Source organism: Vogesella aquatica (assembly GCF_028548455.1).
GTDB classification, from domain to species: Bacteria; Pseudomonadota; Gammaproteobacteria; order Burkholderiales; family Chromobacteriaceae; genus Vogesella; species Vogesella aquatica.
The window spans coordinates 1-108,358 of the sequence record NZ_JAQQLF010000016.1 but is presented as its reverse complement, the minus strand read 5'-3'; the positions used below and the strand labels follow the sequence as shown (position 1 = coordinate 108,358).

The window sequence follows — 108,358 nt, the reverse complement described above, 5'->3', positions numbered from 1 at the left end:
TCGTCAGCTGAGGAGGCGAACTATACCCAGACAGACAAAGGGCGTCAACACTTACCTCGCAATAAACTGCAAGTATTTGCTTAAGGTGTTGATTTGCAACGGCTACGAAAAGCAAAAAAATTGGCCGCAAGCGGCTAACTTTTGATTATGGTACGAAAAAGCCCGGCTTGCACCGGGCTGTTTGCTTACATATTGGGATAATTCGGACCGCCACCGCCTTCTGGTGTGGCCCAGTTGATGTTCTGGGTGGGGTCTTTGATGTCACAGGTTTTGCAATGCACGCAGTTTTGCGCGTTGATCTGCAGCTGCGGCTTGCCCTCTTCGCGGCCAACAATCTCGTACACACCTGCCGGGCAGTAGCGCTGCTCGGGTGCGTCGTACTGCGCCAGGTTGATGCGGATCGGCACCGAGGCATCTTTGAGCTTGAGGTGCGGCGGCTGATCTTCGCTGTGGTTGGTGTTCGAGATGAATACCGACGACAGACGATCAAACGTGAGCACGCCGTCCGGCTTGGGATAGGCGATGGGGCTGCATTCGTCTTTGGATTTCAGGCATTCATGGTCGTGGTGCTTGTGACGCAGCGTCCACGGGGCTTTGCCGCGGAACAGATAGGTATCGATAGCCGAATAAATCATGGCCGGCCACAGACCCCAGCGGAAGGACGGGCGGATGTTGCGCACGCTGTGCAGCTCGTCGTGCAGCCAGCTTTGCTTGAAGGCCTGGGTATACGCTACGGCTTCTGCACCCTGCGCCTCCGGGTTGGCCGCCAGCACCGCAAAGACCGCTTCTGCGGCCAACATGCCGGACTTCATGGCGGTGTGGGTACCCTTGATCTTGGGTACGTTGAGGAAACCTGCGGTATCGCCCACCAGTACGCCACCGGCGAAGGTGAGCTTGGGGATGCTCTGCAGGCCGCCTTCGGAAATGGCGCGCGCACCGTAGGACAGACGACGGCCGCCTTCGAATACACCTTTAATGGCCGGGTGGGTCTTGAAGCGCTGGAATTCTTCATAAGGCGACAGATACGGGTTCTGGTAATCCAGACCGACCACGAAGCCCACCACGACCTGGTTGTTTTCCAGATGGTAGAGGAAAGAGCCACCGTAGGTGCTCTGGTCCATCGGCCAACCTGCGGTATGGGTGATCTTGCCCTCTTCGTGCAGCTCGGGCTTCACCTCCCACAGTTCTTTGATGCCGATACCGTAGGTTTGGGGGTCGGCTTCGGCGCGCAGATTGAAACGTTCGAACAGACCTTTGGTGAGCGAACCGCGACAGCCTTCGGCAAAGATGGTTTGTCTGGCCCACAGCTCGATGCCTGGCTCGCCTTCTTCTTCACCGGTTTTGCCGGTGCCGACATTACCGGTGGCCACACCTTTTACCGAACCGTCGGCGTGGTACAGCACCTCGGCGGCGGCAAAGCCCGGGTAGATTTCTACACCCAGCTCTTCGGCCTGCTGACCCAGCCAGCGGCAGAAGTTGCCCAGGCTGATGATGTAGTTGCCGTGGTTGTTCATCTGCGGCGGGGTAGGCAGCTGGATGGACTCGGTTTCAGTCAGGTAGAGGAAGCGGTCGGACTTGGCCGGCGTGTTAAGCGGCGCGCCTTTTTCTTTCCAGTCGGGGATCAGCTCGTTCAGCGTGCGCGGCTCCAGCACGGCACCGGACAGAATGTGCGCGCCAATTTCTGAGCCCTTTTCCAGCAGACAGACACTGATCTCCTGGCCCTTCTCGGCGGCCAGCTGTTTGAGACGAATGGCCGCGGACAGGCCGGATGGGCCACCGCCGACAACCACTACGTCGTATTCCATGTATTCGCGTTCCACCGCTTCTCCTTTGCGCAGGGGGAGGTTTGATTGCCCAATGATGCAATGATTGATGCTGCGCGTCAAAATCAAACAAGCGTTTAAACGGTAGCGCTTGCCTTCAGTTGTGCAATCGCCTCAGCGCTATAGCCCAACGATTGCAGTACCGCCTCGGTGTGTTCGCCCAGTTTTGGCGGCGCCGCCTTGTACTGCGGGGGGGTGCCGCTCATTTTGATGGGGCAGGCAACCTGCGGCACCGATTGCCCAGCCGCGTCGGGCAGCTGCATCGCCATTTGCCGGTGTTGTATTTGTGGGTCAGCAAAGGCCTCGTCCACGGTATTGATCGGGCCGCACGGTACACCAGCAGCGTCCAGCAGCTTTAGCCATTCGTCGCGCCCCCGCGCCAGAAATGCCTGGGCCAGTTGCGGCACCAGCACATCACGATGGTGTACACGCTGCGGGTTGGTAGCAAAGCGCGGGTCTGCGGCCAACGCTGGCTGGCCGATGAGCTCGCAAATGGTGCGGAACTGCTTGTCGTTGCCGCAGGCCAGAATAAAGTGGCTGTCGCCAGCGGTACGGAACACCTGGTAAGGCACAATATTCGGGTGGGCGTTGCCTAGCCGTGGCGGCACTTCGCCCCCTACCAGCCAGTTCATGTTGACGTTGGCCAGCATGGCCAGCGAACAATCGAACAACGCCATGTCGATATATTGCCCTTCGCCGGTACGATGGCGCGCCAGCAGCGCAGCCTGGATAGCGTTGGCCGCATACAGGCCGGTGAACAGGTCGGTTACCGCCACACCTACCTTATGCGGTTCGCCGTCGGCGGGGCCGGTGATGCTCATCAGGCCGGACATGCCCTGCACAATGTAGTCGTAGCCGGGCAGCTGGGCATAGGGGCCGGTCTGGCCAAAGCCAGTGATGGCGCAATACACCAGCCGCGGGTTGATGGCGCGCAGGCTGTCGTAGTCCAGCCCGTATTTCTTGAGGCCACCTACCTTGTAGTTTTCCAGCAGCACGTCGGCCTGTGCGGCCAACTGCCGCACGATTTCCTGCCCTGCCGGCTGGGTAATGTCCACCGTCAGTGACTGTTTGCCACGGTTGGCCGCCAGATAGTAGGCCGCCGTACCATCGGGCAGGCTGGGTGGCGCCCACTGGCGGGTGTCGTCGCCCGAGCCGGGGCGCTCTACTTTGATCACCTCGGCCCCCAGATCGGCCAGCAGCTGGCCCGCCCAGGGCCCGGCCAGTACGCGGGTAAGGTCGAGGACTTTGATACCTGACAGTGCACCTGACATGTTTGTCTCCTGTAACGTGGGGCTGCCTGCAAAAAAACAGGCCCGGATTGCAGCCGGGCCTCAAGGACAGACAGGAACCAACATTCCGCCGGGGTGAAGCCCGCCGGCGGAACATCACATCAGGCGAATGCCTGAATACCGGTCTGGGCGCGGCCCAGAATCAGGGCATGCACATCGTGCGTGCCTTCATAAGTGTTGACGGCCTCCAGGTTCATCACGTGGCGGATGATGTGGAACTCGTCGCTAATGCCGTTACCACCGTGCATGTCACGGGCGATACGGGCAATATCCAGCGCCTTGCCGCAGTTATTGCGCTTGATCAGGCTGATCATTTCCGGCGCGGCACGGCCTTCGTCCATCAGGCGGCCCACGCGCAGCGCGGCTTGCAGCGCCAGGCTGATTTCGGTTTGCATATTGGCCAGCTTCAGCTGCACCAGCTGGGTAGCAGCCAGGGGGCGGTTGAACTGTTTACGGTCCAGCGTGTACTGGCGGGCACCGTGCCAGCAGAACTCGGCGGCACCCATCGCGCCCCAGGCAATGCCGTAGCGGGCTTTGTTCAGACAGCCAAACGGGCCTTTCAGGCCTTTCACGTGCGGCAGCAGCGCGTCTTCGCCCACTTCCACGTTGTCCATCACGATTTCACCGGTAATGGAGGCTCGCAGCGAGAACTTGCCTTCGATCTTGGGCGCGGACAGGCCTTTCATGCCTTTTTCCAGCACAAAACCGCGGATCTCGCCTTCGTCATCCTTGGCCCACACCACGAATACATCAGCGATCGGGCTATTGGTAATCCACATCTTGCTGCCGTGCAGTACATAGCCGCCGTCCACTTTACGGGCGCGGGTTTTCATACCGGCCGGGTCGGAACCGGCGTCCGGCTCGGTGAGGCCGAAGCAGCCCACCCATTCGCCGCTGGCCAGTTTGGGCAGGTATTTGTCTTTTTGCGCATCGGTGCCGTAGGCCCAGATCGGATGCATCACCAGGCTGCTCTGTACCGACATGGCGGAACGGTAGCCGGAATCCACACGCTCTACCTCGCGGGCGATCAGGCCGTAGGCCACGTGCGACAGGCCGGCGCAGCCGTGGCTGTCGATGGTGCAGCCCAGCAGGCCCAGCTCGCCCATCTCGCTCATGATCTCGCGGTCGAAGCGCTCTTCACGGTTAGCGGTGAGCACGCGCGGCATCAGGCGATCCTGACAGTAGGCGTAGGCGGTTTCGCGCACCATGCGCTCTTCGTCGGTGAGCTGATCGTTCAGCAGCAGGGCATCGTCCCAGTTGAACGGTGCGCGATTCGAGGTAGCGGCCATGCAGTTCTCCTTTGCATTTTGTTCCGCATTGCGGAATAATGTTCTGTCTTGCAAAATAGACTAGCAAGCCAGGCAGTAGCTGTAAAGTTTTTTGTGGGAGCAAGGCGCGCACTGCACTATTCTTGCCACTCTTCAGCCAGGAGCATTTCCACCATGTCGTTCACCCCGCAGGAAGACGAAAGCAAAGACCGCCTGTTTGTCGAGGCGCTGGCACGCGGCCTGCGCGTGCTGTCGGCGTTTCGCCCCGGCGAATCGGCGCTATCGAACCAGGTACTGGCGCAACGCACCGGCCTGCCCAAATCCACCGTATCCCGCCTGACCTATACGCTGACCAAGCTGGGCTACCTGTCGCAAGATGCCGACAGCGGCTACTACCGCCTGGGCCTGGCGGTGCTGGCGCTGGGCTCGGCCGTACTGGGCAGCTACGACATCCGCCGCGTAGCGGCCCCGCTGATGCGCGACTTTGCGCTCAAGCACACCATTTCGGTGAGCCTGGGCATGCGCGACGGCAGCGATATCGTGTATCTGGAAACCTGCCGCAGCCAGGCGCGGGTATCGGTGCAGCTCAGCGTGGGCTCGCGCGTGCCACTGGCCAGCACCGCCATCGGCCGCGCTTGCTACAGCAGCCTGAGCACCACCGAACGCGAGCTGGCCGACACCGATATGGCAGCCCGCTACGGCCAAGACTGGCCACTGGTGCAGGCCAAGCTGGAGCAGGCGCGCCAGCAGGTATTGCAGCGCGGCTACAGTGAATCGTTTGGCGAATTTGAACGCGACGTGATGGCGGTGGGCGTGGCCCTGCCCTCGCCCGCACCCGGCCAGGGCAGCCTGTGCCTGAACGCCAGCGGCCCGGCGTTTGCCTTTGACGCCGACACCATGCGTCAACAGATCGCGCCGGCGCTCATGCAGCTGGCACGACAGATCGTGCCTGGCGCATAAAGCACAAAAGGTTGGCCGCATGCGCTGCGGCCAACCTTTGTCTTGAGATTGCCGCGCCCGACTCAGGCGCGGATGTAGTTCACCAATTGCTCTATCACCAGCTGTTGCTCTTCGATGGTGGCACGCACCAGGTCGCCAATGGACAGCATGCCGATCACTCGGCCAGCCTCCATGACCGGCAAGTGGCGAAAGTGCTTGTCGGTCATCAGTGCCATGCATTCGGCCACACTTTGCTGTGGCCCCACGTACACTACCTTGCTGGTCATGATGTCGCGCACCTTGGTACCCGCCGAGGTACGGCCCTGCAACACGATGCGCCGGGCGTAGTCGCGCTCGGAAAAAATACCCAGCACATCGCCCATATCCATCACCAGCACGGCGCCGATATCCTGCTCGGCCATGGTCTGTAGTGCCTGAAACACGGTGGCATCCGGGCTGACGCTAATCAGTTCGCCGGATTTCCTTTCCAATAACTGCCTGACTGTCTGCATGACACCTCCACACGCTGCGGGTTGGACAAGGCGGCGCCCCACGACGCCAGCACCCTGTACTATAGCCGTCGCCATGTATCTGCCAAATGCAAAAAGGCTGCCAAAGGCAGCCTTTTCATTGCCAGCTCAACGACTTAGCCAGCCTTGATCATGGTACCCACGCCGGCGTCGGTCAGGATTTCCAGCAGCAGCGCGTGCGACACGCGGCCATCGATAATATGCACCGAGTTCACGCCGCTCTTGGCCGCATCCAGCGCCGAGCTGATTTTAGGCAGCATGCCGCCGCTGATGGTGCCGTCGGCAAACAGCTCGTCCACGCGGGCGGCGGTCAGGCCGGTGAGCAGCTGGCCTTGCTTGTCCAGTACACCCGGGGTGTTGGTCATCAGTACCAGTTTTTCGGCTTTCAGCGTTTCGGCCAGTTTGCCGGCTACCACGTCGGCGTTGATGTTGTAGGCCTCGCCTTCGCTGCCTACGCCGATAGGCGCTACCACCGGGATAAAGTCCTGGCTGTCCAGCAGGGACACCAGGCTGGGGTCGATATGCTCGATATCACCCACCTGGCCGATATCGATGTCTTCGTCGGACTCGGATTTCAGGAACAGCTTACTGGCGCGGATAAAGTGGCCGTCCTTGCCGGTAATGCCCACTGCCTTGCCGCCATGCTTGTTGATCAGCGACACGATTTCCTTGTTCACCAGGCCGCCCAGCACCATTTCCACCACGTCCATGGTTTCGCTATCGGTCACGCGCATGCCCTGGATGAACTGGCCTTCCTTGCCCACACGGTTCAGCAGGTCGTTGATCTGCGGGCCGCCGCCGTGTACCACCACCGGGTTCAGGCCTACCAGCTTCAGCAGCACCACATCCTTGGCAAAGTCTTCTTTCAGCTTGTCGTCGGTCATCGCATTGCCACCGTATTTGATCACGATGGTTTTGCCATTAAAGGAACGGATGTACGGCAGGGCCTCGGCCAGAATGGCTGCCTTGTCGATAGGGGCTACGCTCACGTCGGATTCTCCAGTAGCAAGATGGGGACACAGGTTGCTGCACAGCAATAACTGTCAGGTGTTGCATTCTAACCATGCCACTTAGTGAATATTGATTTATTAATTGAATTGGCAGAGTGCTTGCTCTACATTTCACCCTTCATTAATGAACCAATTTTCAGAGAAGGCAAGAATGGACAAGGAATCCTGTTGTCCGGTAGCGCGCTGGCGCCGTCGCAAGGAAGTGCGCCCTGCCGAAATTCTGGACGCAGCGCTGGCGCTATTCGTGGAAAAAGGCTTCAAAACCACCAAGATGGAAGACATCGCCAAAGCCGCAGGTGTCACCAAGGGCACGCCCTATCTGTATTTCGAAAACAAAGAAGACATCTTCAAGGCGGTGATCCGTGAAAACCTGGTCACCCGCCTGGCAGGCTTTGCCGAGCTGGTACAGCAGTTTGACGGCAGCAGCGCCGACCTGCTGCGCCTGATGATGCGCCGCTGGTGGCTGGAGGTCGGCGAATCGCCACTGGGCGGCATCTGCAAGCTGATGTTTGCCGAGGCCACCAATTTTCCCGAGCTGGCGCGCTTTTATCACGCCGAAGTCATCGAACCCAGCCACCAGATGCTGCTGCAGGTGCTGCGCCGCGGCATCGCCCGTGGCGAGTTCCGCAGCATCAACCCGGACGCCGTAGTGGACACGCTAGTGGCGCCCATGATGCTCACCATGACCTGGCGCTGCTCGTTTGGCCGTGTCCTGACCGAAAGCCAGCACCGCTCGCTGCCGCCGCTGGAGTATCTGGAGCTGTCGCTGGACCTGATGCTCAATGGTCTGAAAACGTCCGACTGAACCTATAAATAATTCCATATAGAACGAGGCAAACACACATGACTCCGCACTATCACAAGCTGGCGCTGGCCAGCGCGCTGCTGCTGGCACTGACTGCCTGCAAAGAGGAAGTCAAACCGGTAGAAGAAATCCGCCCGGTGCGCTACACCATTGCCGGCGCAGGCCAGCAAAGCCATCTGCGCCAGTTCAGTGGTGAAGTACGCGCACGCCAGGAAAGCCGCCTGGGCTTCCGCGTAGCCGGCAAAGTGGTAGAAAAACGCGTCAGCAGCGGAGACAGTGTGAAAAAAGGCCAGGTGCTGGCCGTACTGGACGCCAGCGACTACCAGCTCGATAGCCAGGCCAAGCAGGCACAGTTGGCCGCAGCCCAGGCCAATCTGGCCCAGCAGGCTGCCGACCTGAAGCGCTACCGCGAGCTATTGGCACAAAACTTCATCAGCGCCGCGCAGGTAGAGCGCCAGCACACCGCCGTGCAAAGCGCCCAGGCCAGCGTGCAGCAAGCCCAGGCCGCCTTGTCGGCCAGCCGCAACCAGGCCGGCTACACCAGCCTGATCGCCGACAGCGACGGTAGCGTCAGCGAAATCAGCATCGAGCCCGGCCAGGTGGTAGCAGCCGGCCAGATCGTCGCCAGAGTCGCCGCCGCGGGCGAGCGCGAAGTCTTGATCCAGGTACCGGAAAACGCCGTGGGCGAGCTACGCCAGGCCAGTAGCTTCAACGTGAAATGGTGGGCTGGCCAGCAAGCCATCCCCGCCACCCTGCGCGAGCTGTCCGGCGATGCCGACCCGGCCACCCGCACCTACGCGGCACGGCTGAAGCTGTCCGGCCAGCCTGACGGGCTGCGCCTGGGCATGACCGCCACGGTAGAAGCCAGCCTGCCAGGCCAGCACAGCGCCGCCATCAAGCTGCCACTGAGCGCCATTCTGGACGAGCAGGGCAAGCATTATGTCTGGGTGATTAACCCGAAAACCGCCAAGGTTGGCCGCAAGGCCGTGAGTGTAGGCCGCCCGGATAGCCAGGGCATCGACATTACTGCCGGGCTGAACGGGGGCGAACAAGTCGTTACCGCCGGCGTACACCTGCTGCGCGACGGCCAACGCGTTACCCTGCTGGCGAAATAAGGGCACCCATCATGAAGCAACAACCACTGAACCTGTCCGAATGGGCGATACGCAATAGCTCGCTGGTACGCTACCTGATGGTGGTACTGATGCTGGCCGGCATGTTTGCCTATACCCAGCTGGGGCAAAAAGAAGACCCGGAATTCACCTTCAAGGCCATGATGGTGCGCGTGCTGTGGCCTGGCGCTACCGCGCAGGAAACCGAGCAGCAAGTCACCGCCCGCGTCGAAAAGAAACTGCAGGAAATGGGCGAGCTGGAGTACGTCAAAAGCTACACCAAACCCGGTGAAGCCTTGCTGATCCTGTCCATCCGCGAAGATGTGTCCCCCAAAGACGTGCAGCAGCTGTGGTACACGGTGCGCAAGAAAATAGGCGACATCAAACACACCTTGCCTGGCGACATCCGCGGCCCGTTTTTCAATGACGAGTTCGGCGATACCTTCGGCAACCTGTACGCGTTTACCGGCGATGGCTTCAGCTACGAAGACGTGCGCAAGTACGTAGAAAAAGCCCGCCAGGAGATTCTGCGCGTGCCCGACGTGGGCAAGGTAGACATCATCGGCGAGCAAGAGGAAAAGATATACGTCACGCTCAATACCGCCAAACTGTCTGCCCTGCAGCTGGATAGCAGCCTGATCTGGAACGCCCTGGCGGCGCAAAACAGCATCAGCCCGGCCGGCAATTACGACACCGCCAACGAGCGTATCTGGGTACGCGTCAGCGGCAGCTACAACTCGGTAGACGCCATCGCCGCCACGCCGGTCAGTGCCGGCGGCAAAACCTTCCGCCTGGGCGATATTGCCAAGGTTGGCCGCGAGTTCGTCAACCCGCCGTCCTTCGGCATGCGCTTTGACGGCAAACCGGCAATTGGCCTGGCCATCAGCATGAAAAAAGGCGGCGATGTGCTGAAGCTGGGCAACAACCTGCAGCTGCTGATGGACGAAGTCAAAAGCAAGCTGCCGGTAGGCGTGGAAGTGCACGCCGTATCCGACCAGCCCAAGGTGGTGAAAACCGCCGTCAACGAGTTCATGCGCTCGCTGGTCGAGGCCGTGGTCATCGTGCTGGCGGTCAGCTTCTTCAGCCTGGGCGTGCGTACCGGCATCGTGGTGGCGCTGTCCATTCCGCTGGTACTGGCCATGACCTTCCTGGCCATGTACTTCCTGGGCATGGACCTGCAACGCATCTCGCTGGGCTCGCTGATCATCGCGCTGGGTCTGCTGGTAGACGACGCCATCATCGCGGTAGAAATGATGGCCATGAAGCTGGAGCAAGGCTGGAACAAATTCCAGGCCGCTACCTTTGCCTACACCAGCACCGCCTTCCCCATGCTGACCGGCACGCTGATTACCGCCGCCACCTTCCTGCCGGTGGGCATCGCCAAGTCCAACGCCGGCGAGTACGTGTTCAGCCTGTTTTCGGTGGTGAGCATTGCCCTGATCCTGTCATGGATCGTTGCCGTGGTCTTTACCCCGTATCTGGGCTACCGCCTGCTGCCGGAAACCATGGCAGGCCACGGCCACGCCGATGTGTACCAGAAGCCGTTCTACGTGCGCTTCCGCCGTGCCGTGGAGTGGTGCCTGGACCACCGCAAGACCGTCATCGCCCTCACCCTGGCCGCTTTCGTGCTGTCCATGGTGGCGTTCAAGCTGTTCGTGGCGCAGCAGTTCTTCCCCTCGTCCAACCGCCCGGAGCTGATGGTAGACATGTGGCTGCCGCAAAGCGCCAGCTACGAAGCCACCGAGCGCGAGGTGAAAAAGCTGGAAAGCCAGCTCAAAGGCGATAGCAATATCGTCAGCGTCACCAGCTACGTCGGCGGCGGCAGCCCGCGCTTCTACCTGCCACTGGACCAGCAACAGCAGCACCTGAACTATGCGCAGCTGATGGTGATGACGCGCGATGAAAAAGTGCGCGAGCAGGTAAAACACAAGCTGGAAAAAATGTTCGACACCGACTTCCCGCTGGTACGCGGCCGGGTGACGCGCCTGGAAAACGGCCCGCCGGTAGGCTACGCGGTACAGTTCCGCGTGATGGGTGAAGACCACCAGCAGGTACGCGATATCGCCAGCCAGGTCGAAGCCCTGGTGCGCAGCCACCCCGGTGCCCGCCACATCAATAACGACTGGGGCGAACAGGCCCGCTCGCTACGCGTGGAGATCGACCAGGACAAGGCACGTGCGCTGGGCATGTCCAGCCAGAGCCTGGGCCGCCAGCTGCAGATGATGCTGACCGGCAGCACGGTAACCGAGTGGCGCGAAGGTGATAAGGCTATTGCCGTCAGCGCCCGCCTGGCAGGCAACGAGCGCCAGCAGATCGAACAGCTGGGCAGCCTGATGGTACAAACGGCCAGCGGCCGCTACGTACCAGTGTCGCAGCTGGCCAACATCGTCTACGCACCGGAAGAAAGCATCATCTGGCATCGCAACCGCCTGCCTACCGTGTCGGTACGCGCCGACGCTGCCGACGGCGTACAAGCGGCCGATATTTCCAACGCGCTGTGGCCCAAGATGCAGGCGCTGGAAAAAACCCTGCCGCTGGGATACCACATCGAGCTGGGCGGGTCGCTGGAGTCCAGCAAAAACTCGCAAGCGGCCATTGCCAAGGTACAGCCGCTGATGCTGGTGATTGTGTTTACCCTGCTGATGCTGCAGCTCAAGAGCTTCCAGCGCAGCCTGCTGGTGGTGCTGACCGCACCACTGGGCATGATCGGCGTCACGCTGACGCTAATCCTGTTCAGCGCGCCGTTCGGCTTTGTGGCCATGCTGGGGGTAATCGCGCTGGCTGGCATGATCATGCGCAACTCGGTGATCCTGGTAGACCAGATCGAAACCGACATCAGCGAGGGCATAGACCGCTTCGAAGCCGTGGTGGGCTCTACCATCCGCCGCTTCCGCCCCATCATGCTGACCGCCCTGGCCGCCATTCTGGCCATGGTACCGCTGACGCGCAGCACCTTCTGGGGCCCGATGGCGGTAGCCATCATGGGCGGCTTGCTGGTGGCCACCCTGCTTACACTGTTTTTCCTGCCGGCGCTGTACTCGGCCTGGTTCAAGGTGCGCCGGCCACAAACACATTAATCATTTTCCTGCTGAAAAGCGCGCCATATTCCGTTATGGTGATAACTGCAGAACAGTTTACTTTTTTATGGAACAAGCGATGAACACACGCCATCCGCTGATCATTACCGCCCTGCTGGCGCTGGGTGCCGCCAGCAGCGCCCAGGCCTTCGACCTGAATGCCGCGGTACAAGCCGCACGCAGCTACGACGCAGGCTACGCCGGTGCCCGCGCCACCCTGCAGGCCGGCCAGGAAAAAGCCGTCCAGGGCCGCGCCCAGCTGCTGCCTAGCGTCGGCCTGTCTGCCAGCCTCACGCGCACCGACGCGATGAAGCCGGACGCCGACCCGTACAACACCCGCAGCGTGGGCGTACAGCTCACCCAGCCACTGTTCGATATCGGCAGCTACAGCGCCTACAAGAAAGGCCTGATTGCCAGCGAGCTGTCCGGTGTGCAGTTCGACGCCAGCAGCCAGCAACTGATTGCCGACGTGGCACGTGCCTACTTTGACGTGCTGCTGGCCGAAGACGTGCTGAACGTCACCCAGGCCACCAAGAAAGCCTACGACCGCCAGCTGGCGCAGGCCAAAAAGTCGTTTGAAGTCGGCACCGCTACCATTACCGATACCCACGAAGCCCAGGCTGGCTACGACGCCGCCCAGGCGCGTGAAATTGCCGCCATGAGCGACCTGGAAATCAAGCGTAATACGCTGGCCAGCCTGACCGGGCTCAAGCCAGAGAGCATCAATCGCCTGCGCCAGCAACCCGCCCTGGCCACCCAGAGTGCCGGTGAGCTGGACGCCTGGATCCAGCGCGCCGAGGCCGGCAGCCTGGCGCTGAAAGCGGCGCAGCAACAACAGCTGCTGGCCGAGCGCAGCCTGGAAGAGGCACGCGGCAAACACCTGCCCACCGTCAACCTCAACGCCGGTCTCAGCGACAACTACAGCACCAGCGCCAGCAGCAAAGCCAGCGGCCAGCAGCGCACCCGCGGCAATACTCTGGGCCTTAACCTGAGCCTGCCACTGTACGCCGGTGGCGCGATCAGCTCGCAAGTGACCGAGGCGGCGGCCAACCTGGACAAGGCACGCGAAGACGTGGAAGCCGCGCGCCGCAAGGTACGGCTGGATATCCGCCGCGCCTGGCTGGGCGTCAGCAACGGCGCCGCGCTGGTCAAAGCGCAGGAGCAGCTGCAGATCTCGGCCAAGAGCAAGCTAGACTCCACCAAGCTGGGCAAAGACGTGGGCGTACGCACCAACCTGGACTTGCTCAACGCCGAGCGGGACTACCAGGACGCCGTACGGGCCCTGGCCGAGGCGCGCTACAGCTACCTGTACGCCCGCCTGTCGCTGGCGCAAGCCGCCGGCGAGCTGGACGACAAGGCAGTGGCCGAGGTAAACGGCTTCTTCTGAGCGCCCTCCCCGCAGCCCAACCCGCCATGCGGCCAACCTGCTACCAGGTTGGCCGCATTTTTACTGCGCGTGCCGAATCGCCACACTGCACACCAGCAAAGTGTTTAAATAATCAATCACCCGTGACTTTTTACTAAACACAGCGCTAGAATGCGTTCAAACAATGGCCAACGATACGCTTTGCCCGTGTCGCGGCAAACCAGGCCAGCCCGGTCGTCTATCTAGGAGAGATTCATGAACCCGCAAGAACTGATGCAGCGTAAAGCCAACGCCACCCCGCGCGGTGTGGGCGTGATGTGTTCCTTCTTTGCCGAGCGCGCCAAAAACGCCGAAATCTGGGACACCGAAGGCAAGCGCTACATCGACTTTGCCGGCGGTATCGGTGTACTGAACACCGGCCACCTGCACGACAAAGTGCAAGCCGCCGTGGCAGAGCAGCTGAACAAATTCAGCCACACCTGCTATCAGGTGGTGCCGTACGAGCTGTACATCGAGGTAGCCGAACAGCTGAACAAGCTGGCCCCGATCCCGGGTGACAACAAAACCGCTTTCTACACCACAGGTGCCGAAGCCGTTGAAAACGCCGTCAAGATCGCCCGCGCCGCCACCGGCCGCCCCGGCATCATCGCCTTTGGCGGTGGTTTCCACGGCCGTACCCTGATGGGCATGGCGCTGACCGGCAAGGTAGCCCCGTACAAGATCGGTTTCGGCCCGTTCCCGTCCGACGTGTACCACGCGCTGTTCCCGAACCCGCTGCACGGCGTATCGATCGAAGAGTCCATCGCCAGCATCGAAAAGCTGTTCAAGTACGATATTGAAGCCACCCGCGTAGCCGCCATCATCTTCGAACCGGTACAGGGCGAAGGCGGTTTCTACCAGGCGCCGGCCGAGTGGGTACGCGCACTGCGCGCCCTGTGTGATGCCCACGGCATCCTGCTGATTGCCGACGAAGTACAGGCCGGCTTTGCCCGTACCGGCAAATTCTTCGCCATGGAACACTACGATGTAGCCGCCGACCTGATGACCATGGCCAAATCCATGGCAGGCGGTTTCCCGATCTCCGCCGTGGTTGGCCGCGCCAGCGTGATGGACGCACCAGCACCGGGTGGCCTGGGTGGCACCTACGCCGGCAGCCCGCTGGCCCTGGCCGCCGCCAAGGCCGTGATCAGCGCCATCCAGGAAGAAAAACTGCTGGAACGCGCCAACAAGCTGGGCACGCAGCTGAAAGAAACCCTGAACGGCCTGAAAGCCGAGATCCCGCAAATCGCCGACGTACGCGGCCCGGGTGCCATGATTGCCGTGGAATTCAACAAGGCCGGCAGCCACGACGCCGACGCCGAGTTCGCCAAGAAAGTACAGACCAAGGCGCTGGAATCCGGCCTGATCCTGCTGCTTTGCGGCGTGTACGGCAACGTGGTGCGTTTCCTGTTCCCGCTGACTATCGAAGACGAAATCTTCGAAGAAGCGCTGCAGAAACTGGTTGCCGCCATCAAGGCCTGATACTGAACTAGCCTGACCCTGCGGCCAACCTTGCCCCTGGCAACGTTGGCCGCATCGCCAAAAGGACACCCCCATGCTGAACCTGAAAGACCCGTCCCTGCTGCGCCAGCAGTGCTACATCAACGGCCAGTGGCTCGACGCCGACAGCGGCGAAACCATCGCCGTGACCAACCCGGCCACCGGCGAAGTGATCGCCCACGTGCCGAAAATGGGCCGTGCCGAAGCCGAGCGTGCCGTATCCGGCGCCGCCGAAGCGTTCAAGACCTGGAAAAAGAAATCCGCCAAAGAGCGCGCCACTATCCTGCGCAAATGGTTCGACCTGATGATGGCCAACCAGGACGACCTGGGCGTGATTCTCACCAGCGAACAAGGCAAGCCGCTGGCAGAAGCCAAAGGTGAAATCGCCTACGGTGCCAGCTATATCGAGTGGTACGCCGAAGAAGCCAAGCGCATCTACGGCGACACCATTCCGTCTACCGGTGCCGACAAGCGCATTCTGGTGACCAAGGAGCCGATCGGCGTTACCGCCGCCATCACGCCGTGGAACTTCCCGAATGCCATGATCACCCGCAAGGCTGCCCCGGCGCTGGCCGCCGGTTGCCCGATGGTGGTACGCCCGGCCAGCCAGACCCCGCTGTCGGCACTGGCCATCGCGGTACTGGCCGAGCGCGCCGGCATGCCGGCTGGCGTATTCTCGGTGCTGACCGGTGGCTCTACCGAAATCGGCGGTGTGCTGACCGGTAGCGACACCGTGAAGAAATTTTCCTTCACCGGTTCTACCGAAGTTGGCCGCAAGCTGATCAGCCAGTGCGCAGAGACCGTGAAGAAGGTATCGATGGAGCTGGGCGGTAACGCGCCGTTCATCGTGTTCGACGATGCCGACCTGGATGCCGCCGTGGAAGGCGCCATGATTTCCAAGTACCGCAACGCCGGCCAGACCTGCGTGTGCGCCAACCGTCTGCTGGTACAGGACGGCGTGTACGACGCCTTCGCAGAAAAATTTGCCGCCGCCGTAGCCAAACTGCAGGTGGGTAACGGCCTGGAAGCCGGCGTGACTCAGGGCCCGATGATTGACAGCAATGCAGTCAGCAAGGTGGAAGAGCACATCGCCGACGCACTGGCCAAAGGCGGCAAGCTGGTTACCGGCGGCAAGCGCCACGCGCTGGGCCACAGCTTCTTCGAGCCAACCGTGATCACCGGCGTAACCCCGGCGATGAAAGTAGCCAAGGAAGAAACCTTCGGCCCGCTGGCGCCGATCTTCCGCTTCCACAGCGAAGCAGAAGCCATCCAGATGGCCAACGATACCGAGTTCGGCCTGGCGTCCTACTTCTACGCCCGTGACATCGGCCGCATCTTCCGCGTGTCCGAAGGCCTGGAGTACGGCATGGTAGCGGTAAATAGCGGCATTCTGTCCAACGAAGCCGCGCCGTTCGGTGGCGTGAAGCAGTCCGGCCTGGGCCGCGAAGGCTCCAAGTACGGCATCGAAGACTACCTGGAAATCAAGTACGTGCTGCTGGGCGGTATCGACAAGTAAGCCTGCGCGGCATGCAAAAAGCCGGCGCCCTCGGAGCGCCGGCTTTTTTACGGTTTCATCGCGTAGCCAGCAACGCTGGCTTACTGGCTGCCCAGCGTGGCCACCACGCGGTTGCGGCCCTGCTCCTTTGCCTGGTAACAGCGCAGGTCGGCACGCTGGATGATGTCGTGCGGACGCGTATCCTGCGGCTGCACCTGCGTCAGGCCGATACTGGCGGTGACGCGGCAGACATCCGGGTTGCTCTGCGGGCGCAGGCGCGCAATATCGCCACGCACGGCCTCCATGATGCCTTGCGCGGTATCGCGGGTACAGTTGTACAGAATCAGGGCAAACTCGTCGCCGCCCAGGCGGGAAATGACATCAGTATTGCGCAGGCGTTTTTGCAGAATGGCGGCGATATCCTGCAGGATCTGGTCGCCAGCCTGGTGGCCGCCGCTGTCGTTCACCTGCTTGAAGTGATCCAGGTCCATCATCACCACCACATTGTTTTGCGCCATAGCCTCGCCGTTGTCCAGCAACACGGTGAGCGCACCCAGAAAGCCACGGCGGTTCAGCAGGTTGGTGAGCGCGTCATGGGTGGCTTCCCAGCGGTGCTTGCGTTCACGGCGGCGGCGTTCGCTATCGTCGTGCAGTACGCAGATCTTGTAGCCGTGCATGCTGCCGGCAGCCTGCACCACCGACAGGGTCAGCACCACCGGCTGCAGACGCATGTCGCGCGACAGCAAATCCAGCTCTACCGGCACCGCCATACGGGTTTCAGCCAGCGTCGCCAGCGATACCGCCTGGCCGCTATCCGGATACGCCAGCGACACGAATAGCGCCAGCGAGCGCCCCTGCGCCTCTTCGGCATTCAGGCCTAGCAGGCGTTGGGCGGGCGGGTTGATATACGACACCTCGTCCAGCTGGTTGGTCAGTACTACCGCGTCGGCAATGGAAGTCAGGATGGCCATGCCGCGCTCGCGCTCGGCATTCATCGACAGCAGGGCTTCTTCCCTGTCGCTGACATCGTGCACCACGCCAAGAAAGCGCAGGATGCTGCCCTGCTGCAAACGGGTAAAGCGCAACTCCACCCTGATCGGGACGCCCCGCACACCGGTGAGATGGCATAGCTGGTAAAAGCCCGCTGCATCGCCATGGCGCAAAGCCTGCCACTCCGGCTCGATGGTGTCGCGCTGAGCCGGATGCACCGCATCCAGCCAATGGCGCCCCAACCAGTCTTCTTCGCGCTGTGCCAGGCCGCCCAGCGCGAGGGTGGCACGGTTGCAATACACCAGCAGGCCATCGGCATCGGTGACAAAGATGCCCAGCGGCGATGACTCGTTCAAGGCGCGAAAGAACGCCTCGCGTGCGGCCAACTCCTCGCTGATGCGCTCACGCTCCCCGAACACGTCGGTAAGCGTTTGCGCCAGCATTTCCAGCTCGTGGCTGCCCTGTATCTTGACACTTTTCTCGGCACCGAATGCCATGGCTTGGACTTTGCCACGCAGCGCCTGCAGCGGCCCCAGCAAGCGGTGAACGCCCCACCAGCCTACCGGAAAGGCCAGCAAGGTAGCCAACAGCACGATCAGCATATGGTTACGTGCCATCACGCTGATGGGTTCGTAGGCTTCGCGCAGGGGAAACACGCCACCGACCACCCAGTTCACGTTCTTCATATTGCGGTACACCATCAACGCGGGTTCGCCGTTGGCCGCCAGGCTCTCGGTGCTACCGTCCCAGCCTTGCAGTGCCCTGCCGAATACCGGGTCACGGCTGGTATCAGGGCTGGCCTGCATGATACGGCTACGGTCGGGGTGGAAGATGGTGAGCCGGCTGGCGCGGGTGTTGATATTGATGTAGCCGGTACCGCCAATGGCAATGGAGCGCAAATCGCCAAACAGCTCGGGGGCAAACAGCTCCAGGCTACCGCCCAGCACGCCGGCAAACTGGCCGTGCTCGTCCAGGATGGGCGAGGTGAATATGATCAGGCTGCGTTTGATGTCGCCCGCCACGCGCACCGGCTCGGAAATCTGCGAGCGCAGCGTGTCCCGTGTCTGGGCAAAGTAGGCGCGGTCCAGCACGCTGGTGCCGCGCCGCCCCGGCAGCTCGGGGTAATCGGCCACCACATTGCCCTCTGCATCGAATAGCATGATGCTGCTGAAACTACCCTTCAGGTAGCGAAAACCATGCAGGATCTCGGGGGCATGTTTGCGGATATTATTGCCGTCCAGCTGCAAGCTGGCAGCCGCCTGCTCCAGCAAGACATGGCGCGTGCGCACGCGGTCGTCAATGTCGTCGCTCAGACGGGTTACCACGTCTTCCAGGTGCTGTAGCTGCATGCTGCGCACGCGTGCCTTGCCCTCCAGGTAGCTGAGCGAGCTGGTAAACAGCACCACGACGACAATCAATAACGAGCAAAACAGCGCTAGTCGTGTGCGCAGGGATTTCAAGCCAAGCCAGCCGGGCAAATACCGCTCCTAAATGCAAATATCATTAAAAGGTTAACTATTCTGCCTTGATGACATTATTTCTATAAAAGAATATATGGAAACCCGCTATCCAACCGGCAGCAAGCCTAAGCAAAACCTGCCCGTACCGCCGGGTGCATCGCCGCTCGCTGCTTCAATGATATCTGGCCTGCTGCTCGCGCAGGCCAATGCCGGCCTGGCGCAGGCACTCGGACAAGTCCACCCACGCCTGCACACGGCTTGGCCCCAGGTCTGGCACCAGCAGCCATTGCACGCGGTTCAGCAGCGTACCGCTGTCACGCGCCAGCAACTGCACGTCGTAGGCTTGCTGCTCGGGCAGGAATTCGGCCACTGCCTCGACGTTTTCCAGCTTGTCCGTCTTGCCCTGCACCAGCGCCATGTGCAGGCCCAGGCGCTTGCGGTTAAAGGCATATACGCCAGCACCCAGCGCGTCCCACCACGGCAGCGGGGCAAATAGCTCGGCCTCGCCATATTTCATTTCGGCGGCAATGGCCTGCTGCACCAGCGGCATGGCGGCATCCAGTGCCTTGCGGGCGTGTTGGCGTACGCGGTCGATATCCAGCTTGCCGCTTTCCACAATAAAGGGCAGCCAGCACAACGATAACTGCGGATTCACCGTCTGGCTGGCCGCGTCAAAGGTGGCGCGCGCGGCGTCCACGTCTTGCTGTGCCATATCGCAACCGGCGTCCATGATGGCGGCCAGGTGCACCAGCGACTGGCAGCTACGCTCGATCAGCATGTCGGTGTTGAAAATGGTGGGCGACAGCCACAACACGGTGTCTTCCGGCAGGCCCAGCGCGTCTACCAGCGCCGGCTCCACGCGCTCCAGCAGCGGGAAGTGCCACCAGAAGCCGCCCTGCGCACGCGAGAAAATCATGGGCAGTGCCCATAGCTCGTAAGACACCACGCTGCCATCCGGGCGCATCACTTCGGGGAAGGCGATGCTGTCGCGCGCCAGCGCCAGTAGCTGCTCGCGGGCAGCGGTATGCTCCTGCAACGCCAGCTGCGCCTCGGTAAATACCGCCTGATCGCCGCCAGAGAGCGCCTGCTGCACCAACATGGGTAGCTGCATGCGTTTCATCGGGTTGCTGTCGGCTTCCATCGCCGTACTCACCAGCTCCTTGATACGCTGCTGACGCTCGGCGGGGGGCAATGGCTCGGTAGGTACCAGCCGGAAGTCTCGCTCTTTGGGCGCGACTTCGCGCTCGATATAGGCTTTTTGCAGGCGCTGGTACTCCTGCATGGCTTCGTCGCAGACTTTTTTCAGCTGGGTGGCGGTGGGCAGCTCGCCCCAGAAGTTGAAATCGAACAGGCGAAAACCCGAGTTGGTGACGTAGTGCGTCAGATTGTTGGCAGCATCAAACAGTACATCGCTTTGAAAGCCTTCCTGCTCACGGCTGTCAAACGGGGTCTGATCCATGCCCACCAGACGGCAGACAAAAGCCGGGGCCACGGTATGAATCACATACTCGTAAGGCTCCAGGCCTTTCTCTTCGACGGCATCGCCAAAGATAAAACGGCTGGGAATAAACGGATCGCCCTTGATGCGGGCATTGCGCGGGTGGGATTTCATGCGGCTGACGTCGTTACTGCCTTGTAAAACCAGCGATTTTACCCCGACGTTGGCCGCATCGTGAAATTAATCTCCCAGCGCCAGCTGATAGCGATAGAAACGCTGGTCGCGCTGCCAGCCTTGCGCGGCATAAAGCGCCTGCGCCGTATGGTTATCCACCGCGGTGACCAGGTCCAGCCGCTGTACGCCGTGCTGGCGCGCCAGCGCGGCCGCTGCCTGCAGTAGCGCCTGCCCCACGCCGCGCTGGCGGGCGGCTTCGGCCACATACAGGTCATTCAACAGCCACACCGGGGCAGCCAGTACCGAGCTGAACTGCGGCAGCAGCTGGGTAAACCCTAGCAGCTGGCCTTGCTGCTGGTACACCAGCACGTGGCTGTCGGCGCGGATCAGGCGCTGGCGGATGAAGTCGTGCGAAGTTGGTGCATCGCCCTGCTTGCCATAAAAGCGCCGGTACGCGTCAAACAGCGCGGCCAACTGCGGCAGGTCGGCCAGCGTGGCCGCCCGGATGCCATCGGGTAGCGTGGTGGCGGCCTGCTGCCGGCGGCATTGGTCCAGGCTGTGGCGCTGCTGCCCGCCGGTGTCAAAGTTGGCCGCATCCAGCCAGGCTTCCAGCACCGCGCGGTTAGCCGGCCATTCGCTGTCCAGCAGGCTGAACCAGGCAGTATCGCGGTTCAGCCCCCAGTTGACGCGCGCCTGGCGGAAGATGCCCTCGAAGGTAAAGCCCAAGCGCTCGGCAGCACGCATGGACGGCGCGTTCAGGCTGTTGCACTTCCACTCGTAGCGGCGGTAGCCCCAGTCGAAAGCTTGTTTCATCATCAGATACATCGCTTCGGTGGCCGCCACCGTGCGCTGCAAGCGTGGCGAAAAGCGCAGCCAACCTACCTCGATGACACCGTTGGCCGCATCGATGCGCAGATAGCTGCAGCTGCCGATGACATCGCCGCTGGCATTATCGACGATGGCAAAAAACAGCGGATCGCTGCTGCTTTCCATCATGGCAAACCAGGCCGCCCAGTCGGCATCGCTTTGCGGGCGCGGCATCAGGTAAGCCCAGTCGCGGCCGTCGCGGTCAAGCTCCAGCGCCGCGCGCAGGCTGTCGCCGTGGCGGGTGCGCTCGAACGGCTCCAGCCGGCAATGGTGACCTTGCAGCGTAACTTTCTGCGGCGGGCAAGCGCCCGGCCAGCCCGCTACCGGCGCCCCCAGTGGCTGTTGAAATGCGTCGTAGTGCATATCAACCCCCACAGCCGCAGTCGTCCGACGGCGCAACACCGCAGCTGGCGCCGCCCTGCACCGTGGGGTAGCCGTCGCGCTTCCACCAGTCCACACCGCCTTGCAGCTCTTTGACGGTAAAACCCAGCTCGGCCAGCTTCAGCGCGGTTTTGGTGGAGGCATTGCAGCCGATACCGTCGCAGAAGGTCACCAGCAGCACGTCGCGCGGCAGCTGCGCCGTGGTCTCGGCACGAATGGTACGGTGCGGCAGGTTGATGGCACCCGGCAGCGTTTCCTGCGCGTAGGCGGCGGCGGAGCGCCCATCCACCAGCTGCAGGGCCGCGCCTTGCTTGAGCTGCTCGGCCACATCCCAGCTATCGATCTCGAAAGCGAGTTTGGTCCGGTAAAACGCGAGTTGTGCTTGTTGTTGATCTGAGAATGACATGGTGCGCTCCCGAACTTAGGACAAAACTGGCTCACAGCGTACGTCGGTACGCACGGAGTTCGCGATAAAGCATTGTGCATGCGCCTGATGGTGCAGCGCATGCAACTCGGACAATGAAGGTTGCTGGCCGCAGAACTGTACGGCTGGATGCAGCGTGACTTGGCTAAGCCACACGCGGCCCTGCTCCCCCACCGCCATGCTACCCACGGCGGCATCCTGATAGCGATCCACCACCCAGCCTGCCGTGGCGGCCAGGGACAAGAACCACAGCATGTGGCAGCTAGCCAGTGCAGCCACAAACATTTCCTCGGGGTCAGCTGCTGTTGGGTCGGAATACGGTACTTTCACCACGTGAGGTGAAGACGATGCACGCAGCACCATTCCGCCATCAAAATGAATCTCGTGCAGCCGGCTATACGCGTTATCCACAAATGCTGCCGTACCTCGCTGCCAACGCAACGTTGCGCTATGTTTGCTCATTGGCTTCTCCGTCTTGGTGAAATGTCCAAGCCATGATAAAACAATAGCGGCCCCATAGAAGAACCAATAGCTCACCGCATAAAGGAGCCAATTTTGCCGACCTGGATTGTAGACTTTCTCATGACCCGGCTAGCGCGGCACAGTGATGAAGGCCTGGCCAAACAGCTGACCCGCCTGATTCGTGAAGCGATCGTAGCCGGGCGTTTTACGGAAGTGTCACATGGCGAGCAGGGCGTAGCACGACTACCGGCCAGCCGTGAGCTAGCGAGGCAACTACACCTTGGCCGCAATACCGTGATCCAGGCTTACGAGCAACTGCAGGCCGAGGGTTATCTTGAAACCCGTCAGGGAGCGGGTAGCTTTGTCGTGCCGGCATTCCTGCGCAAACCCGGACCGACAGCGGTCAGGGCGCAGCCACTGGGCTTATCATCGCGGGGGAACGCACTGGTAAGCACCGCAACCATACCAGACGGGCTGAGTGGTGCTTTTGCACCCGGCATGCCAGAAATACGCCAGTTTCCCCACCACGTCTGGCAAAACCTGTTATCACGCCACCAGCGCAGTACACCTTGGCCCAAGCTAGGTTATACCGTCGACGGTGGTCTGCCCGCACTACGGGAAGCGCTAGCCGAATACCTGGTGCTATCGCGTGGCGTGCGCTGCACCCCGGAACAAATCCTGATCATCAGCGGCGCGCAGATCGGCATGGAGCTGAGCGCACGGCTGCTGGCTAATCAGGGTGAGGTGGCCTGGGTAGAAGAACCCGGCTACGCCGGGGCCCATGCTTCCTTGCAGGCCGCAGGCATGGATTTGGTGGCAGCCGCAGTAGACGACGAAGGCCTGAACCCAGACAGCGTCCAGGATACGCGCACGCCACGGCTTATCTACACCACCCCCTCGCACCAGTACCCTTTGGGCGTGGTGATGAGCCTGCCACGTCGGCTGGCTCTACTGGCACACGCCGCACGCTGCGGCGCCTGGATTCTGGAAGACGACTACGACAGCGAATTCCGCTACAGCTCGCAGCCGCTACCGGCACTGCAAGGGCTGGCCCAGGACGAGCGCGTGATCTATGTGGGCACCATGAGCAAGGTGATGTACCCCGGCTTGCGCATTGCCTATATGGTGGTCCCGGACGGGCTGATTGACGCATTCCGGCGCGCCCATGCCCGCCTGTACCGCGAGCCCCCTTATATCACGCAGGCTGCGCTGTCAGACTTCCTGCAGCAAGGCCACTTTGCCCGGCACGTGCGGCGCATGCGTGAGCTGTACCAAGCACGCCAACACACGCTACGCAGTGCACTAGCAAGCTCGTCCGCGCACTGGCTACCCCTATCCAGCGGCAAAGCCGGTCTACATCTGATGGCACACTTGCCGATGCTGGCAAACGAGCTTGCACTGAGCCATGCCGCTGCGACCCAGGGCGTAGTACTCCGGCCCCTGGCACGCAACTACCTGGGCCAAGCACCGCAGAAAGGGTTGGTACTGGGCTATGCCGGCGTCAACGATCATGAAATCAGGCACGGCGTAGCCATCCTGGCCCGATTGCTACAAGAGGTACAACACCATGACTAAACCTGCCCTGTTAATCAGTGCCTGCCTGCTTGGCCAGCCGGTACGCTACGACGGTGCCAGCAAAGGCATGAATACGAGCTGGCAACAGCAGTTGGCCGCACGCTATGCCTTGCTGCCCTTCTGCCCGGAATGCGCCGGCGGCCTGCCCACCCCAAGACCTGCAGCGGAAATATACGGAGGCCATGGCAGACACGTGCTGGCAGGCCAGGCAACAGTACACACCGCCAGTGGCGGCGACGTCAGCGCGGCCTTTATCCGCGGCGCCCGGCTAGCGCTGGCGCTGGCGCAGCAGCACGGCTGTACGCTGGCATTACTGAAAGCCAACAGCCCGTCTTGCGGCAACCGGCAGATTTACAGCGGGCTGTTTGATGGCCAGCTGCAGGAAGGTGCCGGCGTGTGCGCCGCCTTGCTGCAACAACATGGCATAACGGTGTATAACGAAACCGAGCTGGCACAGCTACTGTAGCTCGCCACCACCCACCACAAGGACCACCATGCTCACCCTGCACCACCTGAATAACTCGCGCTCGCAGCGCATATTGTGGCTGATGGAAGAGCTGGCGCTGCCCTACCACATCACCACCTATCAACGCGACCCGGCCACGCTGCTGGCCCCGGCAGAGCTCAAGGCCATCCACCCGCTGGGCAAGTCGCCCGTGGTAAGCGATGGCGACATCGTGGTGGCAGAATCCGGCGCCATCGTGGAATACCTCGTCGATACGTACGACACGACGCACAGCCTGAAACCCGCCGCCGGCAGCCAGGCCGCACGCGACTACACTTACTGGCTGCACTATGCCGAAGGCTCGGCCATGCCGCCGCTGCTGATGAGCCTGGTATTCAGCCGCATCAGCAAGCCCCCGATGCCGGCGCTGTTGCGCCCGCTGGCACGCATGATCGAAAAAGGCGTGCGCCAAGGCTATATCGACCCGCAGCTGGACATGCACCTGCGCTATATCGACAGCCATCTGGCCAGCAGCGGCTGGTTTGCCGGAGACAGTTTCAGCGCCGCCGACATCCAGATGAGCTTTGTGCTAGAAGCGGCCAACAGCCGCGTGCCGCTATGCAAGAGGCTGCCGCATATCCAGGATTTTTTGCAGCGCATCCACGCCCGCCCGGCCTACCAGGAAGCGCTGCTGGCTGGCGGCCAGTACGACTACGCGTAAAGCACACGCCTGCGGCCACCCCCCGCGGCAGGCGGAAAACGCAAAAAGCCCAGTCCGAAGACTGGGCTTTTCTGAATTTCTTGGTAGGCCGTGCGGGATTCGAACCTGCGACCAACGGATTAAAAGTCCGCTGCTCTACCAGCTGAGCTAACGACCCGCCGTGTGGCGGTATGATGGTAGGCCGTGCGGGATTCGAACCTGCGACCAACGGATTAAAAGTCCGCTGCTCTACCAGCTGAGCTAACGACCCATCATACATTTTCTCTCGGAGTGGTAGGCCGTGCGGGATTCGAACCTGCGACCAACGGATTAAAAGTCCGCTGCTCTACCAGCTGAGCTAACGACCCGTCCTTGAGAGAAAGCGACTATACCTATCGAAGGCTGGCACGTCAAGCAGTTTCCGTAAAAAAGCCTGAAAACCGCCCAATCCGGAACCTTTACCCAGCAGGAATGCCGAAATCATGCCCCTGCAACACTCGCCGCCACCCAGCCCAGATAGGCAGGCAAACCGCATTCTGCTGCCACAGCAATAATTTCTGGTACATCATAGGGGTGAAGTGCTTGGATTCTGGCCTGCAACCCCTCATATTGGTTTGCAGTGGTCTTGATCAGCAACGGGATTTCACTGGCGGTTTCAATACGTCCCTCCCAGCGATAGACCGACTGGCAGGCTGGCAAGATATTGACACACGCGGCCAAGCCCTCGCCCACCAGCACCGCTGCCATATGCTGCGCAAGCGCTTCATCCGGCACATTGCACACTACGATTAACACCTTCATGCGGATATCCGTTTCATGCGTGGATTACTGATACTTTTACTGTTGTACCCGTTTCTGGAAATGTACTCGCTATTCAGCCTGGCCGACCATATCGGCGGTGGCTGGACGCTAGCCTGGGTTATTGTCACCTTCTTGCTGGGTAGTGCCCTGATGCGCAACAGCAAGCTGGGCGGGCTGCTGACCCTGGCCGGCACCCTGCGCGAAGGCAAGGTATCGCTGTTCTCGCTATTGTGGCCGCTGCGCGTGATGCTGGCCGGCTTGCTGCTGGCCATTCCCGGCCTGGTAAGCGATGTACTGGCCCTGCTACTGATGCTGCCGTGGAAAGGCCCCAAACTTGCCAATATCGATATGAGCCAGGCCTTCCGCCAACCCGGTGCCCAGCAGCATGGCCCGGATAATGCGGCCAACGGTGACATTATCGAAGGCGAATACGAGCACGTAGACCGCACCACGCCGAACGATCGCCGCCTGCACTAGGCATCCGGCAGTAAGAGTGCCAGCGCGCTAGCCGCATCCAGCCCGGTAATGGCCACGATCTTGTGCCGGTTACGCTCGCCACTGAGCAGCACCACCGCCTTGCGCGGCAGGCCCAGGTAGCCGGCCAGCCAGCGCACCAGCTCGGCATTGGCCTTGCCTTCTACCGGCGGTGCGGCCAACCTGATTTTAAGCGCCTCGCCATGCTCGCCGGCAATCTCGCTTTTGCGGGCGCCAGGCTGAACATGCAAAGTCAGGCGCAGGCCATCGGCCTGAACGGTTAACCAGGGTTTCATCGGGCTTCTTTGCAAAAGGAAGCATTGTAAAACGTATCGTCATCACGTTTCACGGGAGCATCACCATGGATATCGGCATTTCCGAACAAGACCGCGCACGCATTGCAGAAGGCCTGTCGCGCCTGCTGGCCGACAGCTACACCCTGTACCTGAAGACCCACTTTTTCCACTGGAACGTGACCGGCCCCATGTTCCAGACCCTGCACCTGATGTTTGAAACCCAGTACAACGAGCTGGCGCTGGCGGTAGACCAGGTTGCCGAGCGCATCCGCGCCCTGGGCCACGTGGCACCAGGCAGCTATGGCGACTACGCCCGCCTGACATCGATCAGCGAAAGCCAGGGCGTACCCAAGGCACAAGACATGATTCGCGAGCTGGTACAGGCGCACGAAACCGTCTGTCGCACCGCGCGCTCGCTCTTTCCGCTGGCCGACGCGGCGGCAGACGAGCCTACCGCCGACCTGCTGACCCAGCGTCTGCAAGTACACGAAAAAACAGCCTGGATGCTGCGCAGCCTGCTCGAAGGCTAAGCACGTAGCGGGCATGCTACACTCCGTCCAGGAGTCCGCCATGCCCGCACCTCGTCTTTTCAAACCGGTCCCCGCTGCGGTAGACCGGTCCTTGTTCAAGGTCGCGATATTGATATCGCTGGCCTTGCATCTGCTTTTGCTCGCCAGCGCCGGCGGGCTGATCCCCCCTATTACGCCTCCGGCGTGGCCGCACAGCACGCTGCAGGTCACCGTACTGAAAACCCCGCCGTCTGCCAAGCCTGCCCGTGCGGACATGCTGGCCCAGCACGACAGCCAGGGCAGCGCCAGCCCATCTGGCGACAACAGCACGCCCGCCGCCCCGGCACGCACTAGCCCGCAAGCCAGCCTGCGTGCGGCCAACACGGCCCCCGATAGCCAGCAGGATACCGCAACACCGGTGCGCGACAACCGCCAGCAAGCCCGCCTGGGTGCCGCTGCCGTCGGCGTGAGCTGGGCAGCCTACGTAGAAGACTGGCGCCGGCGTGTCGAGCGCATCGGCAACCGCCACTACCCGCCCGAGGCGCGCGCCCGCGGCCTGTACGGCAGCCTGGAACTGGTCGTCACCCTGCGCGATACCGGCGAGCTGATGAATGTCCGCATTGCACGCAGCTCCGGCAGCCCGCTGCTGGACCAGGCCGCCATCGATATCGTTCGCCTTGGCGCGCCCTACCCACCTTTCCCTGCGCGACTTGCGCAAGAGTACTCATCGCTGGAAGTCGTGCGAAAATGGTCATTTACCACGGCGCACCGGCTGGACGGCAGCTAGGGCTTGTTAACGCTATTTTTGCTGCTGCGGCACTTGGCAGGCGGCGGCAATGCGCGAAGAACCGGGCGCAGCAGGGCGACCCCTGCCAGCACGGTTTGACAAAGCAGCGCCCCGAAGGGCAGGCCCGCCAAGCTTGCCACGGCGGCGTTATCGGGCTTGCGCCGGGAGCCACCCAGCGCATCGTCCTGCGCCTGGCATTGGAAAACTTCCCGGGCCGGCACCGCAGCCAGAAATAGTGCCAACAGGCCCTCATCGCCCTTACCCGTAAAGGACACACCATGTACGAAGTCAACCGCAGTATCGCCATCCTCAAACCGCGCCAGCCCTTTCTGGACTGGCTGAAGAGCCTGCCAGGCGGCCTGGATGAGCAGCTGGAACTGGTGCAACTGCGCGGCGACTGCAACGCGCTGCTGATTCCGGCTGCCGACGACTACGACAGTGCCGAAGATTTTGTCCGCCAGCATTACCACTCGCTGTTTGCTGCCGAGCTGGCCGACTGGTGCGAGGACGAAGCATTCTGGCCCGCACTGACGCCCGCGCTGTTTACCGATTGGTTCGACGTGGAAATCCACTCCGTGCTGACCGACCTGGTAGAACAGCCGCTGGAGCGCGAAGCCTTCATCCCGCTGGACCTGGATCAAAACTAAAACAGGCCGGCACCCTGCCGCGGCGATCGCTGCGGCCAACCTTTCCACACGAGGGGAAACATGCAACACATTACCAAGATCAAGGTACGCGGCTACCATCTGGACCTGTACCAGCACGTGAACAACGCGCGCTATCTGGAATTTCTGGAAGAAGCCCGCTGGACCTACTTTGAAGAACGCGCCGACTTGCCAGCCTTTCTGGCATCCGGTATTGCCCTGATTGTGGTGAACATCAATATCGATTACCGTCACCCCGCCACCATGAACAACGAGCTGGCCATCGCCACATCGGTAAAGTCGGTCGGCAACCGCAGCGCAGTCATCCACCAGCGCGTGACGCTGGATGGCAGCGACACACTGGTGGCCGAAGCCGACGTGACTTTTGTTGCGTTTGATGGGCGGCAAAACAAAGCGGTACCGATTGAAGGCAAAATGCGGGAACTTCTGGAAGGCCTGCAACACCAAGCCTGACCTGCCAGGCTGCCGCAAGGCGGCCTTACCTGACGGATTTAGCACAATGAAGCTCAAGCACACCCTGATGATCCTGGCGCTAGGCGCCGCCGCCACGCTCAGCGGCTGCGCGTTTACCGACGCCGCCCCGGCAGTGAGCTATACCAGCCTGTCCGGCCAGCAGGCCAGCACCGACAGCCTGAAAGGCAAGGTGGTACTGGTGAACTTCTGGGCAACCAGCTGCAGCGGCTGCATGGCGGAAATGCCCAGGATGGTGGAAACCCACCAGAAATACGCCAAGCAGGGCTACGAGATGGTGGCCGTGGCCATGAGCTACGACCCGCTAAACTACGTGCAAGCCTACGTGAACGATAAAAAACTGCCTTTCTTTGTCACGCTGGACAAGGATGGCAGCATTGCCAAAGCTTACGGCGAAATCCAGCTGACCCCCACCAGCATCCTCATCGACAAGCAGGGCAATATCGTGAAGCGCTACGTGGGCGAACCGGACTTCAAGGAACTGCACCAGCTGATCGAACAGCAGCTCAAGGTCTGATGCCGGCCAGCAGCCAGCAAAAAGCCGCTTCAACCGAAGCGGCTTTTTTCATTGGCAACTTAACGTTGGCCGCATACCGGGCAATCCGGGTCACGCGGCACCTTCAGCTGGCGAAAGCTCCCCTCCAGCGCCTCGTACAGGGTCAGCTGCCCCAGCGCCGGGTGGCGGCCAGCCAGCAGCTTCACCGCCTCTACCGCTTGCAGGCTGCCGATGACGCCCACCAGTGGCGCCAGCACGCCAAAGGTGGCACACGGCCCGTCGCTGGCCTCGCCTTCCTCCGGAAACAGGCAGTGATAACACGGCGAGGCTGCATCGCGTACGTCATATACCGCCAGCTGGCCACTGAAACGCACCGCGGCACCCGATACCAGCGGCACGCGGGCGGCCACGCAGGCACGGTTGATGGCATGGCGGGTGGCAAAGTTGTCGCTGCAATCCAGCACCAGGTCGTGCGCGGCCACCTCTGCGGCCAACCTTTCACCTGCCAGGCGTTCGTTCAGCAAGCGCAGCTGTACGTCGGGGTTGATGGCAGCCAGTCGCGCCGCGGCCGACGCCACCTTGGGCTGACCCAATGTCTGCATATCGTGAATCACCTGGCGCTGCAGATTGGTCAGCTCTACCGTGTCGTCGTCTACCAGCGTGAGCTGGCCCACCCCGGCGCTGGCCAGATACAGCAAGGCCGGCGCACCCAGGCCACCGGCACCTACCACCAGTACACGTGCGGCCAACAGGCGCTGCTGGCCTTCGATATCGATCTCGGGCAGCAGGATATGCCGGCTGTAGCGCAACAAGGCGCTGTCGTTCAGTTCTTTTGTCATGATGTAAAACGGCCGCTTGCGCGGCCGTCGGGTAGCCCCCGCAGGAGCAGTAAAAAAGCAGGCTTACTCTTCCGCCACCTTGCGGCTGAATTTCACGCCCAGCTGCTTGAGCTTGCGGTACAAGTGGGTGCGTTCCAGGCCCACTTTCTGCGCTACGCGGCTCATATTGCCGTTTTCCAGCACGATGTGGTACTCGAAGTAACGGCGCTCCAGCTGTTCGCGCAACTCGCGTAGCGGCAGGCTGAAGTCGAAGCCGGTTTCTTCCACCGGTTTCTCGTGGCGGAACTGCGCCAGCACCTTGTTGACTTCGGCCGCATCGATATCATCCGACTCGGCGGTCAGGCCCAGGCTCTTGATGATGCTGCGCAGCTGCTCCAGGTTGCCCGGCCACTCATACTGGCGCATGGCATTCAGTGCCGCCGTGGTCAGGCGGCGCGTGGGCATCTGCTTGGACTCGATCAGCTCGTGCAGGATCTGCTCGGCAATGAAGGTGATGTCTTCCGCGTGCTCGCGCAGCGGCGGAATCGGCACAATCACGCTGGACAGCGCGGTCAGCATGCGGTTATCGCATTCCGGGTCTACCAGCAGCTCTTGCAATGGCCGGCTGCAGGAACACACCAGGCGTACGTTGAAGCGGTCCAGCTTGGACAGCAAGAACAGCAAACCTTGCTGCGTACGACGGTTGTACTGGCCGATCTCGGGCAGGAACAACACGCCGTTATTGGCTTTTTGCAGCAGTTCCAGCGGCGCATCGGCCAGCTGTTCCAGCTTGGCTGGCGTTACCCACGGGGTATTGCCGTGGTGGAAAAACCTGGCCACCAGCTCGAAACCTACGCCTGCCTCACCGGTCAGCAATACCGGCGATTTCACCTTGGAAACGCGCTCCAGCTGGCGCTTCAGTTCGTGTATAGGCGCGCTCTTGCCCAGCTTGTCCAGGTTCAGCGAGGTATTCGCCTGCATATCGCCGTATTTCAGCGCGCGCTGCACCGTGGTCAGCAGTTTCTGTAATGCAATCGGCTTTTCGAGGAAATCGAACGCACCGATACGGGTCGCTTCAACGGCCGTGTCGATGCTGGCATGGCCAGACATCATCACCACCGGCATATTGAGCTGCCCGGATTTGGCCCACTCCTTTAGCAAGGTAACGCCATCACAATCGGGCATCCAGATATCCAGCAGCACTAGGGCCGGTCGGGTCTGGTTCCGCAATTGGCGGGCAACTTCGGCATTTTCTGCCAGGGCGACGGTAAAACCTTCGTCCTGCAGGATTTCCGAGAGCAACTCCCGGATACCGATCTCGTCATCAACAATCAGAATATCGCTGCTTCGCATTAAGCCTCCAGCAATGGCAGGGTGAGATGGATCCGCGCACCGCCACTGTCTGCATTGGCCAGATAAATCTGGCCGTGGTGTTCCTCCACTATTTTTTTCACCACAGCAAGGCCCAGGCCGGTCCCTTTCGCCTTACTGGTTACGTAAGGCTCAAAGGCACGTGGCAGAATGTCTGCACTGAACCCGGCGCCGTTGTCCTGTACACAGACGAGCGCGTTCCTTCCTTCTAGTCGGCTGCTAATTTGAATCATCGGGATGCTAGCGTCAAGGACTGCATCTTGCGCATTCTGCAGCAGGTTATGCAAAACCTGGCGCAAAAGTGCCGCATCACCCATAAACGCCAAGGGTTCCGGACTCAAATCCACTCTCAGGGCAGGGTTGCTTTCGTAGAGGATCAATACCTCTCGTACCAGCTCATTCAGGTCCAGCGGCACCAGTTTTGTCCTGGGGGCGCGTGCGTAATCCCGGAATGCGTCTACCATGCCTTTCAAGGCCGTTACCTGTTTGACGATGGTATCGGTGGCACGCCGCAGCATGTCGGCGTCGCTGCCTTCGAGCTTGTCGGCCAGCTTCATCGCCAGACGCTCGGCTGACAGCTGTATCGGCGTCAGCGGGTTGCGGATTTCATGCGCCAGCCGCTTGGCCACCTCGCCCCAGGCGGCATCGCGTTGGGCGCGCGCCAGCTCGGTAATATCGTCAAACACCACAACATAGCCGGTAGCGGACTGCTCTGGCAATACCGCCCCCCGCGCCACCAGCTGGCGGCTACCCTGCGGCCCCAGGTAATCCACTTGCTGTTGCCAGTCGTGCGGGCTGGCATTGGCAGCTTCGCGCAGGATGGTATCCACCAATGGCGACAGCTCCGGACGCAGCGCCGGCCATACCTGTATTTCGTGCGCGGCCAGCTCGGCAAAGTCCACCCCCAGGATGCGCCCGGCACTGGTATTGGCCGCACGCAGGTTCCAGCTGCTGTCAAATGCCATCACACCGGCCGACAGGTTGGCCAGAATGCTTTCCAGATACAGTTTGCTGGATTCCAGCTGGCGGCGGCTTTCATCGGCGGTATGCCTGGCCTCGTCCAGCTGCTGCGTCATACGGTTGAACATGGTGGTGAGAATGCCCAGCTCGTCTTTGCGGTACACCGGGTGGCGCTTGGAATAGTCGCCCTGGGCGACCGCACGCGTGCCTGCGGCCAACTCGGATAGCGGTGCCGACAGCCGCTCGGAAATGAACAGCGCAAAAGCCAGGGCAGCGGTAAGCGCCAGCAGGAACACCAGCGCCAGCGTCAGCATGTAAAACGTCTTGAGACCGTCCCGCGCCAGCACCAGCTGGCGGTAATCGGTGCGCGCGTCTTCGATCAGCTCGGCGTCGCGGGCGATATCGGCCGGTGCCGGCTGTATCACCTGCAGGATCAACTGCTCGCCGGTGATATAGCTGCGGTAAGGCATCAGCACTTTCAGCAGCAGGCCGCTGCGTGCGTCATTGTCGATGCTCTCGTGCGTCTTGCGGCCTTGCAGCGAGCGCAGCAGTTCGTAGTCGGGCGCGCGCGGCAGGTAGCGGGTATCGTCCGGGCCGGCAAAGCTCACCAGCTGGCCCTGGCGGGTGTAGACCGCCACCTCCTCCACCCCCAGTTGCTCCCGCAGGCGGGAAAGCCGGCTATTGAGCTCGCGTTCGCTCTGGTCGGCTACGTCCAGGGCAATCACGCGGGCTTTACGCGATACGTCGGTCAGCACGTAGCCCAGCGCGTTCTTGCCCAGCTCCAGGCCGCGGTCCAGTGCGCTTTCCACTTGTACGTTGAACCAGCTTTCGATACTGCGCGTGAGGAACTGCGCCGATACGGTAAACACCAGCATGCCCGGCAGCAGCGCCACCACGGCAAACATCACCACCATTTTCTGCGTGAGCTTGGCGCCGAATTCACGGCTTTTCACGCGGCGGCGCAGGCGCAGCAGCTGGCGCACCACCACCCCCACCAGACCGGCCAAGCCCAGCACGTTCAGGCCGAACACCCACCAGTAGTACTCGGCCAGCTTGGACGTGTTACCAGTAGAAATGGCCAGCAGGTAGAGCATGACGACACCCAGTGCCGCCGCAATCACCGGGTAACGCATCAGTTATTCACCTCGGGGGCCACCGTTATCCAGTCGGACTCCAGCGTCCAGTCGCGCGAGCCCAGCGCGTTCAGCTGGAACGGCCGCGGTAGCTGGCTGATATCCAGCTCCAGGCGCACCCTGCCGCGCAAACTGTGCTGGCTGTCGCTATCCCAGCCAGACACATCCATCACTCGCCACCCCGCGATACTGCCCACAGCAGACAGGGCTTCATTCAGGGAGCCGTAATTGGTCGCCAGGCCGCCAATGGCCACGCGATAGCGGTTGGTCAGCCGGTAGTACACCAGCTTGAAGCTCAGTGTGGCAGTGGGTTCAAACAGGGTCTTGAGTTGCTGCCACCAGGCGGATGAGCGTGGCCGGGTCAGCTCGAAGGTCAGCTGGAAGGTAAGGGGGACACCCTGCTGCAACGCGTCTTGCAACGGTGCCGGCAGGGTGGTCTGGTAGCGGGTGGAGATCTCCAGCGCGCCCTCTTCGATACGGGCAGACAGACGGCGCGCCACGATGTCCTCTGCCGCCTGCGCAGGTAGCGCAGACAGCAGGCACAGCAAAAAGCCTAGCGCGAGGCTAAACCTTTTTAACCAGCAGGGCGTAGTAGAAGCCGTCATGTTCCGAGGTAGGCAGCAATTGTTCGTCTTTCAACAGTTTCGCATCGCCATGGCGCTTGAGGAAAGCGTCCACTTGCTGGCGGTTTTCCTCGGGCATGATGGAACACGTGGCGTACAGCAGCTTGCCGCCTGCGGCCAACGTTGGCCACAGCGCATCCACCATGGCAGCCTGCTGCTTGCCCAGCGCGGCAAAATCGTCCGGGCGGCGCAGCCACTTGATATCCGGATGGCGGCGCACCACGCCGCTGGCCGAGCAGGGTACGTCCGCCAGAATGCGGTCAAACGGCTGGCCGTCCCACCAGGTTTCCGGCTTGGCCGCATCGGCCGCTTTCAGCGTGGCAGACAGCCCCAGACGCTGCAGATTGTCTTCTACGCGCTGCAGGCGTTCGGCGTCCACATCCAGCGCCAGCAGCTTGACCTGGGCCAGCTCCAGCAGATGGCCGGTCTTGCCGCCCGGTGCCGCGCAGGCATCCAGCACACGCATGCCGTCAGCCACGTCCAGCAGCAGCGCCGCTTTTTGCGCGCCGAAGTCCTGTACCGACACCACGCCTTCGGCAAAGCCTGGCAGGTCGCGCACATTGCACGGCGCGTCCAGCTGCACGGCCTGGCCCTTGATGATGCGGGCCTTGATGTCTTTTGCGGCCAACTGTGCCACGTAGTCTTCCGCGCTGAGCTTGCCGGCGTTCACACGCAAGGTCATCGGCGGGCGGCGGTTGGACATTTCCAGCACCGAAGCCCACTGCGTCGGGTAGGCCGCGCGCAGGCGCTGTACCCACCAGCGCGGGTGGTTGTAGCGCGCTTCGTTGTCGCGGCCGGCGTCGGCCAGCAGGTTGTCTTTATTGCGCAGGAAGTTGCGCAGCGTGCCGTTGACCAGGCCTTTCAGGCGCCCCATGGCGATGTCTTCGGCGCAACGTACCGCCTGATCGACCACGGCATACGGCGCAGCGCGGGTGTGTGCCAGCTGGTACAGCGCCACCAGCAGCAAGCGTTCGATGTCGTCGGACGGCAGGCGCTTGGGTACCAGCTCGCGCAAGATAAAACGCAGCTGCCCCAGGTGGCGCAGGGTGCCGTAGCCGATATCCTGTAGCGCACCGCGCTCGCCAGCGCTGAGCTCGGTGCTGCGCTGGGCGGCCGCCAGTGCTTCGGTGAGGGTACGGCCTTCTTCGACACGCGCGATCAAACCCGCGGCCAGTTCCTGAATACGATGCATGCTGTTTGGGTCTTTCCAATAAAACCGGCCACCACCCGGCTAGGGCGGTGGCCGCAAATCAAATTTAAGGCCGAATGATACCGTTTCACGCGCCGCCGCGGGCGATCTCCTGCAGGCGGGCGATACGTTCTTCGGTGTGCGGGTGGGTACGGAACAGGCTGCTGATGCCACCGCCGCCGGACAGCGGGTTGATGATCATCATTTGTGCCGTTTCCGGGTGCGCCTCAGCAGCCGGCATGGTGCGGTACTGCGCGTAGTACTCGATCTTCTGCAGCGCGGCGGCCAAGGCTAGCGGGTCGCCACTGATTTCGGCGCCGCCACGGTCGGCTTCAAACTCGCGCGCACGCGAAATCGCCATCTGGATCAGGCTGGCAGCCAGCGGCGCCAGGATGGCTACGGCGATAGCGGCAATCGGGTTCACCGGGCGGCCGTCTTCGTCGCGGCCGCCAAAGAACATGGCAAAGTTGGCCAGGGCGGAAATGGCCCCCGCCATGGTGGCGCTGACGGTAGAAATCAGCGTGTCGCGGTGCTTCACGTGGGCCAGCTCGTGCGCCATCACGCCGCGCAGCTCGCGGTAGTCCAGCATGCGCATGATGCCAGTGGTGGCAGCCACGGCAGCGTGCTCGGGGTTGCGGCCGGTGGCAAAGGCGTTGGGCTGCTCTTCGTGGATCACGTACACGCGCGGCATGGGCATATTGGCGCGCTGTGCCAGCTCGGCCACCATGCCGTACAGCTCGGGGGCGGATTGCGCATCCACCTCCTGAGCGTTGTACATACGCAACACCATCTGGTCGGAGTTCCAGTAGGCGTACACGTTCATGGCGCCGCCCAGCAATAGCGCGATCAGCATGCCGGTCTTGCCGCCCATCATGCCGCCCATCACCACGAACAGCGCCATGATGGCGGCCATCAGCATCGTGGTCTTGAACCAGTTGAAACCACCCATGGCGTACTCCTTTCTCGGGTCTGTTACAGACTATGGGGACGGCTGAGCGTCTGCTCAAGCCCCCAGTACGGTACCGGCCAGCGCCGGGCGGCCGGCGATGAAGTCGCGTGCGGCCAACCTTTTGCCACCGGCGGCCTGCAGTTGCGTCAATACAACAAGCCCGCCGCCACTGCCCACCACCACGCCGTCGGCATCTGCACGGACCACTTGCCCTGCCGCCGCCTGGCCGTCGATAGCGTGCGCATGCCACAGCTTCAGCGCCTCGCCCGCCAGCAGCGTGTGCGCCCCCGGTGCCGGGTTATAGGCGCGGATGGCGCGCGCGATGTCGGCCGCCGGCAGCTGCCAGTCGACGCGTGCTTCTTCCTTGCTGAGCTTGGCGGCGTAGGTCACGCCGTCTTCCGGCTGTTTGACTGCCGGGCTGGCATCGAGTGCCGCCAGCGTGGCCACAATAGCTTCGGCGCCCAGTGCGGCCAACTTGTCGTGCAGGCTGGCCGCCGTATCGTCAGCCGTGATGGGTAGCGGGTGCACCGACAGCATGTCGCCGGTATCCAGCCCCACGTCCATCTGCATGATGGTGATGCCGGTCTCGGCGTCGTCCGCCAGGATGGCGCGCTGGATAGGCGCCGCACCGCGCCAGCGTGGCAGCAGCGAGGCGTGGATGTTGAGGCAACCGCGCGCCGGCATGTCCAGCACCGCCTTGGGCAGCAGCAGGCCGTAGGCGGCCACCACCATCACCTCGGCACCCACGTCGGCCACCAGCGCCTGCGCTTCCGGTGTTTTCAGTGTCAGCGGCTGCTCCACGCGCAGGCCGTGTTGCAGCGCCAGCTCTTTCACCGGGCTGGGTTTGAGCTTCATGCCACGGCCGGCCGGGCGGTCCGGCTGGGTCAGCACCAGCGGAATATCATGGCCGGCGTCGATCAGCGCTTGCAGCGCCTGGGCAGCGAATACCGGGGTGCCGGCAAAAATCAGTTTCATCGGAAGCCTTCCTGACAGCATGGCCTGGGCCGTGGCTGCAATAACTAAGGGGCACGCCGGCGTGCCCCGTCTATCAAGGACAAACCCTGCTAGCACTGCCCGCAGGGTTTGTGGTGCAAAATGGCACACTGCCTGCCAGCGGGGCTGGCAGGCGGATCGCACTTACATATTCTGCTTTTCGCGTTTTTTCATGCGGGTCTTGATGCGGTTTTGCTTCATCTCGGACAGGTATTCCACGAATACCTTACCATCCAGATGGTCTACCTCGTGCTGCAGGCAGATCGCCAGCAGTCCGTCGGCTTCCAGCTCGAAAAACTCGCCCTTGGCGTTTTGCGCCCGCAGCGTGACACGTTCGGCACGGGTGACCTTGTCGTACACGCCAGGCACCGACAGGCAGCCTTCTTCGTACACGGTTTCACCGTCTTTTTTCAGGAATTCGGGATTGATCACCACCAACGGTTCGGCCTTGTCTTCCGATACGTCGATCACCAGCAGGCGGTAGTGATAATTCACCTGCGTGGCGGCCAAACCGATACCTTTGGCCTCGTGCATGGTTTCAAACATGTCATCGACCTGCTTTTGCAGCGCCGCGTCGAAGGTAGTGACCGGGGCGGCTACCTTGTGCAGGCGCGGGTCGGGATAGTGCAGGATGTTAAGCAGTGCCATGATTCAAGCAGATTTCCAGTTGTAGGATGACGGCAGCGGGAACGATAATGTTGCCAGCATCCGGTTAGCCTTTTTCGCAAGTGCCGGTCAAATGGGGTCACTTTCTGATGTTTAAACCTATTATATCGCTACTCCTCGCCCTTGGCCTGTCCGCGCCGGCTTGTGCCGATACCCTGGCGCTACGAGAGGACGCACCGCAACGCTATGTGGTCAAAAAAGGCGATACCCTGTGGGACATTTCGGCCCGGTACCTGAAATCTCCGTGGCGGTGGCCGCAGCTATGGCGCCTGAACCGCGAGGAGATCAAGAACCCGCATCTGATCTATCCTGGCGAGACGCTGGTATTGGACATGATAGACGGCGAACCGGTTCTGCGCCGCGAAGGTAGCCGCGTGGTCAAGCTGTCGCCACAGATCCGCCCCCAGCAGCTGGACGCCGCAATCAGCACCATTCCGGCCAAAATGATCGAGCCCTTCCTGAAGCGCCCGCTGCTGCTGGACGACCTGTCCGGCTACGACAGTGCGCCGCGCATCATTGCCGGCCAGGACAACCGGGTGATCCTGTCCACCACCGATGTGGCATACGGCCAGGGGCTGGACGCTGGCGGCACGTGGCAGGCCTACCGCCTGGGCCGCACCATTAGCGACCCGGACACCAAGGAAGTGCTGGGCCACGAAGTAACCTACGGTGGCGAGCTCACGGTCAGCAAGCTGGACACCATCAGCACGCTGAAAGTAGGCAAGGTGGCAGAAGAAATCCTGGTGGGTGACCGACTGATGAAAACCAGCCAGTTCACCGTGATGCAGTACGCCCCGCACCAGGCCCCGGCCACGCTGGAAGGCCGCGTGGTGAGCGCCTACAACGGTGTGAATGAAATCGGCCAGAACTACAATGTAATGATCAACCGCGGCCTGCGCGACGGGGTGGAAATCGGCCACGTATTCGGCATCTACCGCGCTCCGCGCACGGTAGAGATCGCGCCCAAGCAGCAAGCGGTACTGCCCACGCAGCAAGTTGGCCGCCTGATCGTCTACCGTGTCTTCAACAAGGCCTCCTACGCACTGGTGATGGATGCCAGCCAGCCGGTCATCGTGGGCGACCGCATCGCTCAGCCGGAATGAGCTACAGCCTGCAAGACTGGGCCACGCTGGCGCTATCTCCCGGCGTCGGCCCGCAACGCTTTTTGCAGCTATTGCAGCGTTTTGGCAGCGCCACTGCCGTACTGGCTGCCAGTCGCAGCCAGCTGGCAGGCCTGCTGGAAGGCGATGCACTGGACGCACTGGGCGGCGACATCGCGCGCCAGAGCGCTGCCGACGCCCTGGCCTGGGCGCAGCAGCCTGGCTGTAGCCTGCTCACACTGAACGACGCCGACTACCCCTGCCAGCTGGCCGAAGCCGGCGCCGCCCCGCCGCTGCTGTTTGCCCGCGGCCAACGAGCACTGCTCGCCACCCCCATGCTGGCTATCGTCGGCAGCCGTAATGCCACCCCGCAGGGCGAAGACAACGCGCGCACCTTTGCCAAAAGGTTGGCCGCACAGGGCTATACCATCGTCAGCGGCCTGGCCGGCGGCATCGACGCCGCCGCCCACGAAGGCGCCCTGGCGGCCGGCGGTGGCACCATCGCCATCATCGGCACCGGCATAGACCGCGTTTACCCGGCCAGCAACCGCAAGCTGGCACACCAGATCGCCGAGCAAGGCCTGATTTTGTCCGAGTTCGCGCTGGGGATGGGCCCGCTGGCGCAACACTTTCCACGGCGCAACCGCATTATTGCCGGCCTGTGCCGTGGCTGCCTGGTGGTAGAAGCCACACTGCAGAGCGGCTCGCTGATTACCGCCCGCCTGTCGCTGGAAGCCGGGCGCGAGGTGATGGCGATACCGGGCTCCATCCTGAACCCGCAAGCACGCGGCTGCCACCGTCTGATCAAGGATGGCGCACGGCTGGTAGAGACGGTAGACGACGTACTGGACGAAATCGGCAAGCCGTCCGCACTACGGCCCGATACCGAGACCCAGACAGAACCAGGCATCGCCCAAGGCCCCGATATTCTGCACGCCATGGGTTACGACCCGGTCGATGCCGACACCCTGGCCAGCCGGCTCGGGTTGACGGCGGGGGATGTTTACGCGATGCTTCTCGAGCTCGAACTACTGGGCCATGTCGACAGCATGCAAGGCGGGCGCTACCAGCGCCGAGCCGACGCCCACTAGCCAACCCACACAAGTGACTGATTCCTATAGATGTTTGACGTTCTCGCCTTTTTGCTAGAAGAATTCAATGACCCCGATCATTGCCCCGCCCGTGATGATCTGGGGCGCCAGCTCGCCGCAGCAGGTTTCGAAAATGAAGAAATCAGCGACGCACTGGACTGGCTTGACGGCCTGAACGAGCTGAATGAAGGTGCCTATCTGGGTGCCAATGACGGCAGTGGCATGCGTGTTTTCCATGACTACGAAATCTCGCGCCTGCCCAGCGATGTACGCGGCCTGATTGTTTTCCTGGAACACAACGGCGCCCTGTCACCGGCCCAGCGCGAGATGCTGATCGACCGCCTGCTGGTGATGCCGGACGACGAAATTACCCTGCCAACAGCCAAGCTGGCCGCGCTGATGGTACTGTGGGCACAACGCGCAGAACTGCCGGTGCTGGTAGGTGAAGACCTGCTATCCGCCCTGCACGGCGAACCCACCATGCAATAAGCACGCACTGCGCGCCATCAAGGTTGGCCGCAGTGTCCGGATTCGACAAGAGCGCAAAACCTTGCGCTCTTGTTTTGTTTGATGAATACACAATATGTCGCGCCGCATGGCGTGCTACTGAAAACAAAGCAGACATGCCCTCCAGTCTCCTGATCGTCGAATCGCCCTCCAAGGCGAAAACGCTGAAAAAATATCTGGGCCCGGACTTTGAAGTCCTGGCTTCCTATGGCCACGTGCGCGACCTGGTGCCGAAAAACGGTGCCGTGGACCCGGAAAAAGACTTCGCGATGAAGTACCAGCTGATTGCGCGCAACAGCAAACACGTGGACGCCATCGTCGAAGCCGTGAACAAGGTAGACCACGTCTACCTGGCAACGGATCCGGACCGCGAAGGCGAAGCCATTTCCTGGCACCTGGTAGAAATCCTCAACAAGAAAAAACTGTTGAAGGATAAAACCGCCCAGCGCGTGGTGTTCCACGAAATCACCAAAAATGCGGTGCTGGAAGCCATCGCCAATCCGCGCGCCATTGCGCAAGACCTGGTAGACGCCCAGCAAGCACGCCGCGCGCTGGACTACCTGGTAGGCTTCAACCTGTCGCCGCTGCTGTGGAAGAAAATCCGCCGTGGCCTGTCGGCAGGCCGTGTGCAAAGCCCGGCGCTGCGCCTGATCTGCGAACGCGAAAACGAGATCAAGGCCTTTGTGGAGCAGGAATACTGGACAGTCCACCTGGACAGCCACAAGAGCCGTACCAAATTCAGCGCCAAACTCACGCAGTTTGCCGGTAAAAAGCTGGAACAGTTCGACGTGCCCAACGAAGCGGAGCAAAGCCGCATTCTGGGCTTGCTGGCTGGCCATGCGGCCAACGTCACCAGCATCGAAAAGAAAAAGAAATCGCGCAGCCCCGCCGCGCCGTTTACCACGTCTACCCTGCAGCAGGAGGCCGTGCGCAAGCTGGGCATGACCACCGACCGCACCATGCGTACCGCGCAGCAGCTGTACGAAGGTATCGATATCGGCCAGGGTACCGTGGGCCTGATTACCTATATGCGTACCGACTCGGTAGCGCTGGCCAATGAGGCGGTAGAAGAAATCCGCGGCTATATTGCCGAGCGCTTCGACGCCGAGCACCTGCCCAAGAACGCCGTCAGCTACAAGAATAAGTCCAAGAATGCCCAGGAAGCGCACGAGGCGATCCGCCCGACGTCCATCCTGCGCACGCCGGAATCGGTAAAGCCGTTCCTGACCACCGACCAGTTCAAGCTGTACGACATGGTGTGGAAGCGCACGCTGGCCTGCCAGATGGCGCCTGCACGCTTTGACACCACCAGTATCGATATTGCCGTAGGCGACGGCGTCTTCCGTGCCAGCGGCCAGGTGCAGGTATTTGCCGGCTTCCTGTCCGTGTACGAAGAAGACGTAGACGATGCCGAAGACGAAGAAAACGCCAAACTGCCGCTGCTGATTGAAGGCGAAACCCTGCCGGTAGACAAGCTGTATGGCGACCAGCACTTTACCCAGCCGCCGCCGCGCTTCTCGGAAGCCAGCCTGGTGAAAGCGCTGGAAGAGTTCGGCATCGGCCGCCCTTCTACTTACGCCAGCATCATCTCCACGCTGAAAGACCGCGAATACGTCATCATCGACAAAAAGCGCTTCTTCCCCACCGATACTGGCGACATCGTCAACAAGTTCCTGACCGAGCACTTTGCCCAGTACGTGGACTATAACTTCACCGCCAAGCTGGAAAACCAGCTGGATGAAATTGCCAGCGGCAGCCGCCAGTGGGTACCGGTGATGGATAGCTTCTGGAAAGGCTTTTCCAAGCAGATCACCGAAAAAGAAGGCATTTCGCGCGCAGAAGTCACCACCGAAAGCCTGGACGAGGCCTGCCCGAAATGCAGCAAGCCGCTGTCGATCAAGTTCGGCAAACGCGGGCGTTTCATCGCCTGCACCGGCTACCCCGACTGCGACTACACCCGCAACGTGGGTGAAACCGCCGAGCAGGCCGCAGCAGAAGCCGAGGCGCCAACCGTCATCGAAGACCGTACCTGCCCGGAATGCGGTGGCGAGCTGCATATCAAGAAGGGGCGTTTCGGCAAGTTTATCGGCTGCGCCAACTACCCCAAGTGCAAGCACATCGAGCCGCTGGAAAAACCACGCGATACCGGCGTGCAGTGCCCGGAATGCAAAGCCGGCAGCCTGATCGAACGCAAGAGCCGCTATGGCAAGCTGTTCTACAGCTGCAACACCTACCCCAAGTGCAAGTACGCCACCTGGAACCCGCCGATTGCCGAGCCTTGCCCGAAATGCAACTGGCCTATCCTGACGCTGAAAACCACCAAGCGTCGCGGCACCGAGAAAGTGTGCCCGCAGAAAGAATGCGGTCACGCCGAGCAGATCGCCCCGCCGGAAGGCAAGGCCGAAGCCTGATGCTTTGCCATGCGAAAGCCAGCCGAAAGGCTGGCTTTTTTCATGCGTACGCCAATCACAATTCACGCCAAACACATGGCCTGGCAAGCAATTTCACGCAGAAATCATGCCGGAAAGCCACTAAGCTTCTAACGCAGCCGCCCGCCTATGGCCAGCATGGCCACGCAAACTGCCTCTTGTTTGCCAGACGGACAGCCCCATAGGGCCATGCCGCGCGCTCCTGCGCAGCATGACATGGCAAACCGGCACCTCTGGCGGGGTGCGCCGCGGACTCTCGACATGAACAGCCAATTCTTCCTGAGCGGCAGCAGCGTGCTGACCGTGGTATTTGCCATGGGCGGGGCCTGGCCACTGCTGGCACTGTCATTTCTGGTGATGATGATCGGCATCTGGCTGGCTGACCGCGAGCAGATCGCGGCACAGGCACCGGACACGCTGGCCATGTTTGTACAAGACGAGCGCCCGCTGCTACCGCTGGATTATTTCCAGGGTAAACAACTGCTGTGGTACCAGGCCGGCACCCCGGTCTACCGCATCCTGCAAGCGCAAGACACTACCTGGGAGCTGGTCGGCAATGAAGGAGAAGTGCCGTTCGAAAACGGCATGATACGGGTCGTCCCGGGGCTGCTGTACCGGCAACGCCCTGCAGGCTAGGGCCGCCGCAATCCCGCGCGGCGCTGCCACATGCCACGCTAGCGTACATCAGCCAAACAACACCAGCCCCCACACCAGGCCCAGGTTGACCAGGCCCAGCAACTGGGCCGCACTACCCATATCCTTGGCCCGCTTGGCCAGCGGGTGTCGTTCCAGCGAGGTGTGATCCACCGCCGCCTCAATCGCCGAGTTGAACAGCTCGATGATGAGCGTTGCCAGCGAGCTGGCCACCAGCAACGCCCGCGCCAAGGGCGTGGCAGGCACCACAAACAGCGCCAGCGGCACCAGTACGATAGCCAGCAGGGTGAGCTGCCGGAAGGCGTCTTCGTGCCGGTAGGCAGCACGCAAGCCGTCCAGCGAGTAGCCAAAGGCATTGATCAGGCGTTTTACGCCGGTTTTACCCTTGAACGGGCTTTCCTGATGCGAACTCATGGTGATCCTGTGAGGTGAAGTCGGGTTGGCCGCAGCGGCCACTGCAGCCGTTTGTCCAGCGCTGGCGGTAGCCAGGCCTCGCCGCGCGAATCGATCAACAGCCAGCCGGCCAGGCCAAAGCGGCCAGCATAGCGCGCTGCCGCTTGCGGCCCGGCAAAGTACAGCGGCTTGGACGCCACGTCGGACAGCAAGCCGGCGTGCGGCCCCGGGCGGCTGAATACGGACACGGATTGTACGTGACAGCGGCTTTGCGCGTCGCGCGGGTCGATAAGATGGCAATAGCGTCGGCCGTTCAGCACAAAAAAGCGCTGATAGTCACCCGAGGTGCCTACCGCCTCGCCATCAGCCAACGCCAGCGTCGCCATGGCGTCGGCCTGGCGCGGGTGACGCACGCCTACCTGCCAGGGCTCGCCACCGGGCTTGCTGCCCAGCGCAATAATGTTGCCGCCAATATTTAACAACGCCGAGCTGATGCCTGCCTTAAGCAAACGCGCCCGGCTGCGGTCTAGCGCCCAGCCTTTTGCCATACCGCCAAAATCCAGCTGCACAGCCGGATTACGGCTAAGCCAGCGGCCATCCGGCTGGCGCAGCAAGTCGGCCATGCGTGGCTGCGCGGCGGCGAGGTCCGATAATACCTGCGCCGCAGGCAAACGCGCGGCATACTGCTCGGCATGAAAGCCCCAGGCCGCCACCATGGCGCCAATCGCCGGCGAAAATAAACCATCGCTTTGCTGCTCCAGCTGCTGGCCTAGCGTAATCAGCTCGGCCAGCTCGGCCGACGCGTTAAAGGGCTCGCCGGCAGCAATGGCCTGGTTGGCCGCATAAACCTCCCCTGCCGGCTGCCAGGCGTGCAGCCGCTGGTGCAGCTGGTCCAGATCCCCCAGCACCTGCGCCATGGCTGCCTGCGCCTTGCCACGATCGGCATCGTAGACGGTCAGTGCGACACGGGTGCCGAATACGAAGCTTTCCTGCTGCAGCGGCGCCGGCTGCACGCTGCAGGCGGCCAGTGCAGAAACGACAAAGGCGGCCGCAGCCGCCCGTCGCCAGCCCAGCCTGCGCATCAGGCCGTGTGGCCGGAGGCACGCTCCAGCGCATCGATGAACAGTGCCGCCACATTAATGCCGGCTTGGTCCATGATCTCGCGGAAACATGTCGGGCTGGTGACATTGACCTCGGTGAGATAGTTGCCAATTACGTCCAGGCCCGCCAGCAAGATACCGCGGCGCTTGAGTTCGGGGGCCAGCGCCGCCGCAATCTCGCGGTCGCGCTCGGTCAGCGGGCGGGCTTCGCCACGGCCACCGGCGGCCAGGTTGCCACGCGTCTCGCCACCCTGCGGGATACGCGCCAGGCAATAGTCCACCGGCACACCGTCAATCACCAGCACGCGCTTGTCACCATCGCGGATCTCGGGAATATAGCGCTGCGCCATCACGGTTTGCGTGCCTTGGCAGCTGACGGTTTCAATAATCACGTTCAGGTTAGGGTCGTCCGGCGTCACGCGGAAAATACCGCTACCGCCCATGCCGTCCAGCGGCTTGAGAATGGCGTCCTGGTGCTGGCGCACAAAGCGCTTGAGCCGGTCCGGACGCGAGGTCACCATGGTCGGCGCCGTCTGCTCGGGGAAGTTCAGGATCGCCAGCTTCTCGTTGAAGTCGCGCAGCGCCTGGCCTTTGTTAAAGACGCGCGCGCCTTCTGCCTCGGCCAGGGTCAGCAGCTGCGTGGCGTACAAGTACTCCAGGTCAAACGGCGGGTCTTTCCGCATCACCACCGCGCTAAAGCCTTGCAGTGGCAAACGCTGGCTATTGCCCTTCTTGAACCACTCTTTGCCACCCAGGCCGGTAAAGGTTACCGGGCGGGCTTCGGTCAGGATACGGCCACCCTCGACATACAGCTCACCCGCCTCGCAAAACCAGATGGCGTGGTTGCGCGCATGCGCTTCTTCCATCATGGCGTAGGTGGTGTCCTTGTGGATCTTGAAGCTTTCCAGCGGGTCGGCAATAAACAGTATTTGCATGTATTGGCATCCAGGTTGGCCGCAGCGGGTGCTTACTCGGCGTCGGGGTCGGTGGCTTCCAGCTCGCGCGAGGCCGCCAGCAGCGCCAGGCGGGCTACCACGCCGTAGGCGTAGAAGCGGTTTGGCGGGGCATCGGGGCCAACTTTATGGTCTGGCAGGCAGGCGGTTTCGAACGACAGCGGCACAAAGTGCATGCCGGGTGCGTTCAGGTTTTCGTCCACGCCGCGCCCGGTGTGCACGCGGTAGAAGCCGCCCACCACGTAGCGATCCATCATGTACACCACCGGCTCGGCCACGGCATCGTTGATGGATTCAAAGGTGTGCACACCTTCCTGCACGATCACCTCGCTCACTTCCAGGCCTTCTTTTACCACCGACATCTTGTTGCGCGCCTTGCGGTTCAGGCCAACCACCTCTTCCGGCGATTTCACGCTCATCACGCCCATGCCGTAGGTACCGGCGTCGGCTTTTACGATGACATAAGGGTCGTGGGTAATGCCGTATTCGCGGTACTTGATGCGGATCTTGTCCAGCATTTTCGCCACGTGCTCGGCCAGCGCGTCCTCACCCTGACGGGTGTGGAAGTCCAGGCCGCCAGCGGCGCTGAAATAGGGGTTGATCAACCAGGGGTCGATGGAGATCAGCTGCGCGAAATCATTGGCAACCTGGTCGTAGGCGGCAAAGTGGTTGGTCTTGCGGCGCACGGCCCAGCCAGCGTGCAAGGGCGGCATCAGGTTCTGTTCGATGCCCGCCAGTACGTCGGGCAGGCCGGCAGACAAATCGTTGTTCAGCAGTACGATACACGGGCTGAAACCGTCGGCCAGCACCACGCGGTTACCACGGCGCAGCAGCGGCTCCACCGTCACCACGGCACCGTTGGCCGCAGTCAGCGCGGTAGGCTCGGTGATTTCCGGGTTCAGCGTACCCAGGCGAACCTTCAGGCCGGCTTGCTCGAAAATATGTACCAGCGCGGCCACGTTCTGCAGGTAGAAAGTATTGCGGGTATGGTTTTCCGGGATCAGCAAAATGCTTTTGGCTTTGGGGCATACGCGGTCTACCGCGCTTTGTGCCGCCTGCACGGCCAAGGGCAGAAAATCGGGGTTCAGGTTGTTATGGCCACCCGGGTACAGGTTCATGTCGACCGGTGCCAGTTTGAAACCGCTATTACGCAGGTCTACCGAGCCATAGAACGGCGCAGCGTGGTTGTGCCACTGGCTACGGAACCAGTGCTCGATATGCGGCTGGGCAATCAGGATGCGGCTTTCCAGCTCTAACAAGGGGCCGGTCAAAGCGGTGGTCAAATGCGGTACGGTCATGGTGCCCTTTCTGCGGGGAAAGCGGTAATGGGTGCATGGTGGGGCCGCCGTGCTGCTTATTCAACCCCGTTATCACTTTGTGACGCTTTGCTACAAAATGAAATCTTGCCGTGCTGAGCCGTACGCGCAGGCCAGGCATCGCCTACCTACGTACAAGCCTTTGATTTTAAAGCAGGCCATACCAGCTGGCCACAGCAGATGACAGCATGAAAGCATAAAGCACGCCGTAGCGTGCCTTATTGAACAGTGTGGAAAACACCCAGTATTCTGCTTACAGCGGCCACGGGTCGCCGTAGGCCTGCATATACAGTGACTTGAGTTTGTCCCAGTCAAAGAAATGGTTTTGCGGGCCGTGGCTCGTCACCTTGATGGCGCCCAGCACATTGGCCAGGCGGCCGGTAATTTTCCAGTCGTAGCCGTGCTTGATGCCGTACAGCAGGCCGGCGCGGAAGGCGTCGCCACAGCCCATCGGGTCGACCGGCTTGATCGGCATCTGCACGCGCGGAATCAGGTGGATGGTGTCATCCACATAAATCTCGGCGCCTTTGGAGCCGCGGGTGACGATCAGCGCCTTCACCTTGTCTTTCAGCACTTCTACCGGCAGGCCGGCGCGCTCGCGCATCAGCTCGCTTTCGTAATCATTGATGGCAACGTAGGTCGCCAGCTCCACGATCTCGTTCAGCTCGTCGCGCGACAGCAGCGGCAGCTCCTGGCCCGGGTCGAAGATGAACGGGATACCGGCTTCGTGCAGCTCGCGCGTATGCTGCAGGAAAGCGGCGTGGCCGCCAGGCGACACAATAGCCACCTGCACCGGCTCTGGCACATCGGCAATGTGGTTTACCGTAGCGTGGTCCATGGAGCCGGGGTGGAAGGCCATGAGCTGGTTGCCGTCCTTGTCGGCAATGCCGAAGCATTGCGACGTATACTGCCCGCGAATGGTACGGATAAAGCGGTCATCCACCCCCGCGCGTTTCAGGTGCTGGCGGTAAGGCTCGAAGTCCTCGCCCACCGCGCCCATCACCAGCGGCTTCTCACCCAGCAGGCACAGGCTGTAGGCGATATTGCCTGCCGGGCCGCCAAACTCGCGGCGCATGGTAGGCACCTTGAAGGTGGTAGAGATCTTGTGCAGCTGATCGGGCAGGATATGGTTATCGAAGCGATCTTCGAAATTGAACAGGGTGTCGTAGGCCAGCGCCCCGCAAACGAGAATAGACATGACTCGCGCGCAAACAAAAAAGTAATCGGCGAGTTTATCATGAACGTTTGTTTAAAGGCAGCGGCGAACTGCGGCCAACTTGCAGATATCTAACAACTTTTTACTATCAAAATGGAATAAAAATGCACAAATTCACCACGTTGTTACGCCACGGCTTGCTGCTGCTCGCACTCGGCGCCAGCTTGCCCGTACAGGCTGCCGGGCCGCTGGACAAAGCCAGGCTGACACTGGTGAGCGGCCAGGCCGCCGCGTTTGCACCGTTTCAGGGGCGGCTGACCGTGGTGAACTTCTGGGCCACCTGGTGTGCACCCTGCCGCCAGGAAATGCCCATGCTGTCGGCACTATCGACCAAGCTGGCGGCCAAAGGCATCAAGACGGTAGGCATTGCGCTGGACCAGCCCGACCAGGTACAGGCGTTCCTGAAACAGACGGCGGTGACTTACCCTATCCTGATGAGCGATGGCGACGGTGTTGCCGTCATGCGCGAGCTGGGTAACAAGAGTGGTGGCCTGCCCTATACCGTCATCCTGAATGCCCAGGGCAAACCGCTTAGGCAGATCCTGGGCATTCTGGACGAAAAAACACTCGATAAAGCGCTGGCCGGGCTATAGGGACAGACTCAAGCTGCTTTCGTGCAGCTGCGGCATACCGGACAGCAGGCTACGCACAGCCTGCTCGTGCCGCTGCCGCAGGGCAAGAAGAGCGGGAACATGCAGCTGGATTGCCTCGTCGTCGCCCAGCTGGCGCGCTTGCCACAGCTGCTGGCAATGCAGGGCCAGCGACGACTGCAGCTGGCCCAGCTGGGCAAAGCTGGCATGGCCACCGTAGCGCATCAGGCCATCGGTGCCATACCAGCGCAGGAAACGCTCGCTGACATCAGCGTCCCAGGCCCCCTCCATGCTGTCATCTTGTGCCAGCGCCAGCAAACGGCTCAGCGAGCTGCGCAGGTTCAGCTCCAGGCCAAACAGGAAGATGTCTTCCTGCGACCAGCGCTTGCGCGCCCCCTGCCACTGCGGCGGGCTGTGCCAGTGGCGACACCAGGCCACCACCTCCCCGGCCGGCATCGGTTTGGCTATGCCATAACCCTGCGCGACATCGCAGCCCAGGTGCAACAGCAAGCTGCCATGTTCTACGGTTTCCACCCCTTCGGCTACCAGCTCGCGGCTGAAGGCTTCGGACAGGCCTATAATGCCTTGCACAATGGCCAGATCGTCGCTGCTTTCGTGCATGCCGCGGATGAAAGACTGGTCAATTTTCAGTTTGTCCGCCGGCAGGCGCTTCAGGTACAGCAAGGATGAATAGCCAGTACCGAAATCATCCAGCGAGAAGCGCACCCCCAGCGCCTGGCAGGTTTGCATCAGGCGGCCAACGTGCTCCACGTCCGATAGCGCCGTGCTTTCCAGTACCTCTATTTCCAGCATGCCGCGCGGTACGTCCGCGTGGGCATCCAGCAGGCTGGCCAGCCGGGCGGCAAAGTCCGACTGCTGCAGATGGTGGGCAGAAATATTCACGCTGACAGACAGAACGCGCCCTTCACCACGCCACAGCGCCATCTGCTGCAGCGCCGTCTCGATCACCCACTCGCCCAGGCGGATATCCAGCTGGCTGTCTTCCACTTCGGGCAAAAAGGCCCCCGGCGGCAAAACACCACGCAGTGGGTGGTGCCAGCGCATCAAGGCTTCCATGCCGACAATCTGGCCATCACGCATATTGACCTTGGGCTGGTAGTACAGCTGCAATTCACCCTGCACCAGCGCTTGCTCTAGCCTTTGCAGGCTTTGCAGGCGGCTACGGCTCTGGCGGTCGTGCTCGGCGTCAAAAATCTGGTAGCCATTGCGCCCCAGATCCTTGGCTTTGTACATGGCCTGGTCGGCGTGTCGCAGCAGCGTATCGGCATCCTGCTCGTCCTGCGGGTACAACGTGACGCCGATACTGGCCGAGACTTGTATCTGGATATCACCGATATCGCAGGGCTGCGCAACGGTGTCCAGAATCTGGTGCAGGGTCTGGTGGCAGGCTTCTATATCAGGCAGGCCGGACAACAGCAGGGCAAATTCATCACCACCCAGCCGTGCCACGGTATCGCCACCGTGCAGGGTTAGCTGAAGCCGGTCGGCAATCTTGATCAGCAACTGGTCACCCACATCGTGGCCGTAGCGGTCGTTGACGCGCTTGAAACCATCCAGGTCCATGAAGCAGATCGCCAGCCACTGGCCACTGCGGCTGGCCTGGGCAATGGCAACCCGCATGCGGTCACCCAGTAACACGCGGTTGGGTAGCTGGGTCAGCGGGTCGTGGTGCGCCATACGATCCAGCCGGGCTTCCTGCTCTTTCATCACCGTGATATCGGCAAACACGGCGATATAGTGGCGTACCTGGCCCTGCTGGTCGTAAATGACGGATATCGATAGCAGTACCGGGTAGAGGCTGCCATCCTTGCGGCGGTTCCAGACCTCGCCCTGCCAATGGCCTTTCTGACCGAGGGTGGTACGGATGGTCTGGTAAAAATCCTCGTCGTGCCGGCCTGAATAAAAATGGCTGGGCATCTGCCCGACTACCTCGTCACGCTCGAAACCACTGATCTCGCACAGCGCACGGTTCACATCCACCACCCGCCCACTGGCATCGGCAATCACAATACCCTCGCGCGAGTGCTTGAATACGCCGGCCAACAGTTGCAAGCGGCCTTCGGCGCGCCGCAGATCCGAGATATCGTTCCAGGCACCGATAATGCCGGCAATCTCGCCCAGGTCGTCGTAGAACACGTCTTTGGAGAAAATCACATGCCGCTGCTGGCCGTGCTGGTCGGTAAGCAAGCCCGGGTATTCCTGGTGCCCCAGGCCGGCATTCAGCGCCTCATCCTGACGCATATGCAATGCAGCCAGCTCGGCAGGCCATAACTCGGTGGCGACCTTGCCGCGAATATCCCGCCGGCTCAGGCCGGTAACACGGGCAAATGCGTCATTACAGCCCATGTAGCGGCCGCAGGCATCCTTGTAAAACACCGGCATGGGCATGGCCAGCAACAGCATATCGGTGAAGCGCTGGCTCTTGGCCCATTTTTCGTCTGCCGACTGTACCGCCGCCGCCATACGGTTGAACGCCAGACCCAGGCGGCCAACCTCGTCCACCCCGTCTTCCGGCGCACGTATCGACAGGGTGCCATGGCCCAGGGCTTCTGCAGCCTGGGTCAAACGCTTCAGCCGCCGCACAATCCATACGGTAACCAGCACCATCCAGGCGGTAGCCAGCAAGCCCGCCACCACGACCATCGGCGCAGTACGCTGGATGAAGTTCAGGAAGATCTGCCGCGCCTCCGCAACGCGCAAACCTAGCTGTACCTCGCCCTGCGTCAGGGGGAAACGGGTATCAAACAGTGGATCGCTGCTACCGGCAATATCGCTATCCGGCGTAAAGCGCTGAATCTGGATACCACTGCGCGCCATCACCTTGCCGGTGCTGTCGCGCACCACCAGATAAGCCAGGTCACCGGAACGGGTCAGCTCGTCGGTGATTTCCTGTAGTGTGCTGTAATCCCGCTCCAGCATGGGGGCCACCAAAGCGGCACGCAGCTCGACCTGCAGGCTTCCAAGACGCACACGGGTCTGTTCTACCGCCATCTCGCGCATCATATGCACGCTTTGCCAGGCAATAATGCCGAACAACAGCAGCTGCACCACGAACAAGGCGGGAATGATGATCCAGGTCAGCGAACGCGGCCGCAGGTCAATGGCCATTATTTCAGCATCACCTTCAGATCCTGGACATACGGGTCCAGCGCCTTCATGTCTGCCGCTGAAATCTCTTTCAGGCCGTCATGCCCCAATTCTTTGCTGAACGCCCTGCCTTCATCGGTGTGATTGGCAAACTGGAATAACTGGCTACGCAGGCTGTCGATGCGGCTGCTGCCCAGGCGCTTATGTGCCAGATACAGCAAAGGCGTTGTCTGTGGCAGGCGCTTCATGATGCGTACCCGCACCGTGGTGCCCGGGTGCAGCTGACGCAAAGCGGTCACGGAGATAATGGCGGCAGCGGACTCGCCATTGAGCAGCGCCTGCACCGAGTTGGCATGGCTGCCTGCAGGACGGATGATGACGTCCTTGCCGGGCGTCAGGCCATTCTGGATAAGGTAGCGCTGTGCGGCCAAGGTGAGATTGGCCAGTTTGTCGCTGGTAGACACTACCTTGCCACGTAACGCTTCCAGCGTATTCACCCCGTCTTTACGGGTCACTAGCAAAGGTTCCAGATTGGTTTGCGGCCGGGCCAGCGGCTCATAACCCTGCTCTAGCTGCGCCAGGCGGCCAAAGTACGGCGACGTGGCAATCACGTCGTAGCGGCCTTGCCTGGTGCGTTCCAGATAGCTTTGGTAGTCCGGAGCAGACTCGATGACCACCGGCACCCCCATGGCACCTTGCAATTGGGCGCGCATGGGCTCGTACAGCTCGGCCAGCTTGCGTGCCGACAAATACGGCACCACCCCCAGCACCAGCGTATCTGCTGCCTGTGCCAGCGGTGTCAGGCAGCAGGCAGTCAGGCAAAACAGCAGGAATTTTTTGGCCATCCCGGCATTCCTTTATCGTTATTGTGGCAATTCACTCGTCGCGCAGACAGCAAACACCTCAGGCACGACTTTAAAGTCAAATGGCTGATGCTTAACAATTTACCGTCAACAGGCCCACGCAATCTAGCATTTCAATAAATATGAATTTTTGATTTGGCTAAATTCTATCGGTAATTGATTCATTTATGGCAAAAATGCCGCAGCACATTTTTTAAATGCCAAAAGAATATAACAAATAAATAAAAAAAGACTGCCTGGCAAGCCGGCAGTCTTTAACACTTCATAGAATGAAACACCTCTGGCGTCCATGCGCCGGGTTAACTCACGATTGTTCAGTAAATCAGATGATCGCGGCCAACCTTGCGCCCTGATCGATCGCGCGTTTGGCATCCAGCTCGGCGGCCACATCGGCACCGCCAACCAGATGCACTGGCTTGCCGGCATCCAGCAAAGGCTGCTGCAGTTCGCGCAGCGGGTCTTGCCCCGCACAGATCACCACATTGTCCACAGCCAGGACTTGCGGCTCGCCCTTGATGGTCACGTGCAGGCCGGCATCATCGACCTTGTCATACGTCACACCCGGGATCATGGTGACGTTTTTCATCTGCAGGCTGGCGCGGTGGATCCAGCCGGTGGTCTTGCCCAGACCCTCGCCTACCTTGCTGCTCTTGCGTTGCAGCAAGTACACCTGGCGCGGGCTAGGGTGCGGCTGCGGGCCGCTGGCTGCCAGGCCGCCTGCCGTGGCTACTGCCATGTCTACCCCCCACTCCCTCATGAAGGCTACCGTATCCAGCGACGGTGATTTGCCTTCGTGCGTCAGGTATTCAGACACATCGAAGCCGATGCCGCCGGCGCCAATTACCGCAACACGGCGGCCAACCGGTTTGCCGTATTTGAGCACGTCCAGGTAGCTGAGCACTTTCGGGTGGTCGATCCCTGCAATAGGTGGCGTACGCGGCGCGATACCGGTGGCCAGCACTACTTCGTCAAACCCGGCCAGGTCGGCTGCCTGTACGCGGGTATCCAGTTGCAGCGTGACACCGGTAATCTCGATGCGGCGGGCAAAATAGCGTAGCGTTTCATAGAACTCTTCTTTGCCCGGTACTTTCTTGGCCACGTTGAACTGGCCGCCAATCTCGCTACCGGCATCGAACAGCGTCACGTCGTGGCCGCGCTCGGCGGCGATGGTGGCAAACGCCAGGCCTGCCGGGCCGGCGCCCACGACGGCCAGCTTCTTCGGCGTGCCGGTCTTCACATAGTTCAGTTCGGTCTCGCGGCAGGCGCGCGGGTTCACCAGGCAGCTGGTGAGCTTGCCCTGGAAGATATGATCCAGGCAGGCCTGGTTACAGCCGATACAGGTGTTGATTTCATCGGCACGGCCTTGCTCGGCCTTGATCACGAACTCCGGGTCGGCCAGGAAGGGGCGCGCCATCGACACCATATCGGCACAGCCACTGGCCAGGATATCTTCCGCCACATCCGGCGTATTGATACGGTTGGTGGTAATCAGCGGAATGCCCACTTTGCCCATCAGGCGCTTGGTCACCCAGGCAAAACCGCCGCGCGGTACGCTGGTGGCGATGGTCGGCACGCGGGCTTCGTGCCAGCCGATACCGGTATTGATGATGTTGGCGCCGGCTTTTTCTACCTCTGCGGCCAACTGTTCTACTTCTTCCCAGGTGCTGCCGTTATTCACCAGGTCCAGCATGGACAGGCGATAGATGATGATGAATTCGCGGCCCACCGCTTCGCGCACCGCACGCAGTACCGCCAGCGGAAAGCGGATGCGGTTTTCGAAGCTGCCGCCCCAGCCGTCGGTACGCTTATTGGTATGCTGGGCAATGAACTGGTTGAGCAGATAGCCTTCCGAACCCATCACTTCCACGCCGTCGTAGCCCGCGTCCTGGGCCAGCTTGGCGCAACGGGCAAAGTCGGCAATGGTGCGCTGGATATCGTCCTCGGACATTTCACGCGGGCGGTAGAAGTTGATCGGCGCACAGATAGGCGACGCCGATACCAGGTTTTCCTGGAAACTGTAGCGGCCAGTGTGCAGGATCTGCATGGCGATCTTGCCGCCGGCCGCGTGCACCGCGTCAGTGACGATACGATGGTGCGGCACTTCGGCGGCATCGGCCAGCATGGAGGCGCCCTCGGCCACGCGGCCTTCCTCGTTGGGGCCCACACCACCGGTAACGATCAGGCCAACCCCGCCGCGCGCGCGCTCGGCATAGAAGGCGGCCATTTTCTCGAAGCCCTGCGGTGCTTCTTCCAGGCCGGTATGCATGGAACCCATCAGCACGCGGTTTTTCAGCGTGGTAAAGCCCAGATCCAGCGGTGCCAGCAGGTGCGGGTAAGCCGTCATGATGTTCATCCTCGTGTTGGTTGGCCCGGCAACTGGTTTGGCCACCGGAAAGCTGTCTTCGTTATAGTGCTTGCAGCATGCCAGCGAAGATACTTACTAGTTAGTAAGCTGTCAATTCGGCACGCGCCCTGCCCGCTGGACATACGACATTGCTTATGAAATAACCTAGAATGCACCAAAGTTATTAATAAATTCAGGGAGAAAATCATGTGCCAGTGCTCTACTCACACGCAGCCTGCCACTGCGGCCAACCTTGGCCGGCGCCAGTTTGTACAGCTTGCCGCCCTGGGCGGTGGCGCAGCCCTGCTAGGCAGCTTTCTGCCACAAACTGCCTACGCGGCAGGCGGCACCGATGCACTGCTGCTGTCGTGCATGGACTACCGCCTGGTGGATGAAACCGAAGCCTTCATGGCCGGCCTTGGCATGAAAAACAAGTACGACCATATCGTGCTGGCCGGGGCAGCACTGGGGGCGGTTACCAGCAAGTTTCCGGCTTGGAACCAGGCGTTCTGGGAGCATCTGGACGTAGCGATCAGCTTGCACCATATCCACAAGGTGATGGTCCTCGACCACCGCGATTGCGGCGCCTACAAAGTGGTGCTGGGCGAGGACTTTGGCAAAATGCCGGAAAAAGAAACGCAGACCCACGCCGAAACCCTGATGACGCTGCGTAAACAGATTCTGGCCAAATACCCGCAGTTGGCCGTAGAAACCTATCTGATGGCGCTGGATGGCAGCGTGCAGCAAATCGTCCCCAAGGGCTGAATGCGCCACCATGACATGAAAAAAGCACCGCCTGACAAGACGGTGCTTTTTTCTTGGTGCTGCAGTTCAAGCGCTAATACGATTCAGCCAGGCCAGCAAATCGGCCTCCAGCTGGGCGCGGTTGGTTTCGTTGTGCATTTCGTGGCGGCCACCCGGGTAGACGGTCACGCTCACGTCCTGCATGCCGGCCGTGCGGTAGCGGCTGGCCAGCTGGCCCAGGCCGAACTTGCCCAGGCTCACCGGGTCGCGGCTACCTGCCTGCAGCCACACCGGGCAGGTTTTGGGCAACGCGCGGCCATCCGCCTCGCCCAGCTCCAGCGCGATAATGCCGCCAAACAAGTCTATCCACAGCTGCGGGGTGGGGTGTTGGCCGCATAGCGGGTCGGCAATATAGGCATCCACCTGCGCCGTATCGCGGCTTAGCCAGTCCAGCCGGGTGCGTGCGGGTAAAAACCCCAGGTTGAAGCTGCCGAACACCAGCGCCGTCATGAAGGTACTGGGTTTGCTGGCGCCCCCCAGCCTGGCCGCCAGCCGTGCCACACCGCGCATCACACGCGACAGATAACGCTGGCGGTAGCCGGTAGCCGACAGCACCATGCCGGCCAAGCGCTGGCCGTAGCGCAGGATAAAAGCGCGTGCGACAAAGCTACCCATGCTGTGCCCGTACAACACCACCGGCCGCTCGTGCTGCTGGCGCGCGTAATCCACCACCTCGCGCAGATCGTCCACCACGCGCTGCCAGCCCCCCTGCTCGGCAAACCAGCCAGGCAGCAACGCATGGCGGCCGTGGCCGCGATGATCGTGCGCATAAACGGCGTAACCGGCCAGCACCAGCTTTTGCGCCAACGCCTGATAGCGCCCGCCGTACTCGCTCATGCCGTGGCTGATCACCACCACGGCACGCGGCGCGCCACCGGGTAGCCAGCAGCAGCCGTGGATATCGGCCTCGTCGCTGGCGCTTAAACGAAAGGTTTGCGTCATGTTTCCCCCTGGCGGGTGGCCGGCACGCGCTAGAATTTATCCGCGCGCAGCACCCCTACATCCGAAACATACAGGATCAAGCCGTAATCCGGCAGATAGGCTTGCTCGCAACGCAACGCAATCGCCTTGGCTACTTCGGTATCACATACCACATCGATGCGGATATTACGGTCAAAAGTCCATGCCCCGCCCTGCACGCCGTGCGCGCCGCCGCCACGCGCATCTACCACGGTATAGCCGTGTGCGCCCAGGCGCTGGATGTCTTTGACCAGCCGCGCCTCCAGCACCGACTCGGTCACGATCGTCAGCAGCTTCTTAGTATGAAATGGCATCGAGCTTCCTTTCAGGCGTAAACCTGCTGCGCCAGCCACAGGTACAGCGGAATACCCAGCAACAGATTGAACGGGAAAGTTACCCCCAGGCTGGCAGCCAGGGAAATAGCCGGGTTAGCCTCCGGTACGGCAATACGCATGGCGGCAGGGGCCGCAATGTAGGACGACGAGGCACACAGGGTAGCCAGCAGCATGGCGCCGCCTACCGACAAGCCCATGGCCACGGCAGTGGCCAGCCCCAGGGCGGCAAACACGAGCGGCATCAGCAGGGCCACCGCCACCACGAACAGCCCCTGGGCGCGCAGGCCGGCCAGCTTGCCGGCAGTCAGCAAGCCCATCTCCAGCAGAAACAGCGACAGTACCGGCTTGAACAGGTCGATATACAGCGGCGACAGGCTCTTGATGCCATCCACACCGGCCAGCCAGCCGATCAGCAAACCGCCCATCAATAGCACCATGCTCTTGCCCAGAAACACCTCGTGCGCCAGGCGGCCCCAATTCACCTGCTTGTCCCCCCCTATGCGGGCCAGCAATACGCCCACCACCAGCGCCGGCATTTCCATCACCGCCAGAAACACCGTCAGCTGCGGTTCTGCCTCTACGCCCTGGCGCGCCAGATAGGCGCTGGCAACGGCAAAGGTCACCACACTGACCGAGCCATAATGCGCCGCCGTGGCCGCAGCATCTGCCCGCCCCAGGCGCCAGCGCAGTACAGCAAAAGCGACCAAGGTCAAACCGGCCCCCAGCAAGATCACCGCCACCACCTGCCACAGCACTGCACTACCGGTGAGCTTGGATAAAGCCACCCCGCCCTTCAGGCCGATGGCAATCAGCAGGAACACCGACAGGGTTTCATACAGCGCGGGGGGGAGTTTCAGATCGGACTTGGCTAGCGCAGCCAGCAAGCCCAGCACGAAAAACAGCACGACAGGGTCTAGCGTCATCGGAACACCTTGCTTGATGAAGAGGCCACATCATAGCGCATGCAAAAAATCCGCCAACCCTATGAGCAATAGGTCTTTTCCGCCGTGCGGCCAACCCTGTGGCCTAACGGGTTGCGCCCTAAGGGCTTAAGCGCGCAATGGTGTGGCGTCGAAATCCGGGTTGCGGCGCGAAGTCAGGACATGGTCGCGCCAGGCACCGTTCAGAAACAGATAATCCTTGGCTTCGCCTTCGATAGTGAAGCCCAGCTTGGCCAGCAGGCGCGCACTGCGCTGGTTTTCCGGCTGATAGTTGGCCTGTACGCGGTGCAGGCCCAGCTCGCGAAAAGCAAACTGCACTACCGCCTCGACCGCCTCGCTCATCATGCCCTGCCCCTGGTAGGCGTGGTCGATGTTGTAACCCAGGTGGCAGGCCTGAAACACGCCACGCACGATATTGCTCAGGCTCACGGTGCCGATCACCTGCCCGGGCTGCTTATCGTGCATGACCAGAAACATGGCACCACGGCCCAGCTTGAAGTCCTCGATGCGCTCGCGCAGGCGCATGCCCCAGAACAGCTCGGTAAAGTACATATCGCCGTGGGTAGGGTCCCACGGGGCCAGGTGCTCGCGGTTGTGCAGCTGGTAGTCGCGGACGGCGCGGGCCCAGGCCGCCTCTGGCGGCAAAAGCTGTAAACGGGCGGTGCTGAGCGCGGGCTGGCTACGGGCCATATGAGCTACTCCCTTGGCAGGTTCGATAAAAACGCAAGTATGCCACCAGTGCGGCACACAGGCATGAAAAAGCCCGCTCAAGGCGGGCCCGGCAAGCGTCTGGCTTGAGCCAGCGCTTACTGTGCGGTCAGGCGCTCCAGCGCCTCGCGGTATTTGGCCGCGGTTTTCTCGCGTACGTCCAGCGGTACCGCCGGGGCTGGCGGAGCCTTGTTCCAGCCGGAAGCTTCCAGCCAGTCGCGCACGAACTGCTTGTCGAACGACGGTGGCGTGGTGCCTTCGGCGTAGCTGTCGGCTGGCCAGAAGCGGCTGGAGTCCGGCGTCAGTGCCTCGTCCATCAGCACCAGGGTGCCGTCGGCGTCCAGGCCGAACTCGAACTTGGTATCGCAAATGATGATGCCACGCTTGGCCGCAAAGGCCGCGGCGGTCTGGTACAGCATGATCGCCGTGTCACGCACCTTGGCTGCCAGCTCGGCACCCACGATGGCTTCGCACTGGGCAAAGGTAATGTTCTCGTCGTGGTCGCCTACCGCCGCCTTGGTGGACGGGGTAAAGATAGGCTCGGGCAGCTTGCTGGATTCCTGCAGGCCGGCCGGCAGCGCAATGCCGCACACGGTGCCGGACTTCTGGTATTCCTTCCAGCCGGAGCCGGCCAGGTAACCGCGCACTACCGCTTCGATCATCACCGGCTTCAGGCGCTTGGCCACCACGGCACGGCCCGCTACCAGCGGCAGCTCGGCAGCGGCAACCACGTCTTCTACCTGATCGCCGGTCAGGTGGTTGGGCACCACGTCTTTCAGGGTGTCGAACCAGAAATTGGAGATAGCGGTGAGGATCTGGCCCTTGCCCGGAATCGGGTCGTCCAGGATCACGTCGAATGCGGACAGACGATCGCTGGCCACCATCAGCATGCGCTGATCGTCGATCTCGTACAGGTCGCGTACTTTACCCGAGTAGATTTTTTTCAGGCTGGTCAGTTGGGTCATGAAACTTCCTTCACAAAGCAAAAAGCGACGCCTTGTGGGCGTCGCCTGTTTTCATTACAAGGTGTCTTTCAGCGCGCGCGCCTGCTCCAGCGCGTCGTCTACGTTGGCCGCCAGCACACAGTAGTGCGCCATCTTGCGGCCTGGCCGGGCTTGTTTCTTGCCGTAGCTGTGCAGGTGGGCGTTGGGCGCTTCCATCAGCACGGCCCAGTTCGGCTCGCTGCCGTCCTCGCCCCACACGTCACCCAGCAGGTTCACCATCACCACTGGGGACAGCAAGTCTGTCTTGCCTGGCAGCAGGCCACACATGGCGCGCACTTGCTGCTGGTACTGGTCGGTAACGCAGGCGTCGATGGTGTAGTGGCCAGAGTTGTGCGGGCGCGGTGCGATCTCGTTTACCACCAGGCTATCGTCGCCCAGTACGAAGAATTCGACTGCCAGTACGCCGACATAATCCAGCGCCTCGGCCAGCTGTTTGGCGTATTGCTGCGCGCATGCGGCCAACTTGGGGGCAATGCGCGCCGGCACGATGGACTCGTCCAGAATACCGTTCTTGTGGATGTTTTCCGATACCGGGAACACGGCCACTTGCGCCGGGCTGGTACGGGTAACAATGGCGGACACTTCCAGCTTCAGGTCCAGCATCTTCTCCAGCACACAGGCCTGGCCACCCAGGTTGGCGTAGGCAGCGCGGGCTTCGTCGGCGGTTTTCACGCGCACCTGGCCCTTGCCGTCGTAGCCCAGGCGGGCGGTTTTGAGAATGCCCGGCAGGTAGGGCGACAGCTCGACCTGGATATCCTCTACACTCTCGATCGCCAGATACGGCGCCGTCGGCAGGCCGGCCTTGTTGATCCAGCTTTTCTCGGCAATGCGGTCCTGGGCAATGGCCACGCAGTCGCCAGACGGCGATACGCGGGTGGTTTTGGCCAACAGGCGCATGGCGTCGGCGTTGACGTTTTCGAACTCGGTGGTAACCGCGGCGCAGCTGCGCGCCAGCGTGGCCAGCGCCTCAGCGTCGTCAAACGCGGCACACAGGTGCACGTCGGCAAACTCGGCCGCCGGTGCGTTGGCGTCCGGGTCCAGCACCGTTACGCGGTAACCCATGCGTTTGGCGGCGGTAACGAACATGCGGCCCAGCTGGCCACCACCGAGGATGCCCAGCATGGCTGGCGGCAAAATGGCAGCCATTACTGCACCTCCGGCAGGCTCATGGCCAGCACGGTGTCTTCTTGTTGCTTGCGGAAAGCCTTCAGTTTGGCCGCCAGCTCGGGGTTGCCATTGGCCAGCATGGCGATGGCAAACAGGCCAGCGTTGGCCGCACCGGCTTCGCCAATGGCGAACGTGGCCACGGGAATGCCTTTGGGCATTTGCACGATGGACAGCAGCGAGTCTTCGCCCCGCAGGTACTTGGACGGCACAGGCACGCCCAGCACCGGGATATGGGTCTTGGCGGCCAGCATGCCCGGCAAGTGGGCGGCACCGCCGGCTCCGGCGATGATGGCTTTCAGGCCACGCGCTTCGGCGGTTTCGGCGTACTGGAACAGAAGGTCGGGGGTACGGTGGGCGGAGACGACGCGGGTTTCGAAAGCGATGCCGAAGTCTTTCAGAACGCGCGCGGCGTTTTGCATGACTTCCCAGTCGCTATTACTACCCATCACGATGCCAACTTCGATCATGGAGGCTGATTCCGTCAAGAAGGGGAAAAAACGGAATTTTACCTGATTTGGCAAGGGCTTGCCGCCGGGATTTACCTTCCATGGAAGCATCTTCCCGGCAAGACAAAGCCGGCATTCCGCAGGGAAGCCGGCTTTCGATAACGGCGAGTATGGCCAGGCTTGGCTATAGCGTGGCCAATTGTTGCTGGGCGCGCTGCGCCGCCGGGGTGCCAGGGTATTGTTTGATAATTTTGCGCAGGGTCAGGCGGGCCTGGTCTTTCTGCTCCAGCTGTAGCTGGTTACCCGCCATCAGGCGCAGGGTTTCGGCAGCTTTCGGGTGCTTGGGGTATTGTTCGGCAAAGCGGCGCTGGATATCGATGGCGGCACTGTATTGCTTCAGCGCAGTATGCGCCACGCCCATCCAGTAGGTGGCCTCCAGCCCCTGTTCGCTAGCGGGGTAGCCATCGGCTACGGCTTTGAGCAAGGGTAACGATTTGGCAAAGTCACGGCCACGCAGTACTTCCAGCGCACGGGCCAGCGCGGCGTCGGCAGGGTTGGCCGCAGCAGGCTCGGCGGCCGGTGCCTCGGCTTGCGGCTGGCTGGCGTCGCGCAGCTGTTTTTCCATCTTGCCCATACGCAGGTCGATGTCGTTATACAGGTCATTCTGGCGCTTTTGCGTTTCGGCTACCTGGTGTTGCAGTACCTCGTTCTGCCCGCGCAGCGTGGACATTTCGCCTTTCAGCAGGGTGACCTGGTTCACCAGGTCCAGCAGGCGCTGGTTGGCCAGCTTGGCCTCGACATCCGACAAACGGGCACTGGCCTGCTGGCTGGAGCTGGCCAGCTTGCTTTCCAGGTCCAGGCGCGCCTGCTCCAGGTCGGTGGTGGTGGCGCATGCACCCAGTACGATGGGCAACAACAGGGGGAACAGTCGGTTACGCATGGCGGTTCGGGCTTTGCTAAATGGATAACCCGGAAAGGTTGACGCCTTCCCGGGTGCAGGTCAAGCCAGCCGGCCTAGACAATGGCCGCCGGCTTACTGGTAAACGAAGTCTGCGCGGCGGTTCTGCGCATGATCGCCATCGGTATTACCGCTAGCCTGGGGTTTTTCCATGCCAAAGCTCACGGCTTCAACCTGATCCGGCTTCACGCCCAGCACCTCCAGCGACTGCTTCACGCTTTCGGCACGGCGCTGGCCCAGCGCCAGGTTGTATTCGCGGCTACCACGCACGTCGGTGTTGCCTTGTACCAGCACGTGCCCTTTGTACTTGCCCAGGTAGGCGGCATGCGCTTCTACCACGCCCTTGTATTCGTCCTTGATCGCGGACTGGTCAAAATCGAAGAACACGCTCTTGCCATTCACCCCCGCATACGCGGCGGCTTCGGCACCCGCAGCATCCACCTGCGGTAGCGGCTGCGCCGGGTTCAGGCTGCTGCCACCGCCACCTGCGGTACTGGCACCATTGCCGGATACGATGGCTGCATTGCCGGCATTGGCACTATCCGCCGGGTTGCCGGTACTGGCGCAGGCACTGAGCAATACCGCTGCAGCGGCTACGACGAAGGGTAAGACTTTCATGCGACGCTCCTTGTTCTGGCTGGCCGGGTATAGCCAGTGAAATGACTCGGGTAAACCATAAAGACTTTTGAACAAAACCGAAGTTCCAGCGTAGCACGCGTCAGGGGTTGAATGGCCCCCATGCCGCATCCTGCACCTGCCCTTCCAGTACCCCTAGCTTGACGCGGCCCGGGTGCTGGGTAGATGCAGCGTACAGCACGCTACGGCCGCCTTCATCACTGGCATACAGCACCATCTTGCCGTTGGGTGCAAAGCTGGGCGACTCGTCAAAAGCACTATTGCTGATCATGCGCGCATCCCCGCTGGCCAGGTCTTGCAACATCACCTTGAAGCGGCCGGCTTCGCGGCGCACATAGGCCAGCTGGCGGCCATCCGGTGAAAACGCCGGCGACACGTTGTACGCACCCTGGAAAGTGACGCGGCGTACGGTTTTGCTGCCATCCAGTGGCTGGATGTAAATCTGTGGCCCGCCACTGCGGTCGGACACAAACGCAATCTGGCGGCCATCCGGGCTGAATACCGGCTCGGTATCGATGGCATCACTATACGAGAAACGGCTCAGGCCTGTGCCGTCGGCATTGATGATATAGACCTGCGAATTACCGCTTAATGTCAGCACGATAGCCAGCTTGCGGCCGTCCGGGCTCCAGGTCGGGGCCGAGTTGCTGCCCTTGAAGTTGGCCAGCAGGCGGCGCTGGCCAGTGGCCAGGTCTTGCACGTAAATCACCGGCTTCTTGTTTTCGAACGAGACATAAGCCAGGCGGCTGCCATCCGGGCTCCACGCCGGTGAAATGATGGGCTCTGCCGAGCGCAATACGGTTTGCGCGCGGCGGCCATCCACATCGGCTACTTGCAGGCGCGACTCTTTGCCCTTCTGCACCACAAACGCAATGCGGCTGGCGAACAGGCTCTTGCTGCCCAGCAGCGCCTCGTAAACCATGTCGGCAATCCGGTGCGCGACATCGCGCAGCTGCGAGCTGTGGACATCAAACTCGGCGGCCAGCTTTTGTTCGCGCGGGTTCACCGTCTCGGCCCAGAATGTCAGGCGCAGCAGGCCGCCTTCCAGCTTGGTCACTTTGCCGTACAGCACGGCACGGCTACCGTTTTGCTGCCATGGCACAGGGTCGAAGGCCTGCGGCGAGGCCGGCAGCACCGTGCCGCCCGGCGGCTCCAGCAAACCGAACAAGCCGGTCATGGCCAGGTCGCTTTTTACCGTTTGCGTTACCGCCTCGGGCAGCCACTCTTCGTTTTGCATGGGCAGAATGGTGAGCGGGTAACGGCTGCTGCCGCCGCCCACGATATCCACGGTCAGGTCGGCACGCGCCAACGGTGCGGCCAACATCGTGGCCAGCAGCAGTACGCGCCAGCAGTAGGCAATCAGTCGGTGCAAGGCATTACTCCTTGGGGCGGAAATTAAGGGTGATACGGCGGTAGTCGGCAAAGTCGGCGCCTTTGGGTAGCGGCGGGAAACGCCGCACTTCGGCCAGTGCTGCCAGTACTGCCTGGTCCCACGCTGCCGAGCCGCTACTGCGCAGGATACGCGTACTGCGAATTTCCAGTGTCGGCAGGATGATGACCTCCACCGATGCCTCCGGGTTACCCTTGATGCCGTCGGGTATCACGATATACGGGCGCACACGGTTCTTGATGGCCTCGCCGTACTGCTGTTTCTGGTCTGGCTGGCCGGTAGCAGAGCCTGTTTTCGCACCGGTTTTGGCGCCGGCCTGGCTCACCTTGCCCTGCCCTGGGCCTGGCGGTAGCGCATCCAGCTCGGCCAGCAAGTCGTCGGTTTTCACTGCAGCAGGCTTGGGGGTGGCCGCAGGCTTGGCGGGCACACTGGTAGCAGGTTTCACTGGCGGTGTGGGTTCTGGCTTGGCAAGCTCCGGCTTGGCCTTGGCGACCGGCGTTGCTTTCTCGGCCGGCTTGGCTTCCGGCAGCGGCGGTTTCTTGGCAGCCTTGTCGGCCAGTACTTTTACATCGGCAGCCGGGTTGTCTTGCACCGGGGCGGGGGGTGGAGGCGGAGCTTTCGCGGCCACTTTCGGCGCCGGAGCGGGCGCAGGGGCAGGCGTAGCCACCGGTGCCGCTACCTGGCCGGCATTGCCGGCCCACAGCTCTAGCGCCAGTGGTGGCGGTGTCTTGAGCTCTTCGGGCGCAGCAGATAGCCACAGACATAGCATGACTACCGCATGCAGGCATGCGGACAGCAGCCATGAAGCCGCACCGGGCTGGCGGGTGGCCATCATCAGCTACCCTGCTGGCGCACCGTGAGCGCCACACGCTGGATACCGGCCGCGTGCAGCTTGTCGGCCACTTTTACCACTTCGCTGTACTTCAGGTCCTGATGCGCCGTCACCACCACCGGGCGGCTATCCTTCAGGCGCGCCTGCACCATGGCGATGAGCTCGTCCAGGTTGGCCGCAGGCTCACGCTTGCCGCCTTCGCCGACAAAATAGGCACCACTGGCTTCAATGCTGATTTCCAGTGGTGCGGTCTCTACCTGCGCGGCACGGCTGACGCTGGGCACATCAATCACCCCGGGGGTGAACATGGGCGCGGTCACCATGAAGATCACCAGCAGTACCAGCATCACGTCGATGTAAGGCACCACATTCATCTGGTTCATCATGCGGCGCGGGCGGCGTTGCAACATGGGCTTATCCTGTTTCAATAACATGCCGATGTTAACACCGGCAGCGGACTAAAAGGGGTGCTTGACTGACCAAGCCGGCAGCGGCGGGTTCCTCGCTGCGGCCGTTTACAAACGGCGCAGCAGGGTCATACCGTCCCCCATGGGCAGAATACACAGGCTGACACGCGGGTCGGCCAGCAGCGTGGCGTTGAATTCGTGCATGACATGCACGCTACGCGGATGATCGGGCTGCGGTGCCACTACCCGGCCATTAAGCAGGATATTATCGATGGCAATAATCCCGCCCGGGCGCACCAGCTGCAAACAGGTTTCGTAGTAGGCTGGATAATTCTGCTTGTCGGCATCGATGAAAGCCAGGTCAAAGCTGCCCGCCCCGCCCTGCTCCAGCAGCATGGCCAGCGTCTGCACCGCAGGTTGCACGTACAGATCAATGCGCTCGGCCACGCCGGCCTGCTGCCAGTAGTCCCGCGCGATGGTGGTGAACTCCACGCTCATATCACAGCACACGGTACGGCCTTGCTCGCCCATGGCCAGCGCGACAGTCAAAGCGCTATAGCCGGTAAAGGTGCCGATTTCCAGATAACGGCGCGCGCCGGTAAGGCCGACCAGCCAGCTCAGAAACTGGCCCTGCTCGGGGGCAATTTGCATCTTGGCCATGCGGTGGCCTGCGGTAAATTCGCGCAGGGCGCGCTGCACCGGGTGCTCGCTTACCCCGATTTGCAGCAAGTAGCTGGCGACATCGTCGCTCATGGTCATGGTTTGTCTGGTCATACTGGTGCTCAAAAAAACAAACGCCCTTGCGGGCGTGAGGGCTGCTGACAAAACTGCCCGCATGCTTTGACCGTGCCATTACACAGGGCACCGCCGTTTACAAGACAAACCCTGCATGCATGGCAAGCAGGGTTTTATCAATACAGCACACCCGGCAGGCGCGGCACCATCGGACTGCATGGCACACCCGCCAGCAGCTTACTCTGGCTGGTAAACGTAGGGCTTCTGTGGCACGCGGGAGGCTTTCCAGCGGCGCAGATCGTCCAGGTCCAGCGTGCGTTCCCACCAGGTCAGGCGCAGCTCGCGACGCTCGGTATCGACTTGCGGGTTCTTTTCCAGAAAGCCGTTCATGAAGGCGGTAAATTCGGACTGATACATGTGTATTCCCCCGGTTGGCGATGGCGGCGATTGTACTGCAAAACCGGCAACCCGGCATCAGCGCCCGGGGGGCAGGGGTGATGCCGCACTATAAAGTGGCGTAATCGACGTACCCAGCAACGCGCGCTCTAGCTCGGCCACCCCGTGATCCATCTCGAAGCAGTGCCACAGCATGCTGGCCTCGTCGGGCCGGCCACCCATCACCGCAGTGAGCCAGTGCGACAAACGTTGACTATTGGCCACCATACCCGCCTCATCCTGCAGCAGCACCAGCAGTACCTGGCCGTGTCTTAGGCGCACCGCCGTCAGCCCGTCAAATGGCGCTTTGGCCAGCTGGCTTTCCAGCTGGAGCATGGCACTGGCCTGATGGAAACTGCGGCGGCGAACGCCACGGCCATGTACCCACCAGACACGCATCAGCCCCGCCGGCGGTAGCGTTTGCAATTGTCGCTCCAGCGTAGCCAAAGCACGTTGCGGGGAAACCGGGGCCTGCTGCCTGGCCTGCTCCAGCCACTGCGCTTGCAAACGGCGTGCTTGCAAACGCTGCCGCAGCAAACCCCGGCTCTGGCGCCATGAGCGCCAGCCCAACAGCCAGAGCAGCAGCATGAAGGCGAGCAAGGCTATGCTGCGCCACGACAGCTGCGCCACTGGCTGCCAGGCACGCCACAGGGTCAGGTTCAGCTCAAAAGCACCACTGCGCAACGCTTGCTGGCTCAGCAGACTGCCCGCTTCGCTGGCGGCTGGCGGCGCCGCCGGCTGTACCGATAGCACGGCTTGTACACCATCGCGCCTATTATCTTGCAGCAAGGCTTGCGGTGGCAGCCACAAGGCCAGTGCCATGCCTTGCTGGCCGGGTATGATCAGTAATAGCTGCTCTGGTGAACGACGCTGCCAGACCAGCACCTGCGCCTGGCCACGCTGCAAACCTGGCAATGCCGCAGCCACCTGGGGCAGTCTGGCCAGATCTTGCGTGGGCAACAGGGCGCCACCGAGCTGAAAGGGCTCAAACGCCTGTACCTCCAGCAGCCTGCCCTGGGCAGGGTTGGCCACCAGCAGTGCCACCGTACCCAGCTGTGGTGTGTGCCTGCGCAAACTGGCCAGATAAGGCGAAAACTGCTCACGCCCCTCATCCCGGGCCAGCATCAGGCTGCGCAATAGCTGCCGCGCTTCCTGCTGCATGGCGTCCAGCTGGGTGCGCAGTTGCCCCAGTTGCTGCTCGGCCTGCTCATCCAGTGCTTGCTGGGCGGCATGACGCTCGCCGGCTTCCAGCCATACCCAGCCAATGGCAGCAAATAGCAGCCAGCAAGAAAACAGCCCCATGAACAACAGGGGCTGTATCCCGTGGCGCCACGCAGGGCTCACAGCAAGAATTCCCGCTTCTGATGCTGGTCGATCAGGCTGCGCCACGCCTGGAGCAGTTTCTGGAATTTATTATTGGTTGGTGCCATTTCCCGCACACGCTGCAGCAATTCGTGCGCGTGCTTGATATTGCTTTCGTGCCAGCCCTGGCGGTGGCACTGCGCAATGATGGCGTTGACCAGGTTGAGCATCAGCTGCACGTTCTCCGGCATTTCCTGCAAAGCCTTCTGGAACAGCGCAATCGCCTTGTCGTGATCTCCGGATTGCGCCTCGCGTACCGCCTGGTTGTTCAGGTCGACAATACCCTGCACATTGCTGGCGATCAGCTCGCGCCCGGCATCGCCGCGGCCAACCTGGTCGAACAGGGTGGACAGTTTTTGCAGTAGCTCTTCGTTATCGTGGTTATTGCGCACCAGGTTACTGGCGACCTTGTCGCCGATGTCATGCTGGCCCTGGCCATAACAAGCACGGGCAAACTCCAGCCGGTCGCTGTCTTTCAGTTTGGTGAGCTGCGGCATGCGCTCTTCGGCCGAGCGCAGCAGCTTTTCTGCGGCTGCCTTGTTACCACCATGGTTCTGGATGGTGCTATCCACCACGTCGGCCATCCACTCGCCTTCGGGGTTGTGCTTGTAATCGCGGCGCAACGACGCCAGCGTTTTCATGGCCTCGGCCTTGTCCTGGCTGGCTAGCTGCGTGCGCGCTAGCGTAGCGTAGTGTGCCGGGCTGCGGTGCCAGCTGGCCTTGGCCAGGTCCAGCGTGGTGGCGTAGGCCTTCTTGGCCTGCTCCAGATCGCCGTTTTCTTCGGCCACCTGCGCCAGCGCCTGGTGACGGCGTATGGTGGCCGGCGACAGCTCGGTAGCACGCTTCAGCGTTTGCTGCGCCTTGTCCAGCTCGTGGTTGTCCTGGTACAGCTTGGCCAGCCAGTCGTAGGCTTCCATCACGCGGTCGTTTTCCACAATCACTTGCTGGAACAGCGCAATCGCTGGCTCTACCTTTTTGAGGCCGGCCATGGATTTGGCCATGCCCACCTTGGCCCAGGGGATTTCCTTGATCTTCAGCACCTGCTGGTACAGATTGTGCGCCGAGTCGTAATCGCCGATTTTCATGCTCAGGCTGCCCTTGAGTTTCATGAAATCCAGGCTGAATTCGTTGCGTTCGCTGATTTTCTTGCCGCATGCCTCAATGGCGGCCATATAGTCATGGCTCATCAGGGCCTCGTCCACCACCTTGAATGCATCACGGCGGCGCATGGCCACTTCCAGCCGCTTGGCCAGCTCTTCGCCGGTAAACGGTTTGAGCAGGTAGCCGTCCGGCGCCAGCTCGGCTGCAGACAAAACCTTGGCTGCACGGCGCTCGCCGCTGACAATCATGAACACGCAAGACTGCTTGAGCAGGTTGCGCTCCTTGGCCTCCTCATACAGGTACAGGCCATCGCTGCCGCCACCCAGATCGTAATCGCACAGCACCACGTCAAAGTCGTAACGCATCAGTTTTACCAGCGCGTCATTGGCCTTGCCGGCGTACTCCACTTTCTCGGCGCCGAAGGACTGCAGCGTCATGGACATGGCACGCTGCATTTCCGGCACGCAATCCACCACCAGAAACTGCTTCTTGGCAAACGGGTTGGAGTAATCCCGGCGGCCAGTGGCTTCCTTGGCACTGGTAATGGCGTTAAAAGTAGTCGATTGATTGGACAGCGAACTCATGTATTGCCCCGCTTTTGTTATGTTGGTGGCTTATAGAGACGTCAATTTGTCAGCAGCGTAACGCAAATCCAGCCATTTGATGCCATGCTCGGCAAAATTGATCTGCAAGCGCACGTCGTCGCCTGCACCTTCGGCATTGATCACCACCCCGGCACCAAACTTGGTATGGCTCAGCGACTGGCCCACGCGCCAACCGCCCTGGCGGGCTACCGCTTTTTGCTGCACAAAGGCCGGCTCGGCCCAACTGCTGCGGCTGGTCACGGGCGCAGCTTTTACCGTAGCAGATAAAACCTGCAACAGCTCGGCCGGAATCTCATCTACAAAACGCGAGCGTATCGGGTAACGGCTCTGCCCGTGCAGCATGCGGCTTTGCGCATTAGTGAGATAAAGCCGCTGTCTGGCCCGGGTGATGGCCACGTACATCAGGCGGCGCTCTTCTTCCAGGCCCTTTGGGTCATTGAAACTGTTTTCGTGCGGGAACAGCCCCTCTTCCAGCCCGCCAACAAATACCGCATTGAATTCAAGCCCCTTGGCCGCGTGCACGGTCATCAGCTGCAAGGCGTCCTCACCGGCGTCGGCCTGATGGTCGCCCGCCTCCAGGCTAGCCTGGGTCAGGAACTCTACCACGGCCAGCTGCGGCTCTTGCGGCATGAAGCCGGTAGCCGCATTGATCAGCTCGTCCAGGTTGGCCAGGCGCTCTTCACCGTCTTTCTTGTCGGCCTCGTACATGGCACGCAAGCCGCTCTCGTCGATCACCAGGCTCACTTGCTCGGCCAGGTTCAAGGGCTCGCAGCGCTGGCGCAGTTTTTCCACCAGCAGCACAAACTCGGCCAGCTTGCCGGCGGTGCGCCCACCACCCGCCCCGCACGCTGCCTGCCACAAGCTGACGCCCTGCTCGCGGCTGGCGGTTTGCAGGTTTTCCACACTACGGGCACCGATACCGCGCGCGGGTACGTTGATGACACGCAGCAGCGCGTTGTCGTCGTCCGGGTTAATGGCCAGGCGCAGGTAGGCCAGCGCGTGCTTGATTTCCTGGCGCTCGAAAAAGCGCAGGCCGCCGTAAATGCGATAGGCCACGCCAGCCTGTACCAGCACGTGCTCCAGAATGCGCGACTGGGCGTTGCTACGGTACAGCACCGCCATGTCGGACAAGCTCCAGCCATCGCGCTTGAGCGCTTTGACTTCGTCCACGATAAATTGCGCTTCTTCGCCGTCGGAATAGGCATCGAACAGGCGGATCTTGTCGCCGGGGCCGGCGGCGGTCCACAGCTGTTTGCCCAGGCGGCCGTCGTTACGCTCGATCAGCGCGTTGGCCGCATCCAGAATGGTGCCGGCCGAGCGGTAATTCTGCTCCAGCCGTACCGGGCCGGCCACGCCATAATCGGCCAGCAGCGCGCGCATATTGCCCACTTCGGCGCCGCGGAAGGCGTAGATGGACTGGTCGTCGTCACCCACGGCGAACAGGGCGTTGTCGGGGCCGGCCAGCAGCTTGAGCCAGGCGTACTGCAGGCGGTTGGTATCCTGGAATTCGTCCACCAGCAAAAAGCGGAAACGGGCGCGATAGTGCTCGCACAAGGCAGCATTGCGCGACAACAGCTCGTAACTGCGCAGCAGCAGCTCGGCAAAATCCACCACGCCTTCGCGGTTGCACTGCGCGTCGTAGGCGGCGTACAGCTCGATCAGCTTTTTGGTATACGGGTCGTGGGCGCTCAGCTCGCCGGCACGCACGCCGGCTTCTTTCTGGCCGTTGATGAACTGCTGTACCTGCTTGGGCGGGAATTTCTCGTCCGAGATATCCAGGCTTTTGAGCAGGCGTTTGATGGCGCTTTGCTGCTCGCCGCTATCCAGGATCTGGAAGGTCTGCGGCAGGCCGGTATCGCGGTAGTGCATGCGCAGCAGGCGGTTGCACAGGCCGTGGAAGGTGCCGATCCACATGGTTTTCACGTTCACCGGCATCATCGCGGCCAAGCGTGTCTGCATTTCGCGCGCGGCTTTATTGGTAAACGTTACCGCCAGAATGCTGGCCGGGTTGGCCTGGCCGGTTTGCAGTAGCCAGGCAATGCGCGTGGTGAGCACCCGCGTTTTGCCACTGCCGGCGCCAGCCAGCACCAGGGCACTCTTGGCAGGCCAGGTTACGGCGGAAAGTTGTTCGGCGTTCAGGCCGGCGAGCAGGTCATTATTCATGGGGCGGGGTCAGGCAAATACGAAAGTAGCCATTCTACCAGCCAGCCGCCCTAGCCGCCGTGCGGGCTGCGCAGCAAGGTGGCGGCGATACGGGTGTCGGTAGCCGCCAGCGGCTGGCCTTCCAGCAAAGCCAGCACTTTAGCCAGGCTGGCAACGGCCAAGCCTTCAGAATCCTGCTGTACCGCATCAATGGCCAGCGGCAGGCAGTCCAGCAGCGCGTGGTGGTCGAAGGTCATCATGCTGCGCGGCGCATCGTGCAGGCCATGCTGGCGCAAATACGCCAGTACGCCTTCCAGCAGGGTGATGGAGGCGGTAAACAGCGCCTGCGGGTATCGCCCGTTGGCCGCATGCCAGTCGCGCATCATGGCGTAGCCCGATTCGCGCAGGAAGTCGCGTTCGCACACCCAGCCAGGCTGCTCGGCGAGGCCCGCCCCGGCCAGCGCCTGGCGGTAGCCGGCCAGGCGGTCACGGCTGGGCGACAGCGCGGCCTGGCCGCCAAAGTACACCAGCTCGCTGATGCCTGCGGCCAACCTGGGCGCCAGCAATTGCACCACGCTGTCGGTGGCGTCGGTCACCACCGAGGGGATACCGCTGTCGTCCAGACGGCGATCGACAAACACCAGCGGCAGGCGGCGTGTCCATTTCTGGTAATGGCGGGCATCGCTGCTACAGGGCACCACCAGCATGCCGTCCACCTGGCGTGCGACCAGCTGGGTCATGCCGGCACTTTCGCGCTCGGGGTCTTCGTCGCTGGTCACCATCAGCAGCTGCAGGTCGCGGGCGCGGCACAGGTTTTCCAGCGCTTGCGCCAGCGCGGCGTGGCTGGCGTTGGTCAGGTCGGGTATCACCAGGCCAATGGCCTGGCTGCGGCGGTTGCGTAATGAGCGCGCCGAGTGCGACGGGCTGAAATGCAGCTCGCGCGCCACCTGCTCTACCCGCTGTACGGTGGCCTGGGCAATGCGGTAACGCTCGGCGTGGCCATTGAGCACCATACTGGCCGTGGTGCGCGACACGCCGGCAATGCGGGCAACATCGTCAATGGTCAGGCGCTGAAACGTCATGAAAAACTCCTGCGATATGGCGGGGCAAAGAAAATCCCTGCCAGCACGGCGCCGGCAGGGACCCTGATTGTATTACAGCGGCCCCCGTCACAACGGGTTGGCCGCATGCAGGCTTACTTCACCAGGTTCAGCGGTACCGGGATGAACTTGTCTACCGGCTGGCCGGCGATCAGTTTCTTGGCAGTCTGCACGCCGTACTGGCCGATCAGCTCCGGCTGTTGCTGTACGGTGGCGGCCAGGGTGCCGCCTTTCACGGCAGCCACGGCGTCGGCGGTAGCATCAAAGCCCACCACCACCACGTTCTTCAGGCCGGCAGCCTGGATGGCTTTCACCGCGCCCAGCGCCATTTCGTCGTTGTGCGCAAACACCCCCTGGATGCCTTTGTTACCCTGGATGATGTTTTCCATCACCGACAGGCCCTTGGCGCGGTCAAAGTCGGCCGGCTGTTTGGCCAGCAGTTTCACGTCGGCCTTGCCATCCACTACCTGGTGGAAGCCCTGGCCACGTTCGCGCGCTGCGGAGGAGCCGGCAATGCCTTCCAGCTCCACGATACTGCCCTTGCCACCCAGTTTTTCCAGCAGGAACTCGCCGGCCATCTTGCCGCCAGCCACGTTGTCGGAGGCAATGTGGGCGCTGACCTCGGCACCGGTCACGCTACGGTCCAGCGATACCACCTTGATACCCTTGCTAGTGGCTTCTTTCACCACATTGGCCACCGCGGCGGAGTCGGTCGGGTTGATCAGGATGACGTTCACTTTCTTCTGGATCAGGTCTTCCACGCTGGCCTGTTGCTTGGCCGGGTCGTCCTGCGCGTCCACGGTAATCAGGTTGATACCTTCTTTCTTGGCCTCGGCTTCGGCGCCGTCACGCAGCGACACGAAGAACGGGTTATTCAGCGTGGACACCGCCAGGCCGACGGTAGCAGTGCTGGTGGCGGCTGCCGGCTCGCTGGCCGCGGCCGGCGCGCTGTCCGGGCCTTGCTTGGAGCAGGCGGCGATACCGAAAGCCAGCAGGCTGGCCAGCAGCGGGGTAATGATGCGATTCATGGTGCGACTCCCTGTTTTATTGAACGACACGTGTTGCCGCCGCCGGCCACCTGCCGGCGACCGGTTTACTTTTTGCCTGCGCGGTCCAGCAGTACCGCCAGCAGGATGACTGCGCCCTTGATCACTTGCTGGTAGAACGACGACACGCCCAGCAAGTTGAGGCCGTTATTCAGTACGCCGATCAGCAGCGCCCCCATCAGGGTGCCGAAGATCCAGCCGCGCCCGCCGGTCAGGCTGGTGCCGCCCAGCACTACGGCGGCGATGGCGTCCAGCTCGTAGCCGGTACCGGCGGTGGGCTGCGCCGAGTTCAGGCGCGAGGTCAGCACCACGCCGGCCATCGCCGACATGGCGCCAGACAAGGTATAGACCCAGATCTTGACGCGATCCACTTTCACGCCGGACAGGCGCGAGGCTTCCTCGTTACCGCCGGTGGCGTACACGTGGCGGCCGAACACGGTCTGCTTCAGCAGGAACCAGAAGCCGGCAAACATCAGCAGCATCCACACCACCGGTACCGGCACCAGGCCGGCCACGTAGCCGCCGCCCAGCATCTGGAAGAAATCACTGTCCAGGCCGGTAATCGGGCTGCCGCCGGAAAACACCAGCGACAGGCCGCGCAGAATAGTCATGGAAGCCAGCGTGGCAATAAACGGTGCCACCTTGCCCTTGCTGATGATCCAGCCGTTGGCAAAGCCCATGCCGGCACCCGCGCCAATACCCAGCAGCGTAGCCAGCACCGGGTCCAGCCCGCTTTGGATCATCAGTGCAATACACACCGACGACAGCGCCAGGATGGAACCCACCGACAGGTCGATGCCGCCCAGCAGAATCACCAGCGTCATGCCGAAGGCGATCAGCGCGTTGATCGATACCTGGCGCATCACGTTCATCAGGTTGCCCACGGTGAGGAAATCCGGGCTCATGATGGCCAGCGCGCCGGAAACCACCAGCAGCGCAATGAAGGGGCCCAGCTTTTGCAGCGTGGCTTTTTGTTGTGCAGTCATGCTCTCAATCCTGTGTTGTGCGGGTGTCGTGGCCGGCGGTGCCGGTGGCAGCGGCCATGATGTCTTCCTGGCTGAGGTTGGCCGCATCGAACAGCGCGGTCTGGCGCCCCTCGTGCAGCACCAGGATGCGGTTACTCATCGCCATCACCTCGGGCAGCTCGGACGACACCATCACGATGGCCACCCCGGCGGCGGCCAGCTGGTTGATGATGTGGTAGATCTCGGCCTTGCCGCCCACGTCCACGCCGCGCGTGGGTTCGTCCAGCAGCAGCACCTTGGGCGGCTTGGCCAGCCATTTGGCAAACACCACTTTTTGCTGGTTGCCACCGGACAGCGACTTCACGTCCAGCTCGGCGTCGCGGGTACGGATGCGCAGCTGGCTGATCTGCTGCGCCACCGCCGCCTGCTCGGCGGCCTGGTTCACCACGCCTAGGCGGGCGTAGCTGTCCAGGTGCACCAGCGTGGCGTTTTCGCGTACCGACATGCCCAGCACCAGGCCCTGGCTCTTGCGGTCTTCTGTTACAAACGCCAGGCCGGCGGCAATGGCCGCAGCCGGGCTGCGCACGTCCAGCGGCGCGCCGTCCAGCCACACCTCGCCCGCTGTGCGGCGGTTGATGCCAAACAGCGTATTGAGGATTTCGCTGCGGCCGGCGCCCATCAGGCCGGCAATGCCCAGCACCTCGCCGGCACGGGCCTCGAAACTGATACCGTCGATATGGCGGCCATCGGACAGGCCGCGCACGGCCAAGCGCACGGCGCCCGGCAGCACGTCACGGCCAGGGAAGCGGTCGCCGATCTCGCGGCCAACCATCAGCTTCACCACTTCGTCAAAACCGGTGTCGGCAATCACGCGCTCGCCCACAAAGCAGCCATCGCGCAGCACGCTGATCTTGTCGCAGATGTGGAAGATCTCTTCCATGCGGTGCGACACGTACACAATGGCCACGCCGCGTGCTTTCAGGCCGCGCATCAGCGCAAACAGGGTGTCGATCTCGCGCGCCGACAGCGCGGCGGTGGGTTCATCCATGATCAGCACGCGGGCGTCCATGGCCAGCGCCTTGGCGATTTCCACCATCTGCTGCTGGCCGATGGACAGGCTGCCCGCTTCGGCGTCCACGTCGATCTGGCTGGCGCCCAGCGCGTCCAGCTGCGCGCGCGCCTGCTGGCGCATGGCAGCACGCTGGATCACGCCAAAGCGCGACGGCTCGCGGCCCAGAAACAGGTTTTCCATCACCGACAGCTGCGGAATCAGGTTCAGTTCCTGGTGGATGATGGCAATACCGGCCGCCTCGGCGTCGCGGGTGCTGCGGATCGCCACTGCCTGGCCGTCCACCTCGACGCTACCGCTGTCCGGCTGGTATACGCCGCTGAGGATCTTCATCAGCGTAGACTTGCCGGCGCCGTTTTCGCCCATCAGCGCGTGGATTTCGCCACCGTGCAGGCTAAAGTCCACATTTTCCAGCACCCGCACCGGGCCAAAGGCCTTGCAGATGCCACGCATGCTTACCTTCATCGCCGCCTCCTAGAAAATCACGCCGGCGTACAGGATCACATTGGCGTACGGCGTGGCGTCGCCGGTGCGGATCACCGCCCGCGCCTGACCGCAGTGCTGCTTGAACGCTTCGTGGCTGACAAACTCGGTGGCAATGCCCTGCGCCGGCAGCGCGGCGGCCAGCGCCGACACCGCCGGGTTATGGCTGTGGCACTCGCTGGCAAACAGCGCGCGCTCGCAGGCCATGTCGGCCAGCACGGTGTCCAGCACGCGGGCAAAGCCGGGCTCGCCCAGCGCCAGCGACACGTCGATGCACTCCACCCCCGGCGGCACCGGCAGGCCGCAATCGGCAATCACGATGCTGTCGGTGTGGCCCAGGCAAGCCAGCACGCGGGCGATATCACGGTTCAGATGGCCCAGCTTTTTCATGCGGCGTGCTCCTGCAAAAAGGTGTCCAGTGCGGCCAAGGTCGGCATGCCGCCTTGCGCGCCAGGCTGCGTTACCGACAGCGCACCGGCTGCGGCGGCACGGCGTACTGCCTCGGCCAGGCCCAGGTGCAGGAAGGTGGCCAGCGCGCCGTTGAAGGTGTCGCCGGCGCCGGTGGTGTCTACCGGCGTCACGGCAAAGCCGGGCTGGTGCTGCAGTTGGCCGCCAGCAACGGCAAAGAAGGCGCCGTCGGCGCCGTGCGTCATCACGATGCGGCCGGCGGCAGCGGCCACCAGCTCGCGCCACGGCTGCGGGCTGGCCAGTGTGGTGGCCAGCTCGAATTCGTTGGGGGTCAGCACACTGACGCGGGCCAGCAGCGCAGCAGGCAGCGCCACCGCAGGCGCCGGGTTCAGCACGAATGGCTTGCCATGGCGTGCGGCCAACATGGCGGCGTGCTCTACAGTCGCCAGCGGCACTTCCAGCTGCGCCAGCACCACGTCGGCGTCGGCAAAGGCCTGCTCGGCGGCGTCCAGCTGCGCTGGCTGCAGCGCATGGTTGGCACCCGGCACCACGATGATGGCGTTGTCGCTACCGCACAGCGTGATGCTGGCCACGCCGGTGGCGATGTCCACCTCGCTAACCCAGCGCGTGTCTACGCCCTCATGCGCCAGCACCGCTTTCAGCCCGGCACCAAACGCATCGCGGCCGACACAGCCGATCATGCTGACCTGTGCGCCCAGCCGGGCGGCAGCCACGGCCTGGTTGGCGCCCTTACCGCCCGGATAGGTAGCAAAACCGCTACCGCTGAGCGTTTCACCCAGCCGTGGCATGGTGGGGCTATTCACCACCATGTCCATATTGATACTGCCTATTACCAGCACACGCGTCATCGCGCTTGTCTCCTGCCTGCGGCCAACCCTGTGGCAAACCGCGTTATCTGTTAGCTAACGTTTAGCTAAAACGTCATCAGCCAGCGCGAATGCTAGCGCACAGAGCTAGCGGCAGGAAAGAGAAAAACGCAAAAAATGTAAGCCCTGCACTACAGAAAAGCATTGAATATGCCATCATCAATCAGCAAAGCAGCGCGTTAGCATGCGCAGCAGCATTCAGCGCCCTGGCGCTGTAGTTGCAGTGCACAAATCCTGCCAGGCCACGGCAGCAAGCCTGGCCCGCCGCCAACACCGCAGTGCAACACGGCGAGGTAGCAAAACACGGTGACAACACAACGGCGATGCCACAAAAAACAACACCCTCTGGCGATGTGTATCGCAAGAGGGTGACAGGCAGGCAAATGAGGTAACAAAAGCCCCTAGTGGCGATGCAGCAACCCGCCATGCCCGGCGGTAGCGGTATCCGGCACGGCGCCCTTTCTGGCCCGGATACGGTCCCATACTTTTTCATGAAAGTAGTACGCCACGGTATTCACCAGCGGCTCGACCAGGGCCAGCAGGCTGGCCATGCCAAAGCTGCCGGTGAGCAGATAGGCCACGCTGAACGCCACGGTGAAATGACAGATGGCGAAGGTGATGGTCTTGATCATGATGCACCCCAGCAGCTATTGAACTTGTTGTGATGATAGTTATTTTAATTCAATAGTAGAAATTGAATGTTGCTAGCCACCCCATTAAGTAAAACAAATTCGATGGATTATGCCCAAACGGTGAACTCTGCCGCCGCCAGACTTTCTATCTTTAAATAGCCGCCAGCCAGGCCCGGCACCCACAGGCCAGCTACGCCCTGCCGCCCCGCCCGCAGGCGCAGCCGTGCTGGCGACCACAAAACGACAATGGACAGGGAGAAAACATGCATGCAACCCCACTGATTACCACGCTGGTCGGCGCACTGGTCACCGCCTTTTTGCTGGGCGCCGTGGCGCTCAAACTGCGCCTGCCGCCACTCTTGGGCTATCTGGCTGCCGGCATTCTGGTAGGCCCCTTCACCCCGGGTTTTGTGGCCGATGGCCACCTGGCGGCCGAGCTGGCCGAGCTGGGCGTGATCCTGCTGATGTTCGGCGTGGGGCTGCACTTTTCCATACAAGACCTGTGGGCGGTGCGGCGCATTGCACTACCCGGCGCTTTTGCCCAGATCGCGGTGGCCATCGCCCTGGGCTGCGGCCTGGGCGTACTGCTGGGCTGGAGCGTGCCGCAGGGCCTGCTGTTTGGCATGGCGCTGGCGGTAGCCAGCACCGTGGTACTGCTCAAGGCACTGGAAGAACATGACAAGCTGGAAACCCCGGTCGGCAAGGTAGCGGTAGGCTGGCTGGTCAGCGAAGACCTGGCCACCATTCTGGCGCTGGTCTTGATTCCGGCACTGGCCGGCAGCGCTGCGGCCAACCTGGGCGACTCGCTGCAGGCAATACTGATTACGCTGGGCAAGGTGGCCGCCTTTGTGGCGGTGATGATGCTGGTGGGGCAGAAAGCCATCCCGTGGATGCTGGAAAAAATCGTCTACACCGGCAGCCGCGAAATGTTCCGCCTGGGCGTGCTGGCCACTGCGCTGGGGGTAGCCTACGGTGCTACCGCGCTGTTCGATGTGTCGTTTGCGCTGGGCGCCTTCTTTGCCGGCACGGTGCTGGCCGGCTCGCCGTTCAGCCACCGCGCTGCCGAAGAAGCCATGCCATTGCGCGATGCGTTTTCGGTGCTGTTCTTCGTGGCCGCGGGCATGCTGTTCGACCCGCGCGTGCTGATTACCGATACCGCCGCCGTGCTGGCCACGCTGGCCATCATTATCGTGGGCAAAGGCCTGGCCGCCTGGCTACTGATGGCGCTGCTGCGCCAGCCACGCGGCGAGCGCTGGCTGCTGGCCGCCAGCCTGGCGCAGATCGGCGAGTTCTCGTTCATCCTGGCCAACCTGGGCCTGAGCCTGCAGCTGCTGCCCGAGCGCGGGCATGCGCTGATCATGGCCGGGGCGATATTGTCCATCCTGCTGAACCCGCTGCTGTTCCGCCTGGCACTGCGCCGCGCCGGCCCGCCCGCTGCTGCTGCCGGCGCGATGTGATAAACTCGCGCAAGCTATTCATTCGCCAGCAAAAACGCCCCCGCCAAACAAGCGGCCGGTGTGAGCTGGCCTTCTCTTTTTTGCAGATACCAGCATGAAAAAGGTTTACATCAAGACATTCGGCTGCCAGATGAACGAGTACGACTCGGACAAAATGGTAGACGTACTGGGCAGTACCGAGGGCATGATCAAGACGGAAAACCCGGAAGAAGCCGACGTGATCCTGTTCAATACCTGTAGCGTGCGCGAAAAAGCGCAAGAAAAGGTGTTTTCCGACCTGGGCCGTATTCGCCCGCTAAAAGAAGCCAACCCCAACCTGATTATCGGCGTGGGCGGCTGCGTGGCCAGCCAGGAAGGCGACACCATCGTGAAGCGCGCGCCGTATGTAGACGTCGTCTTCGGCCCGCAAACCCTGCACCGCCTGCCCGAGCTGATCAAGAGCCGCCAGCAAAGCGGCACCTCGCAGGTGGATATTTCCTTCCCCGAAATCGAAAAATTCGACCACATCCCGCCAGCCAAGGTAGACGGCGCCGCCGCCATGGTGTCGGTGATGGAAGGCTGTTCCAAATACTGCTCGTTCTGCGTGGTGCCCTACACCCGCGGCGAGGAAGTGTCGCGCCCGTTTGACGACGTGCTCACCGAAATCGCCAACCTGGCGCTGCAGGGCGTGAAAGAAATCACCCTGCTGGGCCAGAACGTGAACGCCTACCGTGGCGCCATGGCCGACGGCGACATCGCCGACTTTGCCACCTTGCTGGAATACGTGCACGAGATCCCCGGCATCGAGCGCATGCGCTTTACCACCAGCCACCCGCGCGAGTTCAGCCAGCGCATCATCGACTGCTACGCGCGCCTGCCCAAGCTGGTATCGCACCTGCACCTGCCGGTGCAAAGCGGCTCCGACCGCGTACTTAGCGCCATGAAACGCGGCTACACCGCGCTGGAATACAAATCCATCATCCGCAAGCTGCGCGCCATCCGCCCCGACCTGTGCCTGTCGTCCGACTTTATCGTGGGCTTCCCCGGCGAAACCGAGGCCGAGTTCGAACAAACACTCAAGCTGGTGAAAGACCTGGCGTTTGATTTCAGCTACGTGTTCATCTACAGCCCGCGCCCGGGCACGCCTGCGGCCAACCTCACCGACGATACCCCGCACAAGGAAAAGGTGCGCCGCCTGGAAGCGCTGAACGAAGTGATCGAAGCGCGCGGTTTCGAGATCAACCAGAGCATGCTGGGTACCGTACAGCGCGTGCTGGTGCAAAACATCTCCAAAAAAGACCCCGGCATGCTGGCAGGCCGCACCGCCAACAACCGCGTGGTGAACTTTGTCGGCCAGCCACGGCTGATCAACCAGCTGGTAGACGTGGTGATTACCGAAGCCAACCCGCACTCGCTGGGCGGCGAAATCCTCACCACGGAAACCGTCTGAGCCAGGCCAGCCGGGCAGCGTACTGCCCGGCCGCTACCGGAGCCACCATGCCACGCACCCTGCCCCTGATTGCCTGCCTGCTACTGGCCGCCTGTGCCAGCCTGCAGCAGCCCGACCCCGCCACGCTGGACTGCGCCGGCCTGGCACAAGCCGTGGCCGACACCAGCCTGGTGCTGAGCCGCGAGCGCACAAACTTGCGGGCGCCGGTTACACTGAACATCGGCCTGGGCGGCGCGGTAGGTAGCCACGGTAGCATCGGCGTGGGCTTTGGCCTGCCGGTAGGCACCCCGCGCGCCGACGATGACCGCATCCAGGCCCTGGAAGAAAGGCTGGCCCGCCTGCAAAGCCTGCAGCGCCAGCGCCAATGCCCGCCAACTACAGCAAAGCGTCCATGAGCGAACCTACCTGCACCCACAGTTTCACCCCTGTCGATAACGACCGTCTGGCCCGCCTGTGCGGCGCGCTGGACGAAAACCTCAAGCAGATCGAAACCGGGCTGGATGTCAGCATCCAGCGCCGCAGCGAGCAGTTCACCCTGCGCGGCCAGCACGCCGAGGCCGCGCTGGCCCTGCTGCTGCGCTTTTACGATATGGCCGAAAAGCGCGACCTGGGCATACGCGACATCCAGCTGAGCCTGGTGGAAGCCCGCCAGCACAACCCGCAGGGCGCGGACGACGACACGCCGCAGCTGGCCACCCGCCGCCGCGACCTCAAGGGCCGCACCCCGCGCCAGGGCGCCTACATCAAGGCCATTTTCGGCCACGACATTACCTTTGGCATCGGCCCGGCCGGTACCGGCAAAACCTATCTGGCAGTAGCCTGCGCGGTAGACGCCATGGAGCGCGACGCGGTGAAGCGCATCGTGCTGGTACGCCCGGCGGTGGAAGCCGGCGAGAAACTGGGCTTCCTGCCCGGCGACCTGGCACAAAAGGTAGACCCCTACCTGCGCCCGCTGTACGACGCGCTGTACGACCTGATGGGCTTTGACAAAGTGGCGCGCCTGTTCGAAAAGAACCTGATCGAAATCGCCCCGCTGGCCTATATGCGCGGCCGCACGCTGAACAACGCCTTCATCATTCTGGACGAGGCGCAGAACACCACGCCCGAACAAATGAAGATGTTCCTCACCCGTATCGGCTTTGGCTCGCGCGCCGTGATTACCGGCGACGTGACCCAGATCGACCTGGCGCGCCACCAGAAAAGCGGCCTGGTCGAAGTAGAGCGCATCCTGGGCAAGGTGCGCGGCATCCATTTCCACCATTTCCAGAGCGACGACGTGGTGCGCCACCCGCTGGTGCAGAAGATCGTCGACGCTTACGACCACTATCAGGCAAGACAAGATGAAAAAAGCGAAACGTAACTCCTTCCTGCAAAGGTTGGCCGCACGGCTGGACCTGACCCTGGAAGACCGCCTGGAAAGCGAACAGCCGCTGCCGGACGGCAAACAATGGCGCCGCTGGTGCCAGGCCGCCCTGCAACGCCAGCATCGCCAGGCGCAGGTATCGCTGCTGGTGGTAGACGAGGCCGAAGGCCGCCAGCTGAACCACGACTACCGCGGCAAGGACTACGCCACCAATGTGCTGTCCTTCGCGCTGAACGAAGGCGACACCGTGGCGGGCATGCCACTGTTTGGCGACCTGGTATTCTGTGCCCCGGTGGTCGCCCGCGAGGCCGCCGAGCAAGGCAAGACGCTGGATGCGCACTACGCCCACCTCACCGTACACGGCATGCTGCACCTGCAGGGCTTTGACCACGAGCAGGACGACGAGGCCAACATCATGGAAGCGCTTGAAACCGCCATCCTCGCCAAGTTAGGCTATGACGACCCTTACGCCGCAGAGAAAACCTGACCCCACCTATGGACGACCCCAGTAAACCCGCCAGTTGGTTTGACCGCCTGCTAAACCGCTTTACCCACGAGCCGGAAGACCGCGAAGAGCTGCGCGAGCAGCTGCACGCCGCCTTCGAGCGCAACCTGATGGACGCCGAGGCGCTGTCCATGATCGAAGGCGTGCTGTCGTTCTCGGAGCAAAGCGTGCGCGACGTGATGGTGCAGCGCAGCCAGATTACCGTACTGAAGCTGGAAGACAGCATCGAGAAATGGCTGCCGCAGCTCATCGAAACCGGGCATTCGCGCTTTCCGGTGATCGGCGACGACAAGGACGACATCAAAGGCATCCTGCTGGCCAAAGACCTGCTGCACTACTTTCACCAGCCCGACGCCTTCGACGTGAAAAAGGTCCTGCGCCCGGTGGTGTTCGTGCCGGAAAGCAAACCGCTCAATGCGCTGCTGCGCGACTTTCGCGCCAGCAAAACGCATATGGCCATCGTGGTGGATGAATACGGCGGCGTGTCCGGCCTGGTGACCATCGAAGACGTGCTGGAAGAAATCGTGGGCGAGATCGACGACGAGCACGACCTGGAAGAACAAGAAGACGATATCGTGCCGGTGCGCGGCGGGCGCTACCGCGTACGCGCCACCACCGCCATCGACGACTTCAACACCTTCTTCGACAGCACCCTGCCCGACGACGAAGTCGACACCGTCGGCGGCCTGGTGATGGCCAACCTGGGCTACGTGCCCACCCGTGGCGAGGGTCTGCAGCTGGACGACTGGCACTTTACCGTGATCCGCGCCGACAGCCGCCGCCTGCACGCCCTGCTGGTAGAGCGGCGCGCCGCCAAGCCTAGCTGACATGCTGCGTCACGCACTCACCCTGCTGCTGGCCGCGCTGGCCGGGGCCAGCACCGTACTGGCCTTTGCCCCCTACCGCCTGTACTGGGTGGCCCTGCTGGCGCTGGCGGCGCTGATCCTGCTGGTACAACGTTGGCCGCAGCGCGCCTTTGGCCTGGCCTGGGTGTGGGGCGTAGCCGCCTACACCAGCCAGTTCTACTGGATCTACATCAGCCTGCACGATATTGGCGGCATGCCCTCGCTGCTGGCTGGCGGCATGACCCTGCTGCTGCCCATGTACCTGGCGCTCTACCCCGGCCTGGCCGCCTGGCTGGCCGCCCGCATGCACCATCTACCTGCCGTGCGCTGGCTGGTGGTGTTCCCCGCGGCGTGGACACTGGGCGAATGGCTGCGCAGCTGGGTATTTACCGGCTTCCCCTGGGGCGCCATCGGCTATAGCCAGATTACCGAAAGCCCGCTCGCCGGCCTGGCACCGGTAGGCGGCATCCACGCCGTTACCCTGGCGGTAGCGCTAAGCGCCGGCGTGCTGGCGCTGCTGCCGCAGGCCAGCCTGCATATTGCCAGGCGCGCGGCTCTGGGCGGCTTGCTGCTGGCGCTGTGGGGCGGCAGCGGCTGGCTACAGCAACAAAGCTGGACCACGCCTGCCGGCGCCCCACTGCGCGTGGCTCTACTGCAGGGCAATATCCCGCAGGCGCTGAAATGGGACCCGGCCACCTTCGACTTTACCCTGGCCACCTACTACCGCATGGTGGTGCAAGCGCCGCAGGCCGAGCTGACCCTGCTACCGGAAACCGCGCTACCCGTCTTCCTGGACGACCTGCCCTCCGGCTACCTCACCATGATCAACGGCGTAGCCGACCGTAAAAAGACCGCACTGGTCGCCGGCATCCCGCGCCGCACGCCGGATGGCCGTGGCTACCTGAACGCCGTTATCGCACTGAACCAGCCCACGCAGGACTACTACGCGAAAAACCACCTGGTACCGTTTGGCGAATTCATCCCGCTGCCCGCCATCACCAGCTGGATCTACCAGTTTCTGCGCATGCCGCTGTCCGGCTTTACCCCCGGCGGTGCGGCGCAGCCGCCGTTGACCATCGGCCAGCAAAAGGTTGCGTTCAATATCTGCTACGAAGACGGCTTTGGCGAAGAGCTGATCGGCCCGGCAGCCAACGCGACCGTGCTGGCCAACGTCAGCAACCTGGCGTGGTTTGGTAAAAGCAACGCCATGAGCCAGCACCTGCAGCTGTCGCAGGCGCGGGCGCTGGAAACCGGCCGCCCCATGCTGCGCGCCACCAATACCGGCATGACTGCTGCCATCGACCACCGCGGCGAGCTGATCGCCGCTGCCGCGCCGGACACGCGCCAGACGCTGCTGGCCACGGTACAGGGCCATAGCGGCCTGACACCGTATATGCGCCACGGCAACGCGCCGGTTCTGCTGCTATGCGCCGCGCTGCTGCTAGTTGCCGGTGGCTGGGGGCTATGGCACCGCCGTGCGGCGCAACGCAACGGCCACGCAACCGCGTAAAAACACGGTGGGCAACGCCACTGCCCACCTGCTTGCTGACACGCAGAGCTTGGCCATCGGGCACGTGCAGGTGCAGGTGGCTGATACCCACATCATCACGGCAGCGGGTGGGTGACGCCACGCGGGCGTTGTCCACGCTGCTCACGACTAGTGCATTATTTCCAAGCCAAACTGATATCAATATTGCATGGATAAATCACCGCATGCTTCCATAAGGATCCATCAGCTACGTGCGTAGCATTGCTAGCTGGAGACAAACCGACAGCCCAAGGATGAGCCATGGAAGCAGTGAGCCTAGTCGTCATGATTGAAGTGATCCCCAGGCAACGCGATGCCCAGCTTGATCTGTACAGGAAACTTAAGCCATTAGTTGACGCCGAGCCGGGGTGTTTGCAGTACACGCTATTCTCGGATGCTGCTGACGAAAATAGATTTGTGCTGCTTGAAAAATGGGCTACTCAAAGTGCGCTTGATGCACACGATGTCACCGCGCATATGATTGCTGCCGATGCCCTTAGCCCTACTTTCCGGGCAGGTCCTGCACGGGTGATCAAAATGACTGCAATCCAAGCCTAGTCCGGCATCAGTGCCTGTTAACGCTATTGTTATGTAGCGGCGCCTGGCAAGCGGCGGCAATGCGCGAAAAACCGGGCCCAGCAGGGTGTCCCTGCCGGCACGGTTTGACAAATCAAGATAAAAGGTTGGCCGCATGCCCTGTGACAGGAATGCGGCCAACCTTTTATCTGCCGTGGCGGGCAGGACACGTACCTACACACGCCAGTTAATCAATGCAGGCTAAAACTTACACCTGAAAACGCGACACCATGCTGCGCAGGCGCTGGGTCAGCTCGTTCAGCTCGCCAATGGCCTGCGACGACTGGCCGGAGGCGGCGGCGTTGCTGGCGGCAGCCTGGGCAATTTGCTCCACATTGCGGGTGATCTCTTCGCTGGCGTGGCCTTGCTCGGCCAGCGCCTGCGAGATGTCTTTCACCACCCCCACCACGCCGTTGGCACTGTCGCGGATCTGGTGGATGGCCTCGCCGCCCTGTTCGGCCAGCGCCAGGCCGGCTTTCACGCGGTTGACCGCTTCTTCCATATTGCTGCGCGAGGCTTCGGAGCCCGCCTGAATCTCGTTGATCATGCCGGCGATTTCCTGCGTGGCGGCGGCAGTACGCTCGGACAGCTTGCGCACCTCGTCGGCCACCACGGCAAAGCCACGGCCCATTTCGCCGGCGCGCGCGGCCTCGATAGCGGCATTCAGCGCCAGCAGGTTGGTCTGGTCGGCAATGTCCTTGATCACCTGCATGATGGTGGAGATGGTTTGCGTCTTGCTCACCAGGTCGCCAATGGTGCCAGCCGCCTGATCGACCGCGCTATTGATGCGCTGCATTTCGCTGACGGCGCTGGCAATCACCTCACCGCCCTGGTTGGACAGCTGGCCGGAGCTGGCCGATACGGTACGGGCATGCTCGGCCAGCTCGGCAATCTGTTTGATGCTGGCGGTAAGCTGCTCGATGGACGCTGCCATTTCGGTGGCAGCGTGGCTTTGCTGGCCCGAGCTGCTGGCCACGGCGGCAGCGCTACCGGCAATATTGCCGGCCATGCCGGACAAGGTACTGCTGCTACCGGCAATGCCGCCCACCAGCTCGCGCAGGTGCTTTTGCATATCGGCAACGGCAGCCAGCAGGCTGTCTTTGTCACCGGCGGCCAACGGTACCTGCACGTTCAGGTCGCCCTGGGCGATGCGGTGCACTACGTCGCGTGTCAGCGCCGGGTCACCGCCCAGCTGTTGCATCACGCTACGGCGAATCAGGTAGCCCACCGTTACCACCAGCGCCACTGCCAGCAATACTTCAATAATCAAAGCATAAGCCTGCTGCATGAAGCCGGCTTGCACGTCGTCCAGATAGATGCCCGTGCCCAGCACCCAGCCCCAGCCGGCCGTGGTGGCGATATAGGAAATCTTGTCCTGCGGGGTATCAAAGCCCGGCTTGTCCCACACGTAGGCAGCCAGGCCTTTGCCGCCACCGCTTTGCAGTGCTTGCTCGAACAGCGGCTTCAGTGGCACGCCAGCGGCGTCTTTCACGCTGTTCAGGTTTTTGCCTATCATGGCGGCCTTCGCACCATGGGCTACCCAGTTCCACTCGCGATCAAAGGCAAAAAAGTACTCGCGTTCGTCGTAACGCATGGCGTTCAGCACCGAGGCCGCCTGCTTCTTGGCTTCGGTTTCGCTCAACGCGCCGCTGCTGGCCTTGTCTTCGTAGGCTTTTACCACGGTCATGGCGGATTCCACCAGGTTGCGCACTTTGACCTGACGGTCTTGCAGCATGGTGGCGCGTTCGTGCATCAGCGACAATACACCCAGCACACAGAGAATTACTGTCACCAGCACTACCTGAAGCTGCAACCTGCGCTTCAGCGACAAACCAGCGTTTTTTTGCATTCCATCACTCCTGTGAAGCATTTTTATTAAATCAGGCCGCTTTGTGCGACACATTTGTATCAAGTAATTTAAGCCGCATCGCACAGTTTGTCATTGTCTTAAACAAAAAAAACCCGGCCAAAGCCGGGTTGAAGCTGCGATACAAGGGTTATCCCCCTATCGTGGACAGAGCATTACTTCATGGTGGGCATGACAAACTCGGCGGTGAGCTTGTCTGGCCAGCGCGTGGTGATGGTTTTCATGCGCGTGTAGAAGCGCACGCCTTCCGGGCCATGCATGTGGTGGTCGCCAAACAGCGATGCTTTCCAGCCGCCAAAGCTGTGGAAAGCCATCGGCACCGGGATGGGCACGTTCACGCCCACCATGCCCACCTGGATACGGTGGCCAAACTCGCGCGCGGCGGCGCCGGAGCGGGTAAAGATGCTGGTGCCGTTGGCGTACTGGTGGCTGTTGATCAGCTGCACCGCGGTGTCGAAATCCGGCACGCGCACGATGGACAGCACCGGGCCGAAGATTTCTTCGCGGTAGATGGTCATCTCGGGGGTGACGTTATCGAACAGGCTAGGGCCCAGGAAGAAGCCGTTTTCGTAGCCGGTGTGGCGGTAGCCACGGCCATCCACCACCAGTTTGGCGCCTTCGTCTACGCCCTGGTCGATATAGCCCGCTACTTTCTGCTGGTGCACACGGGTCACCAGCGGGCCCATTTCGGCGGCGGCGTCGTTGCCCACGCCGATCTTCAGCTGGCGGGCGCGTGCGGCCAGCTTCTCTACCAGCGCGTCGGCAATATCACCTACCGCCAGCGCCACCGAAATGGCCATGCAGCGCTCGCCTGCCGAGCCATAAGCGGCACCGATCAGCGCTTCTACCGTACCGTCCAGGTCGGCATCCGGCATCACTACCATGTGGTTCTTGGCACCGCCCAGCGCCTGCACGCGCTTGCCGTGACGGGCACCGGTTTCGTAGATGTACTGGGCGATAGGCGTGGAGCCGACAAAACTGATGGCCTGTACGTCCGGGTGAGTCAACAGGCCGTCTACCGCCTGCTTGTCGCCGTGTAGTACGTTGAACACACCGTCGGGCAGGCCGGCTTGCTTGAGCAGCTTGGCCAGGAACATGGCGGCGGACGGGTCGCGCTCGGACGGCTTCAGGATAAAGGTGTTACCGCAAGCCAACGCCACCGGAATCATCCACAGCGGCACCATGGCCGGGAAGTTGAACGGGGTGATACCGGCGACCACACCCAGCGGCTGGCGCAGGCTGTGGCTGTCGATACCGCTACCGACCTGCTCGGTGAACTCGCCCTTCAGCAACTGCGGAATACCGCAGGCAAACTCGACAACTTCCAGGCCACGGGTCACTTCGCCCATGGCGTCCGATACCACCTTGCCGTGCTCTTGCGAAATGATCTCGGCCAGCTTTTGCGCATTGTCTTCCAGCAGGGCTTTGAACTTGAACATCACGCGGGCGCGTTTCAGTGGCGAGGTCTCGGCCCAGGCCGGAAAGGCACGACGGGCGGCCGCCACAGCGGCGTTGATATCGTCGTCGCTGGCCAAAGGGACGCGGGCAATGACTTCGCCCAGCGCCGGGTTGTAAACGTCGGCAAAGCGGCTGCCCTGGCCTGCATGCAGCTCGCCAGCAATCAGGTGTGGAATGGTTTTCATGGTGTCAGCTTTATCAATGTCAGTATCAGGCTACTGCGGCCAACGTTGGCCGCAGCGTGCCGGGGATTAGTCGGCTTCGTGAATGGCTTCGCCGATGGTGGCAAACAGGCGGTCGATCTCGGCTTCGCTGATGATCAGCGGTGGCGACACGGCGATGATGTCACCGGTAAAGCGCACCAGTACGCCTTTTTCCCAGCATTTCAGGAACACATCCATGCCGCGTGCACCTGGCGCACCCGGGCGGCTATCCAGCTCGATACCGGCCACCAGGCCCAGGTTACGGATGTCCTTGATATGGCGGGTGCCGCGCAGCGCGTGGGCTTTTTCTTCGAAGCGCGGCGCCAGGTTGGCCGCGCGCTGGAACAAGCCTTCGTCGCGGTACAGATCCAGCGTGGCTACCGAGGCAGCGCAGGCCAGCGGGTGGGCCGAATAGGTGTAGCCATGCGGGAACTCGATGGCTCGCTCGGCGGCAGCCGCCATGAAGGCATCGTGGATGGCCGGCTTGACGATCAGCGCGCCCATCGGCACCACGCCGTTGGACAAGCCTTTGGCGCAGGTGATGATGTCCGGCAGCACATCGAACTTGTTGGCAGCCCAGTCGGCCCCCAGGCGGCCAAAGCCGGTGATGACTTCATCAAAAATCAGCAGGATGCCGTACTTGTCGCAAATCTCGCGCAGGCGCTTCAGGTAGCCTTTGGGTGGAATCAGTACGCCGGTAGAACCGGCCATGGGCTCCACGATCACGGCCGCAATGGTAGACGGGTCGTGCAGCGTGGTGATGCGCGCTTCCAGCTCGTCGGCAAACTCGGCACCGAACTCCGGCTCGCCGCGGGTAAAGGCGTTACGCGCCAGGTCGTGCGTAGAGCGGATATGGTCGGTAGCCGGCAGGGCCACCGGGAACAGCTTGCGATTGCCGGCAATGCCACCTACCGAGATGCCACCAAAGTTCACACCGTGGTAGCCGCGCTCGCGGCCAACCAGCTTCACACGGCCGGCATCGCCACGCACACGATGGTAAGCAATGGCCATTTTCAAGGCGGTATCGGCCGCCTCGGAGCCCGAGTTCACAAAGAACACTTTATCCAGCCCGGCCGGGGCCATCTCGGCCAGCCGCTCAGCAGCCTCGAATGCCTTGGGGTGGCCCATCTGGAACGGCGGTGCGTAGTCTAGCGTAGCCGCCTGGCGCTGGATGGCCTCTACGATAGGCTTGCGATTGTGGCCGGCATTGACACACCACAGCCCGGCGCAGCCGTCCAGAATGCTACGACCTGCGTCGTCCTGATAGTACATACCATCTGCGCTGACCAGCATGCGCGGGTTGGCCTTGAAGTGGCGGTTTGCCGTAAACGGCATCCAGAAAGCGTCCATTGCTTGGGGGTTCATTGCGGTGTCTCCTCTGCCTAATTGCAGCCTGATGACCTAAATGTAGGTGCCAAACCAGTACAGTTACAGGTACAGTTAGCATGCAAATACACCAAACCGTACTGGTAAAAAAATAGGTACAGTCATGAACCGCTATCAAAGCTTCCTGGACCCCAGCCAGCGCACCAAGGTAGAACAGCTGGTACGCGGCATCCAGCAAGCCATCCGCGAGGGGCGCCTGACACCAGGCAGCAAGCTGCCATCCATCCGTGCCATTGCCAAAGATATTGGCGCCAGCCCGTTCACGGTAAGCGAAGCCTACGACAGGCTGGTACAGGAAGGCTGGCTACTCTCCAGAGCGGGCTCCGGCTTTTACGCACAGCGCAAACAACAAAGCCCCAGCCAGGCGGTGCGCAAACAGCTCAGCGATCTGCCGCTGGATGGTGACTGGCTGCTTAGCGGGATCTATCAAGGGGAACAGCAGGGCATTCTGGCAGGCTGCGGCTGGCTACCCGCCAGCTGGTACGACGATCAGGCCCAGGTACGCGCCCTTCGCAAGATTGCACGCGAGCAGGTCACCGGAATGACCTATGGCCACCCGCAAGGCTTGTTGTTGCTACGCGAGTTTCTGGCCGAAAAACTGGGCCTGCAGGGCATCAGCTGTCACGCAGAGGAGATCCTGCTCACTCAGGGTGCCACGCACGCGCTGGATATCGTGTGCAGCACCCTGCGGCTGGATGGTAGCGCCGTACTGATCGACAACCCAGGCTATTGCAACCTGCTATCAGCGCTGCGTTTCAGGGGATGCCAGCTGCTACCGGTTAACTGGACGCCCAACGGGCCTGACCTGCAACTGCTGGAACAACTGATGCAGCAACACCGGCCGCGGGTATTTTTTACCAATCCCTGGCTACACAACCCCACAGGCGCCAGCTATGCACCACACATCGCACACGGTGTACTGCGATTGGCACAGCAGTACGATGTGTTGCTGGTAGAAGATAATGTCTCTGCCGACCTGCTGGCCCAAGCCGGGCCCAGCCTTGCGGCGATGGACGGCCTGCGTCAGGTGATGCACATCGGCAGCTTCAGCAAGGCGCTAAGCCCGGCGCTGAGAGTGGGCTATCTGCTAGCACCCGCGCGCTGGCAAGCCGCACTCACACGCGCCAAAATGTTGGCCGCATTGACCTCGTCTACCCATACCGAACGGCTGGCCTACGAGCTGGCAAGCGATAGCAAATACAAAAAACAGAATAGCCGGTTGATAGAGCGCATCGCTCAGAGCACCAGCAAGGCGGTGGCACACTTCGAACAGCTGGGCTGGCAGGTATTCCAGCCCAATAGTAAAAGCATGTTCATCTGGGCCAGGCCGCCACAGGGTGTATCCATCGATCAGGAAAGCGCGCGGCAGCAGCAGATCTATCTGGCGCCAGGCGATCTTTTCAGTAGCGATGGCAGCGGTACGCCCTACTACCGCTTCAATGCCGCGTATCTGGATAACAGCCGGTTCTGGCAATGGTTGACCGCGCAACAATAGAAAAAGCCAGCGCAAGCGCTGGCTTTTTCTACAGAGGCTGTCGATTACTCGGCGGCTTCTTCTACTACCACTTCACCTTCCGGACGGTCTACCAGTTCTACCAGTGCCATCGGAGCGTTGTCGCCCTGACGGAAGCCGTACTTCAGGATACGTACATAACCACCGTTACGGGCAGCGTAGCGCGGGCCCAGAACGTCAAACAGTTTTACAACCATTTCGCGGTCACGAGTACGGTCGAAAGCCAGACGACGGTTGGCCAGAGAAGGCTTCTTACCCAGGGTAATCAGCGGCTCGGCTACGCGACGCAGTTCTTTTGCTTTCGGCAGGGTAGTCACGATAACTTCGTGACGGAGCAACGAGTTCGCCATGTTGCGAAGCATCGCCAGGCGATGGCTGCTCGTGCGGTTCAGTTTACGATTGCTATTACGATGACGCATTGTAGTGTCCTTTTATCCCAAACTTACGGCTTCTCGAGGCCAGCCGGAGGCCAGTTTTCGAGCTTCATGCCGAGTGTCAGGCCTTTAGAAGCGAGAACTTCCTTGATCTCGTTCAGCGACTTACGACCAAGGTTCGGGGTCTTCAGCAGCTCGGTTTCCGTACGCTGAATCAGATCACCGATGTAGTAAATGTTCTCGGCCTTCAGACAATTGGCGGAACGAACAGTAAGTTCGAGATCATCGACCGGGCGCAACAAGATCGGATCGATCGGTGGCGCCTTCTCAACGACTTCCTCAACTGCTGTACCTTGCAAGTCTGCAAAGATCGACAGCTGATCTACCAGAATGCGGGCCGCCAGGCGTACCGCTTCTTCCGGCTCGATCACACCGTTGGTCTCGATGTCCAGTACCAGACGGTCAAGGTCGGTACGTTGTTCTACACGGGCGCTTTCAACATTGAAGCTGACGCGGCGCACCGGGGAGAAGGAAGCATCAAGCTGGATGGTGCCAATCGCACGATTGTCATCGTGGTTGATACGGGCAGCTACCGGCTGGTAGCCACGGCCTTTCTCAACCTTGATTTCCATATCGATTTTACCGCCAGCAGACAGATAGCAGATTACGTGATCAGGATTGATCACTTCTACATCATGCGGCAGTTCGATGTCACCAGCCAGGACAGGACCTTCACCTTCCTTTTTCAAGGAAAGAATCAGGCTGTCACGACCATGCAGCTTAAGCACTACGCCCTTCAGGTTCAGGAGGATGTCAACGACATCTTCCCGAACACCGTCAAGAGCGGAATACTCATGCAAAACGCCAGCGATTGTTACTTCGGTCGGAGCATAGCCCGGCATGGAAGAGAGCAGAATACGACGCAGGGCGTTACCCAGAGTATGGGCATAGCCGCGTTCGAACGGCTCCATCGACACACGAGCATGTGTAGCCGAAACCGGCTGCACATCGATCAGTCGCGGTTTCAGAAATTCCGAAGCGCTGTTTTGCATAGTCATTCCTTAAGAGCTAGCGATTACTTGGAGTAGAATTCCACAACGAGTTGTTCGTTGATATCGCTAGACAACTCGGAACGCTCAGGAGCAGTTTTGAAGACACCTTCCATCTTTTTGGTGTCAACAGCTACCCATGCCGGGAAGCCAATCTGCTCAGCCAAAGCCAGACCTTCTTGAATACGAACCTGCTTCTTGGACTTCTCACGAACAGCAACCACATCACCAGCTTTAACCTGGTAAGAAGGGATGTTCACGAGAGCGCCATTCACGGTGATCGCTTTGTGGCTTACCAGTTGGCGAGCTTCTGCGCGAGTGGAACCGAAGCCCATGCGATAAACAACGTTATCCAGACGAGCTTCCAGGATCTTCAGCAGGTTTTCACCAGTGGAGCCTTGGCGACGTGCAGCTTCGGCGAAGTATTTACGGAACTGACGTTCCATAATGCCGTAGATGCGACGTACTTTTTGTTTTTCACGCAGTTGAACACCGAAGTCGGACAGACGGGTGTTCTTGGCGCCATGCTGACCAGGTGCAGTATCCAGCTTGCACTTGGTATCCAGAGCACGACGAGCGCTCTTCAGGAAGAGGTCAGTCCCTTCGCGACGAGCGAGCTTACATTTAGGGCCGGTATAACGTGCCATTTCTCAGACTCTCCGAAATTAGATACGACGTTTCTTGGGAGGACGGCAGCCGTTGTGCGGGACTGGCGTCACGTCAGAGATGCTGGTCACTTTGAAACCCAGAGCATTCAGTGCGCGCACGGAAGACTCACGGCCTGGACCGGGACCCTTGATGCGAACTTCCAGGTTTTTTACGCCGTATTCTTGGGCAACTTTACCAGCGTGCTCTGCTGCTACCTGAGCGGCAAAGGGTGTACTTTTACGCGAGCCTTTAAAGCCAGCACCGCCGGAGGTAGCCCAAGACAAAGCATTTCCTTGACGATCGGTGATGGTAATGATGGTGTTATTGAAGGAAGCGTGCACGTGCACGATACCGTCGCTAACAGACTTGCGTACTTTTTTGCGTACACGGACAGCTGTGTTTGCTTTAGCCATTATCTGTGTTCCTTAAAATTACTTCTTACCGGCGATAGCCTTGCGCGGACCTTTGCGGGTACGAGCATTGGTACGAGTGCGCTGACCACGGCACGGCAGACCACGACGATGACGGAAGCCACGATAGGAACCCATGTCCATCAGACGTTTGATGCTCATGGTGATTTCACGACGCAGATCACCTTCAACGGTGAACTTGGCGACTTCTACACGCAGAGACTCCATCTCGGCTTCGGTCAGATCCTTCACTTTCGAAGAAGGATTGATACCAGCGGAAGCACAAATGTGCTTAGCGCGGGTAGCACCAATGCCATAGATAGCCTGCAGGCCGATAACGGCATGCGCATGATTGGGGATGTTTACCCCTGCAATACGGGCCATTCTCTTTCCTTAAGCCTTAAGCTTGAAAAGGTTGCGATTGTAACACGACAAAACCAAGCTAACAAATGTTAGCCTTGTTTTTGTTTGTGACGCGGATCAGTGCAGATCACTCGAACAACACGGTTGCGACGAATGATTTTGCAGTTACGGCAAATTTTCTTTACCGAAGGTTGTACACGCATTTCAGTTCCTTTCTATCTGAAAAGAGCAAGTGCGATTACTTCGCACGGAACACGATACGGGCACGAGACAGGTCATACGGTGTCATCTCCACCGTTACCTTGTCACCCGGCAAAATGCGGATGTAATGCATACGCATTTTGCCAGAGATGTAACCCAGAACAACGTGTCCATTTTCGAGCTTGACCCGGAAGGTTGCGTTTGGCAGCGTTTCCAGGACTTCACCCTGCATCTGGATAGTATCTTCTTTCGCCATAAAACCAGTTACCGTCTACCTTAACGATTACCGCCACTCTTGAAGTTTGCTTTCTTGAGCAGGCCTTCGTACTGATGGGAAAGAACATACGACTGTACTTGCGCCATGAAATCCATCGTTACAACTACCATGATCAGCAGAGAAGTACCGCCAAAGTAGAATGGAACGTTCCAGCTAAGGATCAGGAACTCGGGCATCAAGCAAACAAGTGTGATGTAGATCGCACCAATCAAAGTGAGGCGGAGAATGATCTTCTCGATATACCGCGAAGTCTGCTCGCCTGGGCGGATTCCGGGAATAAATGCCCCACTCTTCTTCAGGTTATCTGCCGTTTCCTTGGGGTTGAATACCAAGGCGGTGTAGAAGTAACAGAAGAAAATGATTGCCGCAGCGTACAGCAACACGTATACCGGCTGGCCAGGATGAAGCTTGTCTGCAATAGACTTCAGCACGCCAAGGCCTTCGGTATTACCGAACCAACCCAACACCGTCGCCGGGAACAGGATAATGCTGGACGCAAAAATCGGTGGAATTACACCGGCCATGTTCAGCTTCAGCGGCATGTGGGTACTCTGACCCTGCACAACGCGGTTGCCTACTTGGCGCTTGGCGTAGTTAACCAGAACTTTACGCTGGCCCCGTTCCACGAATACAACCAGATAGGTTACCGCGATCACTGCAACAAACAGCGCGATCACCAGCAGGATAGGCAGGGAACCTTGGCTAGTCAGCGTCAGGGTCTTACCGATCGCAGCAGGCACACCGGCAGCAATACCTGCGCAGATGATCAGGGAAATGCCATTACCCAAGCCTCGTTCCGTGATCTGCTCACCAAGCCACATCAGGAACATGGTACCGGTTACCAGCGAAACAACTGTCGTTACATAGAACTCCAGCTGCGGCACGATCACCAGACCAGGCTGTTTAAATAGCATTACCGCGATACCAAAGCTCTGGAAGCTAGCCAGTGCCAAGGTTGCATAACGTGTGTACTGAGTTATTTTGCGACGTCCCGCATCGCCCTCTTTCTTCAACTGCTTAAGTGCCGGAACAATCTCCGACGCAAGCTGAAGAACGATAGAGGCAGAAATATACGGCATAATGCCCAAGGCAAACACCGTAAATCTCTGCAAGGCGCCTCCCGAGAACATGTTAAACATGTCCAGGAGGCCCGTTTGCGACGACTGGAACAACTTCGCTAGTTCTGCAGGATTGATACCAGGCACCGGCACATGAGCACCGATACGGTAAACAATCAAAGCTCCGACCAAAAACAAGATACGGCGCTTAAGATCACCAAACTTGTTGGCGTTTCCAACTAGAGAAGTATTCGCCACGGATTGCGCCTTATTCTACGAAACTGCCACCAGCAGCTTCGATCGCAGCTTTAGCACCAGCGGTAGCAGCAACGCCACGCAGGGTAAATGCACGATCAACGGAGCCGGACAGGATCAGTTTGGCACCCAGTGCTTGCACAGGTACCAGACCAGCCTGTTTCAGGGACAGCAGATCCACCTCGGCAACTGGCAGCAAAGCCAGCTCGGACAGGCGAACTTCAGCCACATCACCAGCAGTCAGGGACTTGAAGCCACGCTTCGGCAGGCGACGTTGCAGTGGCATTTGACCACCTTCGAAGCCTACTTTGTGGAAGCCACCTGCACGGCTTTTCTGACCCTTATGGCCACGACCAGCGGTTTTACCCAGGCCGCTACCAATGCCACGACCTACACGACGCTTGGCGTGTTTGGCACCAGCGGCAGGCTTAATGGTATTCAGCAACATTTATCAGCCCTCGCTCTTAACCAGGTAGCTGATCTTGTTGATCATGCCACGGTTAGCTGCAGTGTCGATAACTTCAACGGTCTGATTGATTTTCTTCAGACCGAGACCACGTGCGCAAGCCTTGTGCGATTCAATACGACCAATCAGGCTCTTAACCAGAGTCACTTTGATGGTTTTGATATCACTCATGATCTGCCCCCAGAATCTGCTCTACGGTCAGACCACGCTTGGCTGCAATTTGAGCCGGAGTGTGGATCTTGCTCAGACCGTCCAGAGTTGCACGAACCACGTTGTACGGGTTGGTGGAACCGTGGATTTTGGCCGAAACGTTGTGCACGCCCAGGGCTTCAAATACAGCACGCATCGGGCCGCCAGCTTTAACACCGGCACCTTCTTTAGCCGGCTGCATGAACACGGTGGTAGCACCGTGCTTGCCTACGACTGCGTGATGCAGGGTACCGTTTTTCAGCGGTACTTTAATCATGTTGCGACGTGCTTGTTCCATGCCTTTTTGTACAGCAGCAGGAACCTCTTTGGAACGGCCCTTACCCATGCCGATACCACCGTCGCCATCACCTACGACAGTCAGAGCCGAGAAGGCCATGATACGACCACCCTTCACCACTTTGGTGACACGGTTTACGCCGATCATTTTCTCGATCAGACCATCGCCACGATCTTCGATCTCGTGCTTAGCCATTCTTAACTCCGATTAGAATACAAGACCGTTTTCACGGGCAGCGTCTGCCAAGGCCTTGATGCGACCATGGTATTTGAAGCCGGAACGATCGAATGCAACTTGGCTTACGCCAGCAGCTTTGGCTTTTTCGGCAATTGCTTTGCCAACCACAACAGCTGCAGCAACGTTGCCACCGTTTGCAAGATTAGCGCGCACATCAGCTTCAAGACTGGAAGCACTTGCCAGAACACGGCTGCCAGTTTCGTCAATGACCTGAGCGTAAATGTGGCTATTAGTGCGGTATACGCACAGACGAGCCATCTTGAGCTCCGCAATACGTGCACGGGTTTTGCGTGCGCGGCGGAGTCGAGTCTGTTTCTTGTCCATTTCAGTGCCTCAATTACTTCTTCTTGGTCTCTTTCAGAACCACAACCTCATCAACGTAACGAACACCTTTGCCTTTGTATGGCTCTGGGGAACGGTATGCGCGGATTTCGGCAGCAACCTGGCCAACGCGCTGTTTGTCAGCACCTTTGATCAGGATTTCGGTCTGAGTCGGTGTTTCGCACTTGATGCCAGCTGGCATCTGGTGAACTACCGGGTGGGAGAAACCGAGAGACAGGTTAAGAGCGTCACCTTGAGCTTGCGCACGGTAACCTACACCTACCAGTTGCAGTTTCTTCTCGAAGCCTTTGCTAACACCAAGAACCATGTTGTTCAGCAGGGCACGCAGAGTGCCAGACATCGAACGGGCAAATTTGGTGTCATTGTTGGCCGCAAAAACCAGTTGGTTATCAACCAGTTTTACGTCAACGTCGGCACACAGCGGGGTGCTCAAAGAGCCCAGCGCGCCCTTTACGGTTACTTCAGCAGCGCCGAACTTAACTTCTACGCCTGCAGGAATAACCACGGGGTTTTTAGCTACGCGAGACATTACACCCTCCGATTAAGCCACGACGCACAGCAACTCACCGCCGATACCGGCAGCACGTGCTTTACGATCAGTCATTACGCCACGCGAAGTCGAAACGATGGTAACGCCCAAACCGTTCAGTACCTTCGGAATCTCGGTGGAACCTTTGTAAACACGCAGGCCAGGACGGGATACGCGTTCGATACGCTCAATTACCGGGCGGCCAACGTAGTACTTCAGCTCAACTTCCAGAACCGGCTTTTTATCAGCTTCGGTTACTGCGAAGTTTTCGATGTAGCCTTCATCCTTCAGAACCTGAGCGATTGCTACCTTCAGCTTCGACGATGGCATCGAAACGTTGGTTTTAGCAGCGCGCTGGCCGTTACGGATGCGAGTCAGCATATCGGAAATAGGATCTTGCATGCTCATTCTGTATCTCCTATTACCAGCTGGCTTTAACAACACCCGGGATTTCGCCTTTCATGGCGATTTCACGGAGTTTGTTACGAGCCAGACCGAATTTGCGGAAAACGCCACGCGGACGACCAGTCAGTGCGCAGCGACGACGCTGACGTACCGGGCTGGCATTACGCGGCAGCTGCTGCAGCTTCAGACGAGCAGCAAAGCGCTCTTCTTCAGACAAATTCGGGTTATTGATGATGGCGAGAAGCTGTTCACGCTTGCCGGCGTACTTAGCCACGAGCTTCGCGCGCTTCTCTTCACGATTAATCAGAGCAAGAGTTGCCATGTGCTTAGCCCTTAAACGGGAATTTGAACGCAGCCAGCAGTGCGCGGGCTTCTTCGTCAGTTTTCGCGGAAGTCGTGATAGTAATGTTCATACCACGCAGAGCATCGATCTTGTCGTACTCGATTTCCGGGAAAATGATCTGTTCTTTAACGCCCATGTTGTAGTTACCGCGGCCGTCAAACGACTTGGCGGAAACACCACGGAAGTCACGAACGCGCGGCAACGAGATAGTTACCAGGCGGTCCAGGAACTCGTACATGCGTTCGCGACGCAGAGTTACCTTGCAACCTACCGGGTAGTTATCACGGATTTTAAAGCCAGCGATGGACTTGCGAGCAGCAGTAACAACTGGCTTCTGACCAGCAATCTTTTCCAGATCGCCAACCGCGTGGTCCATAACTTTCTTGTCAGCAACCGCTTCGCCAACACCCATGTTCAGGGTGATCTTTTCAATGCGCGGCACTTCCATAACGGACTTGTAGCCGAATTGTTTGATCAGCTCTGGAACAACGGTGCTTTTGTAGAAATCATACAAACGTGCCATTTTTGCTCCTTACGCGCCCACGATTTCGCCAGTGGACTTGAAGACACGTACTTTTTTGCCGTCATCAAGAACCTTAAAGCCAACACGGTCAGCTTTCTGGGTAGCCGCGTTGAAAATAGCGACATTGGAAACATCCAGAGGCATTGTTTTCTCAACAATACCACCAGCCACACCGCGGATCGGGTTAGGCTTCTGGTGTTTTTTCACCAGGTTGATGCCTTCTACCAATACCTTGCCTTCGAGCACGCGCAGTACAGCACCACGTTTGCCTTTGTCTTTGCCGGTGATTACGACGACTTCGTCGCCTTTACGAATCTTACGCATGGGTTCTCTCCTTACAACACTTCAGGAGCCAGCGACACGATCTTCATGAAGCGCTCGGTACGCAGTTCACGCGTAACAGGCCCGAAGATACGAGTACCGATCGGCTCAAGCTTGTTGTTGAGCAGAACAGCCGCATTGCTGTCAAATTTAATCAGAGAGCCATCAGGACGACGTACGCCTTTAGCAGTGCGAACCACTACAGCGTTGTAAACATCACCCTTCTTGACACGACCACGAGGAGCAGCATCCTTGATGCTCACCTTGATAATGTCACCCACGCCGGCATAGCGACGTTTGGAGCCGCCCAACACTTTGATGCACATAACAGAGCGCGCACCAGTGTTGTCTGCAACATCCAAAATGGACTGCATTTGAATCATGTTTGATTACCTTTCTATCCAACTTAATTCCGCCTCTTTCCTTCCGAACATGAAGGAAACGCCGCAAAATGCGGCGTGTCTAGCGGCCAGTCTTGGACCCCGTCAGGGATGATTTCGGAGGAACCCCCGAAAACAGCCATTATACAGAGGGGTTGCCCCCTCTGCAAGCATTACACTTGGCGAGCTTTCTCGACCAGTGCAGTGACAGCCCAAGTTTTTGTTTTCGAGAGCGGACGAGTCTCGCTGATGACTACGATGTCACCAGCGCGGAACTCGTTGTTCTCATCATGGGCGTGAAACTTCTTGGAACGACGGATAACTTTACCGTAGATTGGGTGCTTTACTTTGCGCTCAACCAGTACAGTTACTGTCTTATCCATTTTGTCGCTGACTACTTTACCAGTCAGCGTACGAACCACTTTAGTGTCGCTCATATTATGCAGCCTTCTCTTTCAGAACGGTGCGGACACGCGCGATGTCACGACGCACTTTTTTCAGCTCGCTGTTTTTAGCCAGCTGCTGGGTTGCGTGTTGCATGCGCAGTGCGAACTGAGCTTTCAAAAGACCGAGCAGTTCGGCTTTGAGCTCATCAACGTTCTTGGCTCTCAGTTCAGTCGCTTTCATTACTGGCCCACCTGTTTAGTCACAAACACCGTCGGAATTGGCAGCTTGGCAGCAGCCAGACGGAACGCTTCACGAGCCAGTTCTTCAGCAACGCCGTCCATTTCGTACAGCATCTTACCTGGCTGAATTTCTGCCACGTAGTATTCAGGAGAACCTTTACCCCCACCCATACGAACTTCGGCAGGTTTGGAAGTAATTGGCTTGTCCGGGAATACACGGATCCAGATACGACCGCCACGCTTGATGTGACGGGTCATAGCACGACGTGCAGCTTCAATCTGGCGAGCAGTCAGACGACCACGGCCCAGAGCTTTCAGACCGAAGTCACCAAAGCTCACCTTGTTGCCACGGGTAGCAATACCAGTATTGCGACCTTTGTGCTGTTTACGGTATTTGAGTCTAGTTGGCTGCAGCATTACGAGCTCCTGCCTTTCTGGATTTCTTCTCAGGTGCTACCGGGGCTGCCTGAACCTGACCTGGCTTCATGTCACCCTTGTAGACCCATACCTTGATACCGATTACACCGTAGGTGGTGTGGGCTTCGGAAGTAGCGTAGTCCACGTCTGCACGCAGAGTGTGCAGCGGAACACGACCTTCGCGATACCACTCGCTACGGGCAATATCGATACCGTTCAGACGGCCGGAGCTCATGATCTTGATGCCCTGAGCACCCATGCGCATTGCATTTTGCATGGAACGCTTCATGGCACGACGGAACATAACGCGCTTTTCCAGCTGGGAAGCGATACCATCGGCAATGATCTGCGCATCGATTTCCGGCTTGCGAACTTCTTCGATGTTCACATGCACAGGAACACCCATGCGACGCTGCAGTTCTTTTTTCAGAACTTCGATGTCTTCACCTTTTTTACCGATTACAACACCTGGACGGGCGCTGTGAATGGTAATGCGGGCGGACTTGGCTGGACGCTCGATAACGATGCGGCCAACTGCAGCATGAGCGAGCTTCTTCTTCAGGAATTCACGAACTTCGATATCCTGCTTCAGCTGACCTGCAAAATCGTGCGAGTTTGCAAACCACTTGGAAGCCCAGTTTTTTGTTACTGCGAGACGGAAACCCGTCGGATGAATCTTCTGACCCATAGCTTACCCCTTAGTTGCCAACACTTAGCGTGATGTGGCAGGTCTGCTTCTCGATGCGGTTACCACGGCCTTTGGCACGTGCGGTAAAGCGCTTGAGGCTAGGACCCTTGTCAACATAGATGCTCGTCACTTTCAGAGTATCGATATCCGCGCCTTCGTTGTGCTCAGCGTTCGCAATAGCGGATTCCAGTACTTTCTTGATCAGTGCAGCACCCTTTTTCGGGCTGAAAGTCAGAATGTTCAGTGCCTGACCAACGGATTGACCGCGGATCAGATCTGCTACCAAGCGGCACTTCTGTGCCGAAAGGCGTGCATTATTCAGTTGTGCAGAAACTTTCATCGCATCACCTTATTTCTTCTTGGCCTTCTTATCAGCCGCATGGCCTTTGAAGGTACGAGTCAGCGAGAATTCACCAAGCTTGTGACCAACCATGTTCTCGGACACATAAACCGGCACGTGAGTGCGGCCGTTGTGTACGGCGATAGTCAGACCGATGAAGTCCGGCAGAATGGTCGAGCGACGGGACCAGGTTTTGATCGGGCGCTTGTCATTCGTCGCACGCACCGCATCCACTTTTTTCAGCAGGTGGAGATCAACGAACGGGCCTTTTTTAAGCGAACGTGCCATAAGTCAATTACCCCTTATTTCGAAAAGCGACGGCGTACGATCATATTGTCGGTACGCTTGTTGCGACGGGTACGGAAGCCCTTAGTTGGGGTACCCCATGGGCTTACTGGCACGCGACCTTCACCGGTACGGCCTTCACCACCACCGTGCGGGTGATCCACCGGGTTCATGGCAGTACCACGAACGGTCGGACGAATACCGCGCCAGCGGTTTGCACCGGCTTTACCAATCTTACGCAGGCTGTGCTCTTCGTTGCCAACTTCGCCAACAGTAGCGCGGCAGTCAACGTGTACCTTGCGGATCTCGCCGGAGCGCAGACGCAGCTGGGCGTAAACGCCTTCGCGGGCCAGCAGCATGGCAGAAGAACCAGCGGAACGAGCGATCTGAGCACCTTTACCCGGCTGCAGTTCGATGCAGTGGATGGTGGTACCAACTGGAATGTTGCGGATAGGCAGGGCATTACCAGCTTTGATCGGAGCTTCAGCACCGGACATCAGCTCGGCACCCGGCTTAACACCACGCGGAGCGATGATGTAACGACGCTCACCGTCGGCATAGCACAGCAGTGCGATGTGCGCGGTACGGTTCGGATCGTATTCGATACGCTCAACCTTGGCCGGAATCGCATCTTTGTTGCGACGGAAGTCTACGATACGGTAGTGCTTCTTGTGGCCACCACCTTTGTGACGGGTAGTGATGTGACCGTTGTTATTACGGCCAGCAGTCGAAGTTTTCTTTTCAACCAGCGCAGCGAACGGAGCACCTTTGTGCAGGTCTGGATGTACGACCTTGACAACGGCACGACGACCTGCGGAAGTCGGTTTAACTTTTACGAGAGGCATGCTCTATCTCCTTACTCCGCAACGGCCGGGGTGGCGGTCAGGTCAAGTTCTTGACCCGGAACCAGGCTTACATACGCCTTTTTCCAGTCCTTGCGGCGGCCAACGAAGCGACCAAAACGCTTGGTTTTGCCCTTAACGTTGACAGTGGAAACACCTTCAACCTTGACATTGAACAGCAGTTCAACGGCAGCCTTGATTTCCGGCTTAGTTGCATCGGTAGCAACGCGGAAAGCAACCTGCTGGTTTTTCTCGGCAACCAGTGTGCTCTTTTCAGACACGATCGGCGCCAGGATTACTTGCAGCAAACGTTCCTGGTTCATACCCACTGCTCCTCGAGTTGCTTCACGGCATCACGGGTGATTACCACTTTCTTGAAGCGTACCAGGCTGAACGGGTCAGCTTGCTGAGCTTCAATTACCAGCACGTTAGGCAGGTTACGGGAAGATAGATACAGATTCTCATCCAGCTCTTTGGTGATGATCAGTGCACGATCCAGACCCAGTGCTTTCACCTTGGCGGCGAACTCTTTGGTCTTCGGCGTAGCAACATTCAGCTCATCAACAATGATCAGGCGTTCGTCACGAACCAGCTGGGACAGAATAGTAGCCATACCAGCACGGTATTGCTTACGGTTCACTTTGTGAGTGAAGTTTTCGTCCGGCTTGTTCGGGAAGGTGCGGCCACCACCACGCCACAGCGGGGAGGAAGTCATACCGGCACGAGCACGGCCTGTACCTTTCTGGCGGAAAGGCTTCTTGGTCGAGTGTTTAACCTCGGCACGAGTCAACTGCGCACGGTTACCGCTACGGGCGTTAGCCAGGAAGGCAGTAACAACCTGATGTACCAGTGCTTCGTTGTAGTCACGTGCAAACAGTGCTTCAGAAGCTTGCAGGGCGTCTACTTGCTGACCCTGGGCATTGATCACTTTCAATTCCATTATGCACCTGCCTTCACGCTAGGACGCACCACTACGTCGCCGTTCTTGGCACCAGGCACTGCGCCTTTTACCAGAATCAGTTGACGCTCTACGTCGATACGAACGACTTCCAAGCACTGAACAGTGCTCTTCACATTACCGTACTGACCTGCCATGCGCTTACCCGGGAATACACGGCCCGGATCTTGCGCCTGACCGATAGAGCCAGGGGAGTTGTGGGAAACCGAGTTACCGTGGGATGCACGGTTGGACGAGAAGTTGTGACGCTTGATGGCGCCAGAGAAGCCTTTACCTTTGGAGGTACCGGTAACATCTACCAGTTGGCCAACGGTGAAGATTTCAACGGACAGCGCATCACCAACATTCAGCGACGCCAGTGCTTCTGCAGTGAGGGTGAACTCACGCATAGTACGAGCGGCTTCAATGCCGGCCTTAGCGAAGTGACCGGCTTCTGCCTTGGTCACACGATTGGCCTTGCGGGCACCTGCAGCAACTTGGACAGCTACGTAGCCATCGGTTTCTGCGTTTTTAATTTGCGATACGCGGTTTGCGGACATATCCAGCACAGTTACTGGGACGGTTGCGCCGTCTTCAGCAAAAATGCGGGTCATGCCGACTTTGCGACCGACTAGACCTAAAGTCATGGTTATTTCCTTTACAGGCGCCGATTACGATTGACCGGCTTGCTCAAAGAAAAGCGGACTCATCAAAATGATGAGTCCGCGACTTTATCACAGAAAAATCAATGCTTGCAAGCACTTAGCAAACAAACATTGTAAATCCGTAATTACTGAAGCTTGATTTCCACATCCACGCCAGCTGGCAGGTCCAGCTTCATCAGCGCATCAACGGTTTTATCAGTCGGATCAACGATGTCCATCAGGCGCAGGTGGGTACGGATTTCCAGCTGATCGCGGGAAGTCTTGTTCACGTGCGGGGAACGCAGCACGTTGAAACGCTCGATTTTGGTCGGCAGCGGAACCGGGCCTTTAACAACAGCACCAGTGCGCTTGGCGGTTTCAACGATTTCCTGAGCAGAGCGATCGATCAGATTGTAATCAAAGGCTTTCAGACGGATACGGATTTTCTGGCTTTGCATGGTATTAACTCCGCGTCCGATTAGGCGATGATTTTAGCAACAACGCCGGCGCCAACAGTACGGCCACCTTCACGGATCGCGAAACGCAGGCCATCTTCCATAGCGATCGGAGCGATCAGTTCTACGGTGATTTCTACGTTATCACCTGGCATAACCATTTCCACGCCTTCGGACAGGCTAACAGCACCAGTCACGTCAGTAGTACGGAAGTAGAACTGTGGGCGGTAGTTAGCGAAGAACGGAGTGTGACGGCCGCCTTCGTCTTTGCTCAGTACGTATACGGAAGCAGAGAACTTGGTGTGCGGAGTGATGGAACCCGGCTTGGACAGAACCTGACCACGCTCAACGTCTTCACGCTTGGTGCCACGCAGCAGCACGCCTACGTTGTCACCAGCCTGACCCTGGTCCAGCAGCTTGCGGAACATTTCCACGCCGGTGCAGGTGGTTTTTACGGTGGCTTTCAGGCCAACGATTTCCAGTTCTTCACCAACTTTAACGATACCGCGCTCTACACGACCGGTAACCACGGTGCCGCGGCCGGAGATGGAGAATACGTCTTCGATCGGCAGCAGGAACGGCTTGTCGATAGCACGCTCTGGAGTCGGGATGTAGGAATCCAGGGCATCTGCCAGACGGAAGATGGCTGGTTCGCCGTATTCGGATTGGTCGCCTTCCAGTGCCAGACGAGCGGAACCGGTAACGATCGGGGTGTCATCGCCTGGGAAGTCGTA

At 60.7% G+C, this 108,358-nt stretch carries 118 protein-coding genes and 3 tRNA genes; 32 read left to right on the top strand and 89 right to left on the bottom strand.

Features of this window, described 5'->3' with window-relative positions; genetic code table 11:
• Positions 1 to 185 precede the first annotated feature (185 nt).
• The 3 genes from PQU95_RS13485 to PQU95_RS13475 all read right to left on the bottom strand — a co-directional run bounded on the left by PQU95_RS13485 (position 186) and on the right by PQU95_RS13475 (position 4,401).
• The gene (locus PQU95_RS13485) at positions 186 to 1,805 is read right to left on the bottom strand and encodes an electron transfer flavoprotein-ubiquinone oxidoreductase (RefSeq protein WP_272752489.1); all 1,620 of its coding nucleotides are present in this window, start codon (positions 1,803 to 1,805) and stop codon (positions 186 to 188) included.
• A 95-nt stretch (positions 1,806 to 1,900) separates the two neighbouring features.
• On the bottom strand, positions 1,901 to 3,094 hold the full coding sequence (locus tag PQU95_RS13480) for a CaiB/BaiF CoA transferase family protein (protein WP_272752487.1): 1,194 nt from the start codon (positions 3,092 to 3,094) through the stop codon (positions 1,901 to 1,903).
• A 119-nt stretch (positions 3,095 to 3,213) separates the two neighbouring features.
• Entirely contained in the window at positions 3,214 to 4,401 is a 1,188-nt protein-coding gene (locus PQU95_RS13475) for an acyl-CoA dehydrogenase (protein WP_272752485.1), read from the bottom strand.
• A 153-nt stretch (positions 4,402 to 4,554) separates the two neighbouring features.
• Between PQU95_RS13475 and PQU95_RS13470 the strand changes: the two genes are divergently transcribed.
• Complete coding sequence (locus PQU95_RS13470) at positions 4,555 to 5,340, top strand: IclR family transcriptional regulator (protein WP_272752484.1); 786 nt, start codon at positions 4,555 to 4,557, stop codon at positions 5,338 to 5,340.
• A 62-nt stretch (positions 5,341 to 5,402) separates the two neighbouring features.
• On the opposite strand, the gene PQU95_RS13465 is transcribed toward PQU95_RS13470, so the two are convergent.
• Both PQU95_RS13465 and argB read right to left on the bottom strand, forming a co-directional pair.
• The gene (locus PQU95_RS13465) at positions 5,403 to 5,831 is read right to left on the bottom strand and encodes a CBS domain-containing protein (RefSeq protein ID WP_272752483.1); all 429 of its coding nucleotides are present in this window, start codon (positions 5,829 to 5,831) and stop codon (positions 5,403 to 5,405) included.
• Between the two features lie 134 nt (positions 5,832 to 5,965).
• Entirely contained in the window at positions 5,966 to 6,838 is an 873-nt protein-coding gene (gene argB / locus PQU95_RS13460; protein WP_272752482.1) for an acetylglutamate kinase, read from the bottom strand.
• Positions 6,839 to 7,010: 172 nt separating this feature from the next.
• On the opposite strand from argB, the gene PQU95_RS13455 reads away from it, so the two are divergent.
• The 6 genes from PQU95_RS13455 (at position 7,011) to gabD (ending at position 16,274) form a co-directional block, all read left to right on the top strand.
• Positions 7,011 to 7,664, top strand: a complete 654-nt coding sequence (locus PQU95_RS13455) for a TetR/AcrR family transcriptional regulator (protein ID WP_272752481.1) — start codon at positions 7,011 to 7,013, stop codon at positions 7,662 to 7,664.
• 38 nt (positions 7,665 to 7,702) lie between these two features.
• Positions 7,703 to 8,779 (top strand): efflux RND transporter periplasmic adaptor subunit, encoded by a 1,077-nt coding sequence (locus PQU95_RS13450; protein ID WP_272752480.1) that lies wholly within the window; start codon positions 7,703 to 7,705, stop codon positions 8,777 to 8,779.
• 11 nt (positions 8,780 to 8,790) lie between these two features.
• A complete protein-coding gene (locus PQU95_RS13445) occupies positions 8,791 to 11,853 on the top strand; it encodes an efflux RND transporter permease subunit (protein WP_272752479.1) in 3,063 nt (1,020 codons plus the stop codon).
• A gap of 79 nt (positions 11,854 to 11,932) precedes the next feature.
• On the top strand, positions 11,933 to 13,240 hold the full coding sequence (locus tag PQU95_RS13440) for a TolC family outer membrane protein (protein ID WP_272752478.1): 1,308 nt from the start codon (positions 11,933 to 11,935) through the stop codon (positions 13,238 to 13,240).
• Positions 13,241 to 13,474: 234 nt separating this feature from the next.
• The gene (gene gabT / locus PQU95_RS13435) at positions 13,475 to 14,740 is read left to right on the top strand and encodes a 4-aminobutyrate--2-oxoglutarate transaminase (RefSeq protein WP_272752477.1); all 1,266 of its coding nucleotides are present in this window, start codon (positions 13,475 to 13,477) and stop codon (positions 14,738 to 14,740) included.
• A 73-nt stretch (positions 14,741 to 14,813) separates the two neighbouring features.
• Positions 14,814 to 16,274 (top strand): NADP-dependent succinate-semialdehyde dehydrogenase, encoded by a 1,461-nt coding sequence (gabD, locus tag PQU95_RS13430; protein WP_272752476.1) that lies wholly within the window; start codon positions 14,814 to 14,816, stop codon positions 16,272 to 16,274.
• Between the two features lie 80 nt (positions 16,275 to 16,354).
• Here gabD and PQU95_RS13425 read toward each other — a convergent pair whose 3' ends face one another.
• The 5 genes from PQU95_RS13425 to PQU95_RS13405 form a co-directional block, all read right to left on the bottom strand.
• Complete coding sequence (locus PQU95_RS13425; RefSeq protein WP_272752475.1) at positions 16,355 to 18,703, bottom strand: diguanylate cyclase; 2,349 nt, start codon at positions 18,701 to 18,703, stop codon at positions 16,355 to 16,357.
• Positions 18,704 to 18,875: 172 nt separating this feature from the next.
• Positions 18,876 to 20,315 carry a hypothetical protein gene (locus tag PQU95_RS13420; protein ID WP_272752474.1) on the bottom strand — a complete coding sequence of 480 codons (1,440 nt, stop codon included), beginning with the start codon at positions 20,313 to 20,315 and terminating at the stop codon, positions 18,876 to 18,878.
• Positions 20,316 to 20,381: 66 nt separating this feature from the next.
• A complete protein-coding gene (locus tag PQU95_RS13415; RefSeq protein WP_272752473.1) occupies positions 20,382 to 21,545 on the bottom strand; it encodes a GNAT family N-acetyltransferase in 1,164 nt (387 codons plus the stop codon).
• Position 21,546: 1 nt separating this feature from the next.
• Complete coding sequence (locus tag PQU95_RS13410; protein WP_272752472.1) at positions 21,547 to 21,969, bottom strand: rhodanese-like domain-containing protein; 423 nt, start codon at positions 21,967 to 21,969, stop codon at positions 21,547 to 21,549.
• A gap of 15 nt (positions 21,970 to 21,984) precedes the next feature.
• Positions 21,985 to 22,449 carry an OsmC family protein gene (locus PQU95_RS13405; RefSeq protein ID WP_272752471.1) on the bottom strand — a complete coding sequence of 155 codons (465 nt, stop codon included), beginning with the start codon at positions 22,447 to 22,449 and terminating at the stop codon, positions 21,985 to 21,987.
• Positions 22,450 to 22,542: 93 nt separating this feature from the next.
• On the opposite strand from PQU95_RS13405, the gene pdxR reads away from it, so the two are divergent.
• The 3 genes from pdxR to PQU95_RS13390 are packed head-to-tail and all read left to right on the top strand — an operon-like array spanning position 22,543 to position 25,190.
• On the top strand, positions 22,543 to 24,024 hold the full coding sequence (pdxR, locus tag PQU95_RS13400; RefSeq protein WP_272752470.1) for a MocR-like pyridoxine biosynthesis transcription factor PdxR: 1,482 nt from the start codon (positions 22,543 to 22,545) through the stop codon (positions 24,022 to 24,024).
• Complete coding sequence (locus tag PQU95_RS13395; RefSeq protein WP_272752469.1) at positions 24,017 to 24,490, top strand: 2-thiouracil desulfurase family protein; 474 nt, start codon at positions 24,017 to 24,019, stop codon at positions 24,488 to 24,490. The genes pdxR and PQU95_RS13395 overlap by 8 nt, the downstream gene beginning before the upstream one ends.
• 28 nt (positions 24,491 to 24,518) lie before the next feature.
• On the top strand, positions 24,519 to 25,190 hold the full coding sequence (locus PQU95_RS13390; RefSeq protein WP_272752468.1) for a glutathione S-transferase: 672 nt from the start codon (positions 24,519 to 24,521) through the stop codon (positions 25,188 to 25,190).
• Positions 25,191 to 25,271: 81 nt separating this feature from the next.
• On the opposite strand, the gene PQU95_RS13385 is transcribed toward PQU95_RS13390, so the two are convergent.
• The 4 genes from PQU95_RS13385 to cutA all read right to left on the bottom strand — a co-directional run bounded on the left by PQU95_RS13385 (position 25,272) and on the right by cutA (position 25,970).
• Positions 25,272 to 25,347 (bottom strand) — tRNA-Lys (locus PQU95_RS13385).
• 17 nt (positions 25,348 to 25,364) lie between these two features.
• Positions 25,365 to 25,440, bottom strand: a tRNA-Lys gene (locus PQU95_RS13380).
• Between the two features lie 21 nt (positions 25,441 to 25,461).
• Positions 25,462 to 25,537, bottom strand: a tRNA-Lys gene (locus tag PQU95_RS13375).
• Between the two features lie 112 nt (positions 25,538 to 25,649).
• The gene (gene cutA / locus PQU95_RS13370) at positions 25,650 to 25,970 is read right to left on the bottom strand and encodes a divalent-cation tolerance protein CutA (protein ID WP_272752467.1); all 321 of its coding nucleotides are present in this window, start codon (positions 25,968 to 25,970) and stop codon (positions 25,650 to 25,652) included.
• A gap of 15 nt (positions 25,971 to 25,985) precedes the next feature.
• On the opposite strand from cutA, the gene PQU95_RS13365 reads away from it, so the two are divergent.
• Complete coding sequence (locus PQU95_RS13365) at positions 25,986 to 26,447, top strand: FxsA family protein (RefSeq protein WP_272752466.1); 462 nt, start codon at positions 25,986 to 25,988, stop codon at positions 26,445 to 26,447.
• Here PQU95_RS13365 and PQU95_RS13360 read toward each other — a convergent pair.
• Complete coding sequence (locus PQU95_RS13360; protein WP_272752465.1) at positions 26,444 to 26,740, bottom strand: DUF167 domain-containing protein; 297 nt, start codon at positions 26,738 to 26,740, stop codon at positions 26,444 to 26,446. The genes PQU95_RS13365 and PQU95_RS13360 overlap by 4 nt on opposite strands.
• 65 nt (positions 26,741 to 26,805) lie before the next feature.
• Between PQU95_RS13360 and PQU95_RS13355 the strand changes: the two genes are divergently transcribed.
• Positions 26,806 to 27,270, top strand: coding sequence for a Dps family protein (locus tag PQU95_RS13355; protein ID WP_017507284.1), 465 nt, complete (start codon positions 26,806 to 26,808; stop codon positions 27,268 to 27,270).
• A gap of 40 nt (positions 27,271 to 27,310) precedes the next feature.
• Positions 27,311 to 28,036: an energy transducer TonB gene (locus PQU95_RS13350; protein ID WP_272752464.1), complete on the top strand. Its 726-nt coding sequence runs from the start codon at positions 27,311 to 27,313 to the stop codon at positions 28,034 to 28,036.
• On the opposite strand, the gene PQU95_RS13345 is transcribed toward PQU95_RS13350, so the two are convergent.
• Positions 28,033 to 28,278, bottom strand: coding sequence for a hypothetical protein (locus PQU95_RS13345; RefSeq protein WP_272752463.1), 246 nt, complete (start codon positions 28,276 to 28,278; stop codon positions 28,033 to 28,035). The two genes, PQU95_RS13350 and PQU95_RS13345, sit on opposite strands and share 4 nt — an antisense overlap.
• Before the next feature lie 36 nt (positions 28,279 to 28,314).
• Here PQU95_RS13345 and PQU95_RS13340 point away from each other — a divergent pair, with 36 nt between their 5' ends.
• Genes PQU95_RS13340 through PQU95_RS13330 form a run of 3 tightly spaced genes read left to right on the top strand, consistent with a single transcriptional unit; the run spans position 28,315 to position 29,689 of the window.
• The gene (locus PQU95_RS13340; protein ID WP_272752462.1) at positions 28,315 to 28,683 is read left to right on the top strand and encodes a VacJ; all 369 of its coding nucleotides are present in this window, start codon (positions 28,315 to 28,317) and stop codon (positions 28,681 to 28,683) included.
• Between the two features lie 60 nt (positions 28,684 to 28,743).
• Complete coding sequence (locus PQU95_RS13335; RefSeq protein WP_272752461.1) at positions 28,744 to 29,154, top strand: acyl-CoA thioesterase; 411 nt, start codon at positions 28,744 to 28,746, stop codon at positions 29,152 to 29,154.
• A gap of 46 nt (positions 29,155 to 29,200) precedes the next feature.
• Positions 29,201 to 29,689 (top strand): TlpA disulfide reductase family protein, encoded by a 489-nt coding sequence (locus PQU95_RS13330; protein WP_272752460.1) that lies wholly within the window; start codon positions 29,201 to 29,203, stop codon positions 29,687 to 29,689.
• A 59-nt stretch (positions 29,690 to 29,748) separates the two neighbouring features.
• Here the strand turns inward: PQU95_RS13330 and PQU95_RS13325 are convergent, their stop codons facing one another.
• The 8 genes from PQU95_RS13325 to def all read right to left on the bottom strand — a co-directional run bounded on the left by PQU95_RS13325 (position 29,749) and on the right by def (position 38,352).
• Positions 29,749 to 30,507, bottom strand: coding sequence for a HesA/MoeB/ThiF family protein (locus tag PQU95_RS13325; protein WP_272752459.1), 759 nt, complete (start codon positions 30,505 to 30,507; stop codon positions 29,749 to 29,751).
• A gap of 63 nt (positions 30,508 to 30,570) precedes the next feature.
• Positions 30,571 to 31,839 carry a sigma-54-dependent transcriptional regulator gene (locus tag PQU95_RS13320; protein WP_017507290.1) on the bottom strand — a complete coding sequence of 423 codons (1,269 nt, stop codon included), beginning with the start codon at positions 31,837 to 31,839 and terminating at the stop codon, positions 30,571 to 30,573.
• Positions 31,839 to 33,950, bottom strand: coding sequence for a sensor histidine kinase (locus PQU95_RS13315; RefSeq protein WP_272752458.1), 2,112 nt, complete (start codon positions 33,948 to 33,950; stop codon positions 31,839 to 31,841). Before PQU95_RS13315 ends, PQU95_RS13320 begins: the two co-directional genes overlap by 1 nt.
• Positions 33,950 to 34,555 carry a DUF4390 domain-containing protein gene (locus PQU95_RS13310; RefSeq protein ID WP_272752457.1) on the bottom strand — a complete coding sequence of 202 codons (606 nt, stop codon included), beginning with the start codon at positions 34,553 to 34,555 and terminating at the stop codon, positions 33,950 to 33,952. The genes PQU95_RS13315 and PQU95_RS13310 overlap by 1 nt, the downstream gene beginning before the upstream one ends.
• Positions 34,515 to 35,765 carry a 16S rRNA (cytosine(967)-C(5))-methyltransferase RsmB gene (rsmB, locus tag PQU95_RS13305; RefSeq protein WP_272752456.1) on the bottom strand — a complete coding sequence of 417 codons (1,251 nt, stop codon included), beginning with the start codon at positions 35,763 to 35,765 and terminating at the stop codon, positions 34,515 to 34,517. The genes PQU95_RS13310 and rsmB overlap by 41 nt, the downstream gene beginning before the upstream one ends.
• Before the next feature lie 85 nt (positions 35,766 to 35,850).
• A complete protein-coding gene (gene htpX / locus PQU95_RS13300) occupies positions 35,851 to 36,711 on the bottom strand; it encodes a zinc metalloprotease HtpX (protein ID WP_272752455.1) in 861 nt (286 codons plus the stop codon).
• A 54-nt stretch (positions 36,712 to 36,765) separates the two neighbouring features.
• Positions 36,766 to 37,686 (bottom strand): methionyl-tRNA formyltransferase, encoded by a 921-nt coding sequence (gene fmt, locus PQU95_RS13295; RefSeq protein ID WP_272752454.1) that lies wholly within the window; start codon positions 37,684 to 37,686, stop codon positions 36,766 to 36,768.
• A 162-nt stretch (positions 37,687 to 37,848) separates the two neighbouring features.
• The gene (gene def / locus PQU95_RS13290) at positions 37,849 to 38,352 is read right to left on the bottom strand and encodes a peptide deformylase (protein WP_272752453.1); all 504 of its coding nucleotides are present in this window, start codon (positions 38,350 to 38,352) and stop codon (positions 37,849 to 37,851) included.
• A gap of 107 nt (positions 38,353 to 38,459) precedes the next feature.
• Between def and PQU95_RS13285 the strand changes: the two genes are divergently transcribed.
• From PQU95_RS13285 to PQU95_RS13265, 5 genes are all read left to right on the top strand, one after another.
• The gene (locus PQU95_RS13285; RefSeq protein WP_272752452.1) at positions 38,460 to 39,473 is read left to right on the top strand and encodes a LysM peptidoglycan-binding domain-containing protein; all 1,014 of its coding nucleotides are present in this window, start codon (positions 38,460 to 38,462) and stop codon (positions 39,471 to 39,473) included.
• Positions 39,470 to 40,561 (top strand): DNA-processing protein DprA, encoded by a 1,092-nt coding sequence (gene dprA, locus PQU95_RS13280; protein ID WP_272752451.1) that lies wholly within the window; start codon positions 39,470 to 39,472, stop codon positions 40,559 to 40,561. Before PQU95_RS13285 ends, dprA begins: the two co-directional genes overlap by 4 nt.
• Before the next feature lie 30 nt (positions 40,562 to 40,591).
• Positions 40,592 to 41,050, top strand: coding sequence for a Smg family protein (locus PQU95_RS13275; RefSeq protein ID WP_017507299.1), 459 nt, complete (start codon positions 40,592 to 40,594; stop codon positions 41,048 to 41,050).
• 134 nt (positions 41,051 to 41,184) lie between these two features.
• Positions 41,185 to 43,479: a type I DNA topoisomerase gene (gene topA / locus PQU95_RS13270; RefSeq protein WP_272752450.1), complete on the top strand. Its 2,295-nt coding sequence runs from the start codon at positions 41,185 to 41,187 to the stop codon at positions 43,477 to 43,479.
• A gap of 279 nt (positions 43,480 to 43,758) precedes the next feature.
• Positions 43,759 to 44,133 (top strand): hypothetical protein, encoded by a 375-nt coding sequence (locus PQU95_RS13265; RefSeq protein ID WP_272752449.1) that lies wholly within the window; start codon positions 43,759 to 43,761, stop codon positions 44,131 to 44,133.
• Between the two features lie 48 nt (positions 44,134 to 44,181).
• Here the strand turns inward: PQU95_RS13265 and PQU95_RS13260 are convergent, their stop codons facing one another.
• The 5 genes from PQU95_RS13260 to PQU95_RS13240 form a co-directional block, all read right to left on the bottom strand.
• On the bottom strand, positions 44,182 to 44,565 hold the full coding sequence (locus PQU95_RS13260) for a diacylglycerol kinase (RefSeq protein WP_272752448.1): 384 nt from the start codon (positions 44,563 to 44,565) through the stop codon (positions 44,182 to 44,184).
• Positions 44,562 to 45,626, bottom strand: a complete 1,065-nt coding sequence (locus tag PQU95_RS13255) for an FAD:protein FMN transferase (RefSeq protein ID WP_272752447.1) — start codon at positions 45,624 to 45,626, stop codon at positions 44,562 to 44,564. Before PQU95_RS13255 ends, PQU95_RS13260 begins: the two co-directional genes overlap by 4 nt.
• Positions 45,626 to 46,579 carry a glutathione synthase gene (gene gshB, locus PQU95_RS13250; protein WP_272752446.1) on the bottom strand — a complete coding sequence of 318 codons (954 nt, stop codon included), beginning with the start codon at positions 46,577 to 46,579 and terminating at the stop codon, positions 45,626 to 45,628. The genes PQU95_RS13255 and gshB overlap by 1 nt, the downstream gene beginning before the upstream one ends.
• A 32-nt stretch (positions 46,580 to 46,611) precedes the next feature.
• A complete protein-coding gene (gshA, locus tag PQU95_RS13245) occupies positions 46,612 to 47,895 on the bottom strand; it encodes a glutamate--cysteine ligase (protein WP_272752445.1) in 1,284 nt (427 codons plus the stop codon).
• A gap of 271 nt (positions 47,896 to 48,166) precedes the next feature.
• Complete coding sequence (locus tag PQU95_RS13240) at positions 48,167 to 49,111, bottom strand: carbohydrate kinase family protein (RefSeq protein WP_272752444.1); 945 nt, start codon at positions 49,109 to 49,111, stop codon at positions 48,167 to 48,169.
• A gap of 122 nt (positions 49,112 to 49,233) precedes the next feature.
• Between PQU95_RS13240 and PQU95_RS13235 the strand changes: the two genes are divergently transcribed.
• Entirely contained in the window at positions 49,234 to 49,722 is a 489-nt protein-coding gene (locus PQU95_RS13235) for a TlpA family protein disulfide reductase (RefSeq protein WP_272752443.1), read from the top strand.
• Here the strand turns inward: PQU95_RS13235 and PQU95_RS13230 are convergent.
• The 3 genes from PQU95_RS13230 to PQU95_RS13220 all read right to left on the bottom strand — a co-directional run bounded on the left by PQU95_RS13230 (position 49,717) and on the right by PQU95_RS13220 (position 56,034).
• Positions 49,717 to 52,848 carry a bifunctional diguanylate cyclase/phosphodiesterase gene (locus PQU95_RS13230; RefSeq protein ID WP_272752442.1) on the bottom strand — a complete coding sequence of 1,044 codons (3,132 nt, stop codon included), beginning with the start codon at positions 52,846 to 52,848 and terminating at the stop codon, positions 49,717 to 49,719. The genes PQU95_RS13235 and PQU95_RS13230 overlap by 6 nt on opposite strands.
• On the bottom strand, positions 52,848 to 53,672 hold the full coding sequence (locus PQU95_RS13225) for a phosphate/phosphite/phosphonate ABC transporter substrate-binding protein (RefSeq protein ID WP_272752441.1): 825 nt from the start codon (positions 53,670 to 53,672) through the stop codon (positions 52,848 to 52,850). The genes PQU95_RS13230 and PQU95_RS13225 overlap by 1 nt, the downstream gene beginning before the upstream one ends.
• 340 nt (positions 53,673 to 54,012) lie before the next feature.
• Positions 54,013 to 56,034 (bottom strand): NADPH-dependent 2,4-dienoyl-CoA reductase, encoded by a 2,022-nt coding sequence (locus PQU95_RS13220; RefSeq protein WP_272752440.1) that lies wholly within the window; start codon positions 56,032 to 56,034, stop codon positions 54,013 to 54,015.
• Between the two features lie 207 nt (positions 56,035 to 56,241).
• Here PQU95_RS13220 and PQU95_RS13215 point away from each other — a divergent pair, with 207 nt between their 5' ends.
• Positions 56,242 to 56,799, top strand: a complete 558-nt coding sequence (locus PQU95_RS13215) for a carbonic anhydrase (protein WP_272752439.1) — start codon at positions 56,242 to 56,244, stop codon at positions 56,797 to 56,799.
• A 66-nt stretch (positions 56,800 to 56,865) separates the two neighbouring features.
• Here the strand turns inward: PQU95_RS13215 and PQU95_RS13210 are convergent, their stop codons facing one another.
• The 24 genes from PQU95_RS13210 to PQU95_RS13095 form a co-directional block, all read right to left on the bottom strand.
• The gene (locus tag PQU95_RS13210; RefSeq protein ID WP_272752438.1) at positions 56,866 to 57,780 is read right to left on the bottom strand and encodes an alpha/beta hydrolase; all 915 of its coding nucleotides are present in this window, start codon (positions 57,778 to 57,780) and stop codon (positions 56,866 to 56,868) included.
• 29 nt (positions 57,781 to 57,809) lie between these two features.
• Complete coding sequence (locus tag PQU95_RS13205) at positions 57,810 to 58,112, bottom strand: P-II family nitrogen regulator (RefSeq protein ID WP_272752437.1); 303 nt, start codon at positions 58,110 to 58,112, stop codon at positions 57,810 to 57,812.
• An 11-nt stretch (positions 58,113 to 58,123) separates the two neighbouring features.
• Positions 58,124 to 59,056, bottom strand: coding sequence for a sodium-dependent bicarbonate transport family permease (locus PQU95_RS13200; protein ID WP_272752436.1), 933 nt, complete (start codon positions 59,054 to 59,056; stop codon positions 58,124 to 58,126).
• Between the two features lie 126 nt (positions 59,057 to 59,182).
• Entirely contained in the window at positions 59,183 to 59,764 is a 582-nt protein-coding gene (locus PQU95_RS13195; protein ID WP_272752435.1) for a GNAT family N-acetyltransferase, read from the bottom strand.
• Positions 59,765 to 59,880: 116 nt separating this feature from the next.
• Positions 59,881 to 60,747: a phosphoribosylaminoimidazolesuccinocarboxamide synthase gene (locus PQU95_RS13190; protein WP_227301660.1), complete on the bottom strand. Its 867-nt coding sequence runs from the start codon at positions 60,745 to 60,747 to the stop codon at positions 59,881 to 59,883.
• Between the two features lie 54 nt (positions 60,748 to 60,801).
• The gene (locus PQU95_RS13185) at positions 60,802 to 61,932 is read right to left on the bottom strand and encodes a 5-(carboxyamino)imidazole ribonucleotide synthase (protein ID WP_272752434.1); all 1,131 of its coding nucleotides are present in this window, start codon (positions 61,930 to 61,932) and stop codon (positions 60,802 to 60,804) included.
• The gene (gene purE, locus PQU95_RS13180) at positions 61,932 to 62,420 is read right to left on the bottom strand and encodes a 5-(carboxyamino)imidazole ribonucleotide mutase (protein ID WP_147686627.1); all 489 of its coding nucleotides are present in this window, start codon (positions 62,418 to 62,420) and stop codon (positions 61,932 to 61,934) included. The genes PQU95_RS13185 and purE overlap by 1 nt, the downstream gene beginning before the upstream one ends.
• Positions 62,421 to 62,583: 163 nt before the next feature.
• Complete coding sequence (locus PQU95_RS13175) at positions 62,584 to 63,339, bottom strand: YbgF trimerization domain-containing protein (RefSeq protein WP_272752433.1); 756 nt, start codon at positions 63,337 to 63,339, stop codon at positions 62,584 to 62,586.
• 93 nt (positions 63,340 to 63,432) lie between these two features.
• The gene (locus PQU95_RS13170) at positions 63,433 to 63,975 is read right to left on the bottom strand and encodes an OmpA family protein (protein WP_272752432.1); all 543 of its coding nucleotides are present in this window, start codon (positions 63,973 to 63,975) and stop codon (positions 63,433 to 63,435) included.
• Between the two features lie 100 nt (positions 63,976 to 64,075).
• Positions 64,076 to 65,365: a Tol-Pal system beta propeller repeat protein TolB gene (gene tolB / locus PQU95_RS13165; protein ID WP_272752431.1), complete on the bottom strand. Its 1,290-nt coding sequence runs from the start codon at positions 65,363 to 65,365 to the stop codon at positions 64,076 to 64,078.
• 4 nt (positions 65,366 to 65,369) lie between these two features.
• Positions 65,370 to 66,218, bottom strand: coding sequence for a cell envelope integrity protein TolA (tolA, locus tag PQU95_RS13160; protein ID WP_272752430.1), 849 nt, complete (start codon positions 66,216 to 66,218; stop codon positions 65,370 to 65,372).
• The gene (locus PQU95_RS13155) at positions 66,218 to 66,625 is read right to left on the bottom strand and encodes a biopolymer transporter ExbD (RefSeq protein ID WP_272752429.1); all 408 of its coding nucleotides are present in this window, start codon (positions 66,623 to 66,625) and stop codon (positions 66,218 to 66,220) included. Before PQU95_RS13155 ends, tolA begins: the two co-directional genes overlap by 1 nt.
• Positions 66,626 to 66,730: 105 nt before the next feature.
• Positions 66,731 to 67,396, bottom strand: coding sequence for a class I SAM-dependent methyltransferase (locus PQU95_RS13150; protein ID WP_272752428.1), 666 nt, complete (start codon positions 67,394 to 67,396; stop codon positions 66,731 to 66,733).
• A 198-nt stretch (positions 67,397 to 67,594) separates the two neighbouring features.
• On the bottom strand, positions 67,595 to 67,774 hold the full coding sequence (locus PQU95_RS13145) for a DUF3460 family protein (RefSeq protein ID WP_017507325.1): 180 nt from the start codon (positions 67,772 to 67,774) through the stop codon (positions 67,595 to 67,597).
• A 57-nt stretch (positions 67,775 to 67,831) separates the two neighbouring features.
• Positions 67,832 to 69,094, bottom strand: a complete 1,263-nt coding sequence (locus PQU95_RS13140; protein ID WP_272752427.1) for a hypothetical protein — start codon at positions 69,092 to 69,094, stop codon at positions 67,832 to 67,834.
• Between the two features lie 38 nt (positions 69,095 to 69,132).
• Positions 69,133 to 70,839, bottom strand: a complete 1,707-nt coding sequence (locus PQU95_RS13135) for a tetratricopeptide repeat protein (protein ID WP_272752426.1) — start codon at positions 70,837 to 70,839, stop codon at positions 69,133 to 69,135.
• A 30-nt stretch (positions 70,840 to 70,869) separates the two neighbouring features.
• The gene (locus tag PQU95_RS13130; RefSeq protein ID WP_272752425.1) at positions 70,870 to 73,023 is read right to left on the bottom strand and encodes a UvrD-helicase domain-containing protein; all 2,154 of its coding nucleotides are present in this window, start codon (positions 73,021 to 73,023) and stop codon (positions 70,870 to 70,872) included.
• A 50-nt stretch (positions 73,024 to 73,073) separates the two neighbouring features.
• On the bottom strand, positions 73,074 to 74,084 hold the full coding sequence (locus PQU95_RS13125) for a LacI family DNA-binding transcriptional regulator (RefSeq protein WP_272752424.1): 1,011 nt from the start codon (positions 74,082 to 74,084) through the stop codon (positions 73,074 to 73,076).
• A 113-nt stretch (positions 74,085 to 74,197) separates the two neighbouring features.
• Entirely contained in the window at positions 74,198 to 75,130 is a 933-nt protein-coding gene (gene rbsB / locus PQU95_RS13120; protein WP_272752423.1) for a ribose ABC transporter substrate-binding protein RbsB, read from the bottom strand.
• Positions 75,131 to 75,195: 65 nt separating this feature from the next.
• Complete coding sequence (locus tag PQU95_RS13115; RefSeq protein WP_272752422.1) at positions 75,196 to 76,134, bottom strand: ABC transporter permease; 939 nt, start codon at positions 76,132 to 76,134, stop codon at positions 75,196 to 75,198.
• Positions 76,135 to 76,138: 4 nt separating this feature from the next.
• Entirely contained in the window at positions 76,139 to 77,647 is a 1,509-nt protein-coding gene (locus tag PQU95_RS13110) for a sugar ABC transporter ATP-binding protein (RefSeq protein ID WP_272752421.1), read from the bottom strand.
• A 9-nt stretch (positions 77,648 to 77,656) separates the two neighbouring features.
• Entirely contained in the window at positions 77,657 to 78,055 is a 399-nt protein-coding gene (gene rbsD, locus PQU95_RS13105) for a D-ribose pyranase (protein WP_272752420.1), read from the bottom strand.
• Entirely contained in the window at positions 78,052 to 78,942 is an 891-nt protein-coding gene (locus tag PQU95_RS13100) for a ribokinase (RefSeq protein ID WP_272752419.1), read from the bottom strand. The genes rbsD and PQU95_RS13100 overlap by 4 nt, the downstream gene beginning before the upstream one ends.
• Before the next feature lie 419 nt (positions 78,943 to 79,361).
• Positions 79,362 to 79,592 (bottom strand): DUF2061 domain-containing protein, encoded by a 231-nt coding sequence (locus tag PQU95_RS13095; RefSeq protein WP_272752418.1) that lies wholly within the window; start codon positions 79,590 to 79,592, stop codon positions 79,362 to 79,364.
• A gap of 263 nt (positions 79,593 to 79,855) precedes the next feature.
• Here PQU95_RS13095 and PQU95_RS13090 point away from each other — a divergent pair, with 263 nt between their 5' ends.
• The 8 genes from PQU95_RS13090 to PQU95_RS13055 all read left to right on the top strand — a co-directional run bounded on the left by PQU95_RS13090 (position 79,856) and on the right by PQU95_RS13055 (position 87,277).
• Positions 79,856 to 81,049, top strand: coding sequence for a cation:proton antiporter domain-containing protein (locus PQU95_RS13090; RefSeq protein ID WP_272752417.1), 1,194 nt, complete (start codon positions 79,856 to 79,858; stop codon positions 81,047 to 81,049).
• Between the two features lie 94 nt (positions 81,050 to 81,143).
• Positions 81,144 to 82,478, top strand: a complete 1,335-nt coding sequence (miaB, locus tag PQU95_RS13085) for a tRNA (N6-isopentenyl adenosine(37)-C2)-methylthiotransferase MiaB (protein WP_272752416.1) — start codon at positions 81,144 to 81,146, stop codon at positions 82,476 to 82,478.
• 47 nt (positions 82,479 to 82,525) lie between these two features.
• Entirely contained in the window at positions 82,526 to 82,873 is a 348-nt protein-coding gene (locus PQU95_RS13080; RefSeq protein ID WP_272752415.1) for a hypothetical protein, read from the top strand.
• On the top strand, positions 82,870 to 83,838 hold the full coding sequence (locus tag PQU95_RS13075; protein WP_272752414.1) for a PhoH family protein: 969 nt from the start codon (positions 82,870 to 82,872) through the stop codon (positions 83,836 to 83,838). Before PQU95_RS13080 ends, PQU95_RS13075 begins: the two co-directional genes overlap by 4 nt.
• Complete coding sequence (gene ybeY, locus PQU95_RS13070; protein ID WP_272752413.1) at positions 83,819 to 84,328, top strand: rRNA maturation RNase YbeY; 510 nt, start codon at positions 83,819 to 83,821, stop codon at positions 84,326 to 84,328. Before PQU95_RS13075 ends, ybeY begins: the two co-directional genes overlap by 20 nt.
• 8 nt (positions 84,329 to 84,336) lie before the next feature.
• Positions 84,337 to 85,173: a CorC family transporter gene (locus PQU95_RS13065; RefSeq protein ID WP_017507343.1), complete on the top strand. Its 837-nt coding sequence runs from the start codon at positions 84,337 to 84,339 to the stop codon at positions 85,171 to 85,173.
• 1 nt (position 85,174) lies between these two features.
• Entirely contained in the window at positions 85,175 to 86,701 is a 1,527-nt protein-coding gene (gene lnt, locus PQU95_RS13060; RefSeq protein WP_272752412.1) for an apolipoprotein N-acyltransferase, read from the top strand.
• Positions 86,702 to 86,980: 279 nt separating this feature from the next.
• Complete coding sequence (locus tag PQU95_RS13055) at positions 86,981 to 87,277, top strand: putative quinol monooxygenase (protein ID WP_272752411.1); 297 nt, start codon at positions 86,981 to 86,983, stop codon at positions 87,275 to 87,277.
• Positions 87,278 to 87,503: 226 nt separating this feature from the next.
• On the opposite strand, the gene PQU95_RS13050 is transcribed toward PQU95_RS13055, so the two are convergent.
• The 3 genes from PQU95_RS13050 to aptA all read right to left on the bottom strand — a co-directional run bounded on the left by PQU95_RS13050 (position 87,504) and on the right by aptA (position 92,188).
• A complete protein-coding gene (locus PQU95_RS13050) occupies positions 87,504 to 89,144 on the bottom strand; it encodes a methyl-accepting chemotaxis protein (RefSeq protein WP_272752410.1) in 1,641 nt (546 codons plus the stop codon).
• A 173-nt stretch (positions 89,145 to 89,317) separates the two neighbouring features.
• The gene (locus tag PQU95_RS13045; protein ID WP_272752409.1) at positions 89,318 to 90,805 is read right to left on the bottom strand and encodes a CoA-acylating methylmalonate-semialdehyde dehydrogenase; all 1,488 of its coding nucleotides are present in this window, start codon (positions 90,803 to 90,805) and stop codon (positions 89,318 to 89,320) included.
• A gap of 66 nt (positions 90,806 to 90,871) precedes the next feature.
• Positions 90,872 to 92,188 carry an omega-aminotransferase AptA gene (aptA, locus tag PQU95_RS13040; protein ID WP_272752408.1) on the bottom strand — a complete coding sequence of 439 codons (1,317 nt, stop codon included), beginning with the start codon at positions 92,186 to 92,188 and terminating at the stop codon, positions 90,872 to 90,874.
• Between the two features lie 124 nt (positions 92,189 to 92,312).
• Between aptA and PQU95_RS13035 the strand changes: the two genes are divergently transcribed.
• Positions 92,313 to 93,704: an aminotransferase-like domain-containing protein gene (locus PQU95_RS13035; RefSeq protein WP_272752407.1), complete on the top strand. Its 1,392-nt coding sequence runs from the start codon at positions 92,313 to 92,315 to the stop codon at positions 93,702 to 93,704.
• 44 nt (positions 93,705 to 93,748) lie between these two features.
• Here the strand turns inward: PQU95_RS13035 and rplQ are convergent, their stop codons facing one another.
• From rplQ to PQU95_RS12885, 30 genes are all read right to left on the bottom strand, one after another.
• Positions 93,749 to 94,141 carry a 50S ribosomal protein L17 gene (gene rplQ / locus PQU95_RS13030; protein WP_026107677.1) on the bottom strand — a complete coding sequence of 131 codons (393 nt, stop codon included), beginning with the start codon at positions 94,139 to 94,141 and terminating at the stop codon, positions 93,749 to 93,751.
• 23 nt (positions 94,142 to 94,164) lie between these two features.
• On the bottom strand, positions 94,165 to 95,148 hold the full coding sequence (locus PQU95_RS13025; protein WP_026107678.1) for a DNA-directed RNA polymerase subunit alpha: 984 nt from the start codon (positions 95,146 to 95,148) through the stop codon (positions 94,165 to 94,167).
• A 23-nt stretch (positions 95,149 to 95,171) separates the two neighbouring features.
• Complete coding sequence (gene rpsD / locus PQU95_RS13020) at positions 95,172 to 95,792, bottom strand: 30S ribosomal protein S4 (protein ID WP_147686575.1); 621 nt, start codon at positions 95,790 to 95,792, stop codon at positions 95,172 to 95,174.
• A gap of 18 nt (positions 95,793 to 95,810) precedes the next feature.
• Complete coding sequence (gene rpsK, locus PQU95_RS13015) at positions 95,811 to 96,206, bottom strand: 30S ribosomal protein S11 (protein WP_017507353.1); 396 nt, start codon at positions 96,204 to 96,206, stop codon at positions 95,811 to 95,813.
• Between the two features lie 18 nt (positions 96,207 to 96,224).
• Positions 96,225 to 96,587, bottom strand: coding sequence for a 30S ribosomal protein S13 (rpsM, locus tag PQU95_RS13010; RefSeq protein ID WP_017507354.1), 363 nt, complete (start codon positions 96,585 to 96,587; stop codon positions 96,225 to 96,227).
• Positions 96,588 to 96,655: 68 nt separating this feature from the next.
• Positions 96,656 to 96,769, bottom strand: coding sequence for a 50S ribosomal protein L36 (rpmJ, locus tag PQU95_RS13005; RefSeq protein ID WP_011137711.1), 114 nt, complete (start codon positions 96,767 to 96,769; stop codon positions 96,656 to 96,658).
• A 35-nt stretch (positions 96,770 to 96,804) separates the two neighbouring features.
• Positions 96,805 to 97,023, bottom strand: a complete 219-nt coding sequence (infA, locus tag PQU95_RS13000; protein WP_017507355.1) for a translation initiation factor IF-1 — start codon at positions 97,021 to 97,023, stop codon at positions 96,805 to 96,807.
• Between the two features lie 20 nt (positions 97,024 to 97,043).
• Positions 97,044 to 98,360: a preprotein translocase subunit SecY gene (secY, locus tag PQU95_RS12995; RefSeq protein ID WP_272752406.1), complete on the bottom strand. Its 1,317-nt coding sequence runs from the start codon at positions 98,358 to 98,360 to the stop codon at positions 97,044 to 97,046.
• A gap of 10 nt (positions 98,361 to 98,370) precedes the next feature.
• On the bottom strand, positions 98,371 to 98,805 hold the full coding sequence (gene rplO, locus PQU95_RS12990; protein WP_147686571.1) for a 50S ribosomal protein L15: 435 nt from the start codon (positions 98,803 to 98,805) through the stop codon (positions 98,371 to 98,373).
• A 3-nt stretch (positions 98,806 to 98,808) separates the two neighbouring features.
• A complete protein-coding gene (gene rpmD, locus PQU95_RS12985; protein WP_017507358.1) occupies positions 98,809 to 98,994 on the bottom strand; it encodes a 50S ribosomal protein L30 in 186 nt (61 codons plus the stop codon).
• Positions 98,987 to 99,505, bottom strand: a complete 519-nt coding sequence (rpsE, locus tag PQU95_RS12980; RefSeq protein ID WP_017507359.1) for a 30S ribosomal protein S5 — start codon at positions 99,503 to 99,505, stop codon at positions 98,987 to 98,989. Before rpsE ends, rpmD begins: the two co-directional genes overlap by 8 nt.
• Before the next feature lie 12 nt (positions 99,506 to 99,517).
• Positions 99,518 to 99,871 carry a 50S ribosomal protein L18 gene (rplR, locus tag PQU95_RS12975; protein WP_017507360.1) on the bottom strand — a complete coding sequence of 118 codons (354 nt, stop codon included), beginning with the start codon at positions 99,869 to 99,871 and terminating at the stop codon, positions 99,518 to 99,520.
• A gap of 13 nt (positions 99,872 to 99,884) precedes the next feature.
• Entirely contained in the window at positions 99,885 to 100,418 is a 534-nt protein-coding gene (gene rplF / locus PQU95_RS12970) for a 50S ribosomal protein L6 (protein WP_017507361.1), read from the bottom strand.
• Positions 100,419 to 100,430: 12 nt separating this feature from the next.
• On the bottom strand, positions 100,431 to 100,826 hold the full coding sequence (gene rpsH, locus PQU95_RS12965; protein WP_026107679.1) for a 30S ribosomal protein S8: 396 nt from the start codon (positions 100,824 to 100,826) through the stop codon (positions 100,431 to 100,433).
• 13 nt (positions 100,827 to 100,839) lie between these two features.
• Positions 100,840 to 101,145: a 30S ribosomal protein S14 gene (gene rpsN / locus PQU95_RS12960; RefSeq protein WP_026107680.1), complete on the bottom strand. Its 306-nt coding sequence runs from the start codon at positions 101,143 to 101,145 to the stop codon at positions 100,840 to 100,842.
• Between the two features lie 4 nt (positions 101,146 to 101,149).
• Positions 101,150 to 101,689: a 50S ribosomal protein L5 gene (gene rplE / locus PQU95_RS12955; protein ID WP_017507364.1), complete on the bottom strand. Its 540-nt coding sequence runs from the start codon at positions 101,687 to 101,689 to the stop codon at positions 101,150 to 101,152.
• Between the two features lie 9 nt (positions 101,690 to 101,698).
• Positions 101,699 to 102,013, bottom strand: coding sequence for a 50S ribosomal protein L24 (gene rplX / locus PQU95_RS12950; RefSeq protein ID WP_017507365.1), 315 nt, complete (start codon positions 102,011 to 102,013; stop codon positions 101,699 to 101,701).
• A gap of 11 nt (positions 102,014 to 102,024) precedes the next feature.
• Positions 102,025 to 102,393: a 50S ribosomal protein L14 gene (gene rplN, locus PQU95_RS12945; protein ID WP_017507366.1), complete on the bottom strand. Its 369-nt coding sequence runs from the start codon at positions 102,391 to 102,393 to the stop codon at positions 102,025 to 102,027.
• Positions 102,394 to 102,563: 170 nt separating this feature from the next.
• On the bottom strand, positions 102,564 to 102,827 hold the full coding sequence (rpsQ, locus tag PQU95_RS12940; protein ID WP_017507367.1) for a 30S ribosomal protein S17: 264 nt from the start codon (positions 102,825 to 102,827) through the stop codon (positions 102,564 to 102,566).
• Position 102,828: 1 nt separating this feature from the next.
• The gene (gene rpmC, locus PQU95_RS12935; protein WP_017507368.1) at positions 102,829 to 103,017 is read right to left on the bottom strand and encodes a 50S ribosomal protein L29; all 189 of its coding nucleotides are present in this window, start codon (positions 103,015 to 103,017) and stop codon (positions 102,829 to 102,831) included.
• A complete protein-coding gene (gene rplP / locus PQU95_RS12930; protein WP_017507369.1) occupies positions 103,017 to 103,433 on the bottom strand; it encodes a 50S ribosomal protein L16 in 417 nt (138 codons plus the stop codon). The genes rpmC and rplP overlap by 1 nt, the downstream gene beginning before the upstream one ends.
• Positions 103,417 to 104,121 carry a 30S ribosomal protein S3 gene (gene rpsC / locus PQU95_RS12925; protein ID WP_017507370.1) on the bottom strand — a complete coding sequence of 235 codons (705 nt, stop codon included), beginning with the start codon at positions 104,119 to 104,121 and terminating at the stop codon, positions 103,417 to 103,419. Before rpsC ends, rplP begins: the two co-directional genes overlap by 17 nt.
• Positions 104,122 to 104,131: 10 nt before the next feature.
• Entirely contained in the window at positions 104,132 to 104,461 is a 330-nt protein-coding gene (gene rplV / locus PQU95_RS12920; protein ID WP_017507371.1) for a 50S ribosomal protein L22, read from the bottom strand.
• Between the two features lie 9 nt (positions 104,462 to 104,470).
• Complete coding sequence (gene rpsS, locus PQU95_RS12915) at positions 104,471 to 104,749, bottom strand: 30S ribosomal protein S19 (RefSeq protein ID WP_017507372.1); 279 nt, start codon at positions 104,747 to 104,749, stop codon at positions 104,471 to 104,473.
• A 14-nt stretch (positions 104,750 to 104,763) separates the two neighbouring features.
• Entirely contained in the window at positions 104,764 to 105,591 is an 828-nt protein-coding gene (rplB, locus tag PQU95_RS12910) for a 50S ribosomal protein L2 (RefSeq protein WP_017507373.1), read from the bottom strand.
• Between the two features lie 11 nt (positions 105,592 to 105,602).
• Positions 105,603 to 105,911 carry a 50S ribosomal protein L23 gene (rplW, locus tag PQU95_RS12905; RefSeq protein ID WP_017507374.1) on the bottom strand — a complete coding sequence of 103 codons (309 nt, stop codon included), beginning with the start codon at positions 105,909 to 105,911 and terminating at the stop codon, positions 105,603 to 105,605.
• Complete coding sequence (rplD, locus tag PQU95_RS12900; RefSeq protein ID WP_017507375.1) at positions 105,908 to 106,528, bottom strand: 50S ribosomal protein L4; 621 nt, start codon at positions 106,526 to 106,528, stop codon at positions 105,908 to 105,910. Before rplD ends, rplW begins: the two co-directional genes overlap by 4 nt.
• Positions 106,528 to 107,172 (bottom strand): 50S ribosomal protein L3, encoded by a 645-nt coding sequence (gene rplC / locus PQU95_RS12895; protein ID WP_020480219.1) that lies wholly within the window; start codon positions 107,170 to 107,172, stop codon positions 106,528 to 106,530. The genes rplD and rplC overlap by 1 nt, the downstream gene beginning before the upstream one ends.
• A 143-nt stretch (positions 107,173 to 107,315) precedes the next feature.
• The gene (gene rpsJ / locus PQU95_RS12890) at positions 107,316 to 107,627 is read right to left on the bottom strand and encodes a 30S ribosomal protein S10 (RefSeq protein ID WP_017507377.1); all 312 of its coding nucleotides are present in this window, start codon (positions 107,625 to 107,627) and stop codon (positions 107,316 to 107,318) included.
• Positions 107,628 to 107,647: 20 nt separating this feature from the next.
• The coding region (locus PQU95_RS12885; protein WP_272752405.1) for an EF-Tu C-terminal domain-related protein at positions 107,648 to 108,358 on the bottom strand (711 nt) is incomplete at its 5' end.

What these genes read in the sequence shown, in the direction of transcription:
- PQU95_RS13095 (WP_272752418.1), bottom strand. Translation starts at nt 79,592, where the DNA reads ATGATCAAGACCATCACCTTCGCCATCTGTCATTTCACCGTGGCGTTC.
- PQU95_RS13445 (WP_272752479.1), top strand. Translation starts at nt 8,791, where the DNA reads ATGAAGCAACAACCACTGAACCTGTCCGAATGGGCGATACGCAATAGC.
- dprA (WP_272752451.1), top strand. Translation starts at nt 39,470, where the DNA reads ATGAGCTACAGCCTGCAAGACTGGGCCACGCTGGCGCTATCTCCCGGC.
- PQU95_RS13155 (WP_272752429.1), bottom strand. Translation starts at nt 66,625, where the DNA reads ATGTTGCAACGCCGCCCGCGCCGCATGATGAACCAGATGAATGTGGTG.
- PQU95_RS13480 (WP_272752487.1), bottom strand. Translation starts at nt 3,094, where the DNA reads ATGTCAGGTGCACTGTCAGGTATCAAAGTCCTCGACCTTACCCGCGTA.
- rplQ (WP_026107677.1), bottom strand. Translation starts at nt 94,141, where the DNA reads ATGCGTCATCGTAATAGCAATCGTAAACTGAACCGCACGAGCAGCCAT.
- rpsJ (WP_017507377.1), bottom strand. Translation starts at nt 107,627, where the DNA reads ATGCAAAGCCAGAAAATCCGTATCCGTCTGAAAGCCTTTGATTACAAT.
- PQU95_RS13325 (WP_272752459.1), bottom strand. Translation starts at nt 30,507, where the DNA reads ATGACAAAAGAACTGAACGACAGCGCCTTGTTGCGCTACAGCCGGCAT.
- PQU95_RS13320 (WP_017507290.1), bottom strand. Translation starts at nt 31,839, where the DNA reads ATGCGAAGCAGCGATATTCTGATTGTTGATGACGAGATCGGTATCCGG.
- infA (WP_017507355.1), bottom strand. Translation starts at nt 97,023, where the DNA reads ATGGCGAAAGAAGATACTATCCAGATGCAGGGTGAAGTCCTGGAAACG.
- PQU95_RS13145 (WP_017507325.1), bottom strand. Translation starts at nt 67,774, where the DNA reads ATGTATCAGTCCGAATTTACCGCCTTCATGAACGGCTTTCTGGAAAAG.
- gshB (WP_272752446.1), bottom strand. Translation starts at nt 46,579, where the DNA reads ATGCAAATACTGTTTATTGCCGACCCGCTGGAAAGCTTCAAGATCCAC.
- PQU95_RS13235 (WP_272752443.1), top strand. Translation starts at nt 49,234, where the DNA reads ATGCACAAATTCACCACGTTGTTACGCCACGGCTTGCTGCTGCTCGCA.
- rpsD (WP_147686575.1), bottom strand. Translation starts at nt 95,792, where the DNA reads ATGGCACGTTATACCGGCCCTAAATGTAAGCTCGCTCGTCGCGAAGGG.
- rplX (WP_017507365.1), bottom strand. Translation starts at nt 102,013, where the DNA reads ATGCGTAAGATTCGTAAAGGCGACGAAGTCGTCGTAATCACCGGCAAA.
- PQU95_RS13170 (WP_272752432.1), bottom strand. Translation starts at nt 63,975, where the DNA reads ATGAAAGTCTTACCCTTCGTCGTAGCCGCTGCAGCGGTATTGCTCAGT.
- gabT (WP_272752477.1), top strand. Translation starts at nt 13,475, where the DNA reads ATGAACCCGCAAGAACTGATGCAGCGTAAAGCCAACGCCACCCCGCGC.
- PQU95_RS13440 (WP_272752478.1), top strand. Translation starts at nt 11,933, where the DNA reads ATGAACACACGCCATCCGCTGATCATTACCGCCCTGCTGGCGCTGGGT.
- PQU95_RS13045 (WP_272752409.1), bottom strand. Translation starts at nt 90,805, where the DNA reads ATGAAAACCATTCCACACCTGATTGCTGGCGAGCTGCATGCAGGCCAG.
- PQU95_RS13225 (WP_272752441.1), bottom strand. Translation starts at nt 53,672, where the DNA reads ATGGCCAAAAAATTCCTGCTGTTTTGCCTGACTGCCTGCTGCCTGACA.
- PQU95_RS13110 (WP_272752421.1), bottom strand. Translation starts at nt 77,647, where the DNA reads ATGAAGGTAAGCATGCGTGGCATCTGCAAGGCCTTTGGCCCGGTGCGG.
- PQU95_RS13240 (WP_272752444.1), bottom strand. Translation starts at nt 49,111, where the DNA reads ATGTCTATTCTCGTTTGCGGGGCGCTGGCCTACGACACCCTGTTCAAT.
- rbsD (WP_272752420.1), bottom strand. Translation starts at nt 78,055, where the DNA reads ATGAAAAAGCTGGGCCATCTGAACCGTGATATCGCCCGCGTGCTGGCT.
- rplP (WP_017507369.1), bottom strand. Translation starts at nt 103,433, where the DNA reads ATGCTGCAGCCAACTAGACTCAAATACCGTAAACAGCACAAAGGTCGC.
- PQU95_RS13310 (WP_272752457.1), bottom strand. Translation starts at nt 34,555, where the DNA reads ATGACGGCTTCTACTACGCCCTGCTGGTTAAAAAGGTTTAGCCTCGCG.
- PQU95_RS13330 (WP_272752460.1), top strand. Translation starts at nt 29,201, where the DNA reads ATGAAGCTCAAGCACACCCTGATGATCCTGGCGCTAGGCGCCGCCGCC.
- PQU95_RS13025 (WP_026107678.1), bottom strand. Translation starts at nt 95,148, where the DNA reads ATGCAAAACAGCGCTTCGGAATTTCTGAAACCGCGACTGATCGATGTG.
- PQU95_RS13050 (WP_272752410.1), bottom strand. Translation starts at nt 89,144, where the DNA reads ATGCAAAAAAACGCTGGTTTGTCGCTGAAGCGCAGGTTGCAGCTTCAG.
- gshA (WP_272752445.1), bottom strand. Translation starts at nt 47,895, where the DNA reads ATGACCGTACCGCATTTGACCACCGCTTTGACCGGCCCCTTGTTAGAG.
- ybeY (WP_272752413.1), top strand. Translation starts at nt 83,819, where the DNA reads ATGAAAAAAGCGAAACGTAACTCCTTCCTGCAAAGGTTGGCCGCACGG.
- rplE (WP_017507364.1), bottom strand. Translation starts at nt 101,689, where the DNA reads ATGGCACGTTTGTATGATTTCTACAAAAGCACCGTTGTTCCAGAGCTG.
- gabD (WP_272752476.1), top strand. Translation starts at nt 14,814, where the DNA reads ATGCTGAACCTGAAAGACCCGTCCCTGCTGCGCCAGCAGTGCTACATC.
- PQU95_RS13470 (WP_272752484.1), top strand. Translation starts at nt 4,555, where the DNA reads ATGTCGTTCACCCCGCAGGAAGACGAAAGCAAAGACCGCCTGTTTGTC.
- PQU95_RS13130 (WP_272752425.1), bottom strand. Translation starts at nt 73,023, where the DNA reads ATGAATAATGACCTGCTCGCCGGCCTGAACGCCGAACAACTTTCCGCC.
- rplR (WP_017507360.1), bottom strand. Translation starts at nt 99,871, where the DNA reads ATGGACAAGAAACAGACTCGACTCCGCCGCGCACGCAAAACCCGTGCA.
- rpmJ (WP_011137711.1), bottom strand. Translation starts at nt 96,769, where the DNA reads ATGCGTGTACAACCTTCGGTAAAGAAAATTTGCCGTAACTGCAAAATC.
- PQU95_RS13035 (WP_272752407.1), top strand. Translation starts at nt 92,313, where the DNA reads ATGAACCGCTATCAAAGCTTCCTGGACCCCAGCCAGCGCACCAAGGTA.
- PQU95_RS13390 (WP_272752468.1), top strand. Translation starts at nt 24,519, where the DNA reads ATGCTCACCCTGCACCACCTGAATAACTCGCGCTCGCAGCGCATATTG.
- rplW (WP_017507374.1), bottom strand. Translation starts at nt 105,911, where the DNA reads ATGAACCAGGAACGTTTGCTGCAAGTAATCCTGGCGCCGATCGTGTCT.
- PQU95_RS13350 (WP_272752464.1), top strand. Translation starts at nt 27,311, where the DNA reads ATGCCCGCACCTCGTCTTTTCAAACCGGTCCCCGCTGCGGTAGACCGG.
- rpsN (WP_026107680.1), bottom strand. Translation starts at nt 101,145, where the DNA reads ATGGCAACTCTTGCTCTGATTAATCGTGAAGAGAAGCGCGCGAAGCTC.
- PQU95_RS13150 (WP_272752428.1), bottom strand. Translation starts at nt 67,396, where the DNA reads ATGACCAGACAAACCATGACCATGAGCGACGATGTCGCCAGCTACTTG.
- PQU95_RS13200 (WP_272752436.1), bottom strand. Translation starts at nt 59,056, where the DNA reads ATGACGCTAGACCCTGTCGTGCTGTTTTTCGTGCTGGGCTTGCTGGCT.
- rpmC (WP_017507368.1), bottom strand. Translation starts at nt 103,017, where the DNA reads ATGAAAGCGACTGAACTGAGAGCCAAGAACGTTGATGAGCTCAAAGCC.
- PQU95_RS13315 (WP_272752458.1), bottom strand. Translation starts at nt 33,950, where the DNA reads ATGCGTTACCCGGTGATTGCGGCGGCACTGGGTGTCGTCATGCTCTAC.
- PQU95_RS13360 (WP_272752465.1), bottom strand. Translation starts at nt 26,740, where the DNA reads ATGAAACCCTGGTTAACCGTTCAGGCCGATGGCCTGCGCCTGACTTTG.
- rbsB (WP_272752423.1), bottom strand. Translation starts at nt 75,130, where the DNA reads ATGAATCGCATCATTACCCCGCTGCTGGCCAGCCTGCTGGCTTTCGGT.
- rsmB (WP_272752456.1), bottom strand. Translation starts at nt 35,765, where the DNA reads ATGCATCGTATTCAGGAACTGGCCGCGGGTTTGATCGCGCGTGTCGAA.
- rplC (WP_020480219.1), bottom strand. Translation starts at nt 107,172, where the DNA reads ATGACTTTAGGTCTAGTCGGTCGCAAAGTCGGCATGACCCGCATTTTT.
- rplD (WP_017507375.1), bottom strand. Translation starts at nt 106,528, where the DNA reads ATGGAATTGAAAGTGATCAATGCCCAGGGTCAGCAAGTAGACGCCCTG.
- PQU95_RS13285 (WP_272752452.1), top strand. Translation starts at nt 38,460, where the DNA reads ATGTTTAAACCTATTATATCGCTACTCCTCGCCCTTGGCCTGTCCGCG.
- topA (WP_272752450.1), top strand. Translation starts at nt 41,185, where the DNA reads ATGCCCTCCAGTCTCCTGATCGTCGAATCGCCCTCCAAGGCGAAAACG.
- PQU95_RS13135 (WP_272752426.1), bottom strand. Translation starts at nt 70,839, where the DNA reads ATGAGTTCGCTGTCCAATCAATCGACTACTTTTAACGCCATTACCAGT.
- rpsC (WP_017507370.1), bottom strand. Translation starts at nt 104,121, where the DNA reads ATGGGTCAGAAGATTCATCCGACGGGTTTCCGTCTCGCAGTAACAAAA.
- PQU95_RS13450 (WP_272752480.1), top strand. Translation starts at nt 7,703, where the DNA reads ATGACTCCGCACTATCACAAGCTGGCGCTGGCCAGCGCGCTGCTGCTG.
- PQU95_RS13395 (WP_272752469.1), top strand. Translation starts at nt 24,017, where the DNA reads ATGACTAAACCTGCCCTGTTAATCAGTGCCTGCCTGCTTGGCCAGCCG.
- PQU95_RS13185 (WP_272752434.1), bottom strand. Translation starts at nt 61,932, where the DNA reads ATGGCTGCCATTTTGCCGCCAGCCATGCTGGGCATCCTCGGTGGTGGC.
- rplV (WP_017507371.1), bottom strand. Translation starts at nt 104,461, where the DNA reads ATGAAAGTTTCTGCACAACTGAATAATGCACGCCTTTCGGCACAGAAG.
- PQU95_RS13355 (WP_017507284.1), top strand. Translation starts at nt 26,806, where the DNA reads ATGGATATCGGCATTTCCGAACAAGACCGCGCACGCATTGCAGAAGGC.
- rplB (WP_017507373.1), bottom strand. Translation starts at nt 105,591, where the DNA reads ATGCCTCTCGTAAAAGTTAAACCGACTTCCGCAGGTCGTCGTGCCGTT.
- fmt (WP_272752454.1), bottom strand. Translation starts at nt 37,686, where the DNA reads ATGAAACTGATTTTTGCCGGCACCCCGGTATTCGCTGCCCAGGCGCTG.
- PQU95_RS13210 (WP_272752438.1), bottom strand. Translation starts at nt 57,780, where the DNA reads ATGACGCAAACCTTTCGTTTAAGCGCCAGCGACGAGGCCGATATCCAC.
- PQU95_RS13335 (WP_272752461.1), top strand. Translation starts at nt 28,744, where the DNA reads ATGCAACACATTACCAAGATCAAGGTACGCGGCTACCATCTGGACCTG.
- PQU95_RS13080 (WP_272752415.1), top strand. Translation starts at nt 82,526, where the DNA reads ATGCCACGCACCCTGCCCCTGATTGCCTGCCTGCTACTGGCCGCCTGT.
- tolA (WP_272752430.1), bottom strand. Translation starts at nt 66,218, where the DNA reads ATGATGGCCACCCGCCAGCCCGGTGCGGCTTCATGGCTGCTGTCCGCA.
- PQU95_RS13205 (WP_272752437.1), bottom strand. Translation starts at nt 58,112, where the DNA reads ATGCCATTTCATACTAAGAAGCTGCTGACGATCGTGACCGAGTCGGTG.
- rpsE (WP_017507359.1), bottom strand. Translation starts at nt 99,505, where the DNA reads ATGGCTAAGCACGAGATCGAAGATCGTGGCGATGGTCTGATCGAGAAA.
- rplO (WP_147686571.1), bottom strand. Translation starts at nt 98,805, where the DNA reads ATGTTGCTGAATACCATTAAGCCTGCCGCTGGTGCCAAACACGCCAAG.
- htpX (WP_272752455.1), bottom strand. Translation starts at nt 36,711, where the DNA reads ATGGGTGGTTTCAACTGGTTCAAGACCACGATGCTGATGGCCGCCATC.
- PQU95_RS13365 (WP_272752466.1), top strand. Translation starts at nt 25,986, where the DNA reads ATGCGTGGATTACTGATACTTTTACTGTTGTACCCGTTTCTGGAAATG.
- PQU95_RS13215 (WP_272752439.1), top strand. Translation starts at nt 56,242, where the DNA reads ATGTGCCAGTGCTCTACTCACACGCAGCCTGCCACTGCGGCCAACCTT.
- aptA (WP_272752408.1), bottom strand. Translation starts at nt 92,188, where the DNA reads ATGAACCCCCAAGCAATGGACGCTTTCTGGATGCCGTTTACGGCAAAC.
- PQU95_RS13265 (WP_272752449.1), top strand. Translation starts at nt 43,759, where the DNA reads ATGAACAGCCAATTCTTCCTGAGCGGCAGCAGCGTGCTGACCGTGGTA.
- PQU95_RS13115 (WP_272752422.1), bottom strand. Translation starts at nt 76,134, where the DNA reads ATGACTGCACAACAAAAAGCCACGCTGCAAAAGCTGGGCCCCTTCATT.
- def (WP_272752453.1), bottom strand. Translation starts at nt 38,352, where the DNA reads ATGGCACTGCTTAACATCCTGCACTATCCCGACCCGCGCCTGCACAAG.
- rpsM (WP_017507354.1), bottom strand. Translation starts at nt 96,587, where the DNA reads ATGGCCCGTATTGCAGGGGTAAACATCCCCAATCATGCGCATGCCGTT.
- PQU95_RS13255 (WP_272752447.1), bottom strand. Translation starts at nt 45,626, where the DNA reads ATGCGCAGGCTGGGCTGGCGACGGGCGGCTGCGGCCGCCTTTGTCGTT.
- PQU95_RS13065 (WP_017507343.1), top strand. Translation starts at nt 84,337, where the DNA reads ATGGACGACCCCAGTAAACCCGCCAGTTGGTTTGACCGCCTGCTAAAC.
- rpsH (WP_026107679.1), bottom strand. Translation starts at nt 100,826, where the DNA reads ATGAGCATGCAAGATCCTATTTCCGATATGCTGACTCGCATCCGTAAC.
- rplF (WP_017507361.1), bottom strand. Translation starts at nt 100,418, where the DNA reads ATGTCTCGCGTAGCTAAAAACCCCGTGGTTATTCCTGCAGGCGTAGAA.
- cutA (WP_272752467.1), bottom strand. Translation starts at nt 25,970, where the DNA reads ATGAAGGTGTTAATCGTAGTGTGCAATGTGCCGGATGAAGCGCTTGCG.
- rpmD (WP_017507358.1), bottom strand. Translation starts at nt 98,994, where the DNA reads ATGAGTGATATCAAAACCATCAAAGTGACTCTGGTTAAGAGCCTGATT.
- purE (WP_147686627.1), bottom strand. Translation starts at nt 62,420, where the DNA reads ATGATCGAAGTTGGCATCGTGATGGGTAGTAATAGCGACTGGGAAGTC.
- lnt (WP_272752412.1), top strand. Translation starts at nt 85,175, where the DNA reads ATGCTGCGTCACGCACTCACCCTGCTGCTGGCCGCGCTGGCCGGGGCC.
- PQU95_RS13220 (WP_272752440.1), bottom strand. Translation starts at nt 56,034, where the DNA reads ATGACGGCTTACCCGCACCTGCTGGCACCGCTGGATCTGGGCTTTACC.
- PQU95_RS13175 (WP_272752433.1), bottom strand. Translation starts at nt 63,339, where the DNA reads ATGCGTAACCGACTGTTCCCCCTGTTGTTGCCCATCGTACTGGGTGCA.
- PQU95_RS13260 (WP_272752448.1), bottom strand. Translation starts at nt 44,565, where the DNA reads ATGAGTTCGCATCAGGAAAGCCCGTTCAAGGGTAAAACCGGCGTAAAA.
- PQU95_RS13055 (WP_272752411.1), top strand. Translation starts at nt 86,981, where the DNA reads ATGGAAGCAGTGAGCCTAGTCGTCATGATTGAAGTGATCCCCAGGCAA.
- miaB (WP_272752416.1), top strand. Translation starts at nt 81,144, where the DNA reads ATGAAAAAGGTTTACATCAAGACATTCGGCTGCCAGATGAACGAGTAC.
- PQU95_RS13100 (WP_272752419.1), bottom strand. Translation starts at nt 78,942, where the DNA reads ATGACGCGTGTGCTGGTAATAGGCAGTATCAATATGGACATGGTGGTG.
- PQU95_RS13475 (WP_272752485.1), bottom strand. Translation starts at nt 4,401, where the DNA reads ATGGCCGCTACCTCGAATCGCGCACCGTTCAACTGGGACGATGCCCTG.
- PQU95_RS13465 (WP_272752483.1), bottom strand. Translation starts at nt 5,831, where the DNA reads ATGCAGACAGTCAGGCAGTTATTGGAAAGGAAATCCGGCGAACTGATT.
- PQU95_RS13340 (WP_272752462.1), top strand. Translation starts at nt 28,315, where the DNA reads ATGTACGAAGTCAACCGCAGTATCGCCATCCTCAAACCGCGCCAGCCC.
- PQU95_RS13195 (WP_272752435.1), bottom strand. Translation starts at nt 59,764, where the DNA reads ATGGCCCGTAGCCAGCCCGCGCTCAGCACCGCCCGTTTACAGCTTTTG.
- PQU95_RS13455 (WP_272752481.1), top strand. Translation starts at nt 7,011, where the DNA reads ATGGACAAGGAATCCTGTTGTCCGGTAGCGCGCTGGCGCCGTCGCAAG.
- rpsS (WP_017507372.1), bottom strand. Translation starts at nt 104,749, where the DNA reads ATGGCACGTTCGCTTAAAAAAGGCCCGTTCGTTGATCTCCACCTGCTG.
- rplN (WP_017507366.1), bottom strand. Translation starts at nt 102,393, where the DNA reads ATGATTCAAATGCAGTCCATTTTGGATGTTGCAGACAACACTGGTGCG.
- PQU95_RS13415 (WP_272752473.1), bottom strand. Translation starts at nt 21,545, where the DNA reads ATGCACTACGACGCATTTCAACAGCCACTGGGGGCGCCGGTAGCGGGC.
- PQU95_RS13230 (WP_272752442.1), bottom strand. Translation starts at nt 52,848, where the DNA reads ATGGCCATTGACCTGCGGCCGCGTTCGCTGACCTGGATCATCATTCCC.
- rpsK (WP_017507353.1), bottom strand. Translation starts at nt 96,206, where the DNA reads ATGGCTAAAGCAAACACAGCTGTCCGTGTACGCAAAAAAGTACGCAAG.
- PQU95_RS13090 (WP_272752417.1), top strand. Translation starts at nt 79,856, where the DNA reads ATGCATGCAACCCCACTGATTACCACGCTGGTCGGCGCACTGGTCACC.
- PQU95_RS13190 (WP_227301660.1), bottom strand. Translation starts at nt 60,747, where the DNA reads ATGACCCAACTGACCAGCCTGAAAAAAATCTACTCGGGTAAAGTACGC.
- PQU95_RS13140 (WP_272752427.1), bottom strand. Translation starts at nt 69,094, where the DNA reads ATGGGGCTGTTTTCTTGCTGGCTGCTATTTGCTGCCATTGGCTGGGTA.
- rpsQ (WP_017507367.1), bottom strand. Translation starts at nt 102,827, where the DNA reads ATGAGCGACACTAAAGTGGTTCGTACGCTGACTGGTAAAGTAGTCAGC.
- PQU95_RS13410 (WP_272752472.1), bottom strand. Translation starts at nt 21,969, where the DNA reads ATGTCATTCTCAGATCAACAACAAGCACAACTCGCGTTTTACCGGACC.
- PQU95_RS13485 (WP_272752489.1), bottom strand. Translation starts at nt 1,805, where the DNA reads ATGGAATACGACGTAGTGGTTGTCGGCGGTGGCCCATCCGGCCTGTCC.
- PQU95_RS13075 (WP_272752414.1), top strand. Translation starts at nt 82,870, where the DNA reads ATGAGCGAACCTACCTGCACCCACAGTTTCACCCCTGTCGATAACGAC.
- PQU95_RS13275 (WP_017507299.1), top strand. Translation starts at nt 40,592, where the DNA reads ATGTTTGACGTTCTCGCCTTTTTGCTAGAAGAATTCAATGACCCCGAT.
- PQU95_RS13405 (WP_272752471.1), bottom strand. Translation starts at nt 22,449, where the DNA reads ATGAGCAAACATAGCGCAACGTTGCGTTGGCAGCGAGGTACGGCAGCA.
- PQU95_RS13420 (WP_272752474.1), bottom strand. Translation starts at nt 20,315, where the DNA reads ATGAAATCCCACCCGCGCAATGCCCGCATCAAGGGCGATCCGTTTATT.
- PQU95_RS13125 (WP_272752424.1), bottom strand. Translation starts at nt 74,084, where the DNA reads ATGACGTTTCAGCGCCTGACCATTGACGATGTTGCCCGCATTGCCGGC.